This window comes from Corynebacterium sp. c24Ua_83 (assembly GCF_039907245.1).
GTDB lineage: Bacteria > Actinomycetota > Actinomycetes > Mycobacteriales > Mycobacteriaceae > Corynebacterium.
In genome coordinates, this window is the sequence record NZ_JASBOI010000006.1 from 1 (window position 1) to 105,389 (window position 105,389).

The following is a 105,389-nucleotide window of genomic DNA, read 5'->3' on the forward strand; positions in this document are numbered from 1 at the left end:
ACCTTTGTTCCCGCAGGAAGCTCCTTCGACCCCTTAACAAACTCACCGTTTGCAGAGACCTTTTGGTCATACTCGTCGTTGAAATCTTCGTTGCTAGATTCAATCTTTACGTGCACTGTGAACTCGGTGCCTTCCGGCACGAGCTCACTGCCCTCTACAATGTGCTTCTTAAGCGCGTAGCTGTTGCGATCTACGCCCTGAATGGTACCCGAACCGGTCTGAGTGAACTTAACTGTCTTCTCAAGGCCATTGCCGTTCACGTTTGCTGTGTTGCCGAAAGAGGTCCCGTTAGGGATGCTACCTTCCCCTTCGTAGTAGGTGTAGTAGTGGACCTGCCAGTTTTCCTTCGAGCTCCAACCGCCGGTGGGCTCTGGAATCGTGATCGTTGCGGACTTTCCGTCCTCACTCAAATTCACCTCAGCGTTCAGCGGATCGATATACTCCGCCACACCGCCACCGTTGAAACCGTTCAAAGAGAGACCTAGAGTCTCGTCTTCTTCATTCGAGAACTTGTGTGGACCGTCGAGCTTATCCTCAATCACCAGAGCTCCACTGTCGGGAAGATCAACGCTCTTCAAGTTAAGGAACCAGGATACCTTCCGAGTATCCCCGTCTACCGCATTCTCTACCCAGCCATCCTTTTCGGATTGCCCGAAGCTTTCGCGGGGACGCTCCTCCGTAACGAATCCGTTAGCATCTTCGGGAAGCTGAACTGCTGTAGTGATACCGTTTAAGGTGAAGTCGATTGTCTTTCCGTCGTAGCTTTCGGTCTGCGTGCTTTGCAGGCCAATGGTCACATGACCTTTAACCTGGTCCTTATTCGCAAATGCTTCATTGAAAGTACACGTGAGCTGTCCGCCACCGGTCGTGCACAATCCACCAGTGTTTCCATTCTCATCCACCAAGGGGAATTCGTCCTTATGAGCCTGTAGCGGCGCTGGGATCTCGACGGTGAAAGACTCACCATCATTCACCGTGCCGTTCGTAGCTTCCCAATCGAAGCTGAAATCAAACACAGTCCAAGGATAGAATTTCCCGTCCGGCGAAAGCTCCTTGCCATTACCTGCAACCAATTGCGGGTTAGAAATCTTGACATTGGAATTTTCTTGGGCGGAATTTTCTTGGGCGCTGGCCGCCGGGGCGCCCCCCAAGATCAACGCCACTATAGCCATAATGGCCAGCGAAATCTTCTGTAGCGCCCCCCTCTCCCTAAGAGGACTTAACTCGAAGCTCAAAACTCTCTTACCTTTCACTACTTTGCACAGCATGGCAGGGCGCCACACGCGCCTGAATGAACTTGCTGACAGATTAGAACCTTACGATTCGCTGCCGACATTTTCAACTGTTATACGGAAAATTTAACGTTGACTTCACCTACCAGATAGAACTGTATATTTGGCACCCAGCCTCAAGATTAGCTGGACGCCGCCCTTCGCCCTGTACGTTGAGAACAACCCGAGGTCACTGCAGCCTGAAGCCAGTACGCATCCGATCTTTAGAAAGTTCTCATTGTTCGACCCAATTCTTAACAGGTGAATCGGGAGCCATTTAGCTCTTCTTTGTGTTGTACCCCAAACACTATCGCGCCATCCCCACAGACCACCGCTAATCTTTCATGCACGCGCTCTAGACTGCCACACGCCCCATTAACAGCATCTACCAAATGTTATGCTAATGATGTAGAATCGTTACCGTTTCGTTGTAAATTAAATGGCTTTTCCGGGCGATAGAACTCCGGGAGACTGAGTTCTTGCACGTCCACGCTGAAAGAAGGATCGCGCATATGGAGACTAGGCACACTGACGACGATATATACGCAATCTATGGCGTCGAGGAGGTTCCCAAAGCCCGAACCTTAGTCGATATCCTTACGGTAACCGTACATAACCACCCCGATGCGACTGCATTGGAAGGAACAAACGAGACACTCACTTACCGCGAACTGGTCGACCGCATTAATAATGAAGTCAATCGTCTTGCTGAACTCGGAATCGGAAAGGGCGACAGAATCGGCATCCGCGTTCCTTCCGGAACGACGGATCTTTATATTGCAATCTTGTCGACAATCTGCGCTGGAGCAGCTTATGTACCCGTCGACTGGGACGATCCCGATAGTCGGGCAAATACCGTATGGGAGGAAGCACAGGTAGCGGCCGTATACGGCCAGAACCTGTCAATTGTCCAACATGGTCCACAACGTGAGCCGATCACCCCGTCTAGCCCCGAGCTAACGGACCACGCTTGGATTATTTTCACCTCGGGTTCGACTGGTAAGCCCAAGGGTGTTGCAGTATCACACCGGTCAGCTGCAGCACTGGTTGATGCTGAATCACGAATGTATCTCGTAGATCAACCCTTGGGACCCAGCGACCGGGTAATGGCAGGCTTGTCTGTTGCTTTCGACGCTTCCTGTGAAGAGATGTGGCTGGCGTGGCGATACGGAGCAACGCTCGTGGCCGCTCCCCGCGACATCGTCCGTTCCGCAGACGCACTCGGACAATGGATCACCGATCACCGGATCTCGGCTGTCTCAACAGTCCCTACCCTTGCGTCTTTCTGGACAACCGAATCTCTCAGCAACGTTCGACTGCTGATCTTTGGTGGAGAAGCGCTACCCAAAGAATTGATTAATCGATTAGCCACCCCGGGCCGAGAAGTATGGAACACTTACGGCCCCACTGAAACAACGATTATTTGTTCTGGCGAACTAGTCCAACCGCTCAGTGCCGACGAGCCGGTTCGAATCGGACGCGCAACACCCGGGTGGCAACTGGCCGTGGTCAATCCAGAAACCGAAGAACCAGTGCGCTGGGGCGAATCAGGTGAACTCGTAGTTGCCGGTGTCGGTCTCGGACGCTATCTCGACCCCAACAAGGACGCCGAAGCCTACGCACCGATCGCCTCCCTGAACTGGGATCGAGCCTACCGGACAGGTGACCTTGTCATCGCAGAGAAGGCCGGCTTGATCTTTGCTGGTCGTACGGATGACCAAATTAAGTTCGGTGGCCGCCGCATGGAGTTAGGAGAGATCGATCGCGCACTAGCCGGCACTCCTGGTGTGTCCGCGGCTGCTGCAGCCAAGCAGAAAACGCCCGCTGGCTCCGACGTTATCGTCGGGTACATAGTCGCTGAATCAGAAATCAACCTCTCGGAAGCACGTAGCTATCTTTCAAAAGTTCTTCCCGGCGGAATCGCACCTACATTGTGCGTGGTCGACGAGCTTCCAATGAAAACCTCTGGTAAGGTTGACCGTTCTGCCTTGCCATGGCCACTCCCCGACTCGGGCGAAACTACCGCCGCACTGCCAGAAGAGCTTCACTGGCTTGCCCACAAGTGGGCCGATCAACTCGGGCAAGTTCCTATGGAGCCGGATTCCAACTTCTTTGAACTCGGCGGATCGTCTGTCGCGATCGCGAAACTAGCCGTGGAACTACGCCACTTTCACCCTGCCCTCGATATCGGCAATCTGTACAAGAACCCCACGCTCTCGGAGATGGCAGCGTACATCGCCACGCTGAATGAAGCACAGGAGAAACGTCCCATCCCCAGAAAGATCCCGTGGTGGTCGGGAGTATTCCAATTCTTGGTGGTCTGTGCCATCTACGCTGTCAACGCTTTGCGTTACATCGTCGGATCGTTAATTGTGGTGTGGGCTCTGCGTTTTTTCTTCGATGCGGCATGGGTTCCGGAGATTCCACTCTGGCCACTACTGGCTAGCTGGCTCATACTATTCTCCACCGCAGGAAAAATGCTTCAAGCGACTATTGTAGTTCGCTTGCTAACGATGGGGGTACGCCCTGGTAAGCACTTGCGTGGAGGGTGGACTCACATGCGTGTGTGGGCGGCGGATCGTTTCCTCACTTACCTCAAACTCGAGTCGTTACTCGGAACACCAGGCGCACCCCTTCTCTATCGCTTATTTGGCTGCACGGTCGGTCGTGGTGTGGCCCTTGCGTCGATGCCTCCAGTAAGCGGATTGCTGTCCATCGGAGAAAACTCCTGCCTGGAACAAGAGGTGGACGTCAATGGTCACTGGATCGAAGGCGATACTTTCCATATCGGCAGGATCACAATCGGCGATCAAGTCCGTGTTGGCCTGCGAACATTCGTTGCGCCTGACGCCACAATTGGTGATGGTGCAGAAATCCTCCCCGGATCGTGCGTAACAGGTTCCGTTCCGAATGGTCAGCTCTATGGTGGTTCTCCATTGATCCACCGCGGTAAGGCCGATGAAACCTGGCCTGCTCAATCACCGACTGACTCCGCAGCCGCAGGCAAAGTTCACATTACGAATGGGGTACAGCTCAAGGCATTGTATCTGTCAGGTCAAGCCTGGATGACCCTACTGCCCATCATTTCGATCCTGCCGGGTACCGCGATGGTGCTTCCGCGTGTTATCACGCACTCTCACTATGAGGAAGTCTTCCCTATTTTGGCGGCATGGGTACCCGTGTTCACCCTGCTCACGGTAGTCACCTGGTTAGGGCTAGTTATTTTTTCGATACGGTTCTGCGCACTCTTCATTAAGCCAGGGTTCTTCCCACAGGAATCCGCCACCGGCTGGGCGGTCTGGCTAACACATACGCTTCTGCAGAAGACCTTGACCTCTACCTACTTCATGTACGCAGGATGGCTGACCCCAGCATTCCTGCGCTTGCTGGGGGCTCGAGTAGGCAATAGCACTGAGATTTCAACGGTTGAGACAATCCCCCACCTGACTTCCATCGGTAATCGTTGTTTCCTTGCCGACCACTCCCTCTGCGCCTCTGTGCGCTACCGATCTGGCTGGGTACATATCGGCACTACCGTCATCGGCGACGGCTCCTTCGTAGGAAACTCGGGCATCGTGGGAATCGATCACGATCTGCCCGAAGATTCTCTGATTGCAGTCCTCGCGTCTACACCCGAGCGCCCCGGCCGCGGAACCTCTTGGTTGGGCCGCACCACCCAGCAAATTCCACGCACTCACGTGGATGCCGACAAAAAACAAACTTTCAACCCGTCTAACTACCTGAAAGTCGCGCGAGCTCTAGTAGAGGCATTTCGCTTCCTACCTGTCCTGGCAGTAGCTTATTTGGATCTATTCATTGTGTGGGTGGGAACCATTATCTACATGCACTATGGACTCGGCTGGTCCGGATTGCGTGCAGTTGCTATGTGGGCAACCCCAATTGTCCTCCTTGCAGGCATTGCTGCCAGCATCTTGCCAATCATTGCAAAATGGCTACTCGTCGGCCGGTTCAAGCCTGGAGATCATACCCTGTACTCTTCCTTCGTATGGCGTGGCGAGCTAGTGGACAACTTCACGGAAATCCTCGCGGTTCCTTCACTTATCCGAATGTCTCTTGGTTCGCCCATGTTCAATTTATGGGCACGCTTGATGGGTTCTTCCATTGGACGCAGCGTTTGGTGTGAAACGTGGTGGCTTCCGGAGTTCGACCTCATTCGAGTTGAAGATCGAGCTACGATCAACCGCGGTACTGTCCTACAGACACACCTGTTTCATGACCGCGTGATGGCTCTAGAACCCGTAGTTGCTGAATCGGGCTCCACACTCGGACCGAATAGTTTTATGCTCCCCGGCTCTTCGCTCGGAGAACGAACGACGGTTCTTCCTGGGTCTCTCGTCCTGCGGCAGGATGGAATTCCCGCTGACTCGGTCTGGACCGGCAATCCTGTCGCCTTTGTTAATGATCCAAAGCTCACAGCCGAATCAACCCCCAAGAATTAAGCCCGAAAGGTAAGCCCATGGATTCATCCGCCACACCCGAAGACCCCAAAGCAGCACGGCCGACCCCCGGCCCAGCGGCCATCCGTCCAATTTGGGACGGCGAAAAGGCTGCCCCTCCGCCGGTTTACACCCCGCCCCCCGAACCAACGGCACCCAAATGGAGCAAGGATCTAGCGTTCGGCCCAGCACGCAATCCAAAGCGGATCACAGGTCTGGACGCTGCCCGTGGCTGTGCACTGCTAGGGATGGTCGCAGTGCACATCCTTCCTGCAGCTAATAGCTACACGGGGCGACCGACCTTTGTTTGGGGAATTTTCGCCGGGCACTCGGCTGCGCTATTCGCGGTCCTTGCCGGCATCACCGTAGCCCTAGTGACGGGTTCCAACAACCCGTACAAAGGTCAGAAGATGCGCCGCAGCCGGGTCTCACTGGCAGCTCGCGCTGCGGTTATCCTTCTACTCGGTCTTGCCTTAGACGAACTACACCTACCCGTGTACAATATTCTGCCCTACTACGGGTTGATGTTTTTCCTCGCCATTCCACTAACTGCTGCACGTATCCGCACACTACTGGCTGTGGCAGCCGGGTTTGCAACTTTAGGGCCGATCCTGGTGTTTTTCACCAACTCTCGACTCCATTACACCACTACATTCAACCCCAATTTCAGCTCGCTGTTTTCTCTACCAGGTGACACGTTGATCACTTTGCTGGTAGGTGGCACCTATCCGCTTGTGACGTGGATGAGCTACCTATGCCTCGGGCTAGCTATTGGACGGCTGAACCTCCGCTGGTTACTTACCCAAGTCCGGCTCATCCTGGTCGGTGCTGGCCTCGCCTTTGTTGGGTCCTTCTTCTCAACGTTTCTCATCGATTATCTCGGTGGGTTTACAAACCTGTACTACTACACTGATGGGTACGATGCCGAGGACATCATTAACGTCATGGATTACGGACCGGAGGGGCACCTGCCTACCAACACCTGGTGGTGGCTGGCCGTTAATGGACCGCACACGGATACTACGTTTGACCTGCTCACCTCTGCGGGGTTGGCAATGTTTGTCATCGGCGCATTCCTCGTGGTCAGCCGTATGCTGAGCCACCTCCTCTTACCCCTTATTGCAGCTGGCTCAATGACATTGACGTTGTACACGGCCCATCTACTAACCTTCGTAGTCACTGGAGATTCCATCAGCAACTTCCCTGTGGGTTGGTTCTTCGCTCAGGTTTTGTTCGCGCTACTCTTCGCTAGCGCATGGCAACTGGCACGGGGAACCGGACCACTCGAATCTTTGGTTTCCCGTTTCTGCCGACGAATCAGCTACGTGTTCGTACCTAAACCACCAGAACCGGTTCAGGTGGAAACAAGGTAAGCTTCATAGCCGTTACAAGGCAGAAAGATGCCAATTGTGTCGAGCGACAGACTTCCTCAGGACTGAAGGAGCACTTTCCGTGAACATCACTCCTACGCGGTTTTCTCTAGGAAACAGCCTACGCCTAGCTGCGTTAGGCGTTTCAATTCTGTTGATGAGCGCAGCGTGCGCTGGAATTGAGACTGAGGGATTTTCGTCTATACCGACCACAAAGTCTTTGCCTGAGAAGACTAAGGAGTCAACAGACCTCGACGATATCTCCAAGGACCCTGGCTCTACCGATGAGAACGAGGATTCGGAAGGTCTGACAGAAGAACTACCAGAGTTTCTCTATCCAGACGGCACCAAGGTAGCTCTCACTGCACCCGGAACGGTTCTTCGGTTCGGCGAATCTGCTACTGTGGCCACCTCCGACTCCGAGGGGCGTTTGCTGATCTGGAAAATTAACGCTCACGATGGTGTACGGATTCCGGCTGGGCGGATAGAACTCCTTGAGCCTGAAAAGGCAACTAACATCAGCCATTTCAATTGCTATGCCTACGACATAGCATTCTTAGGTGCAGTCTCCAAATACACAGAAGATCCGATGGTAATCCACGGGCTACCGGATATTAACAACGCAGCTGTTACGCCACCTAAAATGATCGCTTCCAGCCGTGACGGCAAGGCCTCACGACGGCTAGTGGGTGGTTCCGATAACGCCTGCGGGATCCCGCTCAACTCTAGATTGCCAACTAAACAAAGCTCGCTAGTCAGAAATTTCTCCTATGCCCGGGGTACGGTGGGCGCAGTGGAACACGGATCTGAAACGGCAGAATCGTCGCATACTGTCAGTTTCTATTTCGACGAAGAGGTTCCCACAGTACCCGAGGGACGCAAAAAGCCGGCACCAATCATATGGAGATAGTTCCACAACGAGAATGGAGTGTGAAGCCTCACCAGAACGTGAGCAATCTACCGTTTGAGGAGCACGAGGTTCAAAAACCGAAATAACTCTTAGTAACAGAATGCACTTTCAATGAAAGATACCAAGCCCCACCCCTAGCCCCCATAGCCACGACAACCCAAAAACAACGCAGATATCGGTTCGCCCACGAAGCCACAACTCATCTCTCGATCAAGTTGCGCTTCAGGACAACTGCGGAAGCAGGGGGATTTGAACCCCCGGATGGTCTCCCATCGCTGGTTTTCAAGACCAGTGCATTCGGCCGCTCTGCCATACTTCCAATGCGGCTAGTACCGCTCAAAACATTTTACACGCCACCACTAATCCTCCAACTTCCGCTCCGCCTTTCACCGACCCACCGAAAGCTCACTCCCCCACCGCGCACTCCATTCCCAGCCGCACAATGATTCATTAGGGTGGAGACCATGAGCATCACCACAAACGCAATCATCCAGACCGATACCGAAAACCCCAGCTCCCTGGCCTGGCAAACCACCAGCATCGCCGACCCCCAACCCGGCGAAGCCCTGGTGCGCATCCACTACGCGGGCGTCAATAGAGCAGACACCCTACAAGCCCAAGGCCACTATCCCCCACCCCGCGGCACCACCGACATCATCGGGCTCGAAGCCGCAGGCGTGATCGAAGCCCCCAACGGAGCCACCCGCCCCGACGGCTCCCCCTGGCACCCGGGCGACGAAGTCGCAGTGCTGCTCTCCGGGGGCGGGTACAGCGAATACGCCACCGTACCCGAAGGCCAGCTCCTCCCCATCCCCGCCGGATACAGCCTCGCCGAAGCCGCCAGCGTGGTGGAAGTCGCCTGCACCGTCTGGTCCAACATTATGATGACCGCCCGCCTGCGCGAAGGCGATACCATCCTGTTCCACGGCGGCGGCGGAGGCATCGGCATCTTCGGCATCCAACTAGCCAGAGCCCTCGGCGCCACCGTGGCCGCCACCGTCGGCTCCGAGGAGAAGCTGCACGTATGCCGCCGCTACGGTGCGGACATCCTCATTAACTATAAGGAAGAAGATTTCGCCGACACCCTGGCCGAACACGGCGGGGCGGACGTGATCCTGGACATCATCGGCGCCAAATACCTCGACCGCAACATCAAGGCCCTGGCCCCCGACGGCCACATCGTCATCATCGGCATGCAAGGCGGTGTGAAGGGCGAACTGAACATCGCCAAGCTACTCAGCAAGCGTGGAAACATCAGCGCTACCGGCCTGCGCTACCGCGACAGCCAAGACAAGGCACGCATCGTCGCCGAAACCCTTCGCAATGTCTGGCCGCTGCTGGAAAGCGGGACAATCACTCACCACATCGACCGGATCATGCCCATCGCCGAAGCCGCCGCCGCCCACAGAGCACTGCTGGCTGGGGAAGTCACCGGCAAGATCGTGCTCGAGCTGCCGCAGAGCTAGGCGCGGCGGGCCGAGCTCGCGGCCCGGCGCCATGCAAGCGATCGCGGCGGGCGCAACCTTAGGCGCGCGGCTTGGTGAGCCGCCTGCTCCCGCGGGCCCCGCGCCGCCGCGGCCACCCGCCCGTCTGCACCAACACCAGCGCCGCCAGCACCAGCAGCAGGCCAACCCACTGCACCACGCTCAGCCGCTCGCCGACGAACACCACTCCCAGGAACGTCGCCGTCACCGGGCTCAACACGCCCAGAATCGCCACCTGCACCACGTCCAACTTGGCCAGGCCGTTGAACCAGATGCCATACGCAATCAGGGCACCGAAGATCGTCAGGTACGCATAGCCCAACACATTCTGGCCGGTAAGGTGGTCAGGCAGCCCCTCCATCACCAGCAGCAACGGAACCAGGAACAACCCGCCGAAAGTCAGCTGCCAGCCCGTCACCGCCAGCTGTGGCACATCGTCCGGCTTACCCCACTTCTTCGCCAGAATCGCCCCCAGCCCCATGCACACACTGGCGCCTAAGCCCGCGAGGATGCCGCCGGTATTCAGAGCTGCGGCGGGCGTCAATACCAAGCAAGCCACACCCACCACAGCGACGAGCGCGCCGATCACCTGATACGGCTGAATGCGCGTGCCCAACAGCGCCGGGCTCAGGGCGATCACCCACAGGGGCGCCGTGTTCGTCACAATCGCCGCCACGCCGCCCGGCAGCAGGTACGCCGCCGCGAACAGCAGAGCAAAGAAGCCGCCGATGTTCACAACCCCCAGCACCGCGGACTTCCACCACCACTGCCCGCGCGGCAGCCTGCGGAACCACAGCAGCAGCATCAAACCCGCAGGTAGTGCACGCAGCACACCCGCCAGAAGCGGCCGCCCAGGAGGCAGCATGTTCGTGGTGACGATGTACGTCGTTCCCCAAATTATCGGTGTAAGCGCAGCAATCAGTCGAAGCACACGGCCACGCTATCGTAATCACTACACGCGGTGCTAGCTGGTTCTATCGCTACCTAACGGATGCCACAACCCGCAATAGCTGGTCTACATCATGCTTAGTGTTATAAGGGGCGAACCCAACAGAAACTGCACCGGCACAATCCCGCATTTTCGGGGAAGATTCTGACGTGACCTTGAGACCGTGTCGGCCACGGGCGCTACTCCTTCCCTCTTCGAAGACCCCCATAAGCTCTAGCAGCTGCGACTGCCCAGGCCGAACCACACCAGCAACCACGCCGTTGACCAGCAGGCGCTGTATAACCACATCCGCAGGAACGCCATCGACCAGGAAACTTACGCGCGGCAGGCGCTCTACGGAAGTGAACTCCTGCAGTATATCTCCATCTTCTCCAATTACGTATACTGTGCCAAGGCTTCGCAAACCCTCTACCAGACGTGTTGTCAATGAATTCAGATAGTCAGCGGTATAGGAAATTGCCGTCATCAATCGCGATCGGCGATCACCCCAAGCAAAGTCATCCAGGCGGGTCAAGTGGTCAACAGTTTCAGCAACGCCTCCAAGCAATCCCTCTGATACACCCACCAAAGCCGCTGCGTGTCCGGAGGGGAACACTGCCTGACGCACGTCTTCATCTTTGAAGATCAATGCCCCCACCGTCGGACCACCAAGACTCGCTATATCCAAGGCCAGCACATCCGCGTCCATCCGCTCCACATCCACCAGACGATAAGGCGCAAATGAATCCACGTCTACCACCAGCATCGCCTTAGACTTTTGGCGCACGCAATCAGCAATCTCCCGCACATCCGTCACTGATCCTAGGTAACGGTTTGCGGCCGAAACTGCAACCACCGTAGTTTCCTGCCCCACTAAATTCGAGAATTGCCAAGCCGGTAACACGCCACTGGAAAGATCTGGCTCCGCCCAACGCACCCTTGCGCCGAAAAGGTCCGCTGCACGTTCCCACGGCAACACATTCGCCGGATCATCAATCCGCGAGAGCACAACCTCCTGTCCGAGACATAAGCGACGCGAAAGCGCGAGCGCTAAATCACCCAACAGCGCGTGGCGCGAGGCTCCTAGAACGACATTCTCAGGCTGCGCACCTGCTAAATCCGCGATTGCAATGCGTGCAGAATCAGCAAATGCCTCACCAATGCGACGGCCTGGTCGCTGCACACCAGAATGCGCGTTCACCATCGACGCTGGTTGCTCAACTAAGGGCGCTGCGCGGAAACTTCGTGCCACCGCCGAAGAAACCCGCTCTGGCACCAGTGGTAAGTCCTGTGCATTTAAGTATGTCCAACCATCCGACAGCGATGCATACGCCCCCCTGACTCTCGGCACATCGAACACTGGGTTTCTCCTTATTAATTAGACTAATTGACACTTTTCCTGCGCATCACACAACTCTACGCGACGCCCAAAACCCAACTCACCATAATACGGCTCCCCAGAAAAAGTAGCCGGAAATCACCTCAACCGATACTAGCCCCCCAATCCCGACAGGCAGCACCGAACCCGGCCACGGCTGCGGACCGGTGCCTCGCGCCGCGGGGAACTGCCGCCGCTAACTGCCACCAGCCCAGCCACCAAAGCAGAAGCGGGACTCGCCGGGAATAGGAGGTGTGGGCGTCACAAAGTAAAATAGACTGCCTCAAAGCAACAGCAACCAAAGCGCGAAGCAGTAAGAAGCAGGACCACATGTCACAAAAAATGCCAGAGGCCGCGGATCTACAGCGGATCACCGCCGCGGCAGACGGCGACATCCCAGCTAGCAACTCCCAAACCTTCGGTGCGGCGTGGGCCGACCTGAAGAAGGGGCTTGCGCAGCGCGAACTATGGCTCGCACTCGGCTGGCAGGACATCAAACAACGCTACCGGCGCAGTACCCTCGGGCCCCTATGGATCACCATCGCCACCGGCGTGATGGCCCTGGCCCTCGGCCTGCTGTACAGCCTGCTGTTCCAGCAAGACCTCGCCAGCTTCCTGCCGCACGTCGCCGTCGGCCTGATCTTGTGGGGCTTCATTTCGGGCTGCATCAAGGACGGCTCCGAGGTGTTCATCGCCAACGAAGGGCTGATCAAACAGCTGCCTTCCGCCCTGTCGGTGCACGTGTACCGCCTGGTGTGGAAGCAATTCCTCTTCCTGCTGCACAACCTCGTGATCTGGCTCGTGCTGCTGGCCGTGTTCCGCCCATCGCTCGGGTGGGAAGTGCTGCTCGTCGTGCCCGCCATGGCCCTGATGATCGCCAACGGCATCTGGGTGACCATGTTCTTCGGCATCATCGCCACCCGATTCCGCGACGTAGCCCCGCTGCTGGATTCGCTGGTCCAACTGGCCTTTTATATGACGCCCATCGTCTGGACCACCAAAACCCTCCGCGACCAAGGCGGGGCAGTGGCCGAGCGCGCAAAGATTGCGGAGATCAACCCGCTATACCACTACCTGGAGATCGTCCGCGGGCCGATGATCGGCGAGCCAGTCCCCGCCTACCACTGGGGCATCGTGGGCGTGCTGACCGTGCTGGGGCTTGCGCTGGCCCTGCTAGTGATGCGCCGCTGGCGCTTCCGCGTGAGCTACTGGGTTTAGGAGATGACATGGTTTCGATTGACACTTACGACGCTTGCGTAGACTTCCCCATCTTCGATGCGAAGACCCGCTCCATGAAGCAGACATTCCTGGGGGCCGCCGGCGGCGCGATCGGCAGGAACTCGTCGAATACGGTGATGGTGGAGGCGCTTAAGGGCGTCAATCTGCATCTACAAGACGGCGACCGGATCGGCCTGGTCGGGCACAACGGCGCCGGCAAATCCACCCTGCTGCGCCTGCTCAGTGGGATTTACGAGCCGACGCGCGGGTCCGCGATTGTGCGCGGGCGCGTGGCACCCGTGTTCGACCTGGGTGTGGGCATGGATCCGGAGATCTCCGGGTACGAAAACATCATGATCCGCGGGCTTTTCCTGGGGCAGACGCGCAAGGCAATGCGGCGGAAGATGGACGACATTGCGGAGTTCAGCGAGCTCGGGGAATACCTGGATATGCCGCTGCGCACATACTCGACGGGCATGCGGATCCGGTTGGCTTTGGGGGTTGTGACCAGCATCGACCCGGAGATTCTGCTGCTGGACGAAGGCATCGGCGCCGTGGATGCGGCGTTCATGGCTAAGGCGCGCGGGCGGCTGGTGGAGATGGTTGAGCGCAGCGGCATCCTGGTTTTCGCCTCGCACAGCAACGAATTCCTGGCGCAGCTGTGTGACAGTGCGCTGTGGATCGACCACGGAGAGATCCGGAAGGTCGGGCGCGTGGATGATGTGGTTGAGGCGTACGAGGGGCCGGAGGCCGGCGAGCACGTCCGCCGGGTGCTGAAGGACCTGGGCCGGGGTTAGCGCTGGTTGGGTGCTGAAGGATCTGGGCCGGGGTTAGTTTTGCCGTTAGTTTGCTGAAGTTTGCTGAAGTTTGCTGAGCCGCTGGGGGTTAGCGCTGAAGGTTAGCGCTGGCGGGGGTGGGCGCCTGCTGGCCTCGCCCGGCAGCTGGCAGCTGGGGTCGCCCGGCGGCTGGCAGCTTCGCCCCACCAGCCCCACTTTCCCACCAGTCCTATCTGTCCCACCAGCCCCTAGCGCCCCACTTATTCCATAAACCACCCTGAAGCCCGTCCTGGCGAGTGGCTAAATGTCGGAAAAGTTGCAGTTCAAGACGCTAAATGTCGGAAAAGTTGCAAAACGTAAATCCTCGTCGTCCGCACCCAGCTCGAAAAACTCGCTGACCTGCACCTTTGCCTAAGTGGAAATGTCCCCCAACAACAAATTGCAACTTTTCCGACATTTTCCCATCCAGTAGTTGCTCTTGAGGTCACCAGCCCACTCACCCAGCACTCACACCAATAACAACGCCCCCAGTGGCCCCAATACTTACTTTCACGCATTCAGCGCCAGCGCGCCGCCCGCCACCAGCATCACACCCACGCCCGGCGCCAGCATCACACCCACGCCCAGCGCCAGCATCACACCCACGCCCAGCGCCAGCATCACACCCACGCCCGCCACCAGCATCACACCCACGCCCGGCGCCAGCATCACATCCACGCCCGCCACCAGCATCACATCCACGCCCGCAGGCAAGCCGCCCGTACACCATCGGGGAGATTCCCGCATCTCGAATTTTTGTGCTTGTGGATAAATCGCCTACCTGCAAAGAGTTATTCACAAGCCCGAGCCACCCATATCCCGCCAAGCTCGTTCAAATGCAAGAATGACCGCCAGCCCGGATGCGTTGCCGAATCTCTCTATCTCCAACACATCTCTTAAAGGCTACGCAGACCAGGGGAAACAGGGGGTTCGAAAGTGAAACAGTCCAAGGCGTGCAAAACAACAGATCAAGCCGCGCAGCAACTGAACAACAGCGATACTCGCGGCAGCGCACACACCAGCACTGCAACCAGCGCAAGCAATGGAAAATCAAGAGCCAAATCCACAACCACTCGGCGGGCGCGTGCGGTTACATTTCCCCAGGTGCCCCCTCGCAGGAAAGCCAAGCTGCTTCTCGACGTTCACACGATGAACCCCTCGGAGGCACGAAAAATGCAGCGACTCGCAGCGAGGGGCGAAGCGGTCAGACTTGCACCAGGAGTTTACATTCCTGCAGGTCAGTGGCGTGAGTTTGAACAGGACCCCGAAGCAGAAGCAATTAAAGCCCGAGCCAGAATCGCCGCCGAATATATCCGCAGTGGTCCGGCCGTCGTGGCGGGCAAATCGGCAGCCTTCCTCCACGGCCTGCCCCTCGAGAAGTTTGGGCCGCCGGAGACGGTGGAGTTGGCGTCACCAAAAAGAACGCTAATGGGAAGAAACGGCAGGTCAGAGCGCTACCTCGCGGCGCCGGGGCAGGGCCAGCGCGCTGTGCTGATCCCCACAGAGTTCGGCGAAATCTGGACCAGCGGACTGCTGGATACGTGCCATGACCTGGGGCTTCGGCACTCGCTGGACGATGCCGTCATCGCCACGGAGGCCGCGCTGCACACAAAGAAAATCACGTGGCATGAGTGGCGCACGTGGCGCGCGTGGCAGGACGGACTGCGCGACCCAGCCGCCACCCCAGCAACCGCGCCCATCCGCCACGGCGCCCAGCGCGCCCGCACGGCCGCGCGCCTCATCACCCGCCACTCCGAAAGCCCGCGCGAATCGCAGCTGAAAATCCGCTTCTGGGAACACGGCCTGCCCGCACCATTTCAGCAGGTCAACATACTCAACGAGGGCGGCTGGACCATCGGGCGCGTGGACATGTTCTTCGACGTCGGCCTCGCCGTCGAATACGACGGCCGCGAGAAATACGGCTCCACCACACCGGCCATCGAGCGCGCCCTGCTCAAGGAACGTCAACGCGAAAACGACATCCAAGCCCGCGGAATCACGCTGCTGCGCGTCACGGCGGAAACGTACCTCTCCGGCCGCGCAATCGAGCAGGTCATCGAGCATTTCCACACCCTCGCCGCACGCCCGACCCGCCCACCGTGCACCCTCTGGAGCGGCGGCGCGCTCGCCTGGTCGTAGCCCTTTTTGTTCTTTTTTATTGACGCCACCTCGCCCCCGTCGCCTTCACCTCCAGCTTCGCGAACCATCCGCCCCGCCCCGGCGCGTGTGACACGTGCGCGCCGGACAAGTGGAGCAGCGCACCCGACACAAACTAGAGATAAAAAGAGAATTAAAGAACCCCGCCAGTTGGAGCGCCCAAAGCGTTAGACTCGGTCTCGGACGCGCAGGCGTGACTGAAAGCACAGTGCATACTGCACGTGAGCGCAACCACGCCCTGCACATTGAACCAGCAAGTTAAACCCAAAGCACACGCAGAACAACTTACGAACAACGCACGCAGAACCAGGTGAAACAGTTGACCAACCCAGCAGGCGACAACGGCGCAGGCACCCCCGCCGGCAACGAGGAAGCCACTCCAGCCACCAACTCCAGCAACGGCGCAACCGCATCCGAGGCCTTCAACTCTAAGGCGTGGCTGCAGCACTACACCCCGTGGACGCAGCACACCATCGACCTCGACGACCCGGCGGAAAACCCCGCAGGCTTCACCATTCCGGAGGTCTTCTGGCACGCGGTGGACACGATCGGCGAGCGCAACGCCTTTACCTTCTTCGGCAAAGTCACCACCTACGAGCAGTACGGCCGCCAGGTCGCCATCGCCTCCGCAGCCCTGGAGAAGCTCGGCGTGCAGCGCGGCGACCACGTAGCCATCGCTCTGCCGAACTGCCCGCAGGCCCTCATCGCCTTCTACGCAATCCAGAACATTGGCGCAGTCCCCACCCTGCACAACCCCCTGTACACCGCCGCCGAGCTCCGCCACCCCTTCAACGACCACGGCGCCAAGGTGGCTTTCTTCTGGGACAAGGTCGGCGACGTCGCCGAGGACCTCCGGCTGAACAGTCCCCTCGAAACGGTTATCGCCGTCACCCTCCCCGACGAGATGCCCGCCCCGCTGCGCTATGCCCTGAAGCTGCCGATCCCGAAGATCAAGGCCATGAAGGAAAAGCTCACCGGCCCGGCGCCCTCCGCCGTCTCCTGGAAGAGCTTCATGCGCACTGGCGGAAATGGCGAAAAGTGGCTGCGTGGGGGCGTCAATAATAAAAAGATCGACCCGACCGACCCGGGGCTGATCCTCTACACCTCCGGCACTACCGGCGAGCCGAAGGGCGCCGTGCTGACTCACCGCAACCTCATCGCGAACCTGCGGCAGGGCCAGGCCTGGGTGAAGGGCCTGGGCAAGGGGCCGAAGCCGGAAGTCATGCTGGCCGCGCTGCCGATCTTCCATGCATACGGCCTGACCATGAACATCACCCTCGCGCCGATGATCGGTGGCGAAATCCAGCTGCTGCCCGCGCCCGAAATGCCGCTGGTCATGCGCGTAATGAAGAAGAACATGCCCTCCTGGATGCCCGGCGTGCCCGCGCTCTACCAGAACATCATGAAGGAAGCGGCGAAGCGCGACATGCCGCTCTCCGGCATCCGCAACTCCTTCAGCGGCGCCAGCGCCCTGCCCGCAGAGACCGTCCGCGAGTGGGAAAGCTGCACCGGCGGCAACATCGTGGAGGGCTACGGCCTGACCGAAACTGCGCCGATCATCGCAGGTAACCCCATGGGCAAGGGCCGCGAGGGCTACATCGGCGTGCCTTTCCCCTCCACCGAAATCCGCGTGGCCAACCCCGACAATCCCGCCGAGACCATGCCCGACGGCGAGGCCGGCGAGCTGGTCGTCCGCGGCCCGCAGGTGTTCAAGGGCTACCTGAACCGCCCGGACGCCACCGCCGACGCCTTCCACGAGGACTGGTTCCGTACCGGCGACATGGCCGTCATGGAGTCCGACGGGTACCTGAAGATCGTCTCCCGCATCAAGGAGATGATCATCACCGGCGGCTTCAACGTCTACCCCGCCGAAGTCGAGGAAGTCCTGTGCGCGCACCCTTCCATCGAGCAGGCTTCCGTCGTGGGCGTGCAGCGCAAGGATGGGTCCGAGACCGTCGCTGCGGCTGTGGTTCTGGCCAACGGTGCTGTTATTGACGCCGACGACTTCCGCGCCTTCGCCAAAGAACGACTTACTGCGTATAAGGTGCCGAAGGTATTCCATGCATTCCAAGAGCTGCCTGCCGACCAGCTGGGCAAGGTGCGCCGGCGCGAGGTGCAGGAGCTAGTAGCAGAGAAAGAACAGGCCTAAAACATGCCGCTGAGCAGGAAAGACACCGTCGCCGCAGTGATCGTCACGCATAATCGCGTGGAATTGCTGGAAGCCTCGCTGCGCCAGGTTGCAAACCAGGAGGGCGCGGAGGTCGCGCACGTGGTGGTTGTGGATAACGGCAACGACCCGGCGGTGCGCGAGCTGGTGGAATCGGTGTGCGGGTCGCGGGGCCACTACGTGGGGTCCGCGACGAACCTGGGTGGAGCCGGCGGCTTCGCGCTGGGGTTCCTGACGGCTCTTTCCCTGGGCGCCGACGCGATATGGTGCGCCGACGACGACGGGCGCCCCGCCGACGCACACGTGCTGGCCACCCTGCAGGAAGTTGCGGAGCGCGAGGGGCTGGAGGAAATCAGCCCGGTGGTATGCAACATCGAGGATCCGGAGCGGCTGGCCTTCCCGCTGCGCCAGGGGTTGGTGTGGCGACGGACGCTATCCGAGCTGGAGGGTTCATTCTTGCCGGGTATCGCCAGCCTGTTCAACGGCGCGCTGATCAGTGCGCGGGCGATGGAGATAATTGGCGTGCCCGACTATCGGCTATTCATCCGTGGCGACGAGGTGGAGTACCACCGCCGCCTGGTCCGCAGCGGCCTGCCCTTCGGAACGTGCCTGACCTGCGCGTATCTGCACCCCGACGGCTCGGACGAGTTCAAGCCGATCCTCGGCGGGAAGATGCACACGCAGTACCCGGACAACGAATTCAAGCGCTACTTCACGTACCGCAACCGCGGGTACATCATGAACCAGCCGGGGATGCGCAAACTGCTGCCGCAGGAATACGCCCGCTTCGGATGGTTCTTCCTGGTGCAGAAGAAGGACCCGAAGGGGTTCGCCGAGTGGCTGCGGCTGCATGCGCTCGGCCGGCGCGAGCAGTTCCGTCGGCCGGGCCGCTAGCGCGGCGAGACGAGGCGGGGCGCGGGGTGTGCAACACCCCGCAGCGCGCCGAGCGCTAGCCCGCAGGCCTGCGCTCGCACCCGCCCGCGGATTTCTAAGCAACTTTTTAAGCGCACACACCGGCCAGGATTTTCCCTTTTACCCGGTCACAGGCGTAGTCTTAAGTGACTATCGCAGTGCCCCGAGCAGCACTTGAGCAGCCCTGGACCCCAGAGCTTCTGGACCCCAGCGCTCCTGGAACCCAAGGCAACACCCAAGCAGCTCTCCGGCGGCGCCGCCTAACACCACCTAACCGAGGATGAAGTTAGCCGAAGTGACCGTGTCCGAAACCCAGACCACCCCGAGCGCTGAGCCCACCAAGCCCGCTGACGACGCCGGCGTCAATAAGAAGAACGCCGAAGGGGCCGCCCCCTCCCGCGCGCACCGCCACCGCAACGTCGCGCGGCAGTTCATCCAATTCGGGCTCGTCGGCGCGTCGGGGTTTGTGGTCAACCAGGCGATCTTCGTGCTGTCGAAGAAGCTCGCAGAGGCCGGCTGGGACATTCACGTACAGGATGCCTTCCTGAACCTCCTCGGCACCCAGTACCATTTCCGCTGGTACCACGTGTTTTCCGTGGTTGCGTTCCTGCTGGCGAACATCTGGAACTTCTGCCTGAACCGCTACTGGACGTTCCGCCACGAGCCGAAGCGCGCCTGGTGGAAGCAGCTGCCGCAGTTCATGGCCGTGGGTGTATTCGGCCTGCTGATCACGCTGGTGGTCTCGACGGCGCTGGTGAATCCGGAGTCGCCGATCGCCCTGCCGCACGACATTTTCGATAACTCCACGGGGCTGCGCACGCGCGCGTACTGGGGCAACTTCATCGGCGTGATCCTGGCGGTGCCGGCGAACTTCCTGTTCAACAAGCTGTGGACGTTCCGCTCTGCGCCGCGCGAGGCCAGCCGGGCGGTGCGCGTGGTCGAGCCGCGGACTGGCGGTGCGGGTTCTGGCGCCGGTGATGCGGATGTCTAAGCCTTCTTTTAATGACGCTATTAATGACGCCCCCTCGCCCCAGCCAGGCACCGATCCCGCTGGGACCGGACACTCCAGTGGCGCCGGCACTGCTTCCGGTGCCGCGACCGGCGCTAGCAATGTCAGCGGGCCCCACGCGGTTTCCGGCGCCGCTGCCGACAATGCCACTGCCGGGCAGGGCGCGCGGGGCGGCGATAACTTTCAGTCTGAGCACACCACCCGGGCGCAGCGCATCATCCAGTCGCAGCTGGTGAAGTTTGTCCTGGTCGGAGGCTTCAGCGCCGTCGTAGACTTCGGCTCCACAACGCTGTTCACCTTTGCGTTCGGCTTGAGCGATGGCGTGGCGAAGGCACTGGGATTCGTGCTGGGAACCCTGACGGCATACTTCATCAACCGTCGGTGGACTTTCCAGGCGGAGCCGAGTGGGCGCCGATTCGCCATCACCATGGTGACCTACGGGCTGACCTTTATTGTGCAGTGGGGGCTGTACAAGGTATCGATCCCGTGGCTGGAGGGCTTCGACCTGAATGCGTTCTGGGTGCGTGCGATCAGTTTTGTGATTGCCCAGGGCACGGCGACGGTGCTGAACTTCCTGATCCAGAAGTTCCTCATCTTCAAACGCTAGCCGGGGTCCGCTCCACCGCACCCGGCTCTCCAACTCCGCTCCACCGCACCCGGCTTTCCAACTCTTCTCCGCCGCACCCGGCTCTCTAACTCTGCTCCGCCGCACCCGGCTTTCCAACTCTGCTTCGCCGCCTCCCTCCGGTCACTCCGGCCACTCCGGACTCTCCAGCCGCTGCCAGAGGCTTAAATGTCGGAAATGTTGCAATTTGTTATTGCGCACCATTTCCATTTTTGTAAATATGCAGGTCAGGGCGTTTTCCCGATTCTTCTCCGGCTGCGCCCAAAAACGTTTTGCAACTTTTCCGACATTTCGCGACAGGAACTGCAACTTTTCCGACAGTCAAGACCCCATGAAGCTCCGAAGGGCCGAATGTGCTCTCCAGAATGCTACAAATTCAACGCACAAACGCTGGCTGCACAAACTACCTCAGCAGCCCAGCCAAGCCCAGCGCAGGCCAGCCCGGCCAAGCTAGGCAAACCACAGCAGCAGCCCGGCCAAGCTAGCGCTGCAGGCCCAGCCCGGCGAGCAGCAGCCAAACTAGCGCTGCAGGACGAAGCGGTACATCTCCAAGCGGTCCAGCAGCGAGCACTGCGGAACCAAAGGAACCGCCTGGTCATCGGGCTGAGGCTCCCACTTGCACGCTCCCACCTGCGCCAAGATGCGCCCGGTCCGCCGTGACAGCCACTTGATCTCGCTGGCACTGAGGGCGTCAGTACCCAAGGCAGTATCCGTCGGCGGCAGCTTCGCATCCGCGCGCGTGAAGCCGAGTGCCGACATGAAGGCCTCGCTGACCTCGTCGACCTCCGAATCCACCAGCGTAGACAGCGCGATGATCCGCGCCCACGCAGCCGCGCGCCCGATCTTGCTCTTCTCGATCGGCGCATCGGCCAGCAGCTCGGCGGCGTGCTCGGTGACGTTCGCCGGCCGCTCCAAGTCCAGCGCCTGCAGCAGCGGAATGAACTCGTACAGCGCTCGCTCGTGCAGAAGTTCCCGCAGCTCAGGGTCAGTTTCGGCGAGGATCTGCTCGACGGTATCCTCGCCCGCCAGCGCCACGTTCACCTCCGTGACATCCACCCGCGCCGGAATGCCCGCAGGGTGCAAGTGCGCAGCGAGCTCGTCTTCCTGATTCTTATTGACGCCACCCGCCTCAGCCGCATCCTCCTCCGTATCGGCGAGGAAGTCCGCGGCCAGGAGCACTGCTTCGGCATCCGGCTCGCCCGGCGCGTCGAAGGAAGCGTCTAAGGGGGAGCCGGTGGGGATGAGCTCGATTTCCTCGTGGCGGGTGGTGGTGTCTGTGACGTTGACGCTGAAGTCGTAGCGGCCTACCTTCAGCACGCCGATGGTCCCGCGGCGGAAAATGTCGCCGAGAGCAGTGCCAATGGAGTTTGCGCCCTTGGCGTAGACGCGCACGCGGCCGGCGGTGCGGGCGCGGAAACTCCAGGTTGGCTCGGTGGTGGTGTCGGCGGTGGCGGGAGTTTCAGTGTCGGCGCCCGCACTGTCAGCGCCGGGAGTTTCAGTGTCGGCGCCCGCACTGTCAGCGCCGGAAGTCTCAGCGCCGGCGGGCGCGTCGGCGCCGCGCTCCGCCCGCGCGACGTAGCGGGTGGGGTGCGCCTCGGGGACTCGGTTCACGGATTCAGGCCAGTCGAAGCTAGTGAGGATCGCCTCGGCGAAATCGGCCACGCTCATGGCGCCGGAAACGCTGAGCAGGCGGGAGTACCTTCCCACGCCCGGGAAGTGGTGTTCCACCACCACGGTGAAGACAGTGGTGTGAGCTCCGGATTTCTTGCTACTCCCCGCCCCCGGTGTGGACATAATCCCCACGCTTTCCTGCACTTCCGCCCCCTCGGCGCTAACCCCCTCAGCTGCGCTGTCTGCCGCTCCCCCGGCGTTAGCCTCCGCCCCGTCGGCGCCATCGCGCCGGGAGGTGCGGATTTGCGACAGGGAGATCACGCTGCCGCCCGCGATCGGTGCCTCCGTGACCTGCGCCTCCATGGCCTGTGACTCCGCGGTCTGCGCCCTTTCCGGCGCATCCGCGGCCTCCGCGCCGCCGTTCACCTTCGCTCGCGCAGCAGTGGAACCGCCGGCTGATTCATAGCCCCCGGCGGCTCCATAAAGCGATGAGCGATTCATGCATCTAAGCGTAATGGCGCCCGGCTAACCTCGCTGGGCGAGAACCAGCGGAAGCGGCTGAGCAGTCACAAACTCGCTGATCACAGGGCCAAGTCGGCGGACTCGCAACTTATCGAATGCGTTGTACTGGGCGATCCAACCGCGCAGTGCGGCGGCCTCCTGTAGAGCCGCCGCCACGGCCTCCCGCTCGGCTGCGCTGCCACCCCCGTTATCCGCACTATCGCTCCCGTCGGCAGCGCCCGCGCTCTCCCCGGCGCGGCTTCCGGCGCACTCATCCGCGCCTTCCCCAGCGCGTTGACTAGCACCGCTGCCAGCCACGCCAGCCTCGGCTTCGCGGAACTCCTCCAGCGTGCGAAAGCTCCCCCACGCCGGCTGCTTCTTCCCCGGGAACTCGTCGCTGAAGTGCTGCTTGGCGGAGGTGAGGGCGTCATTAAGAGCGACCTCCGTGGCCGCCACATCAACCAGCGCAACGTCACTCGGCAGCACCTTCGCCGCTTCCTCGTCGCCCACAAACAGCACGGGATAGCGCAGCAAGGCGGCGAGCATGGCCGCGCGGTCGTCGGTCCCCTCAATCCAGTCCGCGCTGGCGGCGAAGCCGTGGATGCCCGAGCCATCGATCAGCCAGGCGCCGGAAAAATCTCCAAGCTGCACGTCGGGGTCGGTTTCCACCTGCCAGATGGCGAAGGTGGGATCGTCGGCGGGGCCTGCGGCGGCCACGACCATGATCGGGTCGTAGCGGACGGGTTCGGGCGCGCCGGGGGCCGCGGTACTCGCGGCAACATTCGACTCGGCGGCAGTGCTTTCAGGGGCAGTTGTGCTCATCGCTATTGGAGGTTACCACCGACTATGATCTTCCCCATGGCTGTTTTTGATAGGTTCCCCGCCGCTGCGAAACTTTTCAAGCGCTCCAAGCTCTCCCCCGCCGAGCAGGAACACAGGAGTGCACCGGTGCGAGTCGGTGGCGTCGGTAAGGAAAGCAGCTACGAGGCCTCCACCCGCACGAACCTGCCGCTCAACGAGTTCATGACGCGCCTCATGGCCCAGGAACTGCCCATCCTCGACAGCACCAGCCGCCAGCGCGTGCGCGACATCCTGCGCGAATACGACGGCCCCACCATCACCGAGCCCGAGGAACTGCCGGAGGAAATCCGCCAGATCATGGAGCTCTACTAGCTCTCTGCTAGCTCGCACTCGCCCTTTCTTAGTGACGCCGCCCACACCGCAACTGCGAAAACGCTGGCAACTTGAGCCCCACGCGGCGCCGCGCCCAGGGGTTGTCCCACCCGGGCGCTAGGGTAGAGAACATGGAATTGCACACCAGCACTCGTACCCTCACCGGGTGGGGTCGCACCGCCCCCACGACCGCCGAAGTTCTGTCCACACAGGATGTCGACCAAATTGCCGCCGCCGTCGCGCGCGTGGCCGACGATAACGCGGATAAGCCCAGCCACCTGCAGCGTGGCGTGATCGCCCGCGGCATGGGCCGCAGCTACGGCGACCCGGCCATGAACGCCGGCGGGCTCGTCATCGACATGCAGCAGCTGAACACGATCCACAGCATCAACCCCGATACCGCCCTCGTGGACGTGGATGCTGGCGTGACGCTGGACCAGCTGATGAAGGCCGCCCTGCCCCACGGCCTGTGGGTGCCGGTGCTGCCCGGCACCCGCCAGGTGACCATCGGCGGCGCTATCGGCCCGGATATCCACGGCAAGAACCACCACTCCGCGGGTTCCTTCGGCAACCACGTCCGCTCCATGGAGCTGCTGGTGGCCGACGGGCGCGTACTGCACCTGACCCCGGAGGGCTCCGAGGACGACCCGGAAGGCGAATTGTTCTGGGCCACCGTCGGCGGCATGGGCCTGACCGGCATCATCCTGCGCGCGACCATTGAGATGACGAAGACGGAGACCGCGTACTTCATCGCCGATGGAGACATGACGCACTCCCTGGACGAGACCATCGCGTTCCACTCCGACGGTTCGGAGCACAACTTCACCTACTCCTCCGCCTGGTTCGACGCGATCAGCCCGGAGCCGAAGCTGGGCCGCGCCGCGATCTCCCGTGGCTCCCTGGCAACCCTGGACCAGCTGAAGGAGTACGCGCCGAAGCTGGCGAAGGATCCGCTGAAGTTCAAGGCCCCGCAGCTGATGACCGTGCCGGACATCTTCCCGAGCTTCACCATGAACAAGCTGTCCATGGTGGCCATCGGCGAGCTGTGGTGGCTGAAGTCCGGCGAGTACCGCAACCAGGTGCAGAACCTCACGCAGTTCTACCAGCCGCTGGACCTCATCGGCGAGTGGAACCGCGGCTATGGTTCCAAGGGCTTCCTGCAGTACCAGTTCGTCGTGCCGACGGAGGCCGTGGAGCCATTCAAGGAGATCATCCGCGACATCCAGCGCTCGGGCCACTACTCCGCACTGAACGTGTTCAAGCTGTTCGGCGAGGGTAACAAGGCTCCACTGAGCTACCCGATGCCGGGCTGGAACGTCTGCGTGGACTTCCCAATTAAGCCGGGCCTGGGCGCCTTCCTGGACGACCTGGACCGGCGCGTGATGGAGTTCGGCGGCCGCCTGTACCTGGCCAAGGAGTCCCGCACCTCCGCCGAGAACTTCCACAAGATGTACCCCGGCCTGCCCGGCTGGCTGGCCACCCGCAAGCGCATCGACCCGACGGGGGTTTTCGCCTCCGACATGTCCCGCCGCCTAGAGCTCTAACTGCATAGAGCTTTAACTGCACAGCGCTTTAACCCGAAAGAGAGTCACAATGATTGATGCCGTTGGCAAACCCCAGTCCATCCTGCTGCTCGGCGGCGCGTCCGACATGGGCCTCGCCGTCGTCGAGGAGTTCCTCTCCCGCGGCCCCGCGCGCGTGATCCTGGCCGCCCGTGATGGCGAGTCTTTGGATGACGCCACCGCACGCATGAACGCCGCCGGTGCCAGCGAGGTCGTACCCGTCTCCTTCGACGCAGTGGACTTCGATTCCCACCCGCAGGTTTTCGAGGAAATCTTCAGCCACGGCGACGTGGACCTGGCCATCGTTGCGTTCGGAATTCTGGGCGATAACGAGAAGCAGTGGACCAACCAGAAGCTGGCCGTGCAGGCCGCGCAGGTGAACTTCACCGGCGCCGTCTCCGTCGGCGTGCTGCTGGCGGACTACATGAAGAAGCAGGGCCACGGCCAGATCGTGGCGTTCTCCACCGTTGCAGGTGAGATGGTCCGTCGCTCCAACTTCGTCTACGGCTCCACCAAGGCCGGCCTGGATGGCTTCTACCGCATGCTGAACGAGGCTCTGCGCGGCACCGGCGTGCGCGTGCTGACCGTCCGCCCGGGCCAGGTGCGCACCAACATGACCAAGGACCTGGACGACGCGCCGCTGACAGTGGACAAGGAAGACGTGGCTAAGGCCATCGCTAAGGCCGTGGATAACCGCAAGTCCCTGATCTGGGTGCATCCCCTGTTCCGCCCGATCATGCTGATCCTGAAGCACCTGCCGCTTCCGATTCTGCGCAAGCTGCCGCTGTAGCTGTAGTTCTCGGGAGCATTGGTCAACTGTTTTACCAGTGATGAGGGTTTACGCTTCGCGCATGGACGGGCGGTATGCCAACCTCCTTGATGTCGTGACCAGAACAAGTCTCACTGGTAACAACGGCCTTCTTCACCCGTGACAGCGCGAACCAACGGATCGCTGATCGTAGACGGCACCATGCGACCAGATACCAACGCCCGTCGGTGAAAGCGAACAATACCGGTTCAACATCGCGGCAGCTTTCAACCCCCTCGCTGGTGACGTACTGAATTCGAACCACTTTTTGGTCTGTCATCGCTTGCTCCAATACAGAGCGTGTAGTCCTCAACGAAGTGGCAGAGGGATTAACCCATACACGCTCAGCTAGTCGCTCAGCTTGCTGTCTCGTACGAGGATCAAGAACGTCGACGATTTTCTCTGCCGCCGTTGTTGCCAGGTCGGCATACGGCGCATCAGTCGACACGCTCGCAGCCAACAAGGCCATTGCCTCCGTCGGGGACAATCGAACCGGGGGAAGCGATGCACCCGGGACCAGGCCATATCCACCGCCAGGGCCAGGGCGCGACCAGATGGGCAGTCCGGCGCTTTCCAGCGCAGCTAGGTCACGCTTGATGGTGCGGACCGACACCTCAAACTCGCTCGCCAGGCGCTCAGCACTGGTTCCGCGGGAGCCACTACGCCGCAAAACATCCGTCAGAGCGTGAAGACGCTCGGATCGCTTCATGGAAATGCCCGTTCAAAATTCATGACGTATATAGTGACACACTGCTGTCCAACAGCACTGACATGATGGCACCATGACATCAAAACAGCAGGAAAAGACCCCTCCCGTGATAATCCTGATCGCGGGCCATTGGCTTGGGGCATGGGCATGGGACGAAGTCGCCGAACAGCTGACATCCAACGGCATGCACGCCATTCCGATCACTCTTCCCGGCCTCGACGATCAAGACCCACAGCGCGCGAACAGGACTCTCGATGAGCAAGTCGTGGCAATCCAATCAGTAGTCGACGCGCAGGGAGGCAATGTAGTTCTCGTCGCGCACAGCGGTGCTAATGCTCCGGTCAGTGTCGCTATCGACCAACATCCAGAACTGATCCGGCGGGTTGTGTGGGTGGACTCGGGTCCAGTCTTGCCAGGTAGCGTCTTCGCCCCAGATCTCCCCGAGTCGGTCGCGGAGGTGCCCCTGCCTTCCTTCGAGGAGCTCGGCCAACAGGCCAGTCTTGAAGGCCTTAGCGCAGAGCACCTACAGTGCTTCCGCGAGAAGGCCGTCGCCGAACCGGGACCTGTCATGCGTGCAGCTGTCGAACTAACCAATGATGGCCGCTTCAGCGTGCCGACCACGATGGTGTGCTGCTCTATACCAAGTGAGCAGGTACTGGAGTTGGCCGAAGAGGGACACGCAATGTTCGCCGAAGTGGCCCGGCTCGACAATATCGACGTCATTGATCTTCCCACGGGGCACTGGCCGATGTGGAGCTGTCCCGAGGCATTGGCCAAAGTAATCGGCCACGCTGCGGGGCAACCTGCCCGATCAAGTTTCTAGTTCTTCGGCGCGCCCGGGTGCGCGGATTCCCGCGCATCCAGCTTCAGAAACGCCGAGGCCACCATCAGCACCACCGAGGCGAAAGCCGCCACCAGAAATGCCACATGGATGCCCTGGCCCACCACCTGCGCCTCCACCAGCGCAGGATCCGTGGCACCCAGACCCGCCAATTCCTCCGCATTGCTAGAGGCGTACCGCGTGGAGGCGAAAGTCATCACAGCCACGAAGATTGCCGTTCCTGCGCCACCGGCAACCTGCTGGAAAGTATTCAAGATTGCCTGCGCGTGGGAAGCCAACGAGTCCGGAACGGCCGCCAGGGCGTTGGACATAAGGGGCGTCATCATCAAAGCAATGCCCAAGTTCAACACAACCGTAACAAGCGTGAGCTGCACAAACGCCGGCCACGTGCCGGAACCAACCCAAGAAAACAGGTGCTCCGTCTGCTCCAGGGCGGCAAAGCCCATCATGCCGATGGTGATCAAAATGCTGCCCGAGATGATCAGCGGACGGGTACCGCGCGCGTCGTAGGCACGGCCGACCGCTGGGCCCAGCAGCCCCATGACCAGGCCGCCGGGCAGGGAAACCATGCCGGTCTTCAGCTCCGACAGGCCGGCGACGTTCTGCGCATACAGCGGCATCAGAATGATGAAGCCGAAGAGCATGGAGAACGTGAACAGCAGCAGCCCCAGCGAGAGGTTGTACTCGCGCACGCGCAACGGCTGCAGGTTCAACAGAGGAGTGGCACCCGGCTTAGAGCTGCGCTCCAGGGAACGCTGGCGAAGGAAGAACACCGCCAGGATCGCCGCACCCACGGCCAGGATGATCAGGCGCTGCACCGGCACGCCATCGGCCAGCTCCGACAGGCCGGCCAGGCCGTACACCAGCCCCGCAAAGCCGAACGCGGAGAGGAAGACGGAGAGCACGTCCAGAGTAGGACGGCTCGGCTCCTCGAAATTCTTCACCAAGAACAGGCCCGCGACCAGGGCGATCAGCACCAGCGGGGCGACGAGGATGAAAATCCAGCGCCAGCCCAAAGCCTCCAGCACCACGCCGGAAAACGTCGGGCCCAGCGCCGGAGCCACCGCAATAACCACTGAGACCAGGCCGAATACCGCACCGCGGCGGTTGATGGGAACCAGCCGGATGATGGTGGTCATCAGCATCGGGATCACCAGCGCCGTGCCGCTGGCTTGGATCACACGCGCCAGCAGCAGGATCGGGAACGTCGGCGCTGCGGCCGCGAGGACTGTTCCGACCAGGAAGGTCGTCAACGCCGTCGCGTAGATCGAGCGCAGGCGGAAGCGCTGCATGATGTAGCCAGTCATCGGAATGACCACGGCCATCGTGAGCATGAATGCTGTGGTCAGCCATTGCGCTGCATCGGCGGTGACGCCAAACTCTCCCATCAAAACGGGCAGGGCCACGGACAAGGTGGTCTCGTTGAGGATCACCACGAAGGCCGCGGCGACAAGCACGCCGATCAGGAGCTTGGCGCCGGGCGCGGGCTCGCCGGGAGGGACGGAGTGCTCCGCGCGGTCGGAGTTGGTGGCGTCAGAAATAGATTCTTCAGACAAAAGTATCCCTCCACGATGTAAAAGGCGGGCGCATCGGTGCACCCGCGAACCTTGGATACTTTACACCAGGTTTGCTGGCCGCAGAGGGGTGAGAGGTGCCCGCAAGGCAGGCGGGCCCGCCAGGTAGAGCGGGGTGGGCGGGTTAGCGCTCCAGTTCGCCCTGAGCCTCGCCAGCACCGTCGCCGTTGCCCTCGCCCTGCTCGAGGGCGTTCGCACCGTTCTCGGCGTTCACCTGGGCGCGGATTTCCTCCAGACGGGAGCTGGCGCGCATGTCGTTACCAGCGGATTCGATCTCGGACATGCGGCCCTGCACGGAGTTCTCGACGAGCTCCTGGCTGCCGAGCGCCTGGGCGTAGCGCTGCTCGATCTTCTCGCGCACGCTGTCCAGGGTCGGCACGTCATCGTTCTGCACCAGGCCATCCATCTGCTGCATGGAGTTCGCGGTGGCCTCCTGCATCTTCGCCTGATCCACCCGGGAACGCAGCTGGTTGATCTGCGCCATCTGATCCTCGAGGCGGGCGGCGGACTGCTGCTGTTGCTGCTGCGCCTGGCGGGCGGCCTCTTCCGCACCGGAGTACAGCTGCTTGGTCTCCTCAAGCTGCTGCTCGACCGTGACCAGCTGGGATGCGAACAGTTCGGCTGTCTGGTTCAGCTCGTTGGCCTTGGCTCGGTCGCCATCGGCCGCGGCCTTGTCGGCCTGCTGGATGGCGGTGCGGGCGTTGCCCGAAAGCTTCTCCGCATCCTGCTGCAGGCGGTTCATCTTCATTTCCAGCTGGTTGCGGTTACCGATCACGCGGGCTGCGCTTTCGGAAATCTGCTGGTGCTGCTTGCGGGCCGCTTCCGTGGCCTGCTGGATCTGCACATGGGGATCCGCGTTCTCCTCGATCTTAGTGTCGAGGGACTGCATCAGGTATTTCCAGCCCTTAGAAAATGGATTCGCCATGGGAAAACTCCTGTGTCGCTATGTAGTCGGTACTTAGTCGGGATGTAGTGGTTTGTTTAAGTTAACTGCATCCCAGCGTACTGACTTTCCGCGTAGCGCACGGGGCGAAAGCGGGAGCGAGGCTCCGCGCGGGCCACGAAGTGCCCGCGTGAGGCCGATCGGGCTGTTAGCGCGCCGCTAGCGCGGGTACAGGTGAACCACCGGGGCATTCATATCCCGCCCGGTCAGGTGCATCAGGTCCAGCTTCACTTGTTTCAGGGAGACGACCTCCATCACCGGGTCCGGGATCGGCGCCTCGCTGAGCACCAGACCCAGCTGGTGCAGCACATCCCCAGCACCAGCGGAAATGTCCACCTTCACCGGGACCGTGGAGATCTCGGCCAGCGCGGGCACGGCCTCCAGGGACGTAGCCTCCACCACGACGGGGCCTTCGATCACGTAGGTCTCCACATCCGGGCCGGTCTGCATCAGCCCGTCGCCCCACTGGCCGGGCAGTCTGATCTGCAGGTTCTTGATCTCCAGCCGGTCGCCGGTGATGCGCAGCAGGTCGCGGCCGCCCTGCTCCGTACCCACGGAATCCACGCCGATGTGCACGTTCCCCTTGAAGGTCACGTTATCTGCGGTGACCTGGCCGACGTCGCCCACACGCGCGGGCTGGGCCACACTGTACGGGGCATTCGCATTCAGGATGCCCACGCCGGTGGCGATCCCCACAGCCACCAGCAGGGCCGCCACTGTCGCGGAGTATCCGCCGTCGGAGCCCCCGTCCTTTTCCTTGCCCTCGCCCCGGGCCTTCTTCGGCTTCCGCTCCCCCGACTCCCACGCCAGCGCGAACGCCCCACCGAAAATTCCCAGCAGTGAACCCAACAAGAACCCGCCGATGTTGGAAGCCGGCAACGCCACCAGCGATATCAGAATAGCGAAAACCCCCAGGTAGGGAGCCGTAGCAGGCTTCAGCCAAATACCCAGCGCGAACATGATCTGCGCGGCGCCCAGGAATAGCGTGGAAACCCCCGACAGCGTGGAGATCATTACCAGTAGGTCGGAAATGCGCAGCGTCAGATACGCGGGCGTCATAATCACAACACCCGAAAGCAGCACCAACAGCCCCGGCACGAACGGTCGGTTGCGGCGCCACTCGGCGAAGCGCGCTAACCGTCCTTTAGCAGGCATTCTCGGTTCCTCGGCGCACGCTCGCCTCCACTCCGGAGACATTTAGCTGCTTCGCCCCTACCGACGTGGCAATGATCTTCTCCGCCACGACCTGCACGTTCTTCGACTGCAGACCCCAGGCGTCGTTCGGCGCTTCGGGGTTGACCTGGCTGGCGTCAATACCAAGGTTGGGGTCGGCCATCCGCAGGCTGCCCTTGATGTCGGTGGAGCCCACGATCAGATCGTCTGCATCCACGCTGTTCTGTCCGTTGGCGCGCAGCGAAAGGGTGGCCTCGCCGACGGCGGGAAGGTTCGGCACGGTTGTGGAAAGGCACAGGTCAGAGGCCTTCGCCTGCTTCATCTTCACGCGCGCGACGGGCAGGTGATCGTCGCCCTTCGTGTCGTTATCCATGAACAGGGAGAAATCCTGCCCGGACAGGCCGCCGATCGTCACGGTGAAGAAAGAGCCGGAAAGCGCCAAGTTCGCAGAGATTCCGCCCTTCGCCACGGCCATTCCGGTACCGGCGAAGCCGACCAGCCCGGCGGTCAGCGCCACTGCGGCCTTCTTGCCGTTGATCCGTCCCATTCTTCGTGCCTCCTGTTGTAAAGCCCTTACGCATTATCCCCGCAGTGGCACCGTTGCGCGAATCGCCGTTCTTTTTATTGACGCCCTCTAGGCCGCGTCCGCCCGCGCCCCAGCGCAGGCCGTGCGAATCCGCGCTGCACACGCGGGATCTGCGTAGCCTGGGGAACATGGACGTTGCATGCTACTCAGCCCCCGGCGCCGGCGAGGCGCTGGAAAAATCCACAATTTCCCGGCGCGACCTGCGCCCCAACGACTGCCTAATCAAGATCCGCTGGGCGGGCATCTGCCACTCGGACATCCACACTGTAAATGGAGATTGGCCGCACGATAACTTCCCCATGACCCCCGGCCACGAGATCATCGGTGAGGTCACCGAGGTGGGCGCGGAGGTGCAGAACTTCCGCCCCGGCGATGTGGTCGGCATCGGCTGTCTGGTGGATAGCTGCCTGGATTGCGATGCCTGCCGCGAAGGCGACGAAAACTACTGCGAGAACGGCTCGACCGGCACATATAACGCGCCGGATCGCATCGACGGCACGATCACGCAGGGCGGTTATTCCACCCACATCGTCTGCCGCGAGGAGTTCCTGGTCCGCATCCCGGAGGCCTTCGCAGACCTGGAGTCTGATGCCGCCGCGGCGGCCACTCCCCTACTGTGCGCTGGGATTACTACGTATTCCCCGCTGAAGCACTGGGGCGTGGGCGAAGGTTCCCGCGTGGCGGTGGTCGGCATGGGCGGCCTGGGACATGTGGCGGTGAAGCTGGCCGCGGCGATGGGCGCGGACGTGACGGTGCTCAGCCACTCAAAGTCCAAGGAGGCCGACGGCCTGGCCTTCGGCGCCAGCCGCTACGTCGCCACCAAGGAGGAGGACTGGCACAAGCCTTTTTCTGCGAACTTCGACCTGATCATTAATACGGTCAGCGCGCCGTTGGACCCCGCGCCGTTCATTTCCACCCTGGCGCGCGGCGGAACGATGGTGATGCTGGGGCTGCCGCCGGAGAAAATGCAGATCAGCGCTGGTGCGCTGATCGGTAAGCGCCGTTCCGTGGCGGGCAGCGCTATCGGTGGTATCCGGGAGACTCAGGAGATGATTGATTTCTGTGCAGCCCACGGCATCACCGCAGAGGCGGAGGTCATCCCGGCAGAGGAGATCAACACGGCATACCAGCGCGTGTTGAATTCGGACGTGCGCTACCGCTTCGTCATCGACGTCAACACGCTGTAACGTACGCCGTAGCGCGGGGGCTTGTAGCGCGAGCGCTTACTGCGCCCCGCCCTGCTCGGCCTCGATCTGCTTGCGAACCTCGTCCATGTCCAGCTCCTTGGCCTTGGCGATCAGCTCGTTGATGGCCTTGCCCGGCAGCAGGCCGGATTCGCGAGCCAGCAGCACTCCGTCGCGGAACAGCATCAGCGTCGGGATCGACTGGATCTGCAGGGCTGCGGAAAGCTCCTGGTTGGCTTCGGTATCCACCTTGCCGAACACGGCGTCCGGGTTCTCCTCGGAGGCCTGCTCGAAGATCGGGGCGAAGCGCTTGCACGGACCACACCAATCTGCCCAGAAGTCCAGCACGACGATGCCGTCGCCCTGCACGGTTTCCTGGAAGTTCGCTCCGGTGATTTCAGTGGTCGCCATTTCTTTCCCTTCGGGTTGATTGCTTCGTTCAAAGCTTGTCGCTGCTTTGTCGCTGCTTTGTTACTGCGCACCGTTAAAAGGGGCGTGTATGTTTTTCCAACATTACGCAACGCTCGCTTTATTCCGCGTTAGAGTTCTCACTATGTCTATTTATGACGCCAACGCGAATCCGTCTAGCACTTTCAAACTGTACAAGAATCTTGCGAAGAAGCCGTTTGGCAACGGTCTGTTTTCGCTGGCAGCCAGCGCTAAAGCGCCTTACTTCCTGACCGTACAACCGCGCCTGCAGGAACTGCGGCCGGGCTACTGCCAGGTGAAGTCGAAGAAGTGGTGGCTGCTGAATAACCACATCGGAACCTTCCACGCCATTGCGGCCTGCAATGTTGCGGAGTTCGCGATGGGGATGCTGGCTGAGGCGTCCATCCCCAACACGCACCGCTGGCTGCCGCAGGGTATGCGCACGAAGTACCTGAAGAAGACGAAGGGCAGCCTGACTGCCACCGCGACGGCCGAGCTGCCGGACTTCGAGAAGATCACCAAGGAATCCGGCGGGCAGACCGTGCCGGTGAAGATCCATTTCGCCGACGATGAGGGCAAGGAATCCACCTACGTGGAGATCGACATCTGGGTGACTGCCAAAAAATAGTAGATGCTAGACGCTGCCGCGTAGGTCGCGGCAGGCTAGGCGCCCGCGAGCGTCGCCCCGCCCCAGAGCGCAGGGAAGAATACCGCGCAGCAGGCGACGGTCATCGCCACCACGCCGACGATGCGGCGGGTGGGCTGCGGCCGAGTGAAGACCTCCACCATCACCGTGGAAAACGTGGTGAAACCACCGGCCAAACCCACTCCTACCAGGGGGAATAGGATGTCCTGGGTCGCGGTCGTCGCGCCGGGAGCGCCGGCGCCCGCTGGTTCAGCCAGCTCGCCAATTCCCGCCGCGTGCTGCGAAGTGAAGCCAAGGACCAGGCCCAGCAGGGCGGTGCCGAGGAGGTTCACCACCGCCAGGCTCCACAGGGGTGCCCAGCCGCGCCGGGACTTCAGGTAAGTATCCAGGCCATAGCGGGCGGCCGCGCCCGTTCCGCCGCCGACGGCGACAGCCAGCAGCTCCACGAGGGTCGCTCCGGTGCTCATCGCGTGCCCCCATCCCCCGGCGCGGCCTCCGGCTCAGCACCGGTGCCGCTGTCTGCTTGGGCTGCACTGCCCCCGTGCCGCAGCCGCGCCAGCTCATGCAGATCCCGCCCGAGGCGCAGGCCCATCGCAGCCGCAAGTAGGCCAAGTACCAGCGTGATCAAACCGTAGGCTCCCCCGATGAGGACGGCGGTAGTTGAGTCGGTGGGGGCGTCAATAGCCGCAGCGAGCGAGCTAAACGACGTGAATCCGCCGAGCAGCCCCGTGCCCCAAAACGCGCGGCGCGGGTGGGCGGATTCCGGGATCATACCGACCAGAAGGCCCAGCAGGAGCGCCCCCAGGACGTTGACCACCAGCAATGCAATATCCCCGAGGGGGATTCCGCCGGTGACGTTCAGCGGAGCGGCCGCGCCGCGGACGCGCGTCGGGTCGCCGAGCGCGGGGATCCAGACGGTCAGCGCCCAACGAAAAATCGCCCCTAGCGCGCCGCCGAGGAAAACCAGGGCGATGGGCGGGAGGCGTTTCATGGGTGCAATATTACCCAGGCGGCCGGGTTAGGTGGCCAGCCGGGCAGGGCCGGGTTAGGCCTGCTTGACGGCGGAAATGTCGAAGTTCAGGGTGATCTTCTCGGAGACGAGCACGCCGCCACCGTCGAGGGCGGTGTTCCACTCCAGGCCGAAGTCGCGGCGGTTGATGCTGGTGGAGCCCTCGAAGCCGACGCGGGTCTGGCCCCACGGGTCCTGCACCTCGCCGGTGAAATCGAACTCGATGGTGACGGGCTTCGTGACGTCCTTGATGGTCAGGTCGCCGGTGATCTTGATGGCGGTCTCGCCGGCGGCGGTGATGTCCGTGGAGGTGAAGGTGATGTGCGGGTACTTCTCCGTCTCGAAGAAGTCGCCGGAGGTCAGGTGGCCGTCGCGGTCGGCATTGCGGGTATCCACGCTGTTCACGTCGATCTTGACGTCGATCTTTGCGCCTTCCAGGTTCTCGCCGGAGGTGGCGGTGCCCTCGAAATCGGTGAACGCGCCGCGGACCTTGGTGACCATGGCGTGGCGGGCGACGAAGCCGATCTCGGAGTGTGCCGCGTCGATCTGGAAGTTGCCGGAGTAGTTGTTGACGTTCGTCATGTTGAGCCTTTCGTTAAGTCTCTGGGTAGATATTTCGGTTGATGTTCTCGATTGGTGTTTTCCGTTGGCGTTCTCAGCCAGTGTGGTGCGCTCTATGCGGCGCTGGCTCCTACCCTATACACTTTTAGTTGATGTATCAACAATATTGACTGATGTGCGATAATGGTGCACATGACACAAGAAAACACCTCTTCTCCGCAAGATGCGGATGCCAACGCGGGAACCCCGTGGCTGAGCAGCCGCGAGCAGCAGGTGTGGCGAGCGTGGCTCAACGCCCACATCCAGATCAATGCCGAGCTGGCGCAGCAGCTGGCGGCGGAAACTTCCCTATCGCTGTCGGACTACGAGGTTCTAGTGCATCTTTCGGAATCGCCGAACCACCAGCAGCGAATCGTCGCGCTGGCGAACATGATGCAGTGGAGCCGTTCGCGCTTATCGCACCAGATCACGCGCATGTCGAAGCGCGGTCTTGTGCGCCGCGAAACTTGTGACGCCGACGGGCGCGGGGCCTATGTTGTCCTTGAACCCGCAGGTCTCGACGCGATCACTACTGCCGCGCCCGGCCACGTGGCAAAGGTGCGCGAGCTGGTATTTGACCGGCTGACCGACGCGGAGATTGAGCAGTTCTACTCGATCCTGGCGAAGCTGAACGAGCAGCATTAGGCGCGGCGCGGGGGCAACGAGCGGCCCACTGAGCAATGCGCGAGCCCCCCGGGGCGCGAGGCGCAGGAGCACCAGCACGCGGCTGCCCCGCGTGACACTTAAGGCATGGGGCTGATGTCGCGGGCCATGTCGGAGAACTTGGAGAACTGCAGCTGGTTGGCCACCGTCACCGTGCCAATGGGACCACCACGGTGCTTAGCGAGGATAATGTCCGCCTCGCCCGCGCGCTCGTGGTCCGGGTTCTGCGAATCCGGGCGGTTAATCAGCATGACCATGTCGGCATCCTGCTCCAGCGAACCAGATTCACGCAGGTCAGAGACACGCGGAAGCGCATCGTCACCACGGGACTCCACGCCACGGTTCAGCTGCGAGATCGCAACGACCGGCACGTTGACCTCCTTGGCCAGCAGCTTCAGCTGGCGGGAGAACTCCGAGACCTCTTGCTGGCGTGATTCCACTCGCTTGCCGGAGGACATCAGCTGCAGGTAGTCCACCACGATCAGCTGCAGATCCACCTGCTGCTTCAGGCGGCGCGCCTTCGAGCGGATCTCCATCATCGTCAGGTTCGGCGAATCGTCAATGTAGATCGGCGCGTCCTCGATCTCGCCGATGCGCACGGTCAGGCGGTCCCAATCGTCGTCGGTCAGCTTGCCGCCGCGCATGGAAGCCAGGCGCACCTCCGCCTCCGCAGAGAAGATGCGCATCATGACCTCGGACTTGCTCATTTCCAAGCTGAACAGCGCCGATGCCTTGCCGTGCTGGATCGACGCCGACCGCATGAAATCCAGCGCCAGCGTGGACTTACCCACACCCGGGCGGGCCGCCACAATCACCATCTGGCCGCCGCGCAGACCATTCGTCAGGTCATCCAGGTCGGCAAAGCCGGTGGGGATGCCCATCTCCACGCCATCCTGGCTCTCTAACTGCTCGATCTCCCCCACTGTGGAGGCGACCAGTTCCGCGAAGACCTCGTAGTCCTCCTTCGCGGCATCGTTGGTGATGGCGAACATCTCCTGCTGCGCGCGGTCCACCACGTTATCCACGTCCGCACCCTCGGTGCCCGCATAACCCAGCTGCACAATCGTGGTACCAGCCTGAACCAGGCGCCGCAGCGTGGCCTTTTCCCGCACAATCAAGGCGTAGTAGCCGACGTTTGCCGAGGTCGGAGTCTTCTGGACGACGCTGTGCAGGTAATCAGCGCCGCCGATGAAGCTCAGCACGCCATCGCGGTCCAGGCGGCCACTGACGATGACCGGGTCTACTTCCTTACCCTCGCCGTACAGCTGAAGTATGGCGTCAAAAATAGTCTTGTGCTTCGGCACGTAGAAGTCATCGCCAACGAGGACCTCCACGACATCCGCAATGGCGTCCTTATCCAGCATCATGCCGCCGAGCACGCCCTGCTCGGCTTCCGGGTTCTGCGGCATCTCGCGGACAATCTGCTGAGCGCCGCCGTGACTGCCCTGGCCGCCACGGCCCCTGCGACCGCCCTGGAAACCCCCGCCGCGACGACCGGAGGACTCGAAGCCGCCCGCTCCCCCGGCGCCCGAGCCGGCACCGAAGCCACCTTCCGAGCCGGCGCCGAAGTCGCTGGGGTTGCCGAAATCGTCGAAAGGTTCCTCCGGCAGCGGGGCGCCGTCGTCGAAGTTCATGCCTGCATTCTTGGTCATGCCGACCACTTTAATGGCAGCGCGGGACAACCCCTAAGCGGCAATACAGAACGAGTTATCCACAGGTCTTGTGAATATACTTGTGGACAAAATGTGCATAACCCACAATCCCCCAGGATGGCTTGTGGATAACTTGTGGATAGCCAACGCTCTCACCTGCGCCTTTCACTATTTCTGCAGGTCAAAGGCGTGTGACTGGCGTGAAAGCTTCTCTCTTCATCGGTGGATAACTTGGGGATAGACAAACCCGCAGGCCAGGCGATTACGGTCAAACAAACCCCCAGGTCGCCTAAATCCTTAAATTATTCACACTTTATTCACCGCCATAACCGCTAGCCCGGTCGCCTTTCCGGCCGCCATGTAGATCAGCGCTATGACTCCCACTACAGCCACCGCCTCGACCGCTCCCTGCTCCCACCCGCGCGCCTCCAGCCCCCACACGTACGCCCTTCATGTTCGGTTTCCTAAGGGGAAGTAAAATATGGGTTTTCCTACACACTGCACAACCTTGGAGTACGGTGTGCCTCATGAATCCCACACCCACCGACCCAACCACCAGCTCCTCCGCCAACCCATCCACATCCACCCTCCCCGCGCTAACGGAAGCTACCGCTGAGCGCCCCCTCGACCTCCTCATCGTCGGCGCCGGCCTCTCCGGCATCGACCTCGCCTACCACGTCAACAAGAACTTCCCCGGCTGGAACTGGGCCGCCGTGGACTCCAACTACGACGTCGGCGGAACCTGGGCCACCTTCCAATACCCCGGCATCCGCTCGGACTCCGACATGGCCACGTTCTCCCTCCCCTTCAAAAAGTGGCCACACAAGGGCACCCTCGGCTCCGGCAAGCAGATCCGCGACTACTGTCGCGAAGCTGCCCAGGAAATCGGCATACTCGACCGCCTGCAACTATCTACCTGGGTCGAATCCGTGAACTTCCACACCGACCGCGGCCTCTGGGAGGTCACCATGCGCGTCGGCCGCCCCGGCCACGCAAACTCCGAAGGCACCGACGGCTCTGACTCTGCCGCCTCCGCCAACCCCGAGCAGCCGACCATCACCACGTGGACGCGCCGCCTCCACTTCGCCACCGGATACTACCGCCATGCTGAAGGGTTCACGGCGGAGATTGAGGGCGTCAATACCTTCGAAGGCACCGCCCTGCACCCGCAGCAATGGCCCCGCGACCTCGACGTGCGCGGCAAGAAGGTCACGGTGATCGGCTCCGGCGCGACGGCAATTACGCTGGTCCCGGCGCTGCACGCGATGGGTGCGGACGTGACGATGCTGCAGCGCACCCCCACCTACATCGCGCCGCTGCCGGAGACCGACACGATCAGCTCCCTCGTCGGCCTGGGCTTAAGCACCGAGCCCGGCAAATTCGGCCACCGCCTGGCGCGCACCCTGCACATCGGCCGCGACATGGCGCAATACCACCTGTGCCAGACCTTTCCCAGCATCGCGAAGCTCGTCTTCCGCGGCTGGAACCGCCTTTACCTGCCCGCCGACGAGGTCCGCCGCAACTTCACTCCCCCATACGGCCCGTGGGACCAGCGCGTCTGTAAGTCCCCCGGCGGCGATTTCTTCAAGGCTGTGCGCGGCGGGGCGAAGGTCGTCACCGACCACATCGAGCGCGTCGACGCCGGCGGAGTGCGGCTGCGCTCCGGCGGGTACATCGAGGCTGATGTCTTGGTGATCGCCACGGGACTACAACTTCTTGCTTTTGGTGACGCCAACTTCTCAGTCGATGGCGCCCCAGTACCCACCGAATCTCTGGTGGCTTATCGTGCCATGATGGCTAATCGACTGCCGAACTTCTCCTACACCATCGGGTACCTGAACCAGTCGTGGACGCTGCGCGCGGACATGACCTCGCGGTACTTGGTGCAGCTGTGGAAGGACATGGATTCGCGCGGCGAGCAGTGGGCGTGCCCGGTCCTGCCCGACGGCGAGCCCGCCGACCTGCCGCTCCTGGAGATGTCCAGTGGCTATATCCAGCGCAGCGTGGGGACTCTGCCGCGCCAGGCCGCTGGGGATCCGTGGCGGATGGAGCACGACTACATCAAGGAGCGCCGTACCTACACCAGTGCGGACAATACCCACGACATGGCCTTCGGTGTGGAGGCGCTGGAGGCGGCGGCTCCGCTGGCGGCTGGCGTCGGAGGCGGAGGGGCCGCTGAACTGCGGGTTTAGCACTTGCGCTGGTACTTGGGGCGCCGTGTGTGTGCTGGAATGCGGGTTTAGCAGCTGCGCCGGTACCTGGAGACACCGAATGTCCGCTGAGCTTCGCAGGTTGGGGTCGGCACAGAGCCTCCTGGAACTACAGGGAGCGCCCCAGGGGCTCTGGCAGACCGGCGGAGCGTGAATCCTGAGTTGCAGAGCCTTAAATGTCGGAAAAGTTGCATTCTGTTATCGCAAACCATTTGCAATCTTGCAAATATGCAAGTCAGCGAGTTTTCTTTGGTTCTCGGTTCCGGTGGCAATTTTAGTTTTGCAACTTTTCCGACATTTAGCCCTACGAAGTGCAACTTTTCCGACATTTAAAACCACCTACTGCAGTATCCCCAGACATTGACTGCCCCCTACTGCAACTTCCTTAGCAATTAGCGCCACTGGCGATGGCTGCCAGGTAAAAGGGCCAGGCAATACGGTCAGGCAGTATGGCCTGACTATGCAGCCAGGCAGTGTGGTCTAGCAGTGGCCGGGCAGCCGCCGAGCAGTACCCAGGCAGTGGCCGAACATCAGAAACCGGGCAACGGAAAAGGCCCCACGCACGAATGCGTGGGGCCTCAACCTGCTGTTGTCTAAGTTAAGTTTTTCTGGTGCGTTATAGTCGCACGCGCATCTTCGCAGCTCAGCGGCTAATTCAGCAGCCGCTTCGACGCCTAGCTGTGCAAGCATCTCGGCGGCAAGATTACCAGCTGGCCCAGCAGCTAGCACAGTAGCTAGCTTGGCAGCATGCTCAGTGGCATCTTCTGAACTCAGCGGCTCCTCGCGCAGCTCCGGGGCGTGAATGCCGCCGCGTGGTGTCTAAGCACGCGAACAGTGGTGTCTAATCACTAAGCATCCGATCCGTGGTGTCTAGGCACGGATCACGCGACCTGTGGTGTCTAGGCGCAGATCGCAGGAGCTCGCGGCGATGCCAGCCAACTGGAATGCTAGCCAGCCAAGCCAGCCAACTGAAACATCAGCCAGCCAGAGTAGGCCAACTTAATAGCCGACCATGCCAGCCAGCCGAAATGCCGGCCAAGCGGGGCGAAGTTACGCGGAAACGACCTCGAAACTCAGGGATGCAACGATGCCGTCGTGCAGCTGAACGTCCACAGAGTAAACGCCGGTTGCCTTAACATCGCCCTTGCGCAGCTTGATGGTGTGCTTATCCAGGGAACGACCGTTGGCCTTCTTCACTGCATCAACAATCTGATCTGCAGTGACGGAGCCGAAGATCTTGCCGGTCTCTGCGGTGCGGACCGCTACGGTCACGCCACTCAGGTTCTCCAGCTCTTCCTTAACCTCGCGTGCGTGATCCAGGTCGCGGATCTGTCGTGCTTCCTGCGCGCGCTTAATTCCTTCGATCTGCTTCTCAGCGCCGCGGGTAGCAACAATTGCGTAGCCGCGCGGAAGCAGGTAGTTACGTCCGTAGCCAGCCTTGACCTCTACGATGTCGCCGGGGACACCGAGCTTGTCAACGTTGGCGGTGAGGATCAGCTTCATGATCCAGCCTTTCGTTGTGCTTTGGTTTGACCAATTATGTTCAAAAAATTTAACGCTGACCAGCAGCTTTTAAGCTAGCCGATCAGAATGGCGGCTCGTCGTCGCCATCACCAAAACCGGACTGTGGGGCAGAGTTCCACGGGTCGTCATCCATGGCCGCATTGTGGCCACCGAAGCCCTGGTTGTTCTGTCCCTGATTACCCTGGCCACCCTGGTTGCCGGCGTTCCCGCCGAAGCCGCCCTGGCCGCCACCATTACCCTGGCCACCCTGGCCCGGACCGCCCTGGCCACCGAAGCCGCCGGCATTACCGCCGCCGAAGCCTCCGCCGCCACCAGCGTTTCCGCCCTGGCCGCCGCCACGGTATGCCTTGTTGATATCCGCGGTAGCGAAGCGCAGCGAAGGGCCGACCTCTTCCACCTCAATCTCGAAGACGGTGCGGCGCTCGCCGTTGCGATCCTCGTAGGAACGCTGGCGCAGTCGGCCGGTCACGATCACGCGGTCGCCCTTGTTCAGGCTGTTTGCCACGTTCTCGGCTGGTTGGCGCCACACGTTGCAGGTCAAAAACAGCGGCTCGCCGTCGACGAACTGACCAGCCTGCTGGTCGTAGCGACGGGGCGTGGAGGCCACGCGGAAGTTAGCCACTGCGGCCCCGTTGGGGGTGTAGCGCAGTTCCGGATCCGCAACGATGTTGCCGACCACGGTGATTTGGGTATCTCCCTGTGCCATGTTTCTTTCCTAACGTTGTGTGGTGACGTGTGGGCGTCAAAAAGAATAGAAGCCCGAAATGGTTACTGTGGTTACAGTGCTTAGGTTAGTGGTTTAAAGGTGCCTGTACAGTCCGTTCGGAACCTGCAGCTGTGAAAGCTACTGGTCCTTCCGCAGCACCTTGGTGCGCAGGATCTGGTCGTTGATGTTGAGCAGGCGGTCAATTTCCAGCACGGTAGCCGACTCACACTTCAGGTCGAGAACAACGTAGATGCCCTCTTCCTTCTTGTTGATCGGGTACTCGAGGCGACGCTTGCCCCAGATATCAACCTTTTCCACGGAACCGTTTTCCTTGCGGACAATATCCAAGTACTTGTCCAGCGACGGGGCAACGGTGCGTTCATCCTGGGAAGGGTCGATGATGATCATCATCTCGTATTGACGCACGGACCTCATCACCTCCTATGGTCTTGTGTTTCGGCCATACCCCTTTTGGGCATGGCAGGAGGGTCGTTGCGTCAGCAACTCTCTCAGCCTACCTGGTGCCCCGCGTTTTAAGAAATGCCTCCCTCACGCCCCAAGCCGAGCCCCACGCGCCCCTACGCTGCAACGAATACCGCCAACCCCACCGGCACGATTGTCAGGAACAAGACGGCGAAGCTGAAAAGCGTCCACACCTGCTTCTTCGACTTGCCGTACATAAAACTCGCGAAGCTTCCGCCCACGCACAGGAATCCCACCAGCACACTGGCCATGGTGATGATAATGGTCGTGTTATCCATCGTTGCTCTCTTTCTTTTCGGCGCCTTTCTTATTGACGCCCACTTCTCCGCCGGAACCATTCCCGTTCTCGCGCGCGGAGTGGTTGGTTGGCGCATCCGCAGGTGCCTCGGCTAGCGCGCCATCCTGCACCACGGCTGACTCCTCCGCCAGCACTCCGGCCAGCGGGTCGCGGCCTCCGTGAGCCTCGCGGATCGGGTCCGGGCTGCGGCCCATGATCTGCCGGATGACCAAAACCGCCATAAACACCAGCAGGCCTAGTCGGACGATGGTCACGGTATCGACCAGCCAGTGCGGCGCAGCCTGGTTCGCTGGCAGGAACTGCCACATGCGCAGGTACCAATACACAGTCTCCAATGCCGCCCAGCCAAAGACCAATCGCCAGCGGGGGAGAGCCAGCACCAGCAGCGGCACCAGCCATATGGAGTACTGCGGGCTCCACACCTTGTTTGTAATCATGAAGGCCAGCGTGGCCAGGAACGCCACCTGGCCGACCCGCGGAGTGCGCGGCGCGGCGAAGATGACCAGCCAGGCTAAAGCCAGAAGTGCGATCAGCAGCAGTACGCCTGTCAGCAGGTTGAGAGTTTCGACGCCTTCGACAGACCTGGTGGGAGACACGCCGTTCCAGGCGTCATTACCTACGATGTGCGCAATGACGGCATAGATGGTCGAGCCTTCCCAACCGCGTTCGGAGTTCAGCTTGAAGAACTGCGACCAACCTTCCGGCGCGAAGACCATGATCGGCAGGTTAATGACCAGCCAGCTGCCGAAGGTCCAGCCGACCAGCTTCGCCAGCGGAACCCAGGCGCGTTGGCGCAGGCACAGCAGGATCAGTGCGCCACCGATGAACGCGGGCCAGAGCTTCAGCGCCACGCCCACGCCCGTGGCCACGCCGGCCCAGCCGGGGCGCCGGTTGGCCCAGAAGACGAAGATGGCGACGGCCGCCGCGCAGGTCAGCAGGTCGAAGTTAGTGAAGGCGTGGACGATGACCAGGGGAGAGGCCGCCATCAGGAGCGTGTCCCACACTCGGTTGCCGGTGAGTTTCGTCATCAGGCCGGTGGCGATCAGCCAGAACAGAGCCAGGAAGAATGCGTTGACTCCGAAGTAGATCGCCGCGGGAGCTACCTGCGGCAGGGGGAGGAAGTTCCACACGGCCTCCACTGGGCGCGCGATCGCGGCCATCAGCCACTGGTACAGCCCCGTGAGCACGGGGTATTCCATGTACCGCGTGACGCCGTCGTCTACGAAGGAGGTGAAGTAGGGGAAGTCGAGGTTATCCAGCCCGCGGCCGGCATACAGGGAGATCGTGTCGGAGTAGCAGGCGGAGGTGAATTGGCGCTTCCCGGACCAGTCCACAAAGGGGTTGCCATCGCCGTCGAAGCCGGTGCGGATGCACTGCGCCTTTTGCAACCAACCGAACACTAGGAAGGTGGCGGCGGTGGCGAGCAGAACGCGCAGGGGAGTCCACCAGTTCGCTCGGCCGATAAGGGCGTGGGCGCCGGGTGGGCCGCCGATGAAGCGGATGAATCCGCGGGCCATCGGCTCGGTGCGGGAGGGCAGCACACGCTGCTCGGCGCGCTGGCCCGCGGCCGACTGCGTGGCCTGCTCTGCGCTCGAGTCCGCGCCCCGGCTCGTGGCCGAGCCCGCGGCCGGACTCCCGGCGGTCGGTTTCCTATGGGTTGAGGATTCCATCGATTAGGTCTTGTAGGTCATTGTTCTGCGGCGGGTTGCCACCACCCGGAGCCGGTCGCTGCGGCTCGGGCTGCGGCGCGGGCGCCGGCGGGGAGGCCGGTTCCGGAGCTTCCGGCTCTGCCTGCTCCTGCTCCTGGGCACCGCTGTCGCCACCCTGGGAGGCTCCTCCGCCGACGTAACCACCGCCGCCGGAAACCGCTGCACCGGTGCTGAACTGCTCGACCTCCTTGCCTTCCAGCGAGCGATCCATCACGCCCTTCCAGATCTGAGCGGGCAGGCCGGAGCCGTACATGATGCCGCCGTAGCTGTTGTGAATCGGCTTGCCCTCGGCAGTACCAACCCACACTGCGGTGGACAGCTGCGGGGTGGAACCCAGCATCCAGGCGTCCTTATTCTCGCCGGTATCGCCCAGCTGCGCCGTACCGGTCTTTGCAGCCGAGGGACGGCCACCGGCCAGCGAGTTGCCGTTGGAATACGCCGCAATGGGCTGCATCGCCTGGATCAGGCCCTTGGCGACTTCCTCGGAGACCACGCGGTCGCCTTCGTCCTTGGTGTTATCCAGCAGCACGTCGCCGTTGGAGTTCTCCACCTTCTGCACGAAGTGTGGGCGGTGGTAGATGCCACCGTTGGTCAGGGTTGCCAGGGCGGTGGCCATATCCAGCGGGCTGGACTGGTACATGCCCAGCGTGATGCCTTCTTCCGGCTTACCGTTTGCCTCCTGCAGGGTCTTGCCCACACCCGGCAGCTCCTCGGCCACGCCCAGGCGGTGCGCCATGTCGGCGACGTCCTGCGGGCCGCCCTTTAACGACTGGGTCAGGCGGATGAAGCTGGTGTTCAGCGACTGCTTCAGCGCTTCGGCGATGCTACATGTGCCACAGCTGGCGCCGCCGACGTTGTTTACCTGCGCGTCACCGGTCATGACGGGGGAGGAGTCGAACTGGTCGTAGATGCTGCCGCCCTGGTCCAGGTATGCAGCCAGCGCAAAAATCTTGAACGTAGAACCGGTCTGCAGGCCTCCCCCGGCGAAGTCGAAGCCCACTGGGTTATCGCCGCCGTACCAGGAGCGCACGCCGCCGGTCTTCGGATCCACCGAGACCACGGCCGTGCGCAGGCCTTCCTGCTGGCCCTCGAGCTTCTTGTGGATCTCATCCACCGCATCGGCCTGCATCTTCGCGTCGATGGTGGTGGTGATCTTCAGACCACCCGTATTTACCTGTTCCTCAGTGATGCCGGCGCGCTCCAGCTCTTCGATCACCTTGGTCTTGATCAAACCGTTGGTGCCCACGGCTTGGGTACTTTCCGCGGTTTCCGCCGGGTCCTTCACCTGCGGGTACACGGCGTTCTTGCGATCGGCTTCCTTCATGGCACCGATCCCAACCATTCCGTCCAGAACGTAATTCCAGCGCGATTCCGCACGCTCGCGGTTGGTCCACGGATCCAGGCCAGAGGGCGCCTGGATGGTTGCGGCCAGCACTGCGCCTTCCTCCGGGGTGAGGTCCTTGACGTCCTTATCGAAGTAGGCATGGGAAGCCGCGCTGATGCCGTAGGCGTTGCGGCCGAAGTAAATGGTGTTCAGGTAGGCCTCGAGGATCTCGTCTTTCGACCATTCGCGGGCCATCTTCGCGGAGATAACCAGCTCCTTGGCCTTACGGCTCAAGCTGAACTCGTCGCCGACCAGCGCGTTCTTCACGTACTGTTGGGTAATGGTCGAGCCACCGCCGGCGCCTTCGCGGCCCAGCACCTGGCCGATCGCCGCGCGGGCGAAGCCGGAGACAGAGAAGCCGGGGTTACTGTAGAACTCGCGGTCCTCCGCAGCCAGCACGGCCTGCCGAACTGCCATCGGGACTTCGTCGATCTTGACGTTCTGACGGTTACCCTCCGGCGGCACGATGCGCGCCAGCTCGGTGTTGTTATCGCTGGCCATGATGTAGGAGATCTGGTTGTTAACCAACTCTTCCGGCTCCGGCACCTTCGTCACCGAGTATGCGGTGAAGAATGCCACCAGCGGCACAATAATCATCACTGCCATGACGGCCGCCAGACCCGCGAAGAAGTTTCGCAGGGTGCGCTTATCGCGCCAGCTGCGCTTCTTGCGCGTCCTTGCCTTCAGCTTTCCATCGCCCACTGAGCGGGATCCATTCTTATTCACGCGAGTCTGTGGTCCATTCTTGTTAGGCCCATTCTTGTTGGGCCTGTTTTGGCCGTTGTTCTGCGGCCTCTTTCTTTGTGACGCCGCCGCCCCCGCAGCACCAGCCCCAGCGCCCGCTGCGGCTGCAGCTCGGCGGGGACCACCAGACTTCACCGGCTTGGTACCACGACCCTGCACAGGCTTACCCTGCACTGGACGGCCCTGTGCTGACCTGCCCCGTGTTGGGCGGCCTTGTGCTGGCTTGCCATTCGCAGCCCTGCGCTGGCCGGGCTGGCCTGGCTTGCCGGGCTTACCGGGCTTACCCGACTGGCCCTGGCGAGGCCTACCCGGTTGGCCCGGCTTCCGCTGTCCGCCACGGCCAGCTCCGGAATTTCCGGCACCACCGCGGGAGAACGGGTTCTTGGACGGCTTGTCGCTACTCAACTAGACGAGTCTCCTGATTGTCGATCGTGATTCCGATCAGCTCTTCTCGGATCAAGTGATTCCATCTACACTTCATGCACACTTCAACGGTGTGTATCGAGAACTCAGCATCCTGTTGCACATTCACTAGCGCATCAATAACACCATTGATCTCTCTTACACTACGCGCTGTACCCGACTTTTCACCTAATACGTCGCCGTGAATCCACTGCGTTTCCCTTAAATCAGGCCTTCCGCACACCGGACACGGGCGGTCGACTGCCTGACCTAGAACCTCCGCGGACGAAAGGAGCCGCGGGGTGGCGTCACCAACAAAGCGCTCGACGCCGCGCACCCGAGAAAGAGTGCGACGGCGATCGAGTGACCTATCAATAACCTTTCGCGAAATCGACACACCCACATTCTAAACACGGCCCGGACAACCCCACCGCGCGCGAGCTTGATCGATAAACCAACCCGGCTTGATCGGTAAACCTGCCGACGAAGAGCGGTTTTCACCAGGCCAAGCCCTAGCGTTGACCGCATGACATCTAAGACTTGCAACATCGCAATCGTGGGTCTCGGCAACTGCGCGACCTCACTGATCCAGGGAATTCACCTTTATTCTGACGCCGCCGCGACCGAGAACGTCCCCGGCCTCATGCACACCCAGTTCGGCCCCTACTCGGTCGGCGACGTGCACGTGACCGCCGCCTTCGACGTGGACGCCGACAAGGTAGGCAAGGACGTCTCCGAGGCCATCGACGCGGGCATGAACTGCACCATCAAGATCGCCGACGTCCCCCACACCGGAGTGACCGTGCAGCGCGGCCACACCTTCGACGGCCTGGGCCGCCACTACCAGGAGAGCATCACAGAATCCGACGCAGAGCCCGTCGACGTGCCGCAGGCGCTGCGCGACGCAAACGTAGACGTGCTGGTCAGCTACCTGCCCGTCGGCTCTGAGGAAGCCGACCGCTTCTACGCACAGTGCGCCATCGACGCAGGCTGCGCCTTCGTCAACGCCCTGCCGGTATTCATCGCCTCCGACCCAGAGTGGGCCGAAAAGTTCCGTGCAGCTGGCCTGCCGATCGTCGGCGATGACATTAAGTCCCAGGTCGGCGCTACGATCACCCACCGTGTGCTGGCCCGCCTCTTCGAGGAGCGCGGCGTGCGCCTGGAGCGCACCATGCAGCTGAACGTCGGCGGCAACATGGACTTCAAGAACATGCTGGACCGCGACCGCCTGGAATCCAAGAAGATCTCCAAGACCCAGGCCGTGACCTCCAACCTGCAGGAAAGCCCGCTGGCCGGCAAGGTGCACGACCGCAACGTCCACATCGGCCCGTCCGACTACGTGGAGTGGCTGGACGACCGCAAGTGGGCCTACGTCCGCCTGGAGGGCTCCGCCTTCGGCGAAGTGCCTCTGAACCTGGAGTACAAGCTGGAAGTCTGGGACTCCCCGAACTCCGCGGGCATCATCATCGACGCAGTGCGCGCCGCGAAGATCGCGCTGGACAGGGGAGTGGCCGGCCCGGTTGAGGCGGCCTCCAGCTACCTGATGAAGTCCCCGCCGACGCAGCTACCGGACGACGTCGCCCGCGCGCAGCTGGAAGAGTTCATCAACGGCGCATAAGAACTGGGTGCGGGAGTGTCGGTGCACGCCTTTGCAACAGTGGGCGTCACCGCCACTTGTTTCTATCCGTAGGGGGCAAAACAGCCTTGCTAGGCGACCCTCATGAGCATTTACTTGCAAAACTGTTGTATTTTAGTACCTATGGCTTCCACATCTCTTGAAATTGCCAAGAAACTGCGCCTCCCGTTGACGCGCCTGTACCTGCTGTACTTCCGCCAAACAGAGAGCTCGCACATCAGCATGGCGCAACTGTCGATCCTCATGATTCTCGAGGAAAACGGCCCAATGCGCATCAGCCAGATCGCGGCCACCGAGACGATCCGCATGCCCACCGCCTCCAACGCGGTCAACCAGCTGGAGACGATGGAACTGGTCACCCGCGTGCGCGACACCTCCGACCGCCGCGGCGTGAGCGTCGCCCTCACCGACAAGGGCCGCGAGGAGCTCGAGCGCCTGGGCGAGGAGCGTGCCGAGCAGCTGGCCAGCATGCTGGACAGCCTCAGCGAGGAAGAACTCAAGGAAGTTGCCGACGCCACCTCTGTCATCGAGCTGGTCCTGCGCCGCTACACTGAGTCCATAGAGGCAAAGCTGAACAACGACCAGCACTAAAGCTGGAGCTAGCGAGCAATTTTCCTTGAGCAACACCCCTAAGCCCGCCGACCCCCTCCGTCTACTCCTCACATGGCGCCCCGAATCCGCAGGTGACGAGGCTGCGCAGGTCGCCGCCTGGATCGCCCGCACGGAAACCATCGCCCTGCGCACCGCCACGGTCATCTCGCGCTCTTGGACGGCGCAGCCGGAGCTGGAGTTCGACAGCTACTCGGAGTGGATCGAAAAGGAATCCAAGGCTGTCTCCTCTGCCGCGCAGAAGGCGCTCGCTCTAGCCAAGCTGCCGGAGCAGATGCTGGACGCCGACGAACCCTCCACCGTCACTGTTGATCACTCGGAAACGAAGGCTCTTATTGACGCCGCCGCCGAGTTCAACGCCGACATGATGATCTTGGGCTCCCACCCCGCCGCGCCGCATTCTCGCTTCCGAATCGGCTCGACGGCTGATGCACTGCTGCACTACGCCCCGCTGCCACTACTGCTGGCTCCGCGGACGCCGAAGCTGTCGAAACGTGGCGTCACCAGGGTCAATTGCAGTTACATCGACACCGACCAGTCACACGAGGCCCTGCGCCGCGCCGCCGACCTGGCGCACCGTTGGAATGTTCCGCTGCGGCTGGTGGCGTTTAGCCCGCGCGGGGCGACGATGTACCCGACGGAGACGGAATTCATTGACAACTCGGACATGATGGTCGAGTGGCGTGAGCAGGCGCTGGCGCTGCTGGACCGTGGCCGGGACCGTGCGCTGAACAGGCACAGCGACCTGACCGTGCAGATGGAGGTCGGCAGCGGCTACGGCTGGTCCGGCGCGATTAACGCCCTGAAGTGGAAGAAGGGCGATCTGCTGGTGATGGGATCCAGCACGCTGGGTGGTTTCCACCGCGTGTTCATTGGGCCGTCGACGAACCAGATTCTGCGGCACAGCCCGGTGCCGGTCCTGCTGAGCACCGTCTAGCGCGCCTTAGCCCGGCGCCCGGTGCGCGAACCCGCACGGGTTCTGATTAGGTACCAACGGGTGTAGATTTGAGGTCATTATGAGCAATGAAGGTTTGAACAACGACCCCTCACCTGCTGATAACCCGGACCCTTCCTCCCAACCCGACGGCTCCGCTCCCGACGGCTCCTCTCCCGCAAGCTCCCAGCCAGGCGCTTCCTCACCCGAGGGCTCCCATCTCGAAATGTCCGAGCTGGATCGCCCCAGCGCCCCCACCGAGCTGGACTACGAGGCCGACCCGTTGCTCCGCCTCGAACGCAACAATAGGTCCACTCGCCAGGCGATTTGGTTCTTCGTTGGCGTGATCGTGGCCACCACTTTGTCTGCGTTCCTGATTTGGATTTCCTCCAAGGTCATCGGCGGCCCCTACTGCGATGCAGACTCCTCCGCACAGCTGTGCAGCCGGGTCTTCCAGCTGCTGTTTGCCATAGTTCCCACTTCCGTGGCTTTCTTTGGTCTGTTCGGCTCGGCTTTTATCACCTACTACAAGTGGAAGAACCACCAGCGCTGGCGTCCATGGGTGGCGGTTATCTGGTTCATCATGCCGTTCTGCATGGCTTGGATCACGTCGGTCGGCGCGTACCTGCTCCTCGACCACAACCTCTAGTTCTTCTAGTTCTCCAAACCCCGGGCCACTTCCACGAGCCCCGCGCCTCACTTCCGCCAGCCCGCCTGCTAGATCCACTGGCACCGCACCTCACTTCCCCCAGCCCCATCTGGTCTCGCGGGCAGTGTCCCAAATCGTCGAGTTATTGAAAGTAGAGCGTTTGAAGCCCAATATAGCAACGCTCTGACCTGCAAAAACAGAATAATTATACTTTAAGAGCTGGAATTTGGGACATTCGCCCCTCGAGCGGGCCGCCCAACCCGTCATCGACGCCTCGAAAAAGCCCAATCTGCGCCTTTCGGAAGCGTCACTGTGACGTTTCGGATGCATGATTCGCACTTTAGTTCGATTCAGCGCCTTAGAATCCGCAGCTTCCCTCCGTGACTGTAATGAAGGCGCACGCACCCCCAGCGCGGTCACGCACCCAGAACCCGCGCGCGGGCGCGTCAACACGCACCCCAGCCCGGCCGCTACTTCGCGACGATATTCACCATCTTGCCGGGCACCACGATGATCTTCGCCACCGTCTTGCCCTCGATGTGCGCAGCGACGTTCGGCTCCTCCAGCGCGGCAGCCTCAATGTCCTCCCGCGAAGCATCCGCCGCCACGTTAATGCGGCCGCGCAGCTTGCCCATCACTTGCACGGGCAGCTCGATAGTGTCATCTACCAGCCACTTCTCGTCCCACTCGGGGAAAGGCTCATAAGTGATGCCCTCGGAGTGGCCCAGGATCTCCCACATCTCCTCGGCGATGTGCGGCGCCACCGGCGACAGCATCTGCACCAGCGGTTCCACGGCCGCCCGCGGAGCCGCCCCAGCGGAGTAGGTCTTCGTCAGGTAGTTCACGTACTCGATCAGCTTCGCCACGGCCGTGTTGTCGCGCAGCTCTGCATAGTTTTCGTGAACCCCCGCGATGGTCCTGTGCAGGGCCTTTAGGTCTTCATCCGTGAGGGCGTCATCGCTCACAGAACCCTTACCCGTGTTCTCGTCGACGGCGAGGCGCCACGCGCGCTGCAGGAATCGCTGCGCGCCAACCACGTCCTTCGTCGCCCACGGCCGCGACGTGTCGAGCGGCCCCATCGCCATCTCGTACACGCGCAGGGTGTCCGCACCGTAGTCGTCGCAGATCTCGTCGGGCGAGACGGCGTTCTTGAGGGACTTACCCATCTTGCCGTATTCCTGGAATACTTCTTCTTCCTTTGTGACGCCCTCAGCCTCATCCGCCTCGCGAACCCAGAAGAACTTACCGTCGCGCTCGGTGACCTCCTCCGCGGGGACGTACACGCCACGGGAGTCCGTGTAGGCGTAGGCCTGGATGTAGCCCTGGTTGTAGAGGCGGTAGTAGGGCTCGAAGCTGGAGACTACTCCCAGGTCGAACAGCACCTTGTGCCAGAAGCGGGCGTACAGCAGGTGCAGCACGGCGTGCTCCACGCCGCCGACGTACAGGTCCACGCCGCCGGAGGGGCGGCCTTCGCGCGGGCCGACCCAGTAGCGTTCATTTTCGATGTCTACCAGGGCGTTGTCGTTGTTCGGGTCGATGTAGCGCAGCTGGTACCAGGAGGAACCTGCCCACTGCGGCATGACGTTCGTGTCGCGGTAGTAGGTCTTTTCTCCGTCGCCGAGGTCCAGGGTGACCTCGACCCACTCCTTGGCCTTGGCCAGCGGGGGCTGGGGGGCGGAATCCTTATCGTCCGGGTCGAAGCTGACGGGCTTGTAGTCTTCCACTTCGGGCAGCTCGACAGGCAGCATCTCCTCCGGCAGGCCGTGTGCCATGCCGTTTTCGTCGTAGACGATGGGGAAGGGCTCACCCCAGTAGCGCTGGCGGGCAAACAGCCAGTCGCGGAGCTTGTACTGGATCTTGCCGCTGCCTACGCCCTTGGATTCCAGCCACTCAATGGCCTTGTCGATGGCCTCCGCCTTGCCCAGGCCGTTGAGCTCTAAGCCGTCGGAATTGTTGGAGTTGATGTGCGGACCGTCCTCGGTGAACGCTTCGGTGAGCTCGGCGCCAGCCTCAGCGCCGGCGCCGGCCTCGCCAGCCTCAGCACCCGTGCCAGCCTCGCCAGCCTCAGCGCCCTCCGGCGCCAGCACCGGCACGATCGGCAGCCCGAACTCGGTGGCGAACTCAAAGTCGCGGGTATCGTGCGCCGGCACAGCCATGATCGCGCCGGTGCCGTAGCCCGTCAGCACGTAGTCAGCGATGAAGACCGGCACCTGCGCACCGTTCACCGGGTTAGTAGCATAAACGCCCAGGAAAACGCCCGTTTTCTCCTTGTTCTCCTGACGCTCCAGGTCCGACTTAGCGGCAATTGCCGCCCGGTAAGCCTCCACTGCGGCAGCTGGAGTCGACTGGCCGTAGGTCCACCGTGGGTCGACATCCGTGTAGGCGTCACTACCCGCAGAAGAACCACCGGACTGCGCAACGAGCGTATCCACCAGCTCGTGCTCCGGGGCCAGCACCATGTACGTCGCGCCGAACAGCGTGTCCGGGCGCGTGGTGAACACGTCAATGTCGTGGCCCAGGCAGTCGAACGTGACCTCCGCGCCGCGCGACCGGCCGATCCAGTTGCGCTGCATGGACTTCACCTTCTCCGGCCAGTCCAGGTAATCCAGGTCGTCGATCAGGCGGTCGGAGTACGCGGTGATGCGCATCATCCACTGCTGCAGGTTCTTGCGGAAGACGGGGAAGTTGCCGCGCTCGGAGCGACCCTCCGCCGTGACCTCCTCGTTCGCCAGCACGGTGCCCAGGCCGGGGCACCAGTTCACCGTCGAGTTCGAGCGGTAGACCAGGCGGTAGCTATCCAGGATCTCCTGCTTCTCGGCAGCACTGAGGTCCGTCCAATCGGAGCGCTCGGCAGCGAGCTTCTCTTCCAACTCCTTAATCGGGCGAGCCTTGCCCAGGGTGCCGTTGGCATTCTTGGCCTCCGGGTCGAACCAGGAGTTGTAAATCTGCAGGAAAATCCACTGCGTCCAGCGGTAATAATCCGTATCCGTGGTGGCGAAGCTGCGGCGCTTATCGTGGCCCAGCCCCAGGCGGCCCAGCTGGCGCTCCATGTTGGCAATGTTGGCCATGGTGGTGGTGCGCGGGTGGGTGCCCGTCTGCACGGCGTACTGCTCGGCGGGCAGGCCGAACGCATCGTAACCCAGCGTATGCAGCACATTCGCGCCCTTCATGCGGTGGAAGCGCGCAAACACGTCCGTGCCGATGTAACCCAGCGGGTGGCCAACGTGCAGGCCCACACCGGAGGGGTAGGGGAACATGTCCTGGATAAATTTGCGGTCCTCCGGCAGCTCCGCGCCCGGCTCCGCCAGGTCGCCCGTCGGGTTCGGGGCGTTAAACGTGCCGTTGTCGGCCCAGTGCTTCTGCCACTTGGCCTCGATCTTGGCCGCGAGGCCAGGAGTGTAGCGGTAGGAATTGTCTTCAGTGCTGCCGTTAGTCATGTTTTAACAGTCTAGTAGGTCGCCTGGACAGGGCAGGTTATTGCGTTTGGCTTGTTGGCCACCTGCGGTAATAGACTGTTTCGCATGATCGTGTTGACCGTTGTGTTGGTAGTCGTGGGCCTGGCCTTTTTCATCGCGGGCCTGCTGGGGGCTGTGGGGAAGTTGCCGGGTAATCCGGTCGTTGGCCTGCGCATTCCGGAGGTTCGTAAGACCGAGGAACTCTGGAACACCGCGCACCGCATTGTCGGCCCGGCCTGGATGGGAGCCGGTGCGGCGTTCATCGGCGCTGCGCTGATCACCCTGAAGGTGAGCGGTTGGATGTGGCTGGTCTTCGCATTGTTGCTGGTCGGCGCTGCTTTCTTGATCGGCCTAGGCTCCGCGTTGGGCGCCCACGCCGTCGCGCGCCTGGACGCCCGTGCTGCCCAGCTCGAGGCCGCCGAATCTTCTTGTTGCTCTAGCGGTGACGCCACCTCGGACTCCTGCTGCGGCGATTCCAGCGAGGCCGCCGGTGCTTCCGACACCGCTAGCGCTTGCTGTTCCGAACCCGGCGCTGACGCCAACACTGGCACGGGCACCGGCGCCGTCAGTGCGGAGGCGTGCGCAAGCGGCCAGGCTTGCGGCAGCTGCTCGCTGAACGGCTCCTGCGAGGGCGGCGGCGTGGACTGGGAGGCCGCCCAACGGGCTGCCTCGGCGCAAGACTCCGCGCAGGCCTAGCCCAGCTCCGTCGCCCCAGCTAACCCAGTGTTCTTCAGTATTCTGGGGAACCATGAGAGACTCCAACGCCACCGTCGTCGTATCCGGCACCACCAACGTCGACACCTTCGTCACCGTCCAGAATTTCCCCCAGCCAGGGGAAACGACCATCGCAGAACCCGGCATAGAGGGGCTGGGCGGAAAGGGCGCTAATCAGGCGGCAGCCTGCGCACACATGGGCGTCAATACCGTGCTTTTGTCTGCGGTAGGCACCGATCCGCAGGGCGAACTCGCGATCAAAGAGCTGCGCGAACACGGTGTGAACACCGACTACATCGTAAGTAGCCGGCAGCCAACCGGCCGCGCGTTCATCATGAACGACCCGAGCGGCGAGAACATCATTATCGTCACCTCCGGCGCAAACGAGCTGGTCAGCCCCGCCCAGCAGCGTGAAACCGTTGAGGAACTACGCCGCCAGGGGCCCGTGCCGATTGTGCTTGCGCAGGGCGAACTGACCCCCGAGCACAGTGCGGAGCTGCCGAAGCTGGTGGAGAACTCGGACTCCCGGCTGGTGCTGAACCTCGCGCCCGTGACCACGCGCGACCCCGACCTGCTGGCCGTGGCCGACCCCCTGGTGCTGAATGAGGGCGAGGCCGCCGCGGTGCTCGACACCGCCCCCGGCACGCCCATCGAGGAGCTGCTGGAGCGCCTGCGCCCCATCGCTCGCTCTGTGGTGGTTACCTTGGGGCAGCGCGGCGCCATGATCTTGGAGAGTGACGCCGAACCGGTGCACATCCCCGCCGTCTACGTCGAGCGCGTCGTAGACACCACTGGTGCAGGTGATGCGTTCTGCGGCACGCTCGCGGCAGCGCTGGCGCAGGGGGAGAGCCTGGTGGATGCGTGCACGTTGGGTGCGGCGGCCGGGGCGCTGGCCACGCAGAAGCGCGGCGCGGCGGGGAGCTACGCCACCGAGAACGAAATTCGTCGACTAGGAGACGCATAAATGACTCAGAAGATCATCCTGGACTGCGATCCGGGGCACGACGATGCGATCGCCATGCTCCTGGCCTGGGGAAACCCAGACCTGGACCTGCTGGCGGTCACGACGGTGGCGGGCAACCAGACGCTGGAGAAGGTCACCAAGAACGCCCTGGCGCTGGCGCGCGTCGGCAAGATCACTGGCATCCCCTTCGCTGCCGGGGCGGACCGCCCGCTGGTGGCGCCGCAGATCATTCCGGAGGAAATCCACGGGGATAGCGGCCTGGACGGTCCCCAGCTGCCCGCCGCCGGGGCCGAGCTGGATCCCCGCCACGCGGTGAACCTCATCGCGGACATTATTTGCGACAGCGAACCGGGGGCCGTCACCCTCGTCCCCACGGGAGCGCTGACCAACATCGCCCTGTTCGCCCGCATGTATCCCGAGCTGGTGGAGAGCGTCGGTGGCGTCACCCTGATGGGTGGCGCGCACCACGCTGGCAACATGACCCCGAGCGCCGAGTTCAACATCCTGGCCGACCCGGAGGCCGCGAAGATCGTGTTTGGCGCGGGCTGGCCGGTGACGATGGTCGGGCTGGATGTCACGCACAAGGTGCTGGCCACGCCGCAGCGGATGGAGCAGCTGGCGGAGGTCGACACCGACGTGGCGAGGTTCATCGCGGAGCTGGTGGAGTTCTTCGGCGGCGCGTACATGAAGGAGCGGCACTACCCCGGCCCGCCGATGCACGACCCGCTGGCCGTCGCGGCCGTTGCAGACCCGCAGGTCGTGCGCACAATCCTGGCGCCCATCGACGTGGAGACCAAGGGCGAGCTGACGCGCGGGGCGACCGTCGTGGATCTGCGGCGCACCTGGGGTAGCCAGGATGGCGGGCAGGACCCGACGGCGCTGGGCACGGCGGATGATTCTGATATTGACGCCCCCGCCTCCGCAGCGGGCGCTACCCTGCGCACCCGCGTGGCTGTGGACGTCGACGCAGAGCGCTTCTGGAGCCTGCTGGTCGAAGCGCTGCAGCGGATTGGGAATACGGGGTTTTAAATAAGGGCCTCTAAAGGGGTTAAGCGGCCTGCGCAGCCGACCAGCCGACTTGGCTAGCGCAGCCAGCCAAAGCCTAGTAGGTAGTTCTCGACGTCTAGGACGTCCTCCACGGTGGCGTCACTACCCAAAACCGTACGGTGCGCGGCGGCGATGTCGCTCGTCGTTGCCGGGATTAGGTTCTGGGTGAACAGCTCCATAGCAACGCGCTCCACGGCCGGGGTGCTATCCAGCACTTCAAGGCCGGTGCCAGTGGAGCTCGTGAATACTGCGGAAACCTTGTCCAAGATCTCGCTGAAGGCCATCATTGGGCTCACCTCTTCGCTTTCAAGTTGAATGGTGCCTTCGCTCTGCGGCACTTCATACAGATACCGCAATGGTTACAACGATTGAATCTACCAACAAATTTCCGAGAATCCACCTTTTTGTCTAAAAAACCTCAAAAGGCCAGCAAGGTGACCCAAGTCACCTCGCTAGCCCAGAGTTTGTAGCTGCGAGCCTAAAGCTCCATGCAGCCTAGTGGTGGCCGCCCATTCCCGGGAACAGGTTCCAGCCAAAGTAGTGGTTCAGCGAGTCCTTCGCGACCCACACAATAGCCAGGACGATCACGAACGCCAGCACCGCGTAGACGGTCCATCCCAGAACTTTCATCTGGGTGGAAGCCTCGGTATCGCCGACAACCACGCCGTTTTCGTCGCGAATTGGGTCACCGGTCATGCAGCGCATGCCCAAGGAAAAGAGGATCGGGATACCGGCACCGAACAGCAGCGCCAAGCCAGCTACTCGGATGATGGCCTCGAAGATTTCAGCAACAGTCATTGTTCTTCACGCTTTCTATGTTTGTTAGTGGCGAAGCTGCGCGAGGCTTACTTGCCTGCGTTACCTGCGTTGCCTGTGCTGCCTAGACCGGGGTGTTTCGGATCCGCGACGACCTCGGCGACAGTATCGGAAGGGGTGGGGTAGCCAGCGCCAACCATCTCCGGGTCGTGCTCGGTGGTGGGGTCGCGGTCAGTGGTCTGCGCGGCGGCAGCGGTGGTACCAGTCTTGATGGAAGAGTCGACGGACTCGGAGTTCGGATCCCAGTCGTCATTGACGTTGTTCGCATCGACCGGGTTCATGCGAGCGCGGACAACAATCACGACGGTCATGGCGATCAGCAGGATGAAGTCGACGATCACGCCGCCCATGGTGTTGGTCATCTTGGACACACCGGTGGCGATCCACCAGGAAACAAAGCCAACCACGGCGGCACACGGCAGGGTAATCAGCCATGCGGCAACCATGCGCATTGCCACACCCCAGCGAACTTCAGCACCCTTACGCCCCAGACCGGTACCCAGGATGGAGCCCGTGGAGACGTGGGTGGTGGACAGTGCCATACCGCCGGCGGCGGAGGTCAAGATAATGGCAGCGGAGCTAGACTCTGCGGCCATACCCTGCGGGGACTCGATCTCCACCAGGCCCTTGCCCAGGGTGCGGATCACGCGCCAGCCGCCGGACAGGGTGCCTGCCGCGATGGCCACTGCACAGGCGATGATGACCCAGGTCGGGATTCGGGCTGCCTCGTCTGCGGAACCAGCCGCCACAAGAGCCAAGAAGATCACGCCCATGGTCTTCTGCGCGTCACCGGCGCCGTGTGCCAGGGAAACCAGGCAGGCGGTGACAATCTGGCCGTGGCGGAAGTGTTCGTTCTTCACCTTGTGCGGGATGGTGTTGGTCACCCAATAGATCATGAACGTACCGACCGCGGAGACCATTGCCGCGATGAATGGGGAGGCCACTGCCGGGACAATGATCTTGCCCATGATGGAGCTCCAGGCAACACCGCCGGTACCCAGGGCAGCAAAGGCTGCACCGATCAGGCCGCCGAACAGCGCGTGGGAGGAGCTGGAGGGCAGTCCCAACAGCCAAGTGAACAGGTTCCAGAAGATACCACCGATCAGGCCGGTGAATACGACAAGCAGCAAGGCATCGCCGTCACTGCCGCTGGCTAGATCATAGGAATCGAGGTTGACGATGCCCTTCGCGACCGTTGCGGCCACGTTGACGGACAGGAATGCGCCGACCAGGTTCAGAGCAGCAGAGATGGCGACTGCCGTGAACGGCTTCAGCGCACCGGTAGCGATGGAGGTTGCCATCGCGTTGGCCGTGTCGTGGAAACCGTTGGTGAAGTCGAAGGCCAGTGCGGTGAGCACCACAATGACCATGATGATGAGTGTCGTTGTCACAACTGTGACCCCTTACATTAAGTAATTTCTATTACTGGCGGTGAATTCGGAATAGGCCAGTAGCCAAACACTCGAGTGGCTCCTGTGGAGTTCCGACAGGAAATTAAGCTACTCCGCCCCCTATTGCTGAACAACATTGCAGAATTTAGCCCCGCTCTATCCTTGAATTTTCTTCTCCGTCGGCGTTTTAGCTGGTACAAGCGATTTTCTTAACGCCACACTCCAAACCCTATCGCATTGAACAAACACCCCCGCGTCAATTTAGCGTAAAAGATTCATGCTCGCGCCGGAATTTGTTAACCTTGCGTTCATTTCAGCCAGGATTGCTACCCGATGATTGATAACTCAATCTTTAGGCCTTATCGGAAACCTATTGATGTATTAGAGTGCTAACCAAATGTTCTGCTGAAGTTTTGACATAACACACGGGAGCCACCCATGAACTCCACCAATCCGCACGCCGACAACGCACCATCCGGAAAGCCCGGTGGCGAGGCCGACGGAACCACAGCCGCAGCTGCGGCAACCTCCCCGGATCCGGTCGACTCCCGCCCCGGCGGCATCGGCCTGCTGATGACCGTGCTGATCACCGCGGCCGTCGCGTTCCAGCTGAACGCCTCCATGCTCTCGCCGGTGTTGGCCACCATGGCCCGCGAGCTGAACACCGACGAGGCCGCCACGGGTCTCACCCAGACCGCCTTCTTCACCGGTGGAGCCATGTGCGGCCTGTTCCTGCCGCGTCTGTCGGACATTGTCGGCCGCCGGAAGATCCTCGTCATCATGCTGGGCGTGATGTCCCTCGGCGGCCTCATCGCCGCGCTGGCGCCGAACATTGGCGTGCTGATGGTCGCCCGCGCCATGCAGGGCATCGCCGGCCCTACGATCCCCATGACCTTGATCATCCTGCGCAGCCAGGTCAAGGAGGAAGTCCGCCTGGGCACCCTCATGGGTCTGCTCGCCGCCATCAACGGCGGCGTCGCCGGCATCGACGTGATCCTCGCCGGCTGGATGGCCGAGCAGTGGGGCTTCCGCTCCGTCTTCTGGCTCATCGCCATCATTGGCATCATCGCCACCCTGGTCGTTGCCTTCGGCGCACCGGAATCCAAGCCGTCGGACAACGTGAAGATGGACTGGGCGGGCGCTGCCCTGCTGGTGGTATCGGTGCTGTGCATCACGTTGGGCGTCAACGAGGCAGGCAAGGCCGGGACAGCGAACTGGCTGTACGTCATCGCCATGTTCATCGTCGGCGCGGTCGTCTTCCTGGCCTTCTGGAAGTACGAAAACCGCCACGACCAGCCACTGGTCGCCCCGAAGTACCTCGCCCGCCGCCACACCTGGGCGCTGCTAGCCACCACGGTGCTGACCATGACCGGCGTGTTCGCCGCGGTCAACGGCCTGGCTATCTCCCTGGCTCAGAATCCAGACGCGGGCTTCGGCCTGGAGGCCGACAAGGCCTCCCTGTGGCTGCTGACCCCCTACGCCCTCATCGGCTGGGCCGTCGGCCCCTTTGCTGGACGCTGGGCACCGAGGGTCGGCTACGGACGGCTGATCATCATCGCCAACCTCGCCAGCGCGGCCCTCATGCTGGCTCTGGCATTCGTCAGCGTGCACTCCCTGCCGGTGCTGATCATCACAGTGATCCTGCTGGGCGTCACCTACGCGGGTATCGGCAACATCGTCATCAACAACCTGGGCGTGGTGAACTCCCCGAAGGATAACGAGGGCTTCCTGCCCGGCATGAACTCCGCCGCCTTCAACTTGGGCGCGGGCGTGTCCTTTGCCGTGCTGCCGGTCTTCCAGGTCGCGGGCTCCCCGCAGGGCTCGGATTCCGCCGCGGGTTATATCACCGCGTTCATCGTCGCCGCGGTGATCCTCGGCATCGCCGCGGCCGTGGCGGCGCTGATCCCGAAGCAGACCGTCGCGGAGCTCGACCGCGCCATCGTCTAACCCCCCGGGCGCCGCGCGCAGGTCCACGCACCACTCCGCGCGCCGGCCCCGCAGACGCCCAACCCACCGGCGCCTGGCCCGTTGTGGACGGTCAAGGTTCGCGGAGGCGAGGGCGTCAATAAGATAAAGACCCATGGCAGAGAAACAGTCGCTATGGCACCGCATCGTTAATTACCGGCCGGACTTCCTCATCGTCCTGATCGTCATTGCGGTCGTCGCGGCGATCATTGTGCCCGTGCGCGGCGAGGCGGCGGATGTCGCCAACACCATCACCAAGATCGCCATCGCGTTCCTGTTTTACCTCTACGGTGCGCGCCTGTCGCCGCAGGAGGCTCTGAAGGGCCTAATGCACTGGCGACTGCACCTGCTGATCATGGTGTTTACCTTCGTGGTCTTCCCGCTGATCGGCGTGGCGATGATGCCACTGAAGGCGGTCGTCGGAAACGAACTCTACCTGGGCATTCTCTTCTGCACCCTCGTGCCATCGACGGTGCAATCCTCCGTCGCCTTCACCAGCATCGCACGCGGCCACGTCGCCGCCTCGATCGTCGCGGCCAGCGTCTCTAGCCTGCTGGGAGTGCTTTTCACACCGTTGCTGGTGCTGCTGCTGATGTCTTCTTCGGAAGGCTTTCATATTGACGCCACCACGTTCCTCGACATCGGAGTCCAGCTACTGCTGCCGTTTGCCATCGGCCAGCTGCTGCGCAGGTGGGTGTTCAAGTTCGCGGCCTCCAAGGCGACGAAGAAGGTGGACCAGATCTCCATCGGCCTGGTGGTGTACGTCAGCTTCTCGGAGGGCATCGTCTCCGGCGTGTGGAGTTCCGTCAACTGGCTGACGATTCTGGGACTGGTGCTGGGCTCCATCGCGCTGGTTCATTTGATGCTGGGCGTGACGAGCGTTACCTCGCGGAAGCTGGGATTCGACTACGCCGACCAGGTAGCCATCCAGTTCGCGGGCACCAAGAAGTCCCTGGCCTCGGGGCTACCGATGGCGGCGGTGATGTTCGGCGGGGCGAGCCTGGGCATGATGATCCTGCCGCTGATGATCTTCCACCAGGTGCAGCTGGTGATCTGCTCCTTGCGTGCCAGCACCTATGCCGCGCGCTTCCCGGAGGGCGAGAAGACCGCGGGCGCGCACACCTGGTAGCCGCGCGGGCGCCTACTGCGCCTATTCCGGCTTCTGCAGCCGCTTGACGTAACCCATGCGCGGGCGGAAGCCCGCCGGGTGCTTCATCTGCGCCACCGCGTCGGCAATCACCAGGCGGAAGCGCGGCTGCATCGGCGGCATCTGGGAGATCGAATACCAGCCCACCTGCGTGGACTCGTCGTCGCCGATCACCGGCTCGTCGTTGAACTCGCCGGTTTCGGGGTCGGGGATCACAGTGCAGCGGACGGTGGTGTCCACGTAGCTGGTCACATCCCCATTCGGGTATTCCACGGGGCCGACCTGGCCCACGCCCAGCAGCGCATCCACCTGCACGTGCAGGCCGGTTTCCTCCCGTACCTCGCGGATGGCCGCCAGGTGTGGCTCCTCCCGCGGGTCCACGATCCCCGTCACGGGGGTCCACTGACCGTCGTCGGCGCGCTTGACCAGCAGCACCTCCGGCACGGCCCAAATGGGTGCGTCCTCTGGGACGTCCCGGATGACAATGGCTGTCACGCCGGGCAGCCACAGTTCGTCGTGGCCGATTTTCTTGCGCAGTTCAACGATGAAATCAGGGGTCGGCATGGGCGCTATTCTACGGTGCTGGGGCTATGTGCGGCGGGGGAGGGGGCGTCAAAAAATAAGGTTCACCAGCACCAGATACAGCACCGTGCCCAGCAAGATCGACAACGTGGCCGAGCGGCGCCAGAGGTGCAGGGCAATGGTGAAGGCCAGGGCGATGGCGACCGCCGCGAAGCCGCCCGGCGCGTCGGCCTGGCCGGAGACGGTGTAGACGACCAGGAGGGTCATCACGCCAACGGGCATAGCCAGGCCCAGCCAGGCGACCAGGTCGGATTCGCGGAAGAAGCGCAGGGCGGCGAAAGGCAGGCCGCGCAGGGCGAGCGTAACCAGGAATATCGAGCCGAGAATCGCGAGGGTGGGGCCAAGTTCCACGCCCTCGGGGAGGCCCGCGGCAGCCTGTAGGTGTACGGCGGGCGCAGCAAGCGCGACAGTGGTGGGCATCTACTCCACCTCCCGGGAGGCAGCGTTATCCGCGCCGACCTTCAGCCGCAGCGCGCGGTCCAGCGGCGGGCACAGGAAGCGCACGATGAGGCTCACAAAGTACAGGCTCATGCCGATCATCAGCATGTTGTCCGGCGAGATCAGCAGGCCGACCAGCCCACATAGCGCCGCCACGATCGGCAGGGAGAGGTCCTTGAAGCTCACGAAAGCCTCGATCGCCAGCACCGTGAACAGGGCGATCAGCGCAAACTCCATGCCCTGGATCTCGAAGGGCAGAGCACTGCCGAACAGCGCGCCGAGCACACCACCGCCGACCCAGCCGATCTGCAGTAGAATCTGCACCGCCATCACGCGGGCAGTCGACCATTTCGCGTCGCGCCGGGCGGCGAGGATCGCATACGTCTCATCTGTCAACGCATAGATGCCATATGCCCTGGCCAGCCAACCGCGCACCTGGGCGATGGGGTAGTTCAGGGCGTAGAAAGCGTGGCGGAAGTTCACCAGGAATCCGTACAGCGCCGCGCTCAGCGGCCCCACGCCACCCGTGACCAGCGAGACCGCCAGGAACTCCATCGAGCCCGCGTAGATGACGAAGGAGAAGATCGGCGCCCACCACCACGCAAAGCCGACCTGAGTGATCAGCAGGCCAAAGGCCAGGCCCAGCGGCACCATGCCCAAGGCCACGGGCCAGGCGTCGGCGATGCCGGCGCGCCAGTCAGCCTTCCTGTCGCGGTGGGTGCTGCTCGCGGTCATCTAGTTACGCTCCGGGTGGCTCGCCCAGGTTGCGAACAGGTTCGTGGGGAAGGGGCTGTTCTTCATGATGTGACGCCACGTCTCCGCCGGTCGGTCCGTGAACACATCCTCTGCGGTTGCGGCCTGGAGGCCGGCGATCCCGGAATCCAGCCAGCCGCGCACGTCGGCGGCGTCGAGGAGGACGTAGCTGTGGAAGAGCCGCAGGCCGCGCAGCATGGAGGGATCCACATGGCCGACGACCTGCGCTACCTGCTCGTCCACGCTGGGTGCCTCTTCGGCGGTGCTGACCAGCATGAACTGCCCGCGCGCGCCGAAGCGGGCAGCAGGGGTCGCATTGGCTTCAGGGCTGCCGCTCGCCGCGTCCAGCTCCAAACGGTCAGCGTCCAACAGTCCGACGGCGAGCACGACGGGTTCGTTGTCTCCGCCGATGAAGAAGACCTTCGGCTTGGTGAGCTTCTCCGCTAGCGAGGGTAGGTGATTGGCAACGGCTTCGCTGCTCATGAGGCCCAGACGGACGGCAACGATGGTGGCCCCGCCTGCCTGTGCGGCACCGGATCCCTGGCCATCGGCCTCCGGGTTCTCCTGCACTTCCAGCACCAGTAGCGCGTCCGCGCCGGGCAACCCCGGCACGGCGAGCACACCGGGGGAGGTGCCAAAGGCATCCACGAACGCCTCCAGGTGTGCGGGCTCAATGGCGGCGGTATCCAGGTAGCCATCCGGATCCACAACCACGGCGGGCGCCTGGAAGATCACGTCGCCGGGCTGCACGTTGAACTGGTCCTCCGTGCCGTTCTGGGCGCCGTCCGGCTGCCCTTCTGTGCCATTCGGCTGCTGGTCAGCGCTCACTGCGACCCACCTTTCTGTTCGCCCCACCATTGTTTCAGCGCGGCGATGGCGTCCTCACGCTCCATCGGTCCGCGATCCAGCCGCAGCTCCTTCAAGTACGCCCAGGCCTTGCCCACATCGGGGCCGGGCTTGAGGTCCAGAATCTGCATGATCTCGTTGCCGTCCAGGTCGGGGCGGACGGCGGCGAGGTCCTCCTGCTCCTGCAGCTGCTCGATACGCTTTTCCAAATTATCGTAGGTGCGCTGCAGCCTCTGGGCTTTTCGCTGGTTGCGGGTGGTGCAATCGGCGCGAACCAGCAAGTGCAGCAGTGGCAGCAGCTCGCCGGCGTCGTTGACATAACGGCGCACGGCGGAGTCGGTCCAAGTGGATTCGTTGTTGTCCTTTTCCCCTGCGCCACGGCGAGCGTCCTGGTTCTGCCCCTTGCCCTGCGTGTCCGCGTAGCCGTGGAAGCGCATGTGCAGAAACACCAGCTGGCCGATGTCCTGGACGTGCTGCTTGGAGTACTTGAGCTTGCGCAGGCGACGGCGGGTGATGCGCGCGCCGACAACCTCGTGCTGGTGGAAGGTCACCGCGCCGGATTCAGTAAACGCCCTGGTGTCGGGCTTGCCGATGTCGTGCAGCAGCGCGGCCATGCGCAGTTCCAGCGAGGGCTCCAACCCGCGCTCGGCCTCCAGGTTCACGGCGTTGCGAAGCACCTTCAGCGAGTGCCAGTACACGTCCTTGTGCTGGCGATGCTCGTCTTGCGTGAGCTTCAGAGCCGGCAGCTCCGGCAGCACGTGGTCGGCTAGCCCGGTCTCGACCATCAGATCCAGCCCCACCCACGGAGCCGCGCCGAGCATCAGCTTGTTCAGTTCGACGGCCACGCGCTCGACGGTGATGCGGCTGATCTGCTCGCTCATCGCCGTCATTGCTTCCTTGACTCTCTTGGTGACGCCGAACTCCAGCTGCGAGACGAAACGGCACGCGCGGAGCATGCGCAGCGGGTCGTCGTTGAAACTGATCTCCGGGCTGTCCGGGGTGTCTAGCACTCCGGCCTGGAGGTCTTCGAGGCCGTTTAGGGGATCGCGGAGCTGGTGATTTCCGTCGGGGGAGAGCTCCAGTGCGATGGCATTTGCGCGGAAATCGCGGCGGATGAGGTCTCCGTCGAGGCTGTCGCCGAAGGAGACCTCGGGGTTGCGGGACTGGCCGTCGTATTGGTCGGCGCGGAAGGTGGTGATCTCCAGGATCTGGCCCTTGACCAGCGCAGATACGGTGCCGTATTCAATGCCCGTGTCCCACACTGTCTCTGCCAGGGGCGTGACAATGTCGACGATGGCCTGTGGCCGGGCGTCGGTAGTGAAGTCCAGATCGTGGGAGAGGCGCCCCAGCAAAGCATCGCGTACCGACCCGCCGACGAGGTAGAGGCTGTGGCCAGCGTCGTGGAAGGCCTGGGTGAGTGGCAAGAGGTCGCGGTCAAGCGCGCGCAGGGAGGTAAAGACCTCCTGCAACATGCCTTCAATCGTGCGCGAGCTGGCCGGCGCAGTGGCCTGCTGCGCCGGCTGTGCCGCCTTGCCGGGCTGCGCAGGATCCGGGTTTGCGGGGGAGTGGGCGGGTTTCGTCACGTTGCCAGATTCTACTAGCCCCCTCGGACCGGCCAACGGCCCCCTCATAACCTCCCAAACCTCCCGCACAGGCGCCAAGTCCCCCTCAAATCCTCCCCAACCCCGCGCACAGGCGCCAAGTCACCCTCAAAATCTCCCTAGATGGGCGGTGAATGTCGTTAGAACGGGAATACGCCGAGCAGAAGCTAACGCCCAGAAAATCCGCAATCCTCTGACCAGGCACTTTGCATAATCGACGCTCGCTTTCAATAACGTATTCCCGTTCTAACGACATTCACCGGCTTACGGCCTGCCGGAACCCCAGAAGCCTGCACACGCGCACCACCAATACCCGCACACCGCCCACGCACCGCCCGCAGCCCATCCCACGCGCCAACCCGCGCACCACCCGCAACTAGTTACAAATTCAGTTACAATTTCGCCTCCACTCGCTTCCATTCAGTTCCACATTGCACAGATAACCGGCTATCGTTATCAGAATGAGTGGAAACGACAGCACCGGAAACGGCACGCCCCGCCGCCGGCGCCGCCGTTCAAGAAGAAGGCACCGCTCTGGCAACAGCCAGCGCGGCCAAAACTCCCAGCAGCAAGGCTCCCAGTCCGGCCAGCGCAGCCAACAGAGCAACGGCCAACACGGCCAGAACTCCCAGAATAGCTCCAACCAAGGCAAACGCAAGAGCAACAGGAACCAATCCCACCGCAGGAAGGGCGCCAGCTCCAACTCCAACAACCGCAACCGCCAGCGCAACCGCAATAACTCGCGCCCGCGTTCTTTCGACGAGCACTCCAGCCTGCCGACCTCCGTGGAGACCTCCGCGGGCGGCCTGGTTCTTTCCGGCCTGGCGGAAGCCGTGCAGCCAAATGGCGAAGTCGACTTCTCCGCAATCTACGTGGCCCTCATCGGCCGCCTGGATCGCCGCGGCAGGCTGCTGTGGTCCATGCCGAAGGGGCACATCGAACCGGATGAATCCCAGCACGCCACCGCCGAGCGCGAGGTGTGGGAGGAAACAGGCGTGGCCGGGGAGGTCATCGCCGACCTCGGCACCATCGACTACTGGTTCGTCTCCGAGGGCATCCGCATCCACAAAACCGTCCACCACCACCTGCTTCGCTATGTCGATGGGGACCTGAACGACGAGGATCCGGAGGTCACCGAAGTCCGCTGGCTGCCCGTCAACCGCCTGATCGAGCACCTGGCCTATGCCGACGAGCGGCGCCTTGCCCGCCAAGCCTTCGATAACCTCGCCGATCTCGCCCGCGCCGAGGCCGAGGCTGGCCGTGCCACGCCACGCTAAGGAGCGCTAACGGATTGCCAGCCGATGCTGTTAGAACTAATAGCGACTAACTACTACTAATCACTAGCTACCAATTGCTAACAATTGCTACCGATTGCTTTGGTAAGCGTGTAATCGTGCACAAAGGTGAGCGCAATGTCTAGATTCCCCCACGCCTGCACGGCGTTTGGTGTTTCTGTCGCGCTCTGTGGCCTGTTTGCCCTGCCTGTGGCCCCGGCCGTCGCTGCCCCTATTAATGACGCCCCCTCGGCCTCCACCACTCAATACTCAGCCCAGGGGCGGGCCCCGGACCCCACCGACCCCGCGGTTCACGAAGATTCCACCTGGGCCAACCCGCTGGCCCGCGCGACGGATCCGCAGCAGGACGTGGACCTGGAGATCATCGGCATTGGCACCAGCTCGAGTGTCCACGCTGCCGCTGGCCAGACTTATACCCTCCGCATCCGCAACGACCGCTCCCACGCGCTGAACAATCTTTCGCTCACCTTGTTCTATCGCTCGGCCGCCACTGCCGCGGAAGTGCGCGTCGCGCAGCTTGCCAACCAGGGCGAATACTCCCTCAGCAGCCAGCCTCTGCAGCTCGACGGCACGCTCAGCCCCGGCGAGACGCGCGAGGTCACGGTCACCGTTCCTGCGGCCGGTGCTTCCATCGATTCTTCTCGGGACGCCCCCTCGCCCCAACCGCTGGACCTGCCGCCTCATGCTTTTGAGGAACCCGGCGCTTATCCCCTGTTGTTTAGCCTGAGCGGCCAAGAGACGAACCCGGAGAGCCCGGAGCAGGGAGGTACGCAGTACCTGGCGGTGGCGCGAACCACGCTGAGCGTGAGGGCGTCCACAAGAAAGGAAGAACAACCCAGCACCCCGGTGACGGTCGTGTATCCGCTGGCGGGGCAGACGTACATGGCGGCGGGGCAGACGGGCGACGCGCCGAAGCGGCGGCCCGCGTTTGTGACGAAGGACGTGCTGGCAGCCGAGGTCGGCAAGGGCGGCAGGCTGCGTGGGCTGCTGGATGCGTACCGCGAGGCGGAGTCGACCAAGCTGAAACAGGCGACGTGCATCGCCATCGACCCGGAACTACTGGATACAGTAAACCGCCTGGCCGAGGGCTATTACGTGGGCGAGCGCGCGCCTGACCCGGTGGAGGAGCCGCAGCGGCTGCGCGACTCTTGGGACGAGATCCTGGGTGGCGAGGAGTTGGACGCCCAGCACATGCCCGGCAACGCGGATGCGAAGAAATGGATCGCTGACCTGCGGGAAGTCGTACAGAGCAACTGCTCGGTGGCGTTGCCGTACGCCGGAGCGGATATCAATGGGCTTTCGCAGGTGGATTCCGACTGGCTCCGCGTGCGCGCGCTGGGCACGGGTACCGAGGTGATTCAGCGGATCCTGGGCGTAGTGCCGACGCAAAACGTGGTGATCCCGGACTCCGGCTACGTCTCCCCCGAGGCGCAGCAGGTGCTGGCGGCGGGAATCAGCAAAACTCCGGAGGGTGTGGAGCCGGTAGAGACCGACCAATCACGCCGGTTTGAGCAGACTGTGCAGGGTAAACCGGCAATTCCGCGGGCCGGGCACGTCACCGCGCTGGTGGCGGAGAACACGGTAAATATCGAGCAGCCCGCGGCCGCACCCGAACAAGATCCCGGCGACGCAGGTCCAGATAGCATCGACCTCGCCAACCCCACCGACGAGGCATGGAACCAGCGTCTGGTGAACCTCCCCGGCGCGCAGACCGACAGTGCGAAGACCACCGCCACTGCACTGACGTACTCCGCGGACCTCGGCACGGTACTCAAGGCCACCGGCGAACACCCGGAGGGTGCCGCGTACTCCAACCCTGACCTGCGCTTTAACCTCACCGACGATAGCGCTGTCGCCCGCCTGGCCAGCGCGCAGGCGGTGCTGAACCTGGAGCTCGATTCCGGCCGCCCGACCCTCGCCGTGCCGCCCGCCGCATGGTCGGTGAACAAGGCCCAGGCCAGCAGCTTCCTGCAGACCATTAGCCAGCGCCTGGACGATCACTCAGCCACTCCCGCCCCGCTGCCGGAGGCCGTGCAGCCCCGCGGCATCGACCTGGCGGATGTGGGCTCCGGCAGCACCACGGTGCCTTACACCGACCCTGGTGCGTACTCCTCGCCTTACCTCGGAACGGTGGCGGATACCGCCCGCAAGCTGCGGGAGCTTACGTTGTTTATGCAGAATGATTCCACCATTGCGCTGACCCGCGAGGGCTTCACCAGCCCCCTGTTTTCCGATCTTCTGCGTGGCCTTTCCACCTACCGCAAGCGCGAACGAGACCACATGGACGTCCTGCGTGAGCAACTCGGCACCAACCTCGCCCGCGTGGGGCAGGTCACCTCTCAGCTGCGCCGCTCTATCAGCCTATTGCCGCCGGGCAATGTCTTTACCCGCACGTCGGAGTCCTCCCCGTTGCTGGTTGTTGCGCGCAACGGACTGCCCCTGCCGGTGACGGCCAAGGTTGGTTATTCTTCTGACGCCGACACGGATGTCACCGTCCACGTGGATTCCACGGCCTCGCCGACGATCCCGGCTAAGGGCTCCATCACCTGGTCACTAACCACCGATATTGCGGACACGTCCGAGCAGGTCAACCTATCTTTGTGGCTGGCGACCAACAGTCAGGAAGGCAAGGGAGATCTGGAAGACGTTACCCGCATTTCGGATCCGGTGGAGCTGCGCGTGCAGTCCGTGCCGGGGCTGTCCTCCCGCGGGGTGACCATCATCGCCGTGCTACTGCTGGGCATCGGCGCGGCGGGCAAGATGCTGTGGGATCGCCGGAGCCGGCTTGCTACTAAGCGCAGTACAGCCACTCCGCTGCGGCCCGCCCCACGCCCGCAGGAGGGCGATCAAAACTAGACACGCCCGGGGCTCCGTTAGGGAATGCACGATTGTTGCATAAAGATGGAGTAGTGACTTCTGAGCAAGAGAGGGAAGACCAACCGGCTAGGCCCTCGGCCGGACAGCGCGGACGATTCCGTGCGACCCAGCCGTCGGCGCTAGCACCGAAGAAAGACCGCGCGAAGGCTGGGGCGCCGACGGGTGGAGACGGGGCGTCACAAAACAGCCCGACCCAGAGCAATGGTGACCAGCACGACGGTGCCCACAACGGCGACGGCACTGCCGTAGCGGCAACCGCGGGTACCGCGACCGCTACCAGCGCTGCCACCGCGACCGCAACCGACGAGCCGACCGATAGCGACGGTAACAGCGCCAGCAATGGCAACACAGACAACCAGAGCCAAAAACAGAGCGACGAGCAGATCGTCCGCGCCGGCGGCTCCATGGCCATCGCCACCCTGATCAGCCGCATCACGGGATTCCTGCGCACGGTGTTCATCGCCTCCGCGCTGGGCGGTGCGGTGGCCAGTGCCTTCAACACGGCCAACACCCTGCCGAACCTGGTGACCGAGCTAGTACTCGGTGCCGTGCTGACCTCCCTGGTGGTGCCCGTGCTGGTGCGCGCCGAGAAGGAGGACGCGGACCGCGGCGAGGCGTTTATACGAAGACTTTTGACGCTCACGTTCTCGCTTACCCTGGTCATCACCCTGGCCTCCGTGGCATGCGCGCCGCTGCTGGTGCGCATGAGCCTGGATTCCGAAGGCCACGTGAACATCGGCATGTCCACGGCATTCGCCTACCTGGTGCTGCCGCAGATCATGTTCTACGCCATGTTTGCCGTGTTCATGGCGATTTTGAACACCAAGGGAGTATTCAAACCCGGCGCGTGGGCGCCTGTGGCCAACAACGTGGTCACGCTCGCCGTGCTGGGGCTGTACATGTTCCTGCCGCGGGATACCAAACTGCAGCCCACGGACAATGTGACCATCACCGACCCGCACGTGCTGCTGCTGGGCCTGGGCACCACCGCGGGCGTGGTCATGCAGGCGCTGATCATGGTGCCCTTCCTACGCAAGGCTGGCATTAACCTGCGCCCGCTGTGGGGGATCGACGAGCGCCTGAAATCCTTCGGCGGCATGGCCATCGCCATCGTCGTGTACGTGGCCATCTCCCAGGTCGGTTGGCTGCTGAATAACCGCATCGCCTCCGACACCTGGGAGGTCGCACCGACCATCTACATGCAGGCTTGGCAGCTGCTGCAAATGCCTTATGGCGTGATCGGCGTGACGCTGCTGACGGCCGTCATGCCCCGCCTGTCCCGCAACGCTGCGGAGGGCGACGACAAGGCCGTGGTGCGCGACCTGACCGTCGCCTCGAAGCTGACGATGCTGGCCATGGTGCCGATCATCGTCTTCTTCACCTGCTTTGGCACATTGATCTCCGCCGCGCTGTTCGCCTACAAGGAGTTCTCCCTGGAGGATGCGAACGTGTTGGGCTGGACCATCAGCTTCTCCGCGTTCACCCTGATTCCCTACGCCCTGGTGCTGCTGCACCTGCGCGTGTTCTACGCCCGCGAGGAAGTCTGGACCCCCACCTTCATCATCGCGGGAATTACCGCGACGAAGCTGACCTTCGCCTACATCGCCCCGCAGATCGCCACCGAGCCGCGCCTGGTTGTGGTACTGCTGGGTGCGGCCAACGGCCTGGGCTTTATGGCCGGTGCGATCATCGGCGACCGCCTGTTGCGGCGCTCGCTGGGGGACCTGCAGTTCCGCAAGGTGACTAAGACTGTGCTGTGGGCGCTGGGTTCCTCGCTGATCGGTGCACTCGTGGCCTGGCGCGTGGACGTGCTGCTGACGCACTTCGTCTTCCCGGCGCTCGCCAACCCCTGGTTCGTCATCCGCCTGCTCATCGCCGGCGTGCTGTTCCTGGGTGTGACCGGGCTGATCCTGGTGCGCGCCCCGCTGCCGGAGATCCAAACCCTGGTGGGCGCCCTGTCGCGCATCCCGGGTATGTCGCGGATTCTTCCTTCCCGACGCCCACTCCCCAGCGACGAACAACCCATCGAGGAGGACCAGCCCCGTCGCCTGTCGGCCCAGGAGCTGGCCGCCCGGGAGGCCATTGCTCTGGACCACATGATGGCCGGCGTGGCGCTGCCGCCCGTGGCGGCTGGCCGGGTGCGCGGTCCGCGCCTGGTGCCGGGTGCTCCACTGCTGGAGGGCCGCTACCGTCTGCTCGCCGACCACGGCGGTTGGTCTGCCGCCCGGTTCTGGCAGGGCCGCGAGCTGGCTACCGGCGACATTGTGGCTCTGACCATCATGGATCCGGTGGCTTATGCCCGCTCGCAGGTCACCCCCGGAGTATCCGTGCCTGTCAACGGCGTGGAAGTGGCACGCGCGAAGGACGAGATGCTGCGCCTCTCCGCGAAGCTGAAGCAATTCGACGTACCGGGTATGGCGCAGGTCAACCGCGTGATCGACTACGGCAACCTGGTGGTCATCGTGTCCCGCTGGGTGCAGGGTTCCCCACTGACCACCGTGGCGGAGAGCCAGCCGGAGCCGCTGGCGGCTGCCTTCGCCGTGTCATCCCTGGCCGACGCTGCCGCGCAGGCCGAGGACAGCGGCACCTCGCTAGGCTTGGATCACCGCGACCGCGTGCGCATCGGCACCGATGGCGCGGCCGTGCTGGCCTTCCCGGGTGTACTGCCGAACGATGACACGGCACAGGATGCCCACGGCATGGCCGTGGCGCTGCGCCTGCTGCTGGAGCACGTTCCCTACGAGGAGGTGCCGGAGAACCTCACCCGCACCTACAAGAAGATCTACGAGCTCGACGGCGAGAAGGTGGGTCCGGAGGACCTGCGCAAGGTAGCGAAGGACCTGCGAGAGCTAAAGGCAGGTGACCTGGCGATCGAGGAGGATCAAACCCCGGACCCAAGCGCGCAATCCGGCTTCGGAGCCCGCGGCAACCGCCCAGTGGGCATGGCAGCCGCTGCCGCCATCGCGTTCGTCTCCGTGCTGGTTATCGCCGCGCTGGTTGCGGCGGTGGTCAGTGTGGTCGGCGGCGACCGGAAGGATTCGCCGCTGTCCACCGACTCGTTGCGCCAGGGTGCGCAGGCAGTCCGTGGCGTGGACCCGGCGGAGGTTCCTCTGAGCCGTCCCCTCGAGTGGCTGCCCGCCGACGTGAACTGGCCACTGGACCGCCCGGATCTGGCACGCCTGATCACCGATGGCGACCCGGAGACGTTCTGGCAGTCCAATCCTGCGTCAGTGCAGCTGGGTGGCCCGCCCGGCACCACGAAGCCCGGGATTGGTCTTTTGATGACGCTGCCAGAGGGCACCGCCCTGTCGCAGGTTCAGCTGCGCGGCCTGACCCAGGGAACCACCCTGGAGCTGCGCTTGGCGCAGGCTGACACCAACGGCAAGCTGGCCTCCCTGGACCAGACGACACTGCTGAAGACCGTGCATGCGGACTCCGATGACGTCACCGTGGATCTGGCCGGCATGGGTGCGGACCACGCAGATACAACTGGCGACTCCGGCTGGGGTGTCGGTCGCGAAGGCTCTTCCGCCGCGCCGGGTGAAGGCAACAGCAACGGCGAGAACGAGGACGCCGCGGGAAGCCAGAAGGGTAGTGAGAAGGGCAAATACGATACCGATAAGGTCAGCGCCGCCAAGGGCAACCGCCTGCTGATCTGGATCACCGGCCTGCCGCTGCCGAGATCCGCCACGCTGGCGGAGGTTACCGCCGTCGGAAACTGGCTAGACCAGACCAGCGACGAAGATGCCGGCGATGCTGGCGCCGACGACTCTGGCGAAGCCAACACGGAAGAGGGCTCCCGCCCCGCACGCCCCGTACAGCCCGTCGGATAGCCGATCGGATAGACGCTCGGAACGCCCGCGCTCCCATAGCGCATCACGGCGCCTGCCTCAACTGTGAAGTTCACAATGAGGCAGGCGCCGTTCCCAGTTATCCACAGGCCGAGGACTTCGAACCCACAACCTGCCCGCCGAAGAATAAAGTGTTGGGCACGGGGGCGGCACGGCTCCCGAAGACACACTAGGGGGAAGATGATGCTGGGGGCGTCACAAAGAACAAAGAGCAACACACGGCCAGCGCAACAAACCGACCACGAGCTGCTGCGCGGCCACAACGAGGGGCAACCCGGCGCGTTCCGCGAGCTGATCGACCGCCACCAGCGCACGCTGTGGTGGGCGGTGCGGCGAGTCAACGTGCCCGAGGCTCACCAGATGGACGTTTACCAGGAAGGACTGTTGCGCGTGCATCGCTTCGCCGCGCGCTTCAACGGGGAGCGCTCCGCCAGCGTGAGCACCTGGATGGCGACCATTATGCGCAACGCGGCGCTGTCATACATGCAGCGCTACAGCCGCGAAGCACAGCCGGGGCGCGAGGATTTCAACGAGCGCACGCGGACGCTGCCCGCGCGGGGGATGAGAGAGGAGGCGACCGTCGCCCGGCTGGATGTGCACCGCAGCCTGCGGCAACTCTCGCCCGAGATGCGAGACGTGATGGTGCTGACGGAAATTCGGGGGCTGAGCGAGGCCACAACCGCGGAGCAACTGGGGATTCCCGTGGGCACCGTGAAATCGCGGAAGAACCGAGCAAAGCGGATGATGTACGAGCACCTCGGCGGGGCAGGGGAATACGGAATGGCCGTAGCCGGTTAGACTGGGGTGAACAACATCTTCGACCTCAAAGGATAGATATGAACCAGCCATTCCTGCAGGCCAGCGGTATTCTCAGCAATGATTCGAAGGCCGCGGACGCGGATAACGCCAGCGCGTCCAGTGCAGACGGCGCTGCGAACGCGGAGGCAGGCAAGGTTCACGACGTCATCATCATCGGTTCCGGCCCGGCGGGTTACACCGCTGCTGTATACGCGGCACGCGCCGAGCTGAACCCGGTGGTTTTCGAGGGCGTGGAGTACGGCGGACTGCTGATGCAGACCACCGAGGTGGAGAACTTTCCCGGATTCCAGAAGGGCATCATGGGCCCGGATCTGATGGAAGAGATGCGCGCCCAGGCCGAGCGTTTCGGCGCTGACCTGCGTCAGGAGGACGTGGAGAAGGTCGACCTGACCGGCGAGATCAAGAAGGTGTGGGCCTATGGCGAGGAGTATCAGGCCCGTACGGTGATCCTGGCTACCGGCGCCGCCCCGCGCTACCTGCACGTTCCCGGCGAGCAGGAGATGCTGGGCCGTGGCGTATCCGCCTGTGCGACGTGCGATGGCTTCTTCTTCAAGGACAAGCAGATCGCCGTGGTGGGCGGTGGCGATTCCGCCATGGAGGAGGCCGACTTCCTGACGAAGTTCGGCGAGAACGTCACGATCATTCACCGTCGTGACGAGTTCCGCGCTTCCAAGATCATGGAGGAGCGCGCCCGCAACAACCCGAAGATCAAGTTCCTGACCAACGCGAAGGTCGTGGAGGTCAAGGGCGACAAGTCCGTGGAGACGCTGGTGGTGGAGGATACCCAGACCGGCGAGCAAAAGGACGTTGCGATGGATGCCATGTTCGTCGCCATCGGCCACGACCCACGCACTACCGTCTTCGAGGGTCAGGTGGAGCTACAGGAGAACGGGTACGTGAAGGTCGAGGAGCCCTCCACCCGCACTAGCCTGCCGGGCGTGTTCGCAGCCGGCGACCTCGTGGATTCCCACTACCAGCAGGCCATCACCGCAGCCGGCTCCGGCTGCCGCGCCGCCCTGGACGCCGAGGCTTACCTCGCCACCCTGTAGAAGCACACTGGGCTATAGCGGGGCGGCGACCTGTGGCGGGGCGCCGGCCTTGTAACGGATCGGACACGTTCGGTCACCGTTAGGTAACTATGGCCGGTCGGGCATAGGATATTTACACGTTGAAGGGTAACCTCCAACCCAAAGAAAAGCGCCCCCAACCAGGAGGTTTGTCGCCACTATGTCCGATATCGTGAACGTCACCCAGTCCAGCTTCAAGTCCGAGGTCGTCGAGGCTACCCAGCCTGTTCTAGTCGACTTCTGGGCCGAATGGTGCCGCCCTTGCCTAGCTATGACGCCCATTCTCGATGAACTGGCGGCGGAGTTCGATGGCAAGGCGAAGATTGCCAAGGTGAACGTCGATGAGGAGCGCATGCTGGGCGCTATGTTCCAGGTCATGTCCATTCCCGCCCTTATGATTTTCAAGGACGGGGAGAAGGTCGCGGAATTCACCGGCGCTCAGGATCGGGACACGCTGCGATCTGCGATTGAAGCGCAGCTTTAGAAAATAGCTGATACAACACGCCTGACCTGCAAGTAAAGCAGATCGGCGGATTTGTCCCTAGAATTGCACCTATGACTCGCCGCTGTCGGCGAAAGATCTTAAATGTGATTTGTCTCACAGTGGATACAGTGGCTTTAGTGCCGCGAAAGTTTGAAGAATTGGAGTGTTGAACCCAGTGGATCGTTTGCTTCTCCAGGTCGGCGACCGCAGCCCGCGCGTCGCTGAGGTCCGCGGCACCTTGGCGCGCCTCGGTCTGCTGGAAGGGTATGAAGGCGACACGACCGGCAGCAAGTCGCAGCGCTGGACCAGCGAGGAAGAAGTTTTCGACGAGGCCCTGGCGGAGGCGCTCAAAGCATTTCAGCAGCAACGTGGCATTATTGCCGACGGCACCATCACTCCCGGCACATTGCGTGCGCTACGTGAGGCCTCCTACACCCTGGGGGCGCGTGTGCTCTCGCTGCAGGGCAACCAGTTCGTCGGCGACGACGTGGCGCAGCTGCAGACTCAGCTGCACGACCTGGGCTTTTACACCAGCCGTGTGGATGGCCACTTCGGTCCGCGTACCCACTCCGCCGTCGTGAACTACCAGCTGAACTACGGGCTGAACAACGACGGGGTTGTCGGCCCAGACACTCTGCGCGCGCTATCTTACCTGGGGCGAAGGATCACCGGTGGCTCGCCTCAGTCCATCCGTGAGAAGGAGCAGATTCGCTCTGCCGGACCGCAGTTGACCGGCAAGCGTGTGGTGATCGACCCGGGCCTGGGTGGCTCGGACAAGGGATACATCGTTGACGGCCCCTTCGGACAGATTTCGGAGGAGGAGATCCTCTGGGACCTCGCCGGCAGGGTAGAAGGCCGTATGATCGCAGCGGGAATGGAGACGATCCTTTCGCGCCCCCGGTCTGCTAATCCCACTAACCAGGATCGTGCCAATATCGCGAATGCTTTCGGCGCGGACGTCATGATTAGCCTGCGTGCCGATATTTATCCGAATGAGAAGGCCAACGGCGCGGCTACGTTCTACTTCGGCTCGCTGACGGGCTATTCGTCGATGGTGGGCGAGAAGCTCTCTGGCTTTATTCAGCGCGAGATTGTGGCTCGCACTCCGCTTCAGAACTGTTTTAACCACGGTCAGACGTGGGACATTCTGCGTCTGACCAGCATGCCGACGGTGCAGGTCGTGCCCGGTTACCTGACCAGCCCCAAGGATGTTGAGATCCTCACTGATCCTGCGATGCGCGATACCATCGCCGAGGCCATCGTTGTGGCCGTGAAGCGCCTATATCTGCTGGACAAGGATGTCCACGCTACTGGCACCTTTAGCTTTGTGGAGCTGCTACAGGAAGAGCTTCCGAACAAGTAGATTCTGCACCGGACTGGCTTGACTGAGCTTGGTCATCGGGCTGGACGTTCTGCCTCTTCCAAGCGCTGCGAGACTTCCAGAACTTCCGGAACCTTCGGGCGTTCCAGGGTTTCCGCGCGTTGCGAGCGTTCTAGACGTTCCAGTTACTTTTAGTGTCTGGTTTCCACCAATTACCGTGGAAATCTTCTCCGGTCCATTGACCTGTGCGTGATCCTCTTCAGCAAAGTCTCCAAAGAGGCTATGGGGCCCGTTGATCTCAAAGCGATAGCGTGGGAAGTGTCGGTGGTGTTTAACCACCTTGAAACCCTCCGCCTCGAGAATGTCCTCGGAGAGCATCGGGGCGCTATCCAAAATGTTCGCGTTGCCCCCGTGGGTTTCCGCGGCGGTCTTCCAGCCCCGATAGGATTCAGGCACATAATTCAGGGATTCAAGGGCACTGTACCTGCGCTTCTGCTCCTCTGGTGTCCACTTCGGCTCCTCCGGCTCTTCCTGCACCGCCGGCCACGAAGCCACACTGAGCTGCCTGGCAAGTTCCTCGTCAAAGTCCTCGACTCGAGCGAAAGCCTCCACGGCCTTCACCCCGCGCCGGTGCGCCTCGGTAAGCACAGTATCGATGAGTTGATGCTCCAGATATAGGCCCATATACGGAACCGCCACGTGGACGGTGCTCAGCAGGATTGCATCAGGGGAGATTGGCGCAGTTGGCAGGTTCGCAATGCCCTGCATATAGCGCGCGGGGGCAAAGAATACCGTCGCAGCAGGGACCGGTCTCGTACCAGCGTCTCCGGTGCCTACGAACGCCGTGTATCCGCAGATTCCCCATTCCAGGAGGACGTTCTGCAGCCATACCTGCTTATCAAATACCGGGTCTTTGGACGAACTATTCTGATTCTCGTAGCCCGGGGGGAGCGCCCAGAATGTCGATGCCGCAGCACTGGGCTCGAGATCTTCGGAAAGCTGAGGAGTGATGGCTTTAATGTGTACTTCCACAGCGCTCCTTTCTGTTCATTGAAGACATCCGAGAGTCCCTGAAGGTAGCGAGTCTGGAATGCACAATCGGCTGCGTGCGGTTGGTTTCTACGAAGATCCTATAGGGCACCAATCGTTCCCGTGGCAAAATCGCTAGTTTCTTGCTACACAAAACCCCGATGTTTCACGTGAAACATCGGGGTTCAGAGTGGAGGATTCTGCGCTTAATAGTGGTTATCCACTCGGCGGTTCACCGCACGACCCGGGTGAGTGGGCTCCTCATTGGGGTAGCCGGCTGCCACTACGAGTGCGATTGAACGATCATCGCGGCCCTCGAGGCCAATTGCCTTCTTGACGCCCTCTTCGTTCCAACCGGTGGTGGGGGAGGTGGCCAGTCCCTGTTCCTGGGCTGCAAGAAGCAAGAATCCAGCAACGAGCATGGCATCCCTGATACCAATTTCGCGCAGTTTCTCCGGGGACGCAGAGCCATTGAAGCCACGGACCTTCTCCGTAAGCTCTGCTCCCAGAACCTCTTCAGCGTCGTCAGGCACCACCTCGGAGCGGCCGACCACAACAAACACGACCGGAGCATGCAGGAACTGCTGTTGCCCCGAGGCGTCGAAAATCGCCTGCTTTACGGCCTGATCCTGGACAACTACTAGGTCACGCATCTGCGCGTTGAACGCGCTAGGGGCTTCAAGAGCATTCACAACTACGCGATCCAAAACTTCCGTAGGAATCGCCTGGTCGGTGTACTGGCGCGTTGCTCGACGAGAAGAAATGGCTTCGGTCACGGTCAAAGACATAGAAATTTGTTCCTCTTCTTAAGGTTAACTTGCGCTGGTTGGCTATGCGGTCATCCAGTTTGTCTGGGTTAGCCCTGCGGTAGTTCGCTTAGTCTGGGTTGGCTACATGCCGGTTGGCTTTGTCTGGGTTGAGCTAAGCGATCTAGTGCTTCTTAAACTTCAACAGCTCAATGATTCTGTCGAAGTCCTCAGGGCCTCCAAATTCAACAACAATCTTGCCCTTTTTCTTCCCCATTTGGACACTGACCTTGGTCTCCAATGCATCGGAGGCATTATCCACCCAGTTGGAGACATCTTCGGGCAATTGTTGGAGGCTGCGTCCAGCAACCTTTGTGCCACTAGCTGCCTTATCGCCTCGGTTCAGGAGGGTCACCGCTTCCTCCGTGGCGCGCACGCTCAATCCCTCGCTTACAACACGGGTAGCAAGCTTCTCCTGTTCCTCAGTGCCGTTCTTTAAGCCCAGGAGAGCGCGAGCGTGACCTGCACTAAGGACTCCGGCGCCGACTCGCCGCTGCACGGATACAGGCAACTGGAGAAGGCGGATCATGTTAGTGATCAGAGGACGAGATCGACCGATCTTCTTAGCCAACTGTTCCTGGGTTACGCCGAACTCCTCCATAAGCTGCTGATACGCCGCGGCTTCTTCCAGTGGATTCAACTGGACGCGGTGAATGTTCTCCAGCAGCGCGTCGCGCAGCATCTCGTCGTCTGCGGTCTCGCGGACGATGGCGGGAATTACTTCGAAACCCGCTCGTTTGGCTGCGCGAAGGCGTCGCTCACCCATAATGAGCTCATACGTGGAATCCTCGTCTGGGGCTCTGCGTACGACGATCGGCTGCATAAGCCCGAACTCCTTGATGGAGTGGACGAGCTCTTGAAGGGCCTCCTCGTCGAATACCTCGCGCGGCTGCTTTGCATTTGTACGAATGGCATCGAGGGGGAGTTCTTGGTAGGTCGCCCCGAAATCGTCTTGCGATGTTTCACGTGAAACATCCACGTCGCTCGGAGTCGCGGGACGGCTCTCGATGGCGTCGCGTTCCGTACCGGTAGCCTTTCGGGCTACCGAACGCGAAGCGTCACTGTGACGTTTCGCGCCCATACCTGGGGTACCCCCTCGGATCTCATCAGGTCGATCAAAGCTCGGCTTGTCAGAGTCACCTTGATCCGCTTGAGGGTTCACAGGACTCTTCTGAGATTGAGCAGTATCTTCTACCGGGCGATCGCCCTTTCGGTCGTTAACGGACGGTGAGCCAGCATCGGCCTTCTTTCCACCGCTACCGATACTCTTCCCGCTGCCCAATACAATGTCGGCTGCACCATCCCCAAGAGAGGGGCGAGCAGGTCCGGTCGGGATGAGCGATGCAAGACCTCGACCGAGTCCGCCCCGTCGAGCATTGCCTACAGCGTTAGGAGAGGGCATCTGCGGCTTTCGAGAGCCACCACTGGACTTGGTTGCACCCAGAGCTCGCCCAGCTTCCGACGCTAAGCTTCTACCAGCATTTTCGGGCATCTTCGCGCCCGCCGGCGTCTTCTTCGGCAACGGACTCTCCTGACTCTGAGGTGAATTGGCCACATCGTGAGGCCCTGAAACTTTACGCGAATCCTTCGGAACGCTATTCTCGGCAGATTTAGAATCCTTTCTCGACAGTTTAGAATCCTTTTTATTACTTTTCCCCACTATTAATCACCCTGATCATGAAGTTCTGGGGCAATTCCAATAGGCGCGGTTTCCGTCGTCGGAAGGTAATCGCCGCGCTGAGCGAATTCCTTCGCTGCGTCATAATAGGCAAGCGCACCAGGGGCGCCGCCGTCGTACTGCAGCACGGTCATGTTGTAACTCGGAGCCTCGGATACCTTCACATTACGCGGAATATGGTTATCCAGAACCACGGATCCGAAGTGAGTTCGAACATCGTCACTGACGTTCTGTGAAAGCCGTGTGCGACCATCATACATCGTTAAAAGTACGCCCGAAATGTGCAGGTTCGGGTTCAGGTTCTCGCGAATCATTGCGATGTTATCGATCAACTGGCTTACGCCTTCCAGGGCGTAGTACTCGCACTGAATTGGGATCAGTACTTCATCCACGGCAGTCATTGCGTTGATCGTGAGGAGCCCGAGGGAAGGGGGGCAGTCAATAAACACATAATCGAAACCGTGTTCTTCGATCCACTCGTCGCTGAGCGCGGAGGAAAGTCGATACTCACGACGAACTTCGCTAACAAGATTAATTTCGGCTCCGGCCAGATCGATGGTGGCTGGGACGCAGAAGATATTCTTGTTCTCGTCGTTGCCCTGCATCACTTCATCGACGGACATCTCATTCAGCAGTACCTCATAAGACGAAGGCGTACCGACATGATGCACCGCATCAAGTGCAGTCGATGCGTTGCCTTGAGGATCCAGGTCGATAACGAGAACCTTCATGCCCAAAAGGGAGAGGGACCACGCCAGGTTAACAGTAGAGGTCGTCTTGCCCACGCCACCCTTTTGGTTGGCAATGGTGATCTTCCTGCACTTCTCCGGCCTCGGAAGTTTGTTCCGATTCGGGTTCTTCAAGCGCGCAGCCTGTTGGGCAGCTCGCCCGATGGGTGTTTCATCCATGTCGAAGGTCGACATCTATGTCCAATCCTGAAGTCGAAAGATGATGCTTCACGTGAAACATCGAGGTGTATGTAAAGGATAGATCAGCCTCAGAGAGGCCACAATGAGAGCCCTACTTGATGCGCGGAATAGTAATCACGTGTGTAGGTTCCGCCACCTTAGACTCGCCTACTAGCTGGATGGTTCCATCTCCGCCACCGGCCTTACCAATCTCTTTGGCATCTCGCTCGAGTTCTTCTGCGACCGAACCACCCTTAAGGGCCTTCATCGCTCCACCAACGCGCACCAGAGGCAGCGACCAACGGGTAAGTTTACCGAGCGGTGCCACAGCTCGGGAGGTAGCAACGTCTGCACCGCCCAAGGCCTTAACTACATCTGCCTCTTCGGCACGACCGCGGACGACCTCGCATCCCAGATCGAGTCCGTCATTGATCTCGAACAGGAAGTTATAGCGTCGTAGCAGTGGCTCCAGGAGCTGAACCTTCAGATCCGGACGCGCGATGGCCAACGGGATACCTGGTAGACCCGCACCAGAGCCAATATCGACAACACGGCATCCCTCATCAATTACTTCCCCAAGGACAGCGGAGTTAAGTACGTGCCGCTCCCAGATACGCGGAACCTCGCGTGGGCCTAACAGTCCTCTTTCAATGCCGGCTGTTGCCAAGAACTCCGCATACTCCCGGGCAAGGGGAAGACGATCGCCGAAAACCTCCTGCGCGGCCGCTGGAGGTTCACCTAGTTCCGGGCTTTGAATGTTCACGTCGTCTCGATTTGCCATCTAGACACTCCTTCAACGGTGGGAGGTAGGGGCAATGTTTCACGTGAAACAATCCGGGTTGTTCCACACGATGTTTCACGTGAAACATTCGGCTTCTATTACTCCGCCCATTCTATAGTCCGTTGACCTCAAAGCAGCACCCGAGTCTCCAAGCCGCGAACGGCTCCTGCAGAAAATAATGGGCAAACAAAAAACCGCCACCATGGCGGTGACGGTTCAACGCGGTTAAGGCCTACTTCCGCTTCTTACCCTTCTTCTTGGGGTTATCCGGGCGGGCGCCGACCTTCGGAGCAGAGGTGCGCTTAGAGGCAGCGATGGCTTCCTTCTCCGCCTCTTCCTCAGCATCCATCTTCTTGTAGAGGAAGTACTGCTGCAGGTAAGACCACGTCATGTTGGTAGCCATGTACAGGGCAAGACCAACCTGCCAAGCGAAGCCACCCATCAGGTACAGAACCGGCATGACCCACAGCATGAGCTTTTGCATCATGTCCATCTGCATCTGAGACTGCATGGCCTTAGGGTCATTCGCCTTAATCGGGTTCTCCGCACGGCGCTTAGCAGCGCGATCCATAGACATGCGAGCCGAGAAGTGCATCAGCACGGAAGCCAGCAACATCAGCGGGACAACGACCAGGATGATGTTGGTTCGGGTGAAATCCACGTGACCATCCGCGGAGAACGCGCGGTAGTTGGCCGGGTCCATGGAGATAAAACCGGACAGGGGAGTACCGAAGATACGAGCGTCCAGGAAGGACTGAACCTCGTCCACACCGAAGAAGTAGTTCGGCGTATTACGAGTCTCCTCAACCGTCATTCCCAGCTGACCCACACCGGTGCCCGTGCGGTTGAAGGAACGAAGCACGTGGAACAGGCCAAGGAAGATCGGCATCTGCACAAGCATCGGCAGGCAGGAAGCCAACGGGTTTACGCCCATTTCCTTCTGCAGTTTGCGCATCTCAATCGCCAGGGTCTGGCGATCGTTCCTGTACTTGCGCTGCAGCTCCTGCATCTTTGGCTGCATTTCTTGCATCTTGCGGCTGGAACGCAGCTGATTAGCCATCGGCTTCACCAAGAGGATACGAATGGTGAACACGAGGAACATGATTGCCAGCGCCCAAGTGATGCCCGAATCTGGGCTCAGGACGTAGCTGAACAGCTTATGCCAGAACCACAAAACGCCGGACACTGGATAATAAACAAAATCCATGGCGACTCGAGGTTTCTCCTGAAATTGATCTATTAAGGCCCGTAGGGTCGGCGCCGCCGATAGTTGGCGTCCGACAAAGGAACACAGCTAGCGGCGCCGCCCGCCCCACGAGCACAGGGGACGACGAGGCGGGACAGGATCCCAACCTCCCGGATGCCAAGGCCCACAGCGGGCCAAACGACCCAACGCGAGAAGCGACCCCTTAATCAGGCCATGGCGGCCTATAGCGGTTAAGGCGTAGTTGCTGCACGTAGGATCAAAACGGCATGTTGGCCCCATTTTAAGGGGTGACACATAACTTTGGTAACCAAGGATCAATCGGCGAGCCATTCGGGCGCCGACACCCGGCCGGCCACTACGGCCATCATGGCCATCTCGGTCACCATGACCCTTACCACCATTACGACCATCACTAGTGGTAATCGCATCACCATTGGGCGAGGGCTCGCTAGTGCGAGAGTGGCCACTAGTGGGCGAGGGCTCGCCGGATGCAGCTGCGCACATCGCCGACCAACTCCTCAAAGTTCGCAGTGGCGCTCTTAGGCAACGCGCGGATCACTACCGTGGTGCCGGCGGGGAACTCCAGGCTGCCTTCCTGCAGCCCTTCGTCCAACACGGCACGGAAGGCATGACGGAGCTTCCGCGAGGTATTGTGCCTGGTCACAGCGTTGCCGACCGCCTTAGAAACCACGAGCCCCATACGCGGCCCAGCAGTCGCCCCCTCCTGCAACGGCAGTGGGAGCTCTTCGGCTCCGCCGCCACCCGCCAAAACGTGAACCACCACAGTGCGGCTGCCCTTCTTCCGACCCTTCCGTATCGTCTGCCCAAACAAGGCAGTCGACCGAAGCCGGTGCTGGGAAGCTAGCACTGTGGTGGCTCTTTCTTGTTTATTGACGCCCCTACGACAATCCACCCCAAGAGTATTGGGGTGGAGCGAACGTCTGTACCTAATTTAGGCGGTCAGGGACTTGCGGCCCTTGTTGCGGCGTGCGGAAACGATGGCACGGCCGGCGCGGGTACGCATGCGGGTACGGAAACCGTGCACACGTGCACGACGACGGTTGTTGGGCTGGAAAGTACGCTTGCCCTTGGCCACGGTACTTCACTCCTTAACTTTCGCTAGCAGCGGACGAGCCACGTGCAGCCACAACAGACACCCAGCCCCTACATGGGCTGGGATCAACGCTTAAGCCAGCGGCGCGCCCACAAATTTAAGTGGACAATTGCACCGGCAAAGTCCCGGAGGACCTAAGAGCCGGTACCGGAGGCACCCGATAGACAGCGTGGTGACCTGCTGTCGTACGTGGGTTGCCATAGACGAGTCAAGGATACGTGCTGTGACGGAAGTTATCCAAATTTTAGAGGGCCACTACGGCAACTGGAGCGAGAAGTGCCACCTCAATGGGCATAAAACTGCACCGCAATCATCCATTTTTGCCGTCGAAGTCTGGGTGTGAACAAAAACCCGTAAGGGTGGAAACGGACTTCGTCAAATATCGATTGGGCTTGTGGAAAACTCCTCCACCCCCAAACATTAAACCTTTACTTTACACCTTATACATGCAGGTCACAAGCATTTTCGTACTTTAATTAGAGTTATCCACAAGAGCGCTGTACCTTGGGGATAACATGTGAAAAGAAGTTATCCACAGGTGTGTATAACTGTGTGGAAACGCAGGACAATCGGCGTTTCGTACTGTGCACTGGGCCGTGAACAACTGCCAAACAGCGCGGCCCGCTAGACTACCCGTGGTTTAACCCCCGTTAACCTTTCGGCCACCCCCGACCAACCCTGGAGCCCCATGAGCCACTCGAACTTCTCCATCGAGGAACACTTCCCAGACATGTGGGATGCCATCATGCACGATTGGCTTGCCGATAGCTCGTCGGCTAATCCCGATCCGGACCTGCCGGCCATCTCCCCCAAGCAGCGCTCCCTGCTGCGCAAGGTCAGGCCGGTGGGGCTTATGGGGCGCATTGTGGTGCTGGAAACCCCGAACAAATGGACCAAGGAGTCCATCGAGAAAGACCTGATAGATCCCATCAAGCACGTCCTCAAGACACGGCTGGATCTCTCCGTTAGCCTCGCCGTCACCAGCACTAACGGGGAAACCGAGGATCGCGCCGAGGCAGCCAACGACAGTCACACCGATGCTGATGCTGCCGGCGATACCCACGAAGGGGCGTCACAAAAAGGGTCGGTGGCAACCGCAGACGAACTTTCGATGTCGCAGGTAGAGGAGCTGGTCAACAAGGCCGAGCAGAGGGACGGCGCAGCGCAGGCTGGGGATAGCGGTGCGGCCGAAACTGCTGAGGAAGCGGCGCGGCGTCGGGAGCATGACGCCGACGAACTCGCAGGGCAATACGCAGCGTCGGAGAACCGTATCGACCCGAACCCGTCTCCGACGCCCACGCGCTGGACGAACAAGGAGACCGCGCACCGTCCGGCCCCGCGGCACACATCGCCCCACACCCCTTCGCCGCAACCGTCCTCGAGCTTCAACGATGGGCTCGACGGCGAATCGCTGCTGAATAAGAACTACACGTTCGAAAACTTCGTGGTGGGTTCCTCCAACAACTTCGCAGCCGCGGCCTGTCGAGCCGTGGCCGAGGCACCGGCCAAGGCCTATAACCCCCTGTTCATTTGGGGCGAATCGGGCCTAGGCAAGACGCACCTGCTGCACGCCATTGGCCATTACGCCAAAGAACTGCAGCCGAATATGCGGGTGAAGTATGTGAGTTCGGAAGAGCTGACGAACGACTTCATCAACTCGATCGCCAACGACACCCGCGAATCCTTCAAACGGCGTTACCGCAACCTCGACATGCTGATCGTGGACGATATTCAGTTCCTGCAGAACAAAGAGTCCACGCAGGAGGAATTCTTCCACACGTTCAACGCCCTGCACCAGGCGAATAAGCAGATCGTCCTGAGCTCCGACCGGCCTCCCCGGCAGCTGACCACCCTGGAGGATCGCCTGCGCACGCGCTTCGAGGGCGGCCTGATTACGGATGTGCAGACTCCGGATCTGGAGACGCGCATTGCGATTCTGACGAAGAAGGCGGAATCCGACAATGTGCAGTTGCCGGAGGACGTGAAGGTGCTGATCGCCAGCCGCTACGAAAAGTCCATCCGCGAGCTCGACGGTGCATTGATCCGCGTGACGGCCTACTGCGCGCTGAGCCACGAACCTTTGACGGTGGAGACGGCCGAGATTGCGCTTCGCGACATTTCGCCAGCGGATCAGGACGTGGAAATCGTGCCGCAGCACGTCATCGAAGTGGTGGCGAACTACTTCAACCTGACCACGGACGAGCTAGTGGGGAAGGGTAGGGCCAAGAAGTTTGTGCAGGCCCGGCAGATCGCCATGTATCTGTGCCGCGAGCTGACGGATCTATCCCTGCCGAAGCTGGGAAGCGCATTCGGCGGCCGCGACCACACCACGGTGATGTACGCGGAGCGGCGCGTGCGGGAATCCCTGTCGGAGGACAAGAAGGTCTTCGATCAGGTGCAGGAACTAACACAAAAGATCAAGTCCCATGCCCGGGATTAGCTTCGTCACCCGGTAGCACCACCCCCGACGGCAGTGCAGGGCGCTAGTTTCCCACAGTTTTCCCCAGATTCGCCGAGTTATCCACAGCGAGCCTGGGGATAACTCACGAGGCTCTGACCTTTACTAGATCAGGATTCAACTGAGTTATCCACAATTCCACAGGGTTTTCCACAGATGTAATTTCAAACTTGTAATTCAAGGGGTAGCGGTTTCGGCAGGCTCCGGGTGCGCCGCAGAGGATGAAAAGTTAGCTGCGTCACAAAACAGCGCCCCGCCCCCTGGGGAAAACTACGCCTAAACTGGGTAAACAGCAGTGGAGAAGATGTGTACAACTCGCGACCCGGCGAAGTTATCCACAGTCGAGATCTGTTATTCACAGCTTGTCCACCGGATCATCAACACCTGAACTCGCGGTGCGACATGCATCGATTAGGGTTTGTGCACAGGATCCACAACACCTACTACTACTGCTATCTCTCTAAATTAAAGAGAATAAACAGAAATAGAGCTTGTGGGTTAATCTTGATCAGACGAACCTCGAGGCCCGCTAGACCCCGAGAACCTCGAAAACCACGAGAGCGACGAGAGCACGGAAGTTAGATTGAGCATGGATAGCCAAACAGTGAGTTTCATTGTTCCCAAGGATGACTTCGCATCCGCACTCGGTTGGGTAGCCCGCTCCCTGCCTAGCAAGCCGACCCAGCCCATCCTGCGCGGCGTGATGATTGTCGCCGACGACGAAGGGTTGGAACTTTCCGGATTCGACCGCGAGGTCTCCACTCGCGTGCGCATCAATGCCGAGGTCAACGAGCCCGGCAAGATTCTCGTAGCAGGCAAGCTGGCCTCCGACATTGTCGGCTCTCTGCCAAACAAGCCGATCAACATCGAGTTCGACGGCACTACCGTGACTCTCAAGACTGGCAAGTCCAAGTTCGAACTGCCCGCAATGACCATCGAGGATTACCCGGTTCTGCCGGAGCTGCCCGAGGTTACCGGCACTATCGATCCGAACCTCTTTGCGGAATCTATCTCGCAGGTCGCTGTGGCGGCCGGCCGCGACGACACCCTGCCGATGCTCACCGGCGTGCACGTGGAAATCGACGGCGAGAATGTCATTATGGTCGCCACCGACCGCTTCCGCCTGGCCGTCCGCAGCTTCCAGTGGAACCCGGCGCAGGCCGACGCGCAGGCGAAGCTGCTGATCCCGGCCCGCACCCTGGCGGATACCGCGCGCTCCATGGATCCGAACAACACCGACCCCATCGAGATCGCAGTGGGTAGTGGCGAAGACATCGGCGCCGATGGCCTGCTGGGTATTTCCACCGAATCGCGGCACACCACCACGCGCCTGCTCGACGCGGAGTTCCCGAAGTTCCGCCCGCTGCTGCCGAAGACGCACACTGCACTCGCAAGTGTGGAGATCGCCCCGCTGCAGGAGGCCATCAAGCGCGTCTCCATCGTCGCCGAGCGAAACTCCCAGATCCGGATGGACTTCAAGGACAACACCGTCACCCTTTCCGCAGGTGGCAGCGATGTCGGTTCCGCTACGGAAACCCTGGACTGCGCTTTCGCCGGCGAGCCGCTGGTCATCGCGTTTAACCCCAGCTACCTGAAGGAAGGCCTGGCGGCCATCCACACCCCGCGCGTGGTGTTCGGCTTCACCATGGCCTCCCGCCCCGCGATCCTGCTGCCGGATCCGGGCGAACTGCCCGAGGCCGATGCAGAGGGCAACTTCGCAACCCCGGAAACGGACTTCACTTACCTGCTGATGCCAGTACGCCTGCCGGGCTAAACCGGGTTAGGCCAAGTTTGATTTCTAGGTTGATCTCTAGCTAACCGTGTACGTCTCCAATCTTCGTCTGAGTAATTACAGGTCGTGGGAGGAACTCGACCTGCAGCTCAGCCCTGGCATCACGATCTTTTCCGGCCCTAATGGCCACGGGAAAACCAACATCGTCGAGGCACTCGGTTACCTGGCCCACCTAAGCTCGCACCGCGTCAACACCGACGCCGCCCTGGTGCGGCGTGGGGAAGACATCACCAACATCTCCGCCACCGCCGTGAATAACGGCCGCGAGCTCACCGCTCACCTGGCCATCCGCGCCCGCGGCTCGAATCGCGCGCACATTAACCGCGCTGCCATGAATTCCCAGCGGGATCTGCTGGGGGTTGTGCGAACCACGCTGTTTTCTCCGGAGGATCTGGCGCTGATCCGCGGTGAGCCCGAGCAGCGGCGTCATTTTCTAGACACAATCATGATCTCCAGATACCCGCGCCTAGCTGCCGTGAAGGCGGACTACGACAAGGCCCTTCGTCAGCGGAACGCGCTGCTACGGCAGTCGGCCTTCGCCCTGCGGCTTGTCGTTGGCGCCCCGAAGGGGGCCAGCCACAACCTCTCGGAGGACATCAAGGCCGATGCGGAATCCGCCCTGGCAACTCTTGACGTGTGGGATAGCCAGTTGGCCGCGCTGGGTGGGCAGATCATGTCGGCGCGGGTGCAGATCGTCCACGACCTCGCCCCGCACCTGCAGCAGACTTACCAATCACTGGCTCCACAATCGCGCCCCGCACACATGTCTTACACGTCCACCATCGATGCGGAGCTCGCTGAACTGGGCATTCGCCTGGGCGTGAGCGAGCCGAACCAGCCCACGGCACTGCTGAGCCCGGAGATCGCCGAAGCCACGCTGCTGCAGGCCTTCGCCACCAAGCGACCCCAAGAGGTCGAGCGTGGCACCACACTGCTTGGCCCCCACCGCGACGACGTGAACTTGATCCTCGGCCACCAGCCAGCCAAGGGTTACGCCTCGCACGGTGAATCCTGGTCTTTTGCCCTCTCGCTGCGGCTCGCTGAGTTTTTTATGCAGCGCGGGGACGGGGTCGAGCCCGTCGTGATTCTCGACGATGTTTTCGCGGAGCTCGATTCTTCTCGACGCCACCACCTCGTTGACCTCATCTCCAGCGCCGAGCAGGTTCTCATCACCGCTGCGGTGGATGAGGACATTCCAGAAGCCCTGCGGGATGTGGCGAAGATCTACACTATTGATGAACTCAAGACTCCCGCGGCTGACGCCCTGGCTGATACTCCAGCGGGTGCTCCAACGAGTGCCCGGGAAGATGCAGCAGCAAGTTCTGCAGTAAGCGCGGCGGAACGCAGTGTGAAGGATGGCGAGACCGATGGCGACTGACCCAGTAGCCCAAGCCCTCGCTGCCATGAAGAAGGCCGGTGGTTCCCCGCAGGCCGAGTTGCCGCTGGTGGCGTCACCAAAAAAGAACAAGAAGGCAACGTACCGCAAGGCGACCAGGTACAAAACCCGCATGGATGGGCGGCTGGACCGCAGTTACCGGGAGCCGAAGCGTTTCGGTGCGCTCATTGGGCGCGAGATCAAGCGGCAGGGCTGGCAGCAGCGGGTGAGCGTTGCGCGGATCATGAACGCCTGGCCGGAGCTGGTGGGCGACAAGATCGCCGAACACACTCGGCCGGTGCGCTATGAGGAGGAGACGCAGATCCTGGTGATCGAATGCGATTCCACTCCGTGGACCACTCAGCTGCGCTACATGCAGACCGTGATCCTGCAGGCCATCGCCAAGCGTGCGGGCGAGGACGTGGTGGCGCAGCTACGGATCGAGGGACCCAACATCCGCCGGCCGAAATACGGCAAGCTGCGCGTGCAAGGGCGCGGGCCGCGAGACGACTTCGGATGATCTAAACACAGCTCAAATAGCTCAAACGGCCTGTCCAATGGCACCTTTAGGCTCGCGACGCGCTAGAATGGGGTGGTTATTTACGCGCGAGAAAAGGAGTTTGACCCACCGTGGCTGAACCACAGAAGCAGAGCGACTACGGCGCGAGTTCAATTACGATCCTCGAGGGCCTGGAGGCCGTTCGCAAGCGCCCCGGTATGTACATCGGTTCCACCGGCGAGCGCGGCCTGCACCACCTGGTGTGGGAAGTTGTGGACAACTCGGTTGACGAGGCCATGGCGGGTTATGCCAAGGAGGTCAGCGTAACGCTGCTGGCCGACGGTGGCGTGGAGGTCATCGACGATGGCCGTGGTATCCCGGTGGAGGATCACCCGACCGGCCCGCCGACCGTGCAGGTTGTTATGACGCAGCTGCACGCGGGCGGCAAGTTCGACTCGGACTCCTATGCCGTATCCGGTGGTCTGCACGGTGTGGGTATCTCTGTGGTCAACGCCCTGTCTACCCGCATGGAGACTGAGATTAAGCGCGATGGGTACCTGTGGCGTCAAAACTTCAACCAGGCTGTGCCCGAGGAGCTGCAGCAGGTGAAGAAGGCCCGCGGTAGCGGAACGAAGCAGCGCTTCTGGCCGGACCCGGAGATCTTCGAGACCGTCGAGTTCAACTTCGATACTGTGGCGAAGCGCCTGCAGGAGATGGCCTTCCTGAACAAGGGGCTAACCATCAAGCTCGTCGACGAGCGCGAGAACCTCGAGGACGACGAAGAGCTGGAGAGCGCAGCCGAGGATGCGGCGGCGCCGAAGTCCGCCGAGGAAAAGGCTGCCGAGGCAGAAAAGAAGAAGGGCCCGCGCACTCGCGTCTTCCACTACCCGGAGGGCCTAAAGGACTACGTTGCCTACATCAACCGCAAGCGCACCGCGATCCACCCGACCATCGTCTCCTTCGACGTAGCTGAGGAGGACCACGAGGTAGAGGTCGCATTGCAGTGGAATAGCGGCTTTAGCCAGTCCGTTCACACCTTCGCCAACACCATTAACACCTTCGAGGGCGGTACGCACGAGGAAGGCTTCCGCGCGGCGCTGACCTCCCTGATGAACCGCTACGCCCGCGAGCACAAACTGGTGAAGGCCAAGGATCCAAAGCTCAGCGGTGACGATGTGCGCGAAGGCCTCGCGGCAGTTATCTCCGTGCGCGTAGGCGACCCGCAGTTCGAGGGCCAGACGAAGACAAAGCTCGGCAACACCGAGATCAAGGGCTTCGTGCAAAGGGCCGTGAACGAGCACCTCGCGGATTGGTTGGATGCCAACCCGGCGGAGGCGAAGGCCATCGTGGACAAGGCAGTGGCTTCCGCCCACGCCCGCGACGCAGCCCGCAAGGCCCGCGACATGGTGCGCCGCAAGTCCGCCTCCGACATCGGCGGCCTGCCGGGCAAGCTGGCCGATTGCCGTTCCCGCGATCCGAAGCTCAGCGAGCTGTACATCGTGGAGGGCGATTCCGCAGGTGGTTCCGCGAAGTCCGGCCGCGATTCCATGTACCAGGCCATCCTGCCGCTGCGCGGCAAGATCCTGAACGTGGAGAAGGCACGCATGGATAAGGTGCTGAAGAACAACGAGGTTCAGGCCATCATCACAGCCCTGGGCACCGGAATCCACGACGAGTTCGACATCAAGAAGCTGCGTTACCACAAGATCGTGCTGATGGCCGACGCCGATGTGGATGGCCAGCACATCGCCACGCTGCTGCTTACTCTGCTGTTCCGGTTCATGCGTCCGCTGGTGGAGGAGGGCTACGTGTACCTCGCCCAGCCGCCGCTGTACAAGCTGAAGTGGGCCAAGGGCGAGCCGGGCTTTGCCTTCAGCGACCGCGAGCGTGACGAGCAGCTCGAGGAGGGCCTGGCGCAGGGCCGGAAGATCAACAAGGACGACGGCATCCAGCGCTACAAGGGTCTGGGTGAGATGAACGCCAAGGAGCTGTGGGAAACCACCATGGACCCGACGGTGCGCACCCTGCGTCGCGTGGACCTGGAGGATGCTGCGGCCGCCGACGAGATCTTCAGTGTGCTGATGGGCGATGACGTTGTGGCCCGCCGCAGCTTCATTACCAAAAACGCGCGCGACGTGCGCTTCCTTGATGTTTAATCGAGTGTTGTGAGCGATTCGAAACACCAAGCGAAAACCACTCGTACGCAGCCACGCCGGGAGCCGACCCTGCTGCCGGTTGAGATGGCCGATGGCACCACGTCGCAGGTTCGCCTGTTCCTGCCCGGCACGGCGAAGGTGGGGGAGGAAGGTATTGACGCCACCGTCTCCGGCAGTACCGCGAACCCAGCAAACAGCCCAGCGGATGCCGCATGGGATCGTGCGCGCCCCCTGATCGTGGTCTGGCCGGGCTTCGGAATGGGCGCCCGCTACTACGACCCAATCGCCTGGGAGCTGGCCGACCGCGGATACCCAGTAGTTACCGGCGAGCTGCGTGGTCAAGGTAGTTCCACGGCTGTAGCCACGCGGAAGCACCAGTGGGGCTACCACCACCTGGCCTCTGAGGATTATCCGCGAACGATCCGGGCTGCGAAGGAGGCGCTGGGCGTCAATAAAGATCACCCCACGTTAATGCTTTGCCACTCGATGGGCGGACAGATCGGTGCGCTCTTCCTTGCGCGACCCGAGGCTGAAGAGCTGGGCATTCACGGGATGATGGGCGTGGGTTCCGGCACCCCGTATTACAAAGGGTTTGAGGGTAAGCAGCGTACGCGCCTGCGCTTTGGTACCTACCAGATCATGCTGAATATCCTGCTGTTTGGTTACCAGCCCGCGGGCGTGCTGGATCTGGCGGGTTATGGGCGCCAATCGGGTACGCAGCTGCGTGAGTGGTTCCGTTATGGGCAAACAAACCGCCTGCACAAGCTGGCGGACCAGGACATGGACTACGAAGAGGCGAAGAAGTCAGTGCGCACCCCGGTGCTGCTGACGCGCTGCGCGAACGACGAGGACTGCCCGATCGCTTCCGCGGAGAACCTGGGGTCGGAGTTGCCCGCCGACGTGGTGCAGGTAGAGGAGCTCGATTCGCAGCTGGGGCACAACCGTTGGGCGCGGGAGCCGGAGCTGGTGTCCGATCGGTTGGAGGAGTTCTGGCGGGAGATGGCCGACTAGCGGCGCTCTCGGCGCTCGGCCCCGCGCTCATAGGCGGCTCTGAGAGAGTCTGGAGCGTGCTCAGAGCCTGGCGCGTGGGAATGCATGAAGAAACCCGCGGACCTTCCAAAGTGAGAAGGAGCCGCGGGTTAGTGGGTTAAACGGAAGGCGTGGTCCGCCTTTCCGTGATTACGCTATGGGAGCGTGAGTTATGCCTGGCGGCGAGCGAACATCATCCAAGCGCCAGCGACCATGGAGATCAGAGCCAGACCAGCCAGGATGGAGATCTCCGGCTTAACGCCGGTGTTAGCCAGCTGAACGTTGCGCTCTGCCGGTGCCTCAGCGTCTGCAGCCGGAGCCTCTGCGACCGGTGCCTCAGCCTCGCCCTCGGCCGGTGCCTCAGCTGCCGGAGCCTCGATGTCCTCCTTAGCCGGAGCCTCTCCGTCGGCAGCCGGGGCCTCAGGCTTACCCTCGCCCTCAGCCGGAGCCTCTTCCTTCTCGCCATCCTTCGGTGCCTCAGCCTCGTCCTCTGCCGGAGCTTCCTCGCCCTTGTCGCCGGCGTTGCCCAGGATTGCACCCAGAACTCCCAGGCCAACGATGGTGCCACCGATGCCAGCAGCGATCTTGTCTTCCTTGCTCATGTTGGAGGAGCCGGTCGGCTCGCCCTCGCTTTCACCTGGCTGCTTTTCGCCCTCGCCTGGCTGCTTTTCGCTTTCACCTGGCTGCTTTTCGCAAGCGCAGTTGTCTCCCTCGACCGGAGCCTCCTGAGCTGGGGAGCCCCCCTTTTCCTGAGCGTTAGCAACCGGGGTCAGCAGGGATGCGGACGCCAGAATGGTAGCAGCGGCGGTAGCGGTGATCTTCTTGGACAGCTTCATGTCTTTCTCCTGTTTTTGTGAAAAGCCAAACAGTTTAGCTTTTGGGTGAAACGTCGGACATTTTTAAGGTAGCTCCTGGCCTCGGGTTCGTCAGCGCTAGAAATTACAAAAACTCCTTCCCAGGCGCATTTCCGAGGAATTCTTTCTAAACTGACTGATCAGCGCGAGATTGCACATTTGCGCAACTTTCCACACCAGTCACTTTGATTTACCCACGTATGGGGGAAAGAAAAGTCCCTTACCTAGGAAGTCCTCTCTCCCAGACACTCCGGGAAATACGTAGAAATACCCACCGCCGTACGGCCTGATGTAGTCAGCCAGCGGTTCGCCCTCCAGCCGCCTCTGCACGGTAATAAACTGCCGCTGCAGATCCTGCTGGAAGCACACAAACACCAAACCCACGTCCAGGGTGCCGTTGTCCAGCACACCATTGTCGTAGTTATAGGCACGCCGCAGCATCAACTGGTTCGCCGTCTCCTCGGTCCGCGGGTTCGCCAAGCGGATGTGCGCATCCACCGGAATCACATCCCCTGTGGGGTCATCCAGATAGTCCGGCTCCTCCCATTCGTCGCCGCCGGAAAGCGGCCCGCCGCTGAAGCGTTCGCGGCCAAAGATCTGCTCCTGCTCCGCGATAGAGATGCGATCCCAGAACTCCGTCAGCATCACGATCAGCCGCACGGCCATGTAGCTACCGCCCGCTGCCCACTTCGGCTCGTCGCCGCCGGCCCACACCAGCTCGTTGTGCTGCTCGGGCGTGGGATTAACGATTCCATCCTTAAATCCCAGGTGGTTGCGTTGTGTGCCACTCGGCCGGGGCGGGTTCTGGTAACCGGATTGGCGCCACCGCACCGCCATCCCCCCGCGCGTGTGCCGCAGAATATCGCGCAGTGCGTGCATTGCCGTATCCCGGTTGTGCGCGCAGATCTGCAGCACCAGGTCGCCGTGGCACTGTGCGGGATCCAGCGAATCATCCGCGAAGGCCTTCATGGTGTTGAGGTGCTTTGGCTTCTTGGCCTTCAACCCGAAGCGATCGTCGAACAGCGTTGCGCCCGCCCCTAGCGTGATCGTCAGCCCGTCCACCGGCACGTCCTCGCCCAGCTCCCCGGAATCCGTTGCCGGATACGCGATCCCATCGGGCGCCGCCGGACCCCCGGTGGTCAGCACGCGCGCCCGTTCGGTGATTGTCTGCAGCAACTCCTTTAGCTCCTCGCGCTTTTCAACCAGCACGTCCAAACCGCAGATGATCAGTTCTTTTTGCGGTGGCGTAATCACGCCCTGCTGGTGTTTGCCCTCAAATGGGTAGTCGGGTAGCTCGTCGCTGCCGTCGTTTTCTTCGGCGGTGGCGCCGGTTTTTGCAAGGGTAGTGACGCCACCCGCTCCAGCCAGCCCCAGCATTCCGCCGAGCATGGTGCGCCTCGAAACCCGGCTGCCTGCGGGGCGGTTCTTCTGCTCGCCGTGGTTATCTGCGGTGGCACGGGAATGAAAAAGACAGTTCACTACATCCTCCTGATCACAGTCATCGTCGCCAGCGGGGCAAGCAGCTCGTTCAGCTCCCCAATGGCCGCTCCTAGTTCCCGCTGATCGGCCTGTTTCCACGCGGTGAAGGGCTTCTTTCCGTCGTATTTGGCGGCCATCTTCTTGGCTACCTTGTCCGTCCGATCTAGCTGCCTATCTAGTTCTTGCAGGTCCGCCCCGCGGTCTTCTACCAGTTCGCGCAGCGGATCGAGGGTAGAGCGGGTGGAGTAGAGTGCGGCCCGCACCGCGCTGCCCGTGATGTGGGCGCCGAAGTCGTTGTGACTCTTGAGGTCGAAGCGCTCGACCTCCTCGGTGACCTCGTGTGTTCGTAGGCCATAGTTGGGTGCAAAGATCGCAAAATGCTCGGTGCCGTCCGCCACTTTGCGAACGTTCTGGTTCAGTTTCTCGGCGGGTGCTACCAGCGCACCCATAGGCTCGCCGTGCCACAGGCCCCACTCCAGCCGGTGGTAGCCCGAAAGGTCTTTGGCCTGCGCACCGTTGGCCTTCGAACTGGTGCCGAAGTCCGCGATTTCATCCACCGGCCCTGGCCACTCGTGGTTGGAATCGTCCAGCCTGCGGTAGGCCAGATAGGCCGTCTTCCAGGCTTCCTGCGCGGCCGCGCGGTCGCCGGAACGGACGGCTCGCAACAGTGCGTCGTCCTTGGAAACCCACTCGCGCACCTGAGGTTTTTGTGCATGCGCGTGGGCGATGGATACGTCCGTGACCTCTTTGTCCGTGATGGGTTTCATTCTGGGGGCGTCACGAAGAGAAGAATCAGTGACCCTAAACTCGTCGCTGGCGATCGCCTTCTTTCCCTGGAAGACGCAGGTCAGGTGGTATGTACCGTCGGCAAGCTTCACGGACCAGGAGCGGGTGGCGGAACTGCCGACGCGCTCGAGGGTCTGGTAGGCGAAGCCTTCTTGGTCGGCGACGTAGACCGTGGTGGAGGCGTCCGCGGTGTTGGCCACGCGGATGTGGTTGAGGTCGCCGTGCAGATCGCCGGGGGAGGGGCAGGCGCGGCGACTCTTGATGTGAATGTCGGCATCGACGGAAAGGCCGGTATCGCCGGAACCATCGCCGCCGCCACCAGTGCCGCTGCCGCTATCCTCGCTAGAGCAGCCGGATAGCAGCAACGCGCTCGCCGAGATAGAGGCCACGGCGAGGGCCGCGACAACCCGGGCGGGCCGCCGCAGCGGGCGGGGTCGATCCGATGGTTCAGGGGAGGTCATGGCTGATACCGATGGCGGCTATTAGTGCTAGCTCTCGGATTCGCCCTTACGGTTGGAGATCCAGGTGAGGAAGCCCAGCACGATTACGGCCACCGCGCCCATGCCCAGCCAGGCGCCCAGGTGGTTGGAGTCGGACTCACCCGCAGCATTGTTCTTGCCGTTAGAGGCTGCTGCGTTCTGCACGTCCTTCTCCGTGACCTTCGGGTCGTTCATGCCTTCGGCGACGTCCTTCAGCTTCTCGCCCGCGCGGTCGCTGTCATCCACCCGTTCGATGGAGTCGTAGTCCTTGGCGACGGTGCCGTCGGTCTCGTTGAGGAACAGCTTCTCTGCGCTGGCGTTATCGAAGTCGAACATGTTGTCCAGCTTGCCCGCGCGGTTATCGAAGCTGTGCTCGCTGAGGCGGCCCAGCTCCCAGTTGTCCTGGATGAACTTCGTCACCGAGGTCTGCTCGGTGTAGGTGTTATCGATGTGGTTGACCTTGGAGTACGGGGAAATAACCAGCAGGGGCTGGCGGGTGCCCGGTCCGCACTGGCCGTCTGCGTCGCCGGCCACGCCGACCTTCTTGGCAGCGTCAGTGCAGATCTTGGAATCGATCGGCTTACCGGTTTCTTCCAGCTTGGTCTTGTCCTTGGAGCCATTCAGAACCTCCGGGGCACGGTGGTCGTACCAGCCGTCGGAATCGTCGTAGGCAATGACGATGGCGGTGGAATCCCACTGGTCAGAGTTCTGGATCTCGTTGATGTAGTGGGTCATGAAGGCCTGCTCATCCAGCGGGTTGGAGTAGCCCGCGTGGCCGTCCTGGTAGTTGGAGGCCTTCAGGTAGCTCACGGCCGGCAGGTTGTTGTTCTCCAGTGCAGTATCGAAATCCTGCAGGTCGTACTGGTGGTTAGCCTGGTCGGACTTGCCGATCATGTCCGGGCTGCTGGGTTCCAGGTGGTGCGGGTTGGCAGTGGAGGCGAAGTACTGGAACGGCTGGTGGTGCGGATTGTAGTCCGTCTTCTCCTGGCCGGTCAGGGTCTTGTGGGTGGCACCGCAACGAGCGCGGGCATCGTCCGTGGCCTTCTCCGTCGGGCGGAAGCCGCCCTGGAACCAGCCCCAGGTGATGTCCTTCTCGTTCATCTGGTCACCGATGTTTTTGTTGTGCAGCGCAGCAACCTCGTCGGTCTTGGAGGAGGAGCTGTTGGAGCAGTCGTCGTACAGCGGATCCGGGTCGCCCACGACGGTGACGGTCTTGCCGTCCTTGGATACTCCGGCGAACTCGTCGGACTCACCCGGTGTGATCTTCACCTGCTCGCCGTTCGACGGATCGTGGATGGTGGCGCCGGCGACGGTGGCGCCCACCAGGTTCAGCGCGCCGGGGGTCGACGGGCCGAAGATGGTGGAGTAGCTGTTGTCGTTCATGGCATAGTGCTGCGCGTAGTTCCACAGGCCCGTGACGGTGTTGCCGTCGTAGTAACCCATGGTCATACCCGGGCGGGCGTACAGGCCCTCGTTGTCCTTATCCACGTCGGTGGAGACAGTCTCCGGGAACTTGTCCATCTTGCCGCCGTTAAAAGCCTCCTGCAGCGCGGAGTACTCGTGGTTCTGGTCCACGGTGACGGCCTGATCCGGGCCCAGGCGGAAAGGCTTGACGGAGTTGGGGTTGTTCTTACCCAGCAGATCCTCGCTAGCCAGGTTGTTGACCTTCGGGGTGCCCTTCTTTGCCTTGAACTTCGGCGCATCCTGGTCGTTGGACTGCAGCTTCTCGCCGTCCTTGTTCGCGGCCTTGGGGTAGGTGGCGAAGTAGTGGTCGAAGGAGATGTTCTCGCTGTAGATGACGACGACGTGCTCGATGGGAGTCTTCGGCTTGGCCTGAGCATCGTCAGCGGCGGCAACACCCATGCCGCCGGTGGCTGCGGCGACCAGCAGGGCGCTGGAGGCGGCCATCGAAGCGACTTTGCGCAGGGCGGTGAAGGGCTTGGGAGAGTTCATGATTGGGCTTCCTCTTGCGATAGCGGTCATAGCCACCAGTCGGCTATGGCTGCAATAGGGTCAGTGTTTGAACACTCCTGATCTAACTCCTGGTTTAGCGGCCTTGCACGGCAAAGAGCATGCATTCGCATGAGTTCAACGGTTATTTACCTGTGTAACATCTCGAATTCACCTAACGGGGCGGGAAAGGTGGCGTCACAAAGCCTCCAAAGCGCAGGAAACTCACAACAAGGGGGTAGAATGGATGGGTCTGAAGGCTAAACAGAAAGGCTTCTCAAAACAGTGAGCGACGACAACAACGGTAGCGACAACCTCTTTGATCGAATCACACCGATCGATCTGCAGGAGGAAATGAAGTCCAGCTACATCGATTACGCCATGAGCGTGATCGTCGGACGCGCCCTGCCCGAAGTCCGTGACGGTCTGAAGCCCGTGCACCGACGCATCCTCTACGCGATGTTCGACAACGGCTACCGCCCCGAGCGCAGCTACGTGAAGTCCGCAAAGCCCGTCGCCGATACGATGGGTAACTACCACCCGCACGGCGACAGCGCGATCTACGACACTCTCGTGCGCTTGGCTCAGCCGTGGTCCATGCGTTACCCGCTGGTCGACGGTCAGGGTAACTTCGGTTCCCGCGGTAACGACGGCGCGGCTGCTATGCGTTACACCGAGTGCCGCATGACGCCCCTGGCGATGGAGATGGTGCGTGACATTCGCGAAAACACCGTCGAATTCCAGCCCAACTACGACGGCAAGACCACCGAGCCGACCGTGCTGCCGTCCCGCGTGCCGAACCTGCTGATGAACGGCTCCGGCGGTATCGCCGTGGGTATGGCTACCAACATCCCGCCGCACAACCTCAACGAGCTGGCGGAGGCCATCTACTGGCTGCTCGACAACCCGGAGGCGGAGGAGGCCGACGCGCTGGAGGCCTGCATGGAGCGGGTGAAGGGACCGGACTTCCCGACGGCCGGCCTGATCGTTGGCGACAAGGGTATCCAGGACACCTACCGCACCGGCCGTGGCTCCATCCGCATGCGCGGCGTGACCAGCATCGAGGAAGAGGGCAACCGTCAGGTCATCATCATCACCGAGCTGCCCTACCAGGTGAACCCGGACAACCTGGTGGCCTCGATCGCGGAGCAGATCCGTGACGGCAAGATCGCCGGTATCTCCAAGATCGACGATGAGTCCTCCGACCGCGTGGGCATGCGCATCGTCATCACCCTGAAGCGCGACGCTGTGCCGCGCGTGGTGCTGAACAACCTGTACAAGCACTCCCAGCTGCAGACCAGCTTCGGCTCTAACATGCTGTCCATCGTGGATGGCGTGCCGCGTACCCTGCGCCTGGACCAGATGCTGCGCCACTACGTGGACCACCAGATCGACGTGATCGTGCGCCGCACCCAGTTCCGCCTGGATGAGGCCGAGAAGCGCGCCCACATCCTGCGCGGCCTGGTGAAGGCCCTGGACATGCTGGACGAGGTCATCGCCCTGATCCGTCGCTCCCCGACGGTGGACGAGGCCCGCACCGGCCTGATCGACCTGTTGGATGTCGACGAGGTGCAGGCCGACCACATCCTGGCTATGCAGCTGCGCCGCCTGGCCGCGATGGAGCGCCAGAAAATCATCGACGAGTTGGCGGAGCTGGAGGAGACCATCGCCGACCTGAAGGCGATCCTGGAATCCCCGCAGCGCCAGCGCGACATCGTCCGCACCGAGCTGGCAGAGATCGTGGATAAGTACGGTGACGAGCGCCGCACGCAGATCATCGCCGCTTCCGGCGACGTGTCCGAGGAAGACCTGATTGCCCGCGAGAACGTGGTTGTGACGATCACCTCCACCGGCTATGCGAAGCGCACGAAGGTGGATAGCTACCGTAGCCAGCGCCGCGGCGGCAAGGGCGTGCGCGGTGCCGAGTTGAAGCAGGACGACGTGGTACGCCACTTCTTCGTCTGCTCGACGCACGACACGATTCTGTTCTTCACCAACTTCGGCCGCGTGTACCGTCTGCGCGCCTTCGAGCTGCCGGAGGCCACCCGTACGGCCCGTGGCCAGCACGTGGCTAACCTGCTGGAGTTCCAGCCGGGTGAGCAGATTGCCCAGGTTATCCAGATCCAGTCCTACGAGGATGCTCCGTACCTGGTGCTGGCTACCGCACATGGTCGGGTGAAGAAGTCCCGCCTGACGGATTACGACACTGCCCGTTCCGGCGGCCTGATCGCCATCAACTTGAACGAGGGCGATCGCCTGGTCGGCGCGCAGCTGTGCACCGCCGAGGACGACCTGCTGCTGGTTTCCGAAGAGGGGCAGGCCATGCGCTTCACCGCTGATGATGAGACGCTGCGCCCGATGGGTCGCGCCACCGCCGGTGTTAAGGGCATGCGCTTCCGCGAGGAGGACCAGCTGCTGGCCCTGACGGTCGTGGCGGAGGATTCCTCCCTGTTCGTGGCTACCTCCGGTGGCTACGGCAAGCGCACGCCGATGGAGGAGTACCCGACGAAGGGCCGTGGCGGCCTGGGCGTGGTTGCGTTCAAGTACGACAAGAAGCGCGGCAAGTTGATCGGCGCGCTGACGGTCAACGACGACGACGAGATCCTGGCCATGACCTCCAACGGCGGCGTGATCCGCACCGAGGTTAGCCAGATCCGCCACAGCGGTCGTGCGACCATGGGCGTGCGCCTGGTGGACCTGGCCAAGGGCAACGAGCTGGTTGCCGTGGACCGCAACGTGGAAGAAGAGGCAGAGGAATCTGCCGAGGCCACTGCGAAGGCGGAGACGGAATCCGAGTAGGCCGAGTACCCCGGGCAACCCCGGGTAGCCCGGGTAGGCCTGAAGGGTAAGCATTGAACCGAAGTAGCCTGGCGGTCGATACCGCTAGGCTACTGTCGTAAAGGCATAAAAGAGCACAACCGAGCACGAACGAGTACTGAAGAGTGCGAACAAGTACGGAGATGCGATGACGCACAAAACGCCCCCGCCGAACGCGAAGAATGCCAAGAACGCGCAGAATGCGAAAGCCAAGAACGTGCAGGCAACCGCAGGGAAGGCCAAGAACGCGAAGGCAAAGAACGTGCAGGGATCCGCGGAGCAGGCCAAGGCGCCGGTGCAGGATCAGGCTGTGGCGAAGAACCAGACCACCGCGAAGGCTGGCGAAAACGCCACCGCGAAGGCCGAGCAGAAGGCCGAGCAGAAAGCGCCGGAGACTAACGCGGCTACCCAGCCGACTAGCTCTAGCCAACCTGTCCAGCCTGACAACAAGCCCAACAAGCCCAATAAGCCCGGCAACCCGGCCAAGCGGGGCGTGCAGCGCACGATCACGTACATCGAGCCGATCAGCGCCCTGAAGATGGCGCTTATCTTTAACCTGGCGCTGTTTGCGGTGTGGTTTGTGGCTATGGCGCTGATCTACATCATTCTCGGCGCTGCGGGCACGTGGGACCGTCTGGATTCGCTGATCGGTGACCTGACGGATTCCTCTGGCATGTCCGCCGGCATGTACTTCGGTGGTGTTATCGCCATTGGCCTTTTCGAGGTTGTGCTCTTCACTCTTCTGGCGCCCGTCGCCGCACTGATCTACAACGCCTCGTCGAGCATTCTGGGCGGTCTGCGCATCCAGCTGGATCGCTAACTCTTTTGTTCTTTTTGACGCCCACTTTCCAGCCATAAAAACCGCTACTGACCAGGCGATTTGGTGATTGTCCGGGTTGGTGGGTAATGTTTCTACTCGTTCGAGGGCCTATAGCTCAGGCGGTTAGAGCGCTTCGCTGATAACGAAGAGGTCGGAGGTTCAAGTCCTCCTAGGCCCACCATCGAACACTCTTCGCTAGAGATTAAAGCGTCTGATATAGTTTCGGAAGCTTGGTTCGATAGTCAAGGGGCATTAGCTCAATTGGTAGAGCATCTGCTTTGCAAGC

General features: G+C 61.9%; 88 protein-coding genes and 2 tRNA genes. 44 read left to right on the forward strand and 46 right to left on the reverse strand.

The features are described from left to right. The coding region (locus QKE30_RS05795) for an Ig-like domain-containing protein (RefSeq protein WP_347934323.1) at positions 1-1,235 on the reverse strand (1,235 nt) is incomplete at its 3' end. 548 nt (positions 1,236-1,783) lie between these two features. On the opposite strand from QKE30_RS05795, the gene QKE30_RS05800 reads away from it, so the two are divergent. The 3 genes from QKE30_RS05800 to QKE30_RS05810 all read left to right on the forward strand — a co-directional run bounded on the left by QKE30_RS05800 (position 1,784) and on the right by QKE30_RS05810 (position 8,008). Continuing rightward, positions 1,784-5,731, forward strand: coding sequence for a Pls/PosA family non-ribosomal peptide synthetase (locus QKE30_RS05800; protein ID WP_239202803.1), 3,948 nt, complete (start codon positions 1,784-1,786; stop codon positions 5,729-5,731). Between the two features lie 17 nt (positions 5,732-5,748). Beyond that, the gene (locus QKE30_RS05805; RefSeq protein ID WP_239202805.1) at positions 5,749-7,101 is read left to right on the forward strand and encodes a heparan-alpha-glucosaminide N-acetyltransferase domain-containing protein; all 1,353 of its coding nucleotides are present in this window, start codon (positions 5,749-5,751) and stop codon (positions 7,099-7,101) included. Positions 7,102-7,180: 79 nt separating this feature from the next. Further along, positions 7,181-8,008: a hypothetical protein gene (locus QKE30_RS05810; RefSeq protein ID WP_239202807.1), complete on the forward strand. Its 828-nt coding sequence runs from the start codon at positions 7,181-7,183 to the stop codon at positions 8,006-8,008. A gap of 234 nt (positions 8,009-8,242) precedes the next feature. On the opposite strand, the gene QKE30_RS05815 is transcribed toward QKE30_RS05810, so the two are convergent. Continuing rightward, positions 8,243-8,327, reverse strand: a tRNA-Ser gene (locus tag QKE30_RS05815). A gap of 145 nt (positions 8,328-8,472) precedes the next feature. Here QKE30_RS05815 and QKE30_RS05820 point away from each other — a divergent pair. Continuing rightward, entirely contained in the window at positions 8,473-9,474 is a 1,002-nt protein-coding gene (locus QKE30_RS05820) for an NAD(P)H-quinone oxidoreductase (RefSeq protein ID WP_347934324.1), read from the forward strand. 58 nt (positions 9,475-9,532) lie between these two features. Here QKE30_RS05820 and QKE30_RS05825 read toward each other — a convergent pair whose 3' ends face one another. Then, positions 9,533-10,423: an EamA family transporter gene (locus QKE30_RS05825; protein ID WP_347934325.1), complete on the reverse strand. Its 891-nt coding sequence runs from the start codon at positions 10,421-10,423 to the stop codon at positions 9,533-9,535. 49 nt (positions 10,424-10,472) lie between these two features. Further along, positions 10,473-11,780: an aminotransferase class V-fold PLP-dependent enzyme gene (locus QKE30_RS05830; protein ID WP_239202813.1), complete on the reverse strand. Its 1,308-nt coding sequence runs from the start codon at positions 11,778-11,780 to the stop codon at positions 10,473-10,475. A gap of 348 nt (positions 11,781-12,128) precedes the next feature. On the opposite strand from QKE30_RS05830, the gene QKE30_RS05835 reads away from it, so the two are divergent. Together QKE30_RS05835 and QKE30_RS05840 are read left to right on the forward strand one after the other, a co-directional pair. Continuing rightward, a complete protein-coding gene (locus QKE30_RS05835; RefSeq protein ID WP_011274307.1) occupies positions 12,129-13,016 on the forward strand; it encodes an ABC transporter permease in 888 nt (295 codons plus the stop codon). 8 nt (positions 13,017-13,024) lie between these two features. Next, positions 13,025-13,813 carry an ABC transporter ATP-binding protein gene (locus QKE30_RS05840; RefSeq protein ID WP_005292416.1) on the forward strand — a complete coding sequence of 263 codons (789 nt, stop codon included), beginning with the start codon at positions 13,025-13,027 and terminating at the stop codon, positions 13,811-13,813. A 528-nt stretch (positions 13,814-14,341) separates the two neighbouring features. Here the strand turns inward: QKE30_RS05840 and QKE30_RS05845 are convergent. Beyond that, positions 14,342-14,578, reverse strand: a complete 237-nt coding sequence (locus QKE30_RS05845) for a hypothetical protein (RefSeq protein ID WP_304504314.1) — start codon at positions 14,576-14,578, stop codon at positions 14,342-14,344. Between the two features lie 585 nt (positions 14,579-15,163). On the opposite strand from QKE30_RS05845, the gene QKE30_RS05850 reads away from it, so the two are divergent. The 5 genes from QKE30_RS05850 (at position 15,164) to QKE30_RS05870 (ending at position 20,683) form a co-directional block, all read left to right on the forward strand. After that, positions 15,164-15,970: a hypothetical protein gene (locus QKE30_RS05850; RefSeq protein WP_239200790.1), complete on the forward strand. Its 807-nt coding sequence runs from the start codon at positions 15,164-15,166 to the stop codon at positions 15,968-15,970. Between the two features lie 328 nt (positions 15,971-16,298). Further along, complete coding sequence (locus QKE30_RS05855; RefSeq protein ID WP_239200792.1) at positions 16,299-18,137, forward strand: long-chain-fatty-acid--CoA ligase; 1,839 nt, start codon at positions 16,299-16,301, stop codon at positions 18,135-18,137. A gap of 3 nt (positions 18,138-18,140) precedes the next feature. Beyond that, positions 18,141-19,049: a glycosyltransferase family 2 protein gene (locus QKE30_RS05860; RefSeq protein ID WP_347934326.1), complete on the forward strand. Its 909-nt coding sequence runs from the start codon at positions 18,141-18,143 to the stop codon at positions 19,047-19,049. Between the two features lie 298 nt (positions 19,050-19,347). Next, positions 19,348-20,058, forward strand: coding sequence for a GtrA family protein (locus QKE30_RS05865; protein ID WP_239200797.1), 711 nt, complete (start codon positions 19,348-19,350; stop codon positions 20,056-20,058). Then, positions 20,051-20,683 (forward strand): GtrA family protein, encoded by a 633-nt coding sequence (locus QKE30_RS05870; protein ID WP_239200799.1) that lies wholly within the window; start codon positions 20,051-20,053, stop codon positions 20,681-20,683. The genes QKE30_RS05865 and QKE30_RS05870 overlap by 8 nt, the downstream gene beginning before the upstream one ends. 537 nt (positions 20,684-21,220) lie before the next feature. Here QKE30_RS05870 and QKE30_RS05875 read toward each other — a convergent pair. Next, the gene (locus QKE30_RS05875; RefSeq protein ID WP_347934327.1) at positions 21,221-22,813 is read right to left on the reverse strand and encodes a hypothetical protein; all 1,593 of its coding nucleotides are present in this window, start codon (positions 22,811-22,813) and stop codon (positions 21,221-21,223) included. Positions 22,814-22,837: 24 nt separating this feature from the next. After that, complete coding sequence (locus QKE30_RS05880) at positions 22,838-23,635, reverse strand: hypothetical protein (RefSeq protein ID WP_239200803.1); 798 nt, start codon at positions 23,633-23,635, stop codon at positions 22,838-22,840. Positions 23,636-23,659: 24 nt separating this feature from the next. On the opposite strand from QKE30_RS05880, the gene QKE30_RS05885 reads away from it, so the two are divergent. The 3 genes from QKE30_RS05885 (at position 23,660) to QKE30_RS05895 (ending at position 26,338) form a co-directional block, all read left to right on the forward strand. Beyond that, the gene (locus tag QKE30_RS05885; protein WP_035003588.1) at positions 23,660-23,986 is read left to right on the forward strand and encodes a hypothetical protein; all 327 of its coding nucleotides are present in this window, start codon (positions 23,660-23,662) and stop codon (positions 23,984-23,986) included. A 131-nt stretch (positions 23,987-24,117) separates the two neighbouring features. Continuing rightward, on the forward strand, positions 24,118-25,530 hold the full coding sequence (locus QKE30_RS05890; protein ID WP_297666370.1) for an FAD-binding oxidoreductase: 1,413 nt from the start codon (positions 24,118-24,120) through the stop codon (positions 25,528-25,530). Positions 25,531-25,579: 49 nt separating this feature from the next. Further along, positions 25,580-26,338, forward strand: coding sequence for a decaprenylphospho-beta-D-erythro-pentofuranosid-2-ulose 2-reductase (locus QKE30_RS05895; RefSeq protein ID WP_239200815.1), 759 nt, complete (start codon positions 25,580-25,582; stop codon positions 26,336-26,338). Positions 26,339-26,369: 31 nt separating this feature from the next. Here the strand turns inward: QKE30_RS05895 and QKE30_RS05900 are convergent, their stop codons facing one another. Next, on the reverse strand, positions 26,370-27,065 hold the full coding sequence (locus QKE30_RS05900; RefSeq protein ID WP_347934328.1) for a YafY family protein: 696 nt from the start codon (positions 27,063-27,065) through the stop codon (positions 26,370-26,372). Positions 27,066-27,138: 73 nt separating this feature from the next. Between QKE30_RS05900 and QKE30_RS05905 the strand changes: the two genes are divergently transcribed. Next, entirely contained in the window at positions 27,139-27,888 is a 750-nt protein-coding gene (locus QKE30_RS05905; RefSeq protein ID WP_347934329.1) for an alpha/beta hydrolase, read from the forward strand. Here QKE30_RS05905 and QKE30_RS05910 read toward each other — a convergent pair. The 4 genes from QKE30_RS05910 to QKE30_RS05925 form a co-directional block, all read right to left on the reverse strand. Next, positions 27,885-29,462, reverse strand: a complete 1,578-nt coding sequence (locus tag QKE30_RS05910; RefSeq protein ID WP_255717210.1) for an MDR family MFS transporter — start codon at positions 29,460-29,462, stop codon at positions 27,885-27,887. The two genes, QKE30_RS05905 and QKE30_RS05910, sit on opposite strands and share 4 nt — an antisense overlap. A 142-nt stretch (positions 29,463-29,604) precedes the next feature. Continuing rightward, positions 29,605-30,405, reverse strand: coding sequence for a PspA/IM30 family protein (locus QKE30_RS05915; protein WP_347934330.1), 801 nt, complete (start codon positions 30,403-30,405; stop codon positions 29,605-29,607). A 177-nt stretch (positions 30,406-30,582) separates the two neighbouring features. Continuing rightward, a complete protein-coding gene (locus tag QKE30_RS05920; protein WP_347934331.1) occupies positions 30,583-31,578 on the reverse strand; it encodes a DUF6114 domain-containing protein in 996 nt (331 codons plus the stop codon). Continuing rightward, a complete protein-coding gene (locus tag QKE30_RS05925; RefSeq protein WP_347934332.1) occupies positions 31,568-32,143 on the reverse strand; it encodes a DUF6230 family protein in 576 nt (191 codons plus the stop codon). Before QKE30_RS05925 ends, QKE30_RS05920 begins: the two co-directional genes overlap by 11 nt. A gap of 167 nt (positions 32,144-32,310) precedes the next feature. Between QKE30_RS05925 and QKE30_RS05930 the strand changes: the two genes are divergently transcribed. Further along, positions 32,311-33,369, forward strand: a complete 1,059-nt coding sequence (locus QKE30_RS05930) for an NAD(P)-dependent alcohol dehydrogenase (protein WP_347934333.1) — start codon at positions 32,311-32,313, stop codon at positions 33,367-33,369. Between the two features lie 36 nt (positions 33,370-33,405). Here QKE30_RS05930 and trxA (QKE30_RS05935) read toward each other — a convergent pair whose 3' ends face one another. Then, on the reverse strand, positions 33,406-33,777 hold the full coding sequence (trxA, locus tag QKE30_RS05935) for a thioredoxin (protein WP_034985479.1): 372 nt from the start codon (positions 33,775-33,777) through the stop codon (positions 33,406-33,408). A gap of 142 nt (positions 33,778-33,919) precedes the next feature. On the opposite strand from trxA (QKE30_RS05935), the gene QKE30_RS05940 reads away from it, so the two are divergent. Continuing rightward, positions 33,920-34,423 carry a hotdog fold domain-containing protein gene (locus tag QKE30_RS05940; RefSeq protein ID WP_347934334.1) on the forward strand — a complete coding sequence of 168 codons (504 nt, stop codon included), beginning with the start codon at positions 33,920-33,922 and terminating at the stop codon, positions 34,421-34,423. A 35-nt stretch (positions 34,424-34,458) separates the two neighbouring features. On the opposite strand, the gene QKE30_RS05945 is transcribed toward QKE30_RS05940, so the two are convergent. From QKE30_RS05945 to QKE30_RS05955, 3 genes are read right to left on the reverse strand one after another with little or no spacing between them, the layout of a single operon-like run. Beyond that, positions 34,459-34,908 carry a CrcB family protein gene (locus tag QKE30_RS05945; RefSeq protein ID WP_347934335.1) on the reverse strand — a complete coding sequence of 150 codons (450 nt, stop codon included), beginning with the start codon at positions 34,906-34,908 and terminating at the stop codon, positions 34,459-34,461. After that, positions 34,905-35,432 (reverse strand): CrcB family protein, encoded by a 528-nt coding sequence (locus tag QKE30_RS05950; RefSeq protein WP_347934336.1) that lies wholly within the window; start codon positions 35,430-35,432, stop codon positions 34,905-34,907. The genes QKE30_RS05945 and QKE30_RS05950 overlap by 4 nt, the downstream gene beginning before the upstream one ends. Before the next feature lie 54 nt (positions 35,433-35,486). Continuing rightward, positions 35,487-36,032, reverse strand: a complete 546-nt coding sequence (locus tag QKE30_RS05955; RefSeq protein WP_347934337.1) for a YceI family protein — start codon at positions 36,030-36,032, stop codon at positions 35,487-35,489. 171 nt (positions 36,033-36,203) lie between these two features. On the opposite strand from QKE30_RS05955, the gene QKE30_RS05960 reads away from it, so the two are divergent. Next, complete coding sequence (locus QKE30_RS05960; protein WP_347934338.1) at positions 36,204-36,695, forward strand: MarR family winged helix-turn-helix transcriptional regulator; 492 nt, start codon at positions 36,204-36,206, stop codon at positions 36,693-36,695. A gap of 98 nt (positions 36,696-36,793) precedes the next feature. On the opposite strand, the gene dnaB is transcribed toward QKE30_RS05960, so the two are convergent. Next, entirely contained in the window at positions 36,794-38,365 is a 1,572-nt protein-coding gene (dnaB, locus tag QKE30_RS05965) for a replicative DNA helicase (RefSeq protein ID WP_239200837.1), read from the reverse strand. Between the two features lie 527 nt (positions 38,366-38,892). On the opposite strand from dnaB, the gene QKE30_RS05970 reads away from it, so the two are divergent. Next, positions 38,893-40,557, forward strand: coding sequence for an NAD(P)/FAD-dependent oxidoreductase (locus tag QKE30_RS05970; RefSeq protein WP_239200838.1), 1,665 nt, complete (start codon positions 38,893-38,895; stop codon positions 40,555-40,557). Positions 40,558-41,625: 1,068 nt separating this feature from the next. On the opposite strand, the gene rplI is transcribed toward QKE30_RS05970, so the two are convergent. From rplI to QKE30_RS06005, 7 genes are all read right to left on the reverse strand, one after another. Further along, a complete protein-coding gene (gene rplI / locus QKE30_RS05975) occupies positions 41,626-42,078 on the reverse strand; it encodes a 50S ribosomal protein L9 (protein ID WP_239200839.1) in 453 nt (150 codons plus the stop codon). Between the two features lie 82 nt (positions 42,079-42,160). Continuing rightward, positions 42,161-42,805 (reverse strand): single-stranded DNA-binding protein, encoded by a 645-nt coding sequence (locus tag QKE30_RS05980; protein WP_239200841.1) that lies wholly within the window; start codon positions 42,803-42,805, stop codon positions 42,161-42,163. Positions 42,806-42,943: 138 nt separating this feature from the next. Continuing rightward, positions 42,944-43,231 (reverse strand): 30S ribosomal protein S6, encoded by a 288-nt coding sequence (rpsF, locus tag QKE30_RS05985; RefSeq protein ID WP_070488642.1) that lies wholly within the window; start codon positions 43,229-43,231, stop codon positions 42,944-42,946. A 152-nt stretch (positions 43,232-43,383) separates the two neighbouring features. Then, entirely contained in the window at positions 43,384-43,566 is a 183-nt protein-coding gene (locus QKE30_RS05990; protein ID WP_034985176.1) for a hypothetical protein, read from the reverse strand. After that, on the reverse strand, positions 43,559-45,256 hold the full coding sequence (locus QKE30_RS05995; protein WP_347934339.1) for a glycosyltransferase 87 family protein: 1,698 nt from the start codon (positions 45,254-45,256) through the stop codon (positions 43,559-43,561). Before QKE30_RS05995 ends, QKE30_RS05990 begins: the two co-directional genes overlap by 8 nt. After that, positions 45,237-47,285, reverse strand: coding sequence for a transglycosylase domain-containing protein (locus QKE30_RS06000; protein ID WP_347934353.1), 2,049 nt, complete (start codon positions 47,283-47,285; stop codon positions 45,237-45,239). The genes QKE30_RS05995 and QKE30_RS06000 overlap by 20 nt, the downstream gene beginning before the upstream one ends. A gap of 535 nt (positions 47,286-47,820) precedes the next feature. Further along, positions 47,821-48,228, reverse strand: a complete 408-nt coding sequence (locus QKE30_RS06005) for a DUF5318 family protein (RefSeq protein WP_347934340.1) — start codon at positions 48,226-48,228, stop codon at positions 47,821-47,823. Positions 48,229-48,351: 123 nt separating this feature from the next. On the opposite strand from QKE30_RS06005, the gene QKE30_RS06010 reads away from it, so the two are divergent. The 4 genes from QKE30_RS06010 to QKE30_RS06025 all read left to right on the forward strand — a co-directional run bounded on the left by QKE30_RS06010 (position 48,352) and on the right by QKE30_RS06025 (position 51,653). After that, positions 48,352-49,443: an inositol-3-phosphate synthase gene (locus tag QKE30_RS06010; protein WP_034985171.1), complete on the forward strand. Its 1,092-nt coding sequence runs from the start codon at positions 48,352-48,354 to the stop codon at positions 49,441-49,443. Positions 49,444-49,584: 141 nt separating this feature from the next. Next, positions 49,585-50,052: a MarR family transcriptional regulator gene (locus QKE30_RS06015; protein WP_034985170.1), complete on the forward strand. Its 468-nt coding sequence runs from the start codon at positions 49,585-49,587 to the stop codon at positions 50,050-50,052. A 25-nt stretch (positions 50,053-50,077) separates the two neighbouring features. Continuing rightward, complete coding sequence (locus tag QKE30_RS06020) at positions 50,078-51,007, forward strand: universal stress protein (protein WP_347934341.1); 930 nt, start codon at positions 50,078-50,080, stop codon at positions 51,005-51,007. A 79-nt stretch (positions 51,008-51,086) separates the two neighbouring features. Continuing rightward, positions 51,087-51,653, forward strand: coding sequence for a hypothetical protein (locus tag QKE30_RS06025; protein WP_347934342.1), 567 nt, complete (start codon positions 51,087-51,089; stop codon positions 51,651-51,653). A 470-nt stretch (positions 51,654-52,123) separates the two neighbouring features. Here the strand turns inward: QKE30_RS06025 and QKE30_RS06030 are convergent, their stop codons facing one another. Further along, the gene (locus QKE30_RS06030; protein WP_347934343.1) at positions 52,124-55,090 is read right to left on the reverse strand and encodes a class I tRNA ligase family protein; all 2,967 of its coding nucleotides are present in this window, start codon (positions 55,088-55,090) and stop codon (positions 52,124-52,126) included. An 84-nt stretch (positions 55,091-55,174) separates the two neighbouring features. On the opposite strand from QKE30_RS06030, the gene QKE30_RS06035 reads away from it, so the two are divergent. From QKE30_RS06035 to QKE30_RS06045, 3 genes are read left to right on the forward strand one after another with little or no spacing between them, the layout of a single operon-like run. Beyond that, entirely contained in the window at positions 55,175-55,804 is a 630-nt protein-coding gene (locus QKE30_RS06035) for an SdpI family protein (RefSeq protein WP_347934344.1), read from the forward strand. A gap of 52 nt (positions 55,805-55,856) precedes the next feature. Beyond that, positions 55,857-56,786 carry a ribokinase gene (locus QKE30_RS06040; RefSeq protein WP_347934345.1) on the forward strand — a complete coding sequence of 310 codons (930 nt, stop codon included), beginning with the start codon at positions 55,857-55,859 and terminating at the stop codon, positions 56,784-56,786. Continuing rightward, entirely contained in the window at positions 56,787-57,815 is a 1,029-nt protein-coding gene (locus QKE30_RS06045) for a nucleoside hydrolase (RefSeq protein ID WP_347934346.1), read from the forward strand. A 53-nt stretch (positions 57,816-57,868) separates the two neighbouring features. On the opposite strand, the gene QKE30_RS06050 is transcribed toward QKE30_RS06045, so the two are convergent. The 3 genes from QKE30_RS06050 to QKE30_RS06060 all read right to left on the reverse strand — a co-directional run bounded on the left by QKE30_RS06050 (position 57,869) and on the right by QKE30_RS06060 (position 60,040). Next, complete coding sequence (locus tag QKE30_RS06050) at positions 57,869-58,120, reverse strand: hypothetical protein (protein WP_297666404.1); 252 nt, start codon at positions 58,118-58,120, stop codon at positions 57,869-57,871. 208 nt (positions 58,121-58,328) lie between these two features. Beyond that, positions 58,329-58,631 carry a hypothetical protein gene (locus QKE30_RS06055; protein WP_297666388.1) on the reverse strand — a complete coding sequence of 101 codons (303 nt, stop codon included), beginning with the start codon at positions 58,629-58,631 and terminating at the stop codon, positions 58,329-58,331. Between the two features lie 47 nt (positions 58,632-58,678). Next, entirely contained in the window at positions 58,679-60,040 is a 1,362-nt protein-coding gene (locus tag QKE30_RS06060; RefSeq protein WP_239200884.1) for an inorganic phosphate transporter, read from the reverse strand. A 573-nt stretch (positions 60,041-60,613) separates the two neighbouring features. Here QKE30_RS06060 and QKE30_RS06065 point away from each other — a divergent pair. Next, the gene (locus tag QKE30_RS06065) at positions 60,614-61,987 is read left to right on the forward strand and encodes an MFS transporter (protein ID WP_297666405.1); all 1,374 of its coding nucleotides are present in this window, start codon (positions 60,614-60,616) and stop codon (positions 61,985-61,987) included. Positions 61,988-62,120: 133 nt separating this feature from the next. Beyond that, positions 62,121-63,134, forward strand: a complete 1,014-nt coding sequence (locus QKE30_RS06070; RefSeq protein WP_297666389.1) for a bile acid:sodium symporter family protein — start codon at positions 62,121-62,123, stop codon at positions 63,132-63,134. A 21-nt stretch (positions 63,135-63,155) separates the two neighbouring features. On the opposite strand, the gene QKE30_RS06075 is transcribed toward QKE30_RS06070, so the two are convergent. From QKE30_RS06075 to QKE30_RS06095, 5 genes are read right to left on the reverse strand one after another with little or no spacing between them, the layout of a single operon-like run. Next, complete coding sequence (locus QKE30_RS06075) at positions 63,156-63,716, reverse strand: NUDIX domain-containing protein (protein WP_034964123.1); 561 nt, start codon at positions 63,714-63,716, stop codon at positions 63,156-63,158. A gap of 48 nt (positions 63,717-63,764) precedes the next feature. After that, complete coding sequence (locus QKE30_RS06080) at positions 63,765-64,154, reverse strand: AzlD domain-containing protein (RefSeq protein WP_297666390.1); 390 nt, start codon at positions 64,152-64,154, stop codon at positions 63,765-63,767. Further along, positions 64,155-64,907: an AzlC family ABC transporter permease gene (locus QKE30_RS06085; protein WP_297666391.1), complete on the reverse strand. Its 753-nt coding sequence runs from the start codon at positions 64,905-64,907 to the stop codon at positions 64,155-64,157. After that, positions 64,908-65,753, reverse strand: coding sequence for a hypothetical protein (locus QKE30_RS06090; RefSeq protein WP_297666392.1), 846 nt, complete (start codon positions 65,751-65,753; stop codon positions 64,908-64,910). Then, complete coding sequence (locus QKE30_RS06095; RefSeq protein WP_297666406.1) at positions 65,750-67,243, reverse strand: CCA tRNA nucleotidyltransferase; 1,494 nt, start codon at positions 67,241-67,243, stop codon at positions 65,750-65,752. Before QKE30_RS06095 ends, QKE30_RS06090 begins: the two co-directional genes overlap by 4 nt. A gap of 590 nt (positions 67,244-67,833) precedes the next feature. Between QKE30_RS06095 and QKE30_RS06100 the strand changes: the two genes are divergently transcribed. From QKE30_RS06100 to QKE30_RS06130, 7 genes are all read left to right on the forward strand, one after another. Continuing rightward, positions 67,834-68,649 (forward strand): NUDIX hydrolase, encoded by an 816-nt coding sequence (locus QKE30_RS06100; protein ID WP_239200893.1) that lies wholly within the window; start codon positions 67,834-67,836, stop codon positions 68,647-68,649. Positions 68,650-68,784: 135 nt separating this feature from the next. Then, complete coding sequence (locus tag QKE30_RS06105) at positions 68,785-71,523, forward strand: hypothetical protein (protein ID WP_347934347.1); 2,739 nt, start codon at positions 68,785-68,787, stop codon at positions 71,521-71,523. A gap of 53 nt (positions 71,524-71,576) precedes the next feature. Continuing rightward, complete coding sequence (locus QKE30_RS06110; protein WP_347934348.1) at positions 71,577-75,377, forward strand: murein biosynthesis integral membrane protein MurJ; 3,801 nt, start codon at positions 71,577-71,579, stop codon at positions 75,375-75,377. Positions 75,378-75,575: 198 nt separating this feature from the next. Further along, positions 75,576-76,193 (forward strand): sigma-70 family RNA polymerase sigma factor, encoded by a 618-nt coding sequence (locus QKE30_RS06115; protein WP_239200901.1) that lies wholly within the window; start codon positions 75,576-75,578, stop codon positions 76,191-76,193. Positions 76,194-76,231: 38 nt separating this feature from the next. Then, positions 76,232-77,263 (forward strand): thioredoxin-disulfide reductase, encoded by a 1,032-nt coding sequence (gene trxB / locus QKE30_RS06120; RefSeq protein WP_297666396.1) that lies wholly within the window; start codon positions 76,232-76,234, stop codon positions 77,261-77,263. A 178-nt stretch (positions 77,264-77,441) separates the two neighbouring features. After that, positions 77,442-77,765, forward strand: coding sequence for a thioredoxin (gene trxA / locus QKE30_RS06125; RefSeq protein ID WP_035003263.1), 324 nt, complete (start codon positions 77,442-77,444; stop codon positions 77,763-77,765). A 175-nt stretch (positions 77,766-77,940) separates the two neighbouring features. Next, positions 77,941-79,128: an N-acetylmuramoyl-L-alanine amidase gene (locus tag QKE30_RS06130; RefSeq protein WP_035003397.1), complete on the forward strand. Its 1,188-nt coding sequence runs from the start codon at positions 77,941-77,943 to the stop codon at positions 79,126-79,128. Here QKE30_RS06130 and QKE30_RS06135 read toward each other — a convergent pair. From QKE30_RS06135 to rpmH, 9 genes are all read right to left on the reverse strand, one after another. After that, positions 79,102-80,118 carry a hypothetical protein gene (locus tag QKE30_RS06135; protein ID WP_239200903.1) on the reverse strand — a complete coding sequence of 339 codons (1,017 nt, stop codon included), beginning with the start codon at positions 80,116-80,118 and terminating at the stop codon, positions 79,102-79,104. The two genes, QKE30_RS06130 and QKE30_RS06135, sit on opposite strands and share 27 nt — an antisense overlap. 203 nt (positions 80,119-80,321) lie before the next feature. After that, entirely contained in the window at positions 80,322-80,903 is a 582-nt protein-coding gene (locus tag QKE30_RS06140; protein ID WP_239200905.1) for a nitroreductase family protein, read from the reverse strand. A gap of 142 nt (positions 80,904-81,045) precedes the next feature. Then, positions 81,046-82,323: a ParB/RepB/Spo0J family partition protein gene (locus QKE30_RS06145; protein ID WP_239201008.1), complete on the reverse strand. Its 1,278-nt coding sequence runs from the start codon at positions 82,321-82,323 to the stop codon at positions 81,046-81,048. 260 nt (positions 82,324-82,583) lie between these two features. After that, complete coding sequence (locus QKE30_RS06150) at positions 82,584-83,522, reverse strand: ParA family protein (protein WP_239200906.1); 939 nt, start codon at positions 83,520-83,522, stop codon at positions 82,584-82,586. 97 nt (positions 83,523-83,619) lie between these two features. Then, positions 83,620-84,288 carry a 16S rRNA (guanine(527)-N(7))-methyltransferase RsmG gene (rsmG, locus tag QKE30_RS06155; RefSeq protein WP_239200907.1) on the reverse strand — a complete coding sequence of 223 codons (669 nt, stop codon included), beginning with the start codon at positions 84,286-84,288 and terminating at the stop codon, positions 83,620-83,622. A 232-nt stretch (positions 84,289-84,520) separates the two neighbouring features. Next, positions 84,521-85,495 (reverse strand): membrane protein insertase YidC, encoded by a 975-nt coding sequence (yidC, locus tag QKE30_RS06160; RefSeq protein WP_347934349.1) that lies wholly within the window; start codon positions 85,493-85,495, stop codon positions 84,521-84,523. A gap of 87 nt (positions 85,496-85,582) precedes the next feature. Next, positions 85,583-85,825: a membrane protein insertion efficiency factor YidD gene (gene yidD, locus QKE30_RS06165; RefSeq protein WP_080722668.1), complete on the reverse strand. Its 243-nt coding sequence runs from the start codon at positions 85,823-85,825 to the stop codon at positions 85,583-85,585. A gap of 136 nt (positions 85,826-85,961) precedes the next feature. After that, positions 85,962-86,363, reverse strand: coding sequence for a ribonuclease P protein component (gene rnpA / locus QKE30_RS06170; RefSeq protein ID WP_239200913.1), 402 nt, complete (start codon positions 86,361-86,363; stop codon positions 85,962-85,964). 84 nt (positions 86,364-86,447) lie between these two features. After that, entirely contained in the window at positions 86,448-86,591 is a 144-nt protein-coding gene (rpmH, locus tag QKE30_RS06175; RefSeq protein WP_005292556.1) for a 50S ribosomal protein L34, read from the reverse strand. Between the two features lie 706 nt (positions 86,592-87,297). Here rpmH and dnaA point away from each other — a divergent pair. The 6 genes from dnaA to QKE30_RS06205 all read left to right on the forward strand — a co-directional run bounded on the left by dnaA (position 87,298) and on the right by QKE30_RS06205 (position 95,900). Beyond that, a complete protein-coding gene (gene dnaA, locus QKE30_RS06180) occupies positions 87,298-89,049 on the forward strand; it encodes a chromosomal replication initiator protein DnaA (protein ID WP_239200915.1) in 1,752 nt (583 codons plus the stop codon). A gap of 607 nt (positions 89,050-89,656) precedes the next feature. Continuing rightward, a complete protein-coding gene (gene dnaN / locus QKE30_RS06185; protein WP_034985185.1) occupies positions 89,657-90,841 on the forward strand; it encodes a DNA polymerase III subunit beta in 1,185 nt (394 codons plus the stop codon). Between the two features lie 46 nt (positions 90,842-90,887). After that, positions 90,888-92,237: a DNA replication/repair protein RecF gene (gene recF / locus QKE30_RS06190; protein ID WP_239200917.1), complete on the forward strand. Its 1,350-nt coding sequence runs from the start codon at positions 90,888-90,890 to the stop codon at positions 92,235-92,237. After that, on the forward strand, positions 92,227-92,754 hold the full coding sequence (locus QKE30_RS06195) for a DciA family protein (RefSeq protein ID WP_239200925.1): 528 nt from the start codon (positions 92,227-92,229) through the stop codon (positions 92,752-92,754). Before recF ends, QKE30_RS06195 begins: the two co-directional genes overlap by 11 nt. Positions 92,755-92,864: 110 nt before the next feature. After that, on the forward strand, positions 92,865-94,889 hold the full coding sequence (gene gyrB / locus QKE30_RS06200; RefSeq protein ID WP_239200927.1) for a DNA topoisomerase (ATP-hydrolyzing) subunit B: 2,025 nt from the start codon (positions 92,865-92,867) through the stop codon (positions 94,887-94,889). Between the two features lie 9 nt (positions 94,890-94,898). Continuing rightward, the gene (locus QKE30_RS06205; RefSeq protein WP_239200934.1) at positions 94,899-95,900 is read left to right on the forward strand and encodes an alpha/beta fold hydrolase; all 1,002 of its coding nucleotides are present in this window, start codon (positions 94,899-94,901) and stop codon (positions 95,898-95,900) included. Positions 95,901-96,088: 188 nt separating this feature from the next. Here QKE30_RS06205 and QKE30_RS06210 read toward each other — a convergent pair whose 3' ends face one another. The 4 genes from QKE30_RS06210 to QKE30_RS06225 form a co-directional block, all read right to left on the reverse strand. Next, positions 96,089-96,754 carry a cell surface protein gene (locus QKE30_RS06210; protein ID WP_347934350.1) on the reverse strand — a complete coding sequence of 222 codons (666 nt, stop codon included), beginning with the start codon at positions 96,752-96,754 and terminating at the stop codon, positions 96,089-96,091. A gap of 198 nt (positions 96,755-96,952) precedes the next feature. Continuing rightward, positions 96,953-98,251: an iron uptake transporter deferrochelatase/peroxidase subunit gene (gene efeB / locus QKE30_RS06215; protein WP_347934351.1), complete on the reverse strand. Its 1,299-nt coding sequence runs from the start codon at positions 98,249-98,251 to the stop codon at positions 96,953-96,955. Next, the gene (locus tag QKE30_RS06220) at positions 98,251-99,498 is read right to left on the reverse strand and encodes an EfeM/EfeO family lipoprotein (protein WP_347934352.1); all 1,248 of its coding nucleotides are present in this window, start codon (positions 99,496-99,498) and stop codon (positions 98,251-98,253) included. Before QKE30_RS06220 ends, efeB begins: the two co-directional genes overlap by 1 nt. Positions 99,499-99,525: 27 nt before the next feature. Continuing rightward, entirely contained in the window at positions 99,526-101,469 is a 1,944-nt protein-coding gene (locus tag QKE30_RS06225) for an alkaline phosphatase family protein (RefSeq protein ID WP_239200940.1), read from the reverse strand. 282 nt (positions 101,470-101,751) lie between these two features. Between QKE30_RS06225 and gyrA the strand changes: the two genes are divergently transcribed. The 3 genes from gyrA to QKE30_RS06240 all read left to right on the forward strand — a co-directional run bounded on the left by gyrA (position 101,752) and on the right by QKE30_RS06240 (position 105,284). After that, positions 101,752-104,265 (forward strand): DNA gyrase subunit A, encoded by a 2,514-nt coding sequence (gene gyrA / locus QKE30_RS06230; RefSeq protein ID WP_239200942.1) that lies wholly within the window; start codon positions 101,752-101,754, stop codon positions 104,263-104,265. 166 nt (positions 104,266-104,431) lie between these two features. Next, positions 104,432-105,103, forward strand: coding sequence for a DUF3566 domain-containing protein (locus tag QKE30_RS06235; RefSeq protein ID WP_239200943.1), 672 nt, complete (start codon positions 104,432-104,434; stop codon positions 105,101-105,103). A 104-nt stretch (positions 105,104-105,207) separates the two neighbouring features. Further along, positions 105,208-105,284, forward strand: a tRNA-Ile gene (locus QKE30_RS06240). Positions 105,285-105,389 lie beyond the last annotated feature (105 nt).

Coding starts and splice junctions, on each gene's coding strand:
- QKE30_RS05835 (WP_011274307.1), top strand. CDS start 12,129: ATGTCACAAAAAATGCCAGAGGCCGCGGATCTACAGCGGATCACCGCC.
- QKE30_RS05800 (WP_239202803.1), top strand. CDS start 1,784: ATGGAGACTAGGCACACTGACGACGATATATACGCAATCTATGGCGTC.
- dnaA (WP_239200915.1), top strand. CDS start 87,298: ATGAGCCACTCGAACTTCTCCATCGAGGAACACTTCCCAGACATGTGG.
- QKE30_RS05860 (WP_347934326.1), top strand. CDS start 18,141: ATGCCGCTGAGCAGGAAAGACACCGTCGCCGCAGTGATCGTCACGCAT.
- QKE30_RS05870 (WP_239200799.1), top strand. CDS start 20,051: ATGTCTAAGCCTTCTTTTAATGACGCTATTAATGACGCCCCCTCGCCC.
- QKE30_RS05915 (WP_347934330.1), bottom strand. CDS start 30,405: ATGGCGAATCCATTTTCTAAGGGCTGGAAATACCTGATGCAGTCCCTC.
- QKE30_RS06055 (WP_297666388.1), bottom strand. CDS start 58,631: ATGACTGTTGCTGAAATCTTCGAGGCCATCATCCGAGTAGCTGGCTTG.
- rplI (WP_239200839.1), bottom strand. CDS start 42,078: ATGAAGCTGATCCTCACCGCCAACGTTGACAAGCTCGGTGTCCCCGGC.
- QKE30_RS06220 (WP_347934352.1), bottom strand. CDS start 99,498: ATGACCTCCCCTGAACCATCGGATCGACCCCGCCCGCTGCGGCGGCCC.
- QKE30_RS05840 (WP_005292416.1), top strand. CDS start 13,025: ATGGTTTCGATTGACACTTACGACGCTTGCGTAGACTTCCCCATCTTC.
- QKE30_RS05905 (WP_347934329.1), top strand. CDS start 27,139: ATGACATCAAAACAGCAGGAAAAGACCCCTCCCGTGATAATCCTGATC.
- QKE30_RS05920 (WP_347934331.1), bottom strand. CDS start 31,578: ATGCCTGCTAAAGGACGGTTAGCGCGCTTCGCCGAGTGGCGCCGCAAC.
- trxA (WP_035003263.1), top strand. CDS start 77,442: ATGTCCGATATCGTGAACGTCACCCAGTCCAGCTTCAAGTCCGAGGTC.
- QKE30_RS06235 (WP_239200943.1), top strand. CDS start 104,432: ATGACGCACAAAACGCCCCCGCCGAACGCGAAGAATGCCAAGAACGCG.
- QKE30_RS05890 (WP_297666370.1), top strand. CDS start 24,118: ATGGAATTGCACACCAGCACTCGTACCCTCACCGGGTGGGGTCGCACC.
- QKE30_RS06225 (WP_239200940.1), bottom strand. CDS start 101,469: ATGAACTCTCCCAAGCCCTTCACCGCCCTGCGCAAAGTCGCTTCGATG.
- QKE30_RS06025 (WP_347934342.1), top strand. CDS start 51,087: ATGAGCAATGAAGGTTTGAACAACGACCCCTCACCTGCTGATAACCCG.
- dnaN (WP_034985185.1), top strand. CDS start 89,657: ATGGATAGCCAAACAGTGAGTTTCATTGTTCCCAAGGATGACTTCGCA.
- QKE30_RS06115 (WP_239200901.1), top strand. CDS start 75,576: ATGATGCTGGGGGCGTCACAAAGAACAAAGAGCAACACACGGCCAGCG.
- QKE30_RS06145 (WP_239201008.1), bottom strand. CDS start 82,323: ATGCCCTCTCCTAACGCTGTAGGCAATGCTCGACGGGGCGGACTCGGT.
- QKE30_RS05995 (WP_347934339.1), bottom strand. CDS start 45,256: ATGGAATCCTCAACCCATAGGAAACCGACCGCCGGGAGTCCGGCCGCG.
- QKE30_RS05900 (WP_347934328.1), bottom strand. CDS start 27,065: ATGAAGCGATCCGAGCGTCTTCACGCTCTGACGGATGTTTTGCGGCGT.
- QKE30_RS05805 (WP_239202805.1), top strand. CDS start 5,749: ATGGATTCATCCGCCACACCCGAAGACCCCAAAGCAGCACGGCCGACC.
- QKE30_RS05865 (WP_239200797.1), top strand. CDS start 19,348: ATGAAGTTAGCCGAAGTGACCGTGTCCGAAACCCAGACCACCCCGAGC.
- yidD (WP_080722668.1), bottom strand. CDS start 85,825: ATGGCTCGCCGATTGATCCTTGGTTACCAAAGTTATGTGTCACCCCTT.
- QKE30_RS05955 (WP_347934337.1), bottom strand. CDS start 36,032: ATGACGAACGTCAACAACTACTCCGGCAACTTCCAGATCGACGCGGCA.
- QKE30_RS05930 (WP_347934333.1), top strand. CDS start 32,311: ATGGACGTTGCATGCTACTCAGCCCCCGGCGCCGGCGAGGCGCTGGAA.
- yidC (WP_347934349.1), bottom strand. CDS start 85,495: ATGGATTTTGTTTATTATCCAGTGTCCGGCGTTTTGTGGTTCTGGCAT.
- QKE30_RS06075 (WP_034964123.1), bottom strand. CDS start 63,716: ATGCCGACCCCTGATTTCATCGTTGAACTGCGCAAGAAAATCGGCCAC.
- rsmG (WP_239200907.1), bottom strand. CDS start 84,288: ATGGCAAATCGAGACGACGTGAACATTCAAAGCCCGGAACTAGGTGAA.
- QKE30_RS05820 (WP_347934324.1), top strand. CDS start 8,473: ATGAGCATCACCACAAACGCAATCATCCAGACCGATACCGAAAACCCC.
- QKE30_RS05925 (WP_347934332.1), bottom strand. CDS start 32,143: ATGGGACGGATCAACGGCAAGAAGGCCGCAGTGGCGCTGACCGCCGGG.
- QKE30_RS06035 (WP_347934344.1), top strand. CDS start 55,175: ATGATCGTGTTGACCGTTGTGTTGGTAGTCGTGGGCCTGGCCTTTTTC.
- QKE30_RS06085 (WP_297666391.1), bottom strand. CDS start 64,907: ATGACCGCGAGCAGCACCCACCGCGACAGGAAGGCTGACTGGCGCGCC.
- QKE30_RS05980 (WP_239200841.1), bottom strand. CDS start 42,805: ATGGCACAGGGAGATACCCAAATCACCGTGGTCGGCAACATCGTTGCG.
- QKE30_RS06010 (WP_034985171.1), top strand. CDS start 48,352: ATGACATCTAAGACTTGCAACATCGCAATCGTGGGTCTCGGCAACTGC.
- QKE30_RS06040 (WP_347934345.1), top strand. CDS start 55,857: ATGAGAGACTCCAACGCCACCGTCGTCGTATCCGGCACCACCAACGTC.
- QKE30_RS06095 (WP_297666406.1), bottom strand. CDS start 67,243: ATGTTGCAGGAGGTCTTTACCTCCCTGCGCGCGCTTGACCGCGACCTC.
- QKE30_RS05960 (WP_347934338.1), top strand. CDS start 36,204: ATGACACAAGAAAACACCTCTTCTCCGCAAGATGCGGATGCCAACGCG.
- QKE30_RS06070 (WP_297666389.1), top strand. CDS start 62,121: ATGGCAGAGAAACAGTCGCTATGGCACCGCATCGTTAATTACCGGCCG.
- trxA (WP_034985479.1), bottom strand. CDS start 33,777: ATGGCGACCACTGAAATCACCGGAGCGAACTTCCAGGAAACCGTGCAG.
- QKE30_RS06045 (WP_347934346.1), top strand. CDS start 56,787: ATGACTCAGAAGATCATCCTGGACTGCGATCCGGGGCACGACGATGCG.
- QKE30_RS05940 (WP_347934334.1), top strand. CDS start 33,920: ATGTCTATTTATGACGCCAACGCGAATCCGTCTAGCACTTTCAAACTG.
- QKE30_RS06140 (WP_239200905.1), bottom strand. CDS start 80,903: ATGTCTTTGACCGTGACCGAAGCCATTTCTTCTCGTCGAGCAACGCGC.
- QKE30_RS05945 (WP_347934335.1), bottom strand. CDS start 34,908: ATGAGCACCGGAGCGACCCTCGTGGAGCTGCTGGCTGTCGCCGTCGGC.
- QKE30_RS06000 (WP_347934353.1), bottom strand. CDS start 47,285: ATGGCAGTGATGATTATTGTGCCGCTGGTGGCATTCTTCACCGCATAC.
- QKE30_RS05990 (WP_034985176.1), bottom strand. CDS start 43,566: ATGGATAACACGACCATTATCATCACCATGGCCAGTGTGCTGGTGGGA.
- QKE30_RS06065 (WP_297666405.1), top strand. CDS start 60,614: ATGACCGTGCTGATCACCGCGGCCGTCGCGTTCCAGCTGAACGCCTCC.
- QKE30_RS06015 (WP_034985170.1), top strand. CDS start 49,585: ATGGCTTCCACATCTCTTGAAATTGCCAAGAAACTGCGCCTCCCGTTG.
- QKE30_RS06210 (WP_347934350.1), bottom strand. CDS start 96,754: ATGAAGCTGTCCAAGAAGATCACCGCTACCGCCGCTGCTACCATTCTG.
- QKE30_RS05895 (WP_239200815.1), top strand. CDS start 25,580: ATGATTGATGCCGTTGGCAAACCCCAGTCCATCCTGCTGCTCGGCGGC.
- QKE30_RS06100 (WP_239200893.1), top strand. CDS start 67,834: ATGAGTGGAAACGACAGCACCGGAAACGGCACGCCCCGCCGCCGGCGC.
- QKE30_RS05950 (WP_347934336.1), bottom strand. CDS start 35,432: ATGAAACGCCTCCCGCCCATCGCCCTGGTTTTCCTCGGCGGCGCGCTA.
- QKE30_RS05970 (WP_239200838.1), top strand. CDS start 38,893: ATGAATCCCACACCCACCGACCCAACCACCAGCTCCTCCGCCAACCCA.
- QKE30_RS06050 (WP_297666404.1), bottom strand. CDS start 58,120: ATGATGGCCTTCAGCGAGATCTTGGACAAGGTTTCCGCAGTATTCACG.
- QKE30_RS06080 (WP_297666390.1), bottom strand. CDS start 64,154: ATGCCCACCACTGTCGCGCTTGCTGCGCCCGCCGTACACCTACAGGCT.
- QKE30_RS05885 (WP_035003588.1), top strand. CDS start 23,660: ATGATCTTCCCCATGGCTGTTTTTGATAGGTTCCCCGCCGCTGCGAAA.
- QKE30_RS05875 (WP_347934327.1), bottom strand. CDS start 22,813: ATGAATCGCTCATCGCTTTATGGAGCCGCCGGGGGCTATGAATCAGCC.
- QKE30_RS05845 (WP_304504314.1), bottom strand. CDS start 14,578: ATGCGGGAATCTCCCCGATGGTGTACGGGCGGCTTGCCTGCGGGCGTG.
- QKE30_RS06150 (WP_239200906.1), bottom strand. CDS start 83,522: ATGTCGACCTTCGACATGGATGAAACACCCATCGGGCGAGCTGCCCAA.
- QKE30_RS05880 (WP_239200803.1), bottom strand. CDS start 23,635: ATGAGCACAACTGCCCCTGAAAGCACTGCCGCCGAGTCGAATGTTGCC.
- trxB (WP_297666396.1), top strand. CDS start 76,232: ATGAACCAGCCATTCCTGCAGGCCAGCGGTATTCTCAGCAATGATTCG.
- QKE30_RS06030 (WP_347934343.1), bottom strand. CDS start 55,090: ATGACTAACGGCAGCACTGAAGACAATTCCTACCGCTACACTCCTGGC.
- QKE30_RS06195 (WP_239200925.1), top strand. CDS start 92,227: ATGGCGACTGACCCAGTAGCCCAAGCCCTCGCTGCCATGAAGAAGGCC.
- QKE30_RS06105 (WP_347934347.1), top strand. CDS start 68,785: ATGTCTAGATTCCCCCACGCCTGCACGGCGTTTGGTGTTTCTGTCGCG.
- dnaB (WP_239200837.1), bottom strand. CDS start 38,365: ATGACCAAGAATGCAGGCATGAACTTCGACGACGGCGCCCCGCTGCCG.